The organism is Nonomuraea sp. NPDC003709 (genome assembly GCF_040610775.1).
Classification (GTDB): Bacteria; Actinomycetota; Actinomycetes; order Streptosporangiales; family Streptosporangiaceae; genus Nonomuraea; species Nonomuraea angiospora_A.
The window spans coordinates 1-113500 of the sequence record NZ_JBEXMW010000025.1; the positions used below are offsets into that span (position 1 = coordinate 1).

General features: G+C 68.4%; 103 protein-coding genes, 1 tRNA gene and 2 pseudogenes (1 of these 106 cut by a window edge). 67 read left to right on the forward strand and 39 right to left on the reverse strand.

Going from position 1 to position 113500, the window contains the following annotated elements:
- Positions 1 to 139: 139 nt before the first annotated feature.
- The 7 genes from nuoI (at position 140) to ABZX61_RS50845 (ending at position 7808) form a co-directional block, all read left to right on the forward strand.
- Entirely contained in the window at positions 140 to 655 is a 516-nt protein-coding gene (gene nuoI / locus ABZX61_RS50815) for an NADH-quinone oxidoreductase subunit NuoI (RefSeq protein WP_350733440.1), read from the forward strand.
- Positions 648 to 1457: an NADH-quinone oxidoreductase subunit J gene (locus tag ABZX61_RS50820; RefSeq protein WP_350733441.1), complete on the forward strand. Its 810-nt coding sequence runs from the start codon at positions 648 to 650 to the stop codon at positions 1455 to 1457. The genes nuoI and ABZX61_RS50820 overlap by 8 nt, the downstream gene beginning before the upstream one ends.
- Complete coding sequence (gene nuoK / locus ABZX61_RS50825) at positions 1454 to 1750, forward strand: NADH-quinone oxidoreductase subunit NuoK (protein WP_185069996.1); 297 nt, start codon at positions 1454 to 1456, stop codon at positions 1748 to 1750. The genes ABZX61_RS50820 and nuoK (ABZX61_RS50825) overlap by 4 nt, the downstream gene beginning before the upstream one ends.
- Before the next feature lie 70 nt (positions 1751 to 1820).
- Positions 1821 to 3668 carry an NADH-quinone oxidoreductase subunit L gene (nuoL, locus tag ABZX61_RS50830; RefSeq protein WP_350733734.1) on the forward strand — a complete coding sequence of 616 codons (1848 nt, stop codon included), beginning with the start codon at positions 1821 to 1823 and terminating at the stop codon, positions 3666 to 3668.
- On the forward strand, positions 3668 to 5227 hold the full coding sequence (locus ABZX61_RS50835; RefSeq protein ID WP_350733443.1) for an NADH-quinone oxidoreductase subunit M: 1560 nt from the start codon (positions 3668 to 3670) through the stop codon (positions 5225 to 5227). The genes nuoL and ABZX61_RS50835 overlap by 1 nt, the downstream gene beginning before the upstream one ends.
- Positions 5224 to 6807: an NADH-quinone oxidoreductase subunit NuoN gene (gene nuoN / locus ABZX61_RS50840; protein WP_350733445.1), complete on the forward strand. Its 1584-nt coding sequence runs from the start codon at positions 5224 to 5226 to the stop codon at positions 6805 to 6807. Before ABZX61_RS50835 ends, nuoN begins: the two co-directional genes overlap by 4 nt.
- 11 nt (positions 6808 to 6818) lie before the next feature.
- Entirely contained in the window at positions 6819 to 7808 is a 990-nt protein-coding gene (locus tag ABZX61_RS50845) for a polyprenyl synthetase family protein (RefSeq protein WP_355206541.1), read from the forward strand.
- On the opposite strand, the gene rarD is transcribed toward ABZX61_RS50845, so the two are convergent.
- A complete protein-coding gene (gene rarD / locus ABZX61_RS50850) occupies positions 7776 to 8699 on the reverse strand; it encodes an EamA family transporter RarD (protein WP_350733448.1) in 924 nt (307 codons plus the stop codon). The two genes, ABZX61_RS50845 and rarD, sit on opposite strands and share 33 nt — an antisense overlap.
- Positions 8700 to 8822: 123 nt before the next feature.
- Between rarD and msrA the strand changes: the two genes are divergently transcribed.
- The 4 genes and pseudogenes from msrA to ABZX61_RS50870 all read left to right on the forward strand — a co-directional run.
- Entirely contained in the window at positions 8823 to 9479 is a 657-nt protein-coding gene (msrA, locus tag ABZX61_RS50855) for a peptide-methionine (S)-S-oxide reductase MsrA (RefSeq protein ID WP_355206544.1), read from the forward strand.
- Positions 9480 to 10191: 712 nt separating this feature from the next.
- On the forward strand, positions 10192 to 10647 hold the full coding sequence (locus tag ABZX61_RS50860; RefSeq protein ID WP_355206546.1) for a helix-turn-helix domain-containing protein: 456 nt from the start codon (positions 10192 to 10194) through the stop codon (positions 10645 to 10647).
- Positions 10648 to 10650: 3 nt separating this feature from the next.
- Positions 10651 to 11205, forward strand: coding sequence for a PIN domain-containing protein (locus tag ABZX61_RS50865; protein WP_355206549.1), 555 nt, complete (start codon positions 10651 to 10653; stop codon positions 11203 to 11205).
- A gap of 32 nt (positions 11206 to 11237) precedes the next feature.
- Positions 11238 to 11342, forward strand: a pseudogene (locus ABZX61_RS50870) (peptide-methionine (S)-S-oxide reductase); the annotation flags it as partial.
- A 153-nt stretch (positions 11343 to 11495) separates the two neighbouring features.
- On the opposite strand, the gene ABZX61_RS50875 reads toward ABZX61_RS50870, so the two are convergent.
- A complete protein-coding gene (locus tag ABZX61_RS50875) occupies positions 11496 to 16892 on the reverse strand; it encodes a VWD domain-containing protein (RefSeq protein ID WP_355206552.1) in 5397 nt (1798 codons plus the stop codon).
- A gap of 376 nt (positions 16893 to 17268) precedes the next feature.
- Here ABZX61_RS50875 and ABZX61_RS50880 point away from each other — a divergent pair, with 376 nt between their 5' ends.
- Entirely contained in the window at positions 17269 to 18102 is an 834-nt protein-coding gene (locus tag ABZX61_RS50880; RefSeq protein WP_355206556.1) for a hypothetical protein, read from the forward strand.
- A gap of 108 nt (positions 18103 to 18210) precedes the next feature.
- Here the strand turns inward: ABZX61_RS50880 and ABZX61_RS50885 are convergent, their stop codons facing one another.
- From ABZX61_RS50885 to ABZX61_RS50905, 5 genes are all read right to left on the reverse strand, one after another.
- Positions 18211 to 19482, reverse strand: a complete 1272-nt coding sequence (locus ABZX61_RS50885) for a glycosyl hydrolase family 28-related protein (RefSeq protein WP_355206559.1) — start codon at positions 19480 to 19482, stop codon at positions 18211 to 18213.
- 706 nt (positions 19483 to 20188) lie between these two features.
- On the reverse strand, positions 20189 to 20752 hold the full coding sequence (locus ABZX61_RS50890) for a dihydrofolate reductase family protein (RefSeq protein ID WP_355206562.1): 564 nt from the start codon (positions 20750 to 20752) through the stop codon (positions 20189 to 20191).
- Between the two features lie 415 nt (positions 20753 to 21167).
- Complete coding sequence (locus ABZX61_RS50895) at positions 21168 to 22265, reverse strand: hypothetical protein (protein WP_355206565.1); 1098 nt, start codon at positions 22263 to 22265, stop codon at positions 21168 to 21170.
- 359 nt (positions 22266 to 22624) lie between these two features.
- Positions 22625 to 25381, reverse strand: coding sequence for a glycoside hydrolase family 95-like protein (locus ABZX61_RS50900; protein WP_355206568.1), 2757 nt, complete (start codon positions 25379 to 25381; stop codon positions 22625 to 22627).
- 310 nt (positions 25382 to 25691) lie between these two features.
- Positions 25692 to 26432, reverse strand: coding sequence for a polysaccharide lyase (locus ABZX61_RS50905; protein WP_355206570.1), 741 nt, complete (start codon positions 26430 to 26432; stop codon positions 25692 to 25694).
- 353 nt (positions 26433 to 26785) lie between these two features.
- Between ABZX61_RS50905 and ABZX61_RS50910 the strand changes: the two genes are divergently transcribed.
- Together ABZX61_RS50910 and ABZX61_RS50915 are read left to right on the forward strand one after the other, a co-directional pair.
- On the forward strand, positions 26786 to 27091 hold the full coding sequence (locus tag ABZX61_RS50910) for a hypothetical protein (protein ID WP_355206978.1): 306 nt from the start codon (positions 26786 to 26788) through the stop codon (positions 27089 to 27091).
- Positions 27067 to 27483, forward strand: coding sequence for a PIN domain-containing protein (locus ABZX61_RS50915; RefSeq protein WP_355206573.1), 417 nt, complete (start codon positions 27067 to 27069; stop codon positions 27481 to 27483). The genes ABZX61_RS50910 and ABZX61_RS50915 overlap by 25 nt, the downstream gene beginning before the upstream one ends.
- A 16-nt stretch (positions 27484 to 27499) precedes the next feature.
- On the opposite strand, the gene ABZX61_RS50920 is transcribed toward ABZX61_RS50915, so the two are convergent.
- Together ABZX61_RS50920 and ABZX61_RS50925 are read right to left on the reverse strand one after the other, a co-directional pair.
- Positions 27500 to 27859, reverse strand: a complete 360-nt coding sequence (locus tag ABZX61_RS50920; RefSeq protein ID WP_355206576.1) for a nuclear transport factor 2 family protein — start codon at positions 27857 to 27859, stop codon at positions 27500 to 27502.
- Entirely contained in the window at positions 27856 to 28614 is a 759-nt protein-coding gene (locus ABZX61_RS50925; protein WP_355206579.1) for a MerR family transcriptional regulator, read from the reverse strand. The genes ABZX61_RS50920 and ABZX61_RS50925 overlap by 4 nt, the downstream gene beginning before the upstream one ends.
- A 61-nt stretch (positions 28615 to 28675) precedes the next feature.
- Here ABZX61_RS50925 and ABZX61_RS50930 point away from each other — a divergent pair, with 61 nt between their 5' ends.
- Entirely contained in the window at positions 28676 to 29380 is a 705-nt protein-coding gene (locus tag ABZX61_RS50930) for a hypothetical protein (protein WP_355206582.1), read from the forward strand.
- Between the two features lie 21 nt (positions 29381 to 29401).
- Here the strand turns inward: ABZX61_RS50930 and ABZX61_RS50935 are convergent, their stop codons facing one another.
- Together ABZX61_RS50935 and ABZX61_RS50940 are read right to left on the reverse strand one after the other, a co-directional pair.
- Positions 29402 to 30679, reverse strand: coding sequence for an MFS transporter (locus ABZX61_RS50935; protein ID WP_355206585.1), 1278 nt, complete (start codon positions 30677 to 30679; stop codon positions 29402 to 29404).
- The gene (locus tag ABZX61_RS50940; RefSeq protein WP_355206588.1) at positions 30679 to 30852 is read right to left on the reverse strand and encodes a hypothetical protein; all 174 of its coding nucleotides are present in this window, start codon (positions 30850 to 30852) and stop codon (positions 30679 to 30681) included. Before ABZX61_RS50940 ends, ABZX61_RS50935 begins: the two co-directional genes overlap by 1 nt.
- Positions 30853 to 30957: 105 nt before the next feature.
- On the opposite strand from ABZX61_RS50940, the gene ABZX61_RS50945 reads away from it, so the two are divergent.
- Complete coding sequence (locus ABZX61_RS50945) at positions 30958 to 31509, forward strand: XRE family transcriptional regulator (protein ID WP_355206589.1); 552 nt, start codon at positions 30958 to 30960, stop codon at positions 31507 to 31509.
- Between the two features lie 17 nt (positions 31510 to 31526).
- Here the strand turns inward: ABZX61_RS50945 and ABZX61_RS50950 are convergent, their stop codons facing one another.
- The gene (locus ABZX61_RS50950) at positions 31527 to 32516 is read right to left on the reverse strand and encodes a DUF5937 family protein (RefSeq protein WP_355206592.1); all 990 of its coding nucleotides are present in this window, start codon (positions 32514 to 32516) and stop codon (positions 31527 to 31529) included.
- 92 nt (positions 32517 to 32608) lie between these two features.
- Here ABZX61_RS50950 and ABZX61_RS50955 point away from each other — a divergent pair, with 92 nt between their 5' ends.
- Complete coding sequence (locus ABZX61_RS50955) at positions 32609 to 33457, forward strand: isocitrate lyase/phosphoenolpyruvate mutase family protein (RefSeq protein ID WP_355206595.1); 849 nt, start codon at positions 32609 to 32611, stop codon at positions 33455 to 33457.
- Positions 33458 to 33463: 6 nt separating this feature from the next.
- Here the strand turns inward: ABZX61_RS50955 and ABZX61_RS50960 are convergent, their stop codons facing one another.
- Together ABZX61_RS50960 and uppS are read right to left on the reverse strand one after the other, a co-directional pair.
- Positions 33464 to 34867 (reverse strand): oxygenase MpaB family protein, encoded by a 1404-nt coding sequence (locus ABZX61_RS50960; RefSeq protein ID WP_355206598.1) that lies wholly within the window; start codon positions 34865 to 34867, stop codon positions 33464 to 33466.
- A complete protein-coding gene (uppS, locus tag ABZX61_RS50965) occupies positions 34864 to 35622 on the reverse strand; it encodes a polyprenyl diphosphate synthase (protein ID WP_355206601.1) in 759 nt (252 codons plus the stop codon). Before uppS ends, ABZX61_RS50960 begins: the two co-directional genes overlap by 4 nt.
- 251 nt (positions 35623 to 35873) lie before the next feature.
- On the opposite strand from uppS, the gene ABZX61_RS50970 reads away from it, so the two are divergent.
- Positions 35874 to 37118, forward strand: coding sequence for a cytochrome P450 (locus ABZX61_RS50970; RefSeq protein WP_355206604.1), 1245 nt, complete (start codon positions 35874 to 35876; stop codon positions 37116 to 37118).
- On the opposite strand, the gene ABZX61_RS50975 is transcribed toward ABZX61_RS50970, so the two are convergent.
- Positions 37048 to 39891 (reverse strand): BTAD domain-containing putative transcriptional regulator, encoded by a 2844-nt coding sequence (locus tag ABZX61_RS50975; RefSeq protein ID WP_355206607.1) that lies wholly within the window; start codon positions 39889 to 39891, stop codon positions 37048 to 37050. The two genes, ABZX61_RS50970 and ABZX61_RS50975, sit on opposite strands and share 71 nt — an antisense overlap.
- Before the next feature lie 84 nt (positions 39892 to 39975).
- The gene (locus ABZX61_RS50980) at positions 39976 to 40131 is read right to left on the reverse strand and encodes a hypothetical protein (RefSeq protein WP_355206610.1); all 156 of its coding nucleotides are present in this window, start codon (positions 40129 to 40131) and stop codon (positions 39976 to 39978) included.
- A 316-nt stretch (positions 40132 to 40447) separates the two neighbouring features.
- Between ABZX61_RS50980 and ABZX61_RS50985 the strand changes: the two genes are divergently transcribed.
- Entirely contained in the window at positions 40448 to 40867 is a 420-nt protein-coding gene (locus ABZX61_RS50985; RefSeq protein WP_355206613.1) for a VOC family protein, read from the forward strand.
- Here the strand turns inward: ABZX61_RS50985 and ABZX61_RS50990 are convergent.
- The gene (locus tag ABZX61_RS50990) at positions 40858 to 41481 is read right to left on the reverse strand and encodes a TetR/AcrR family transcriptional regulator (protein ID WP_355206616.1); all 624 of its coding nucleotides are present in this window, start codon (positions 41479 to 41481) and stop codon (positions 40858 to 40860) included. The genes ABZX61_RS50985 and ABZX61_RS50990 overlap by 10 nt on opposite strands.
- A gap of 76 nt (positions 41482 to 41557) precedes the next feature.
- Between ABZX61_RS50990 and ABZX61_RS50995 the strand changes: the two genes are divergently transcribed.
- From ABZX61_RS50995 to ABZX61_RS51060, 14 genes are all read left to right on the forward strand, one after another.
- Entirely contained in the window at positions 41558 to 41923 is a 366-nt protein-coding gene (locus ABZX61_RS50995; RefSeq protein ID WP_355206619.1) for an MmcQ/YjbR family DNA-binding protein, read from the forward strand.
- A 35-nt stretch (positions 41924 to 41958) separates the two neighbouring features.
- Positions 41959 to 42480 (forward strand): GNAT family protein, encoded by a 522-nt coding sequence (locus tag ABZX61_RS51000; protein WP_355206622.1) that lies wholly within the window; start codon positions 41959 to 41961, stop codon positions 42478 to 42480.
- Positions 42481 to 42721: 241 nt separating this feature from the next.
- Positions 42722 to 43099, forward strand: coding sequence for a hypothetical protein (locus ABZX61_RS51005; protein ID WP_355206624.1), 378 nt, complete (start codon positions 42722 to 42724; stop codon positions 43097 to 43099).
- Between the two features lie 19 nt (positions 43100 to 43118).
- The gene (locus ABZX61_RS51010) at positions 43119 to 44009 is read left to right on the forward strand and encodes an EamA family transporter (protein ID WP_355206626.1); all 891 of its coding nucleotides are present in this window, start codon (positions 43119 to 43121) and stop codon (positions 44007 to 44009) included.
- Complete coding sequence (locus tag ABZX61_RS51015; RefSeq protein ID WP_355206629.1) at positions 44006 to 44629, forward strand: GntR family transcriptional regulator; 624 nt, start codon at positions 44006 to 44008, stop codon at positions 44627 to 44629. Before ABZX61_RS51010 ends, ABZX61_RS51015 begins: the two co-directional genes overlap by 4 nt.
- 68 nt (positions 44630 to 44697) lie before the next feature.
- Complete coding sequence (locus tag ABZX61_RS51020) at positions 44698 to 45054, forward strand: hypothetical protein (protein ID WP_350733499.1); 357 nt, start codon at positions 44698 to 44700, stop codon at positions 45052 to 45054.
- A 269-nt stretch (positions 45055 to 45323) separates the two neighbouring features.
- Positions 45324 to 46778, forward strand: a complete 1455-nt coding sequence (locus tag ABZX61_RS51025) for a sugar transferase (protein ID WP_355206631.1) — start codon at positions 45324 to 45326, stop codon at positions 46776 to 46778.
- Positions 46779 to 46780: 2 nt separating this feature from the next.
- On the forward strand, positions 46781 to 47848 hold the full coding sequence (locus ABZX61_RS51030) for a glucose-1-phosphate thymidylyltransferase (RefSeq protein ID WP_355206634.1): 1068 nt from the start codon (positions 46781 to 46783) through the stop codon (positions 47846 to 47848).
- Complete coding sequence (gene rfbB / locus ABZX61_RS51035; RefSeq protein WP_350733504.1) at positions 47845 to 48771, forward strand: dTDP-glucose 4,6-dehydratase; 927 nt, start codon at positions 47845 to 47847, stop codon at positions 48769 to 48771. Before ABZX61_RS51030 ends, rfbB begins: the two co-directional genes overlap by 4 nt.
- Positions 48772 to 48796: 25 nt before the next feature.
- The gene (rfbD, locus tag ABZX61_RS51040; RefSeq protein ID WP_355206637.1) at positions 48797 to 49648 is read left to right on the forward strand and encodes a dTDP-4-dehydrorhamnose reductase; all 852 of its coding nucleotides are present in this window, start codon (positions 48797 to 48799) and stop codon (positions 49646 to 49648) included.
- Complete coding sequence (locus tag ABZX61_RS51045) at positions 49633 to 50592, forward strand: endonuclease/exonuclease/phosphatase family protein (RefSeq protein ID WP_355206640.1); 960 nt, start codon at positions 49633 to 49635, stop codon at positions 50590 to 50592. The genes rfbD and ABZX61_RS51045 overlap by 16 nt, the downstream gene beginning before the upstream one ends.
- A 52-nt stretch (positions 50593 to 50644) precedes the next feature.
- Complete coding sequence (locus tag ABZX61_RS51050) at positions 50645 to 51424, forward strand: WecB/TagA/CpsF family glycosyltransferase (RefSeq protein WP_355206643.1); 780 nt, start codon at positions 50645 to 50647, stop codon at positions 51422 to 51424.
- Positions 51421 to 52536, forward strand: a complete 1116-nt coding sequence (locus ABZX61_RS51055) for a hypothetical protein (RefSeq protein WP_355206646.1) — start codon at positions 51421 to 51423, stop codon at positions 52534 to 52536. Before ABZX61_RS51050 ends, ABZX61_RS51055 begins: the two co-directional genes overlap by 4 nt.
- A 68-nt stretch (positions 52537 to 52604) precedes the next feature.
- Complete coding sequence (locus tag ABZX61_RS51060; RefSeq protein WP_355206649.1) at positions 52605 to 56417, forward strand: LamG-like jellyroll fold domain-containing protein; 3813 nt, start codon at positions 52605 to 52607, stop codon at positions 56415 to 56417.
- Here ABZX61_RS51060 and ABZX61_RS51065 read toward each other — a convergent pair.
- Positions 56414 to 57244, reverse strand: a complete 831-nt coding sequence (locus ABZX61_RS51065; RefSeq protein WP_355206652.1) for a glycosyltransferase — start codon at positions 57242 to 57244, stop codon at positions 56414 to 56416. The genes ABZX61_RS51060 and ABZX61_RS51065 overlap by 4 nt on opposite strands.
- Positions 57238 to 57795 (reverse strand): dTDP-4-dehydrorhamnose 3,5-epimerase, encoded by a 558-nt coding sequence (gene rfbC, locus ABZX61_RS51070; protein WP_350733516.1) that lies wholly within the window; start codon positions 57793 to 57795, stop codon positions 57238 to 57240. Before rfbC ends, ABZX61_RS51065 begins: the two co-directional genes overlap by 7 nt.
- On the opposite strand from rfbC, the gene ABZX61_RS51075 reads away from it, so the two are divergent.
- The 10 genes from ABZX61_RS51075 to ABZX61_RS51120 all read left to right on the forward strand — a co-directional run bounded on the left by ABZX61_RS51075 (position 57794) and on the right by ABZX61_RS51120 (position 67965).
- Positions 57794 to 59098: a class I SAM-dependent methyltransferase gene (locus ABZX61_RS51075; RefSeq protein WP_355206654.1), complete on the forward strand. Its 1305-nt coding sequence runs from the start codon at positions 57794 to 57796 to the stop codon at positions 59096 to 59098. The two genes, rfbC and ABZX61_RS51075, sit on opposite strands and share 2 nt — an antisense overlap.
- On the forward strand, positions 59095 to 59874 hold the full coding sequence (locus tag ABZX61_RS51080; protein ID WP_355206657.1) for a sugar phosphate nucleotidyltransferase: 780 nt from the start codon (positions 59095 to 59097) through the stop codon (positions 59872 to 59874). Before ABZX61_RS51075 ends, ABZX61_RS51080 begins: the two co-directional genes overlap by 4 nt.
- Complete coding sequence (locus ABZX61_RS51085; RefSeq protein WP_350733522.1) at positions 59871 to 60518, forward strand: PIG-L deacetylase family protein; 648 nt, start codon at positions 59871 to 59873, stop codon at positions 60516 to 60518. The genes ABZX61_RS51080 and ABZX61_RS51085 overlap by 4 nt, the downstream gene beginning before the upstream one ends.
- Positions 60518 to 61534 (forward strand): SDR family oxidoreductase, encoded by a 1017-nt coding sequence (locus ABZX61_RS51090; protein WP_350733524.1) that lies wholly within the window; start codon positions 60518 to 60520, stop codon positions 61532 to 61534. Before ABZX61_RS51085 ends, ABZX61_RS51090 begins: the two co-directional genes overlap by 1 nt.
- The gene (locus ABZX61_RS51095; RefSeq protein ID WP_355206660.1) at positions 61531 to 62796 is read left to right on the forward strand and encodes a DUF4910 domain-containing protein; all 1266 of its coding nucleotides are present in this window, start codon (positions 61531 to 61533) and stop codon (positions 62794 to 62796) included. Before ABZX61_RS51090 ends, ABZX61_RS51095 begins: the two co-directional genes overlap by 4 nt.
- Positions 62793 to 63773 carry a hypothetical protein gene (locus ABZX61_RS51100; protein WP_355206663.1) on the forward strand — a complete coding sequence of 327 codons (981 nt, stop codon included), beginning with the start codon at positions 62793 to 62795 and terminating at the stop codon, positions 63771 to 63773. Before ABZX61_RS51095 ends, ABZX61_RS51100 begins: the two co-directional genes overlap by 4 nt.
- 11 nt (positions 63774 to 63784) lie before the next feature.
- Positions 63785 to 65260, forward strand: coding sequence for an oligosaccharide flippase family protein (locus tag ABZX61_RS51105; RefSeq protein WP_355206666.1), 1476 nt, complete (start codon positions 63785 to 63787; stop codon positions 65258 to 65260).
- A gap of 15 nt (positions 65261 to 65275) precedes the next feature.
- The gene (locus ABZX61_RS51110) at positions 65276 to 66154 is read left to right on the forward strand and encodes a glycosyltransferase family 2 protein (RefSeq protein ID WP_355206669.1); all 879 of its coding nucleotides are present in this window, start codon (positions 65276 to 65278) and stop codon (positions 66152 to 66154) included.
- Positions 66155 to 66161: 7 nt separating this feature from the next.
- Positions 66162 to 66983, forward strand: coding sequence for a hypothetical protein (locus ABZX61_RS51115; RefSeq protein WP_350733533.1), 822 nt, complete (start codon positions 66162 to 66164; stop codon positions 66981 to 66983).
- A gap of 130 nt (positions 66984 to 67113) precedes the next feature.
- The gene (locus tag ABZX61_RS51120) at positions 67114 to 67965 is read left to right on the forward strand and encodes a hypothetical protein (protein WP_350733534.1); all 852 of its coding nucleotides are present in this window, start codon (positions 67114 to 67116) and stop codon (positions 67963 to 67965) included.
- Here the strand turns inward: ABZX61_RS51120 and ABZX61_RS51125 are convergent.
- Positions 67958 to 69082: an acyltransferase gene (locus ABZX61_RS51125; RefSeq protein WP_355206673.1), complete on the reverse strand. Its 1125-nt coding sequence runs from the start codon at positions 69080 to 69082 to the stop codon at positions 67958 to 67960. The genes ABZX61_RS51120 and ABZX61_RS51125 overlap by 8 nt on opposite strands.
- Before the next feature lie 236 nt (positions 69083 to 69318).
- Between ABZX61_RS51125 and ABZX61_RS51130 the strand changes: the two genes are divergently transcribed.
- The 3 genes from ABZX61_RS51130 to ABZX61_RS51140 are packed head-to-tail and all read left to right on the forward strand — an operon-like array spanning position 69319 to position 72266.
- Positions 69319 to 70119 (forward strand): hypothetical protein, encoded by an 801-nt coding sequence (locus tag ABZX61_RS51130; protein WP_355206676.1) that lies wholly within the window; start codon positions 69319 to 69321, stop codon positions 70117 to 70119.
- 9 nt (positions 70120 to 70128) lie between these two features.
- Positions 70129 to 70863 (forward strand): hypothetical protein, encoded by a 735-nt coding sequence (locus ABZX61_RS51135; RefSeq protein WP_355206679.1) that lies wholly within the window; start codon positions 70129 to 70131, stop codon positions 70861 to 70863.
- A complete protein-coding gene (locus ABZX61_RS51140; RefSeq protein WP_350733540.1) occupies positions 70860 to 72266 on the forward strand; it encodes an O-antigen ligase family protein in 1407 nt (468 codons plus the stop codon). Before ABZX61_RS51135 ends, ABZX61_RS51140 begins: the two co-directional genes overlap by 4 nt.
- Here the strand turns inward: ABZX61_RS51140 and ABZX61_RS51145 are convergent.
- Together ABZX61_RS51145 and ABZX61_RS51150 are read right to left on the reverse strand one after the other, a co-directional pair.
- Positions 72155 to 72703 (reverse strand): dTDP-4-dehydrorhamnose 3,5-epimerase family protein, encoded by a 549-nt coding sequence (locus tag ABZX61_RS51145; RefSeq protein ID WP_350733541.1) that lies wholly within the window; start codon positions 72701 to 72703, stop codon positions 72155 to 72157. The genes ABZX61_RS51140 and ABZX61_RS51145 overlap by 112 nt on opposite strands.
- 10 nt (positions 72704 to 72713) lie before the next feature.
- A complete protein-coding gene (locus ABZX61_RS51150; RefSeq protein ID WP_355206683.1) occupies positions 72714 to 73652 on the reverse strand; it encodes a glycosyltransferase family 2 protein in 939 nt (312 codons plus the stop codon).
- Positions 73653 to 73743: 91 nt separating this feature from the next.
- On the opposite strand from ABZX61_RS51150, the gene ABZX61_RS51155 reads away from it, so the two are divergent.
- From ABZX61_RS51155 to ABZX61_RS51165, 3 genes are all read left to right on the forward strand, one after another.
- The gene (locus ABZX61_RS51155) at positions 73744 to 74556 is read left to right on the forward strand and encodes a 2OG-Fe(II) oxygenase (RefSeq protein ID WP_350733544.1); all 813 of its coding nucleotides are present in this window, start codon (positions 73744 to 73746) and stop codon (positions 74554 to 74556) included.
- On the forward strand, positions 74556 to 75473 hold the full coding sequence (locus ABZX61_RS51160; protein ID WP_355206686.1) for a right-handed parallel beta-helix repeat-containing protein: 918 nt from the start codon (positions 74556 to 74558) through the stop codon (positions 75471 to 75473). The genes ABZX61_RS51155 and ABZX61_RS51160 overlap by 1 nt, the downstream gene beginning before the upstream one ends.
- A 660-nt stretch (positions 75474 to 76133) precedes the next feature.
- The gene (locus ABZX61_RS51165) at positions 76134 to 77087 is read left to right on the forward strand and encodes a hypothetical protein (RefSeq protein ID WP_355206689.1); all 954 of its coding nucleotides are present in this window, start codon (positions 76134 to 76136) and stop codon (positions 77085 to 77087) included.
- Here ABZX61_RS51165 and ABZX61_RS51170 read toward each other — a convergent pair.
- The 6 genes from ABZX61_RS51170 to ABZX61_RS51195 all read right to left on the reverse strand — a co-directional run bounded on the left by ABZX61_RS51170 (position 77084) and on the right by ABZX61_RS51195 (position 83458).
- A complete protein-coding gene (locus ABZX61_RS51170; RefSeq protein WP_355206692.1) occupies positions 77084 to 77740 on the reverse strand; it encodes a hypothetical protein in 657 nt (218 codons plus the stop codon). The genes ABZX61_RS51165 and ABZX61_RS51170 overlap by 4 nt on opposite strands.
- Before the next feature lie 44 nt (positions 77741 to 77784).
- Complete coding sequence (locus ABZX61_RS51175; protein WP_355206695.1) at positions 77785 to 78723, reverse strand: NAD-dependent epimerase/dehydratase family protein; 939 nt, start codon at positions 78721 to 78723, stop codon at positions 77785 to 77787.
- Between the two features lie 61 nt (positions 78724 to 78784).
- Positions 78785 to 79831 (reverse strand): 2-oxoacid:ferredoxin oxidoreductase subunit beta, encoded by a 1047-nt coding sequence (locus ABZX61_RS51180; protein ID WP_350733553.1) that lies wholly within the window; start codon positions 79829 to 79831, stop codon positions 78785 to 78787.
- Positions 79824 to 81668, reverse strand: coding sequence for a 2-oxoacid:acceptor oxidoreductase subunit alpha (locus ABZX61_RS51185; RefSeq protein WP_355206698.1), 1845 nt, complete (start codon positions 81666 to 81668; stop codon positions 79824 to 79826). Before ABZX61_RS51185 ends, ABZX61_RS51180 begins: the two co-directional genes overlap by 8 nt.
- A gap of 191 nt (positions 81669 to 81859) precedes the next feature.
- Positions 81860 to 81949, reverse strand: a complete 90-nt coding sequence (locus tag ABZX61_RS51190; protein ID WP_350733556.1) for a putative leader peptide — start codon at positions 81947 to 81949, stop codon at positions 81860 to 81862.
- 33 nt (positions 81950 to 81982) lie between these two features.
- Positions 81983 to 83458, reverse strand: coding sequence for a polysaccharide deacetylase family protein (locus ABZX61_RS51195; protein WP_355206702.1), 1476 nt, complete (start codon positions 83456 to 83458; stop codon positions 81983 to 81985).
- 176 nt (positions 83459 to 83634) lie between these two features.
- On the opposite strand from ABZX61_RS51195, the gene ndhC reads away from it, so the two are divergent.
- The 5 genes from ndhC to ABZX61_RS51220 all read left to right on the forward strand — a co-directional run bounded on the left by ndhC (position 83635) and on the right by ABZX61_RS51220 (position 87798).
- On the forward strand, positions 83635 to 84006 hold the full coding sequence (gene ndhC / locus ABZX61_RS51200; protein WP_350733559.1) for an NADH-quinone oxidoreductase subunit A: 372 nt from the start codon (positions 83635 to 83637) through the stop codon (positions 84004 to 84006).
- A 480-nt stretch (positions 84007 to 84486) separates the two neighbouring features.
- Complete coding sequence (locus ABZX61_RS51205) at positions 84487 to 84954, forward strand: NADH-quinone oxidoreductase subunit B (protein ID WP_225965718.1); 468 nt, start codon at positions 84487 to 84489, stop codon at positions 84952 to 84954.
- Positions 84955 to 85310: 356 nt separating this feature from the next.
- A complete protein-coding gene (locus ABZX61_RS51210; protein ID WP_355206707.1) occupies positions 85311 to 85841 on the forward strand; it encodes an NADH-quinone oxidoreductase subunit C in 531 nt (176 codons plus the stop codon).
- On the forward strand, positions 85834 to 86775 hold the full coding sequence (gene nuoH / locus ABZX61_RS51215) for an NADH-quinone oxidoreductase subunit NuoH (RefSeq protein ID WP_355206710.1): 942 nt from the start codon (positions 85834 to 85836) through the stop codon (positions 86773 to 86775). Before ABZX61_RS51210 ends, nuoH begins: the two co-directional genes overlap by 8 nt.
- 63 nt (positions 86776 to 86838) lie before the next feature.
- Positions 86839 to 87798: a hypothetical protein gene (locus ABZX61_RS51220; protein WP_355206713.1), complete on the forward strand. Its 960-nt coding sequence runs from the start codon at positions 86839 to 86841 to the stop codon at positions 87796 to 87798.
- 422 nt (positions 87799 to 88220) lie between these two features.
- On the opposite strand, the gene ABZX61_RS51225 is transcribed toward ABZX61_RS51220, so the two are convergent.
- A complete protein-coding gene (locus ABZX61_RS51225) occupies positions 88221 to 89648 on the reverse strand; it encodes a protein kinase (protein WP_355206716.1) in 1428 nt (475 codons plus the stop codon).
- A 163-nt stretch (positions 89649 to 89811) separates the two neighbouring features.
- Here ABZX61_RS51225 and ABZX61_RS51230 point away from each other — a divergent pair, with 163 nt between their 5' ends.
- From ABZX61_RS51230 to ABZX61_RS51265, 8 genes and pseudogenes are all read left to right on the forward strand, one after another.
- Positions 89812 to 91224: a 4Fe-4S binding protein gene (locus ABZX61_RS51230; protein ID WP_355206719.1), complete on the forward strand. Its 1413-nt coding sequence runs from the start codon at positions 89812 to 89814 to the stop codon at positions 91222 to 91224.
- Positions 91221 to 92015, forward strand: coding sequence for an NADH-quinone oxidoreductase subunit J (locus ABZX61_RS51235; protein ID WP_355206722.1), 795 nt, complete (start codon positions 91221 to 91223; stop codon positions 92013 to 92015). The genes ABZX61_RS51230 and ABZX61_RS51235 overlap by 4 nt, the downstream gene beginning before the upstream one ends.
- Positions 92015 to 92317, forward strand: a pseudogene (gene nuoK / locus ABZX61_RS51240) (NADH-quinone oxidoreductase subunit NuoK); the annotation flags it as partial. The gene ABZX61_RS51235 and the pseudogene nuoK (ABZX61_RS51240), both read left to right, overlap by 1 nt.
- Before the next feature lie 362 nt (positions 92318 to 92679).
- Positions 92680 to 94776, forward strand: coding sequence for an NADH-quinone oxidoreductase subunit L (locus ABZX61_RS51245; RefSeq protein WP_355206725.1), 2097 nt, complete (start codon positions 92680 to 92682; stop codon positions 94774 to 94776).
- Positions 94777 to 94819: 43 nt separating this feature from the next.
- Positions 94820 to 96664, forward strand: a complete 1845-nt coding sequence (locus tag ABZX61_RS51250; protein ID WP_355206983.1) for an NADH-quinone oxidoreductase subunit M — start codon at positions 94820 to 94822, stop codon at positions 96662 to 96664.
- Positions 96661 to 98247 carry an NADH-quinone oxidoreductase subunit N gene (locus tag ABZX61_RS51255; RefSeq protein ID WP_355206728.1) on the forward strand — a complete coding sequence of 529 codons (1587 nt, stop codon included), beginning with the start codon at positions 96661 to 96663 and terminating at the stop codon, positions 98245 to 98247. Before ABZX61_RS51250 ends, ABZX61_RS51255 begins: the two co-directional genes overlap by 4 nt.
- A gap of 129 nt (positions 98248 to 98376) precedes the next feature.
- The gene (gene htpX / locus ABZX61_RS51260) at positions 98377 to 99228 is read left to right on the forward strand and encodes a zinc metalloprotease HtpX (protein WP_350733572.1); all 852 of its coding nucleotides are present in this window, start codon (positions 98377 to 98379) and stop codon (positions 99226 to 99228) included.
- A gap of 3 nt (positions 99229 to 99231) precedes the next feature.
- Complete coding sequence (locus ABZX61_RS51265; protein ID WP_355206731.1) at positions 99232 to 100716, forward strand: hypothetical protein; 1485 nt, start codon at positions 99232 to 99234, stop codon at positions 100714 to 100716.
- Here ABZX61_RS51265 and ABZX61_RS51270 read toward each other — a convergent pair.
- Entirely contained in the window at positions 100691 to 101164 is a 474-nt protein-coding gene (locus tag ABZX61_RS51270) for an NUDIX domain-containing protein (RefSeq protein WP_355206734.1), read from the reverse strand. The genes ABZX61_RS51265 and ABZX61_RS51270 overlap by 26 nt on opposite strands.
- 1032 nt (positions 101165 to 102196) lie before the next feature.
- Positions 102197 to 102697, reverse strand: a complete 501-nt coding sequence (locus ABZX61_RS51275) for a YajQ family cyclic di-GMP-binding protein (protein WP_350733739.1) — start codon at positions 102695 to 102697, stop codon at positions 102197 to 102199.
- Between the two features lie 258 nt (positions 102698 to 102955).
- Here ABZX61_RS51275 and ABZX61_RS51280 point away from each other — a divergent pair.
- A tRNA-Tyr gene (locus tag ABZX61_RS51280) sits at positions 102956 to 103037 on the forward strand.
- A 229-nt stretch (positions 103038 to 103266) separates the two neighbouring features.
- Here the strand turns inward: ABZX61_RS51280 and ABZX61_RS51285 are convergent.
- From ABZX61_RS51285 to ABZX61_RS51300, 4 genes are all read right to left on the reverse strand, one after another.
- Positions 103267 to 104631, reverse strand: a complete 1365-nt coding sequence (locus ABZX61_RS51285) for a tyrosine-type recombinase/integrase (RefSeq protein ID WP_355206737.1) — start codon at positions 104629 to 104631, stop codon at positions 103267 to 103269.
- Positions 104628 to 104825, reverse strand: coding sequence for a helix-turn-helix domain-containing protein (locus tag ABZX61_RS51290; RefSeq protein ID WP_355206740.1), 198 nt, complete (start codon positions 104823 to 104825; stop codon positions 104628 to 104630). The genes ABZX61_RS51285 and ABZX61_RS51290 overlap by 4 nt, the downstream gene beginning before the upstream one ends.
- A gap of 858 nt (positions 104826 to 105683) precedes the next feature.
- Complete coding sequence (locus ABZX61_RS51295) at positions 105684 to 106061, reverse strand: YcxB family protein (RefSeq protein WP_355206743.1); 378 nt, start codon at positions 106059 to 106061, stop codon at positions 105684 to 105686.
- 401 nt (positions 106062 to 106462) lie between these two features.
- A complete protein-coding gene (locus ABZX61_RS51300; RefSeq protein ID WP_355206746.1) occupies positions 106463 to 106831 on the reverse strand; it encodes a hypothetical protein in 369 nt (122 codons plus the stop codon).
- 1323 nt (positions 106832 to 108154) lie between these two features.
- On the opposite strand from ABZX61_RS51300, the gene ABZX61_RS51305 reads away from it, so the two are divergent.
- From ABZX61_RS51305 to ABZX61_RS51315, 3 genes are all read left to right on the forward strand, one after another.
- Complete coding sequence (locus ABZX61_RS51305; protein ID WP_355206749.1) at positions 108155 to 108598, forward strand: hypothetical protein; 444 nt, start codon at positions 108155 to 108157, stop codon at positions 108596 to 108598.
- A gap of 216 nt (positions 108599 to 108814) precedes the next feature.
- Complete coding sequence (locus tag ABZX61_RS51310) at positions 108815 to 109069, forward strand: hypothetical protein (RefSeq protein ID WP_355206751.1); 255 nt, start codon at positions 108815 to 108817, stop codon at positions 109067 to 109069.
- Complete coding sequence (locus ABZX61_RS51315) at positions 109059 to 109361, forward strand: TetR-like C-terminal domain-containing protein (RefSeq protein ID WP_355206754.1); 303 nt, start codon at positions 109059 to 109061, stop codon at positions 109359 to 109361. The genes ABZX61_RS51310 and ABZX61_RS51315 overlap by 11 nt, the downstream gene beginning before the upstream one ends.
- Positions 109362 to 109445: 84 nt before the next feature.
- On the opposite strand, the gene ABZX61_RS51320 is transcribed toward ABZX61_RS51315, so the two are convergent.
- From ABZX61_RS51320 to ABZX61_RS51335, 4 genes are all read right to left on the reverse strand, one after another.
- Positions 109446 to 109643: a (4Fe-4S)-binding protein gene (locus ABZX61_RS51320; RefSeq protein ID WP_355206756.1), complete on the reverse strand. Its 198-nt coding sequence runs from the start codon at positions 109641 to 109643 to the stop codon at positions 109446 to 109448.
- A 7-nt stretch (positions 109644 to 109650) separates the two neighbouring features.
- On the reverse strand, positions 109651 to 110874 hold the full coding sequence (locus tag ABZX61_RS51325) for a cytochrome P450 (protein WP_355206758.1): 1224 nt from the start codon (positions 110872 to 110874) through the stop codon (positions 109651 to 109653).
- 151 nt (positions 110875 to 111025) lie between these two features.
- A complete protein-coding gene (locus ABZX61_RS51330) occupies positions 111026 to 112075 on the reverse strand; it encodes an ABC transporter permease (protein ID WP_355206760.1) in 1050 nt (349 codons plus the stop codon).
- Positions 112076 to 112240: 165 nt separating this feature from the next.
- Positions 112241 to 113182: an RNA polymerase sigma-70 factor gene (locus tag ABZX61_RS51335; RefSeq protein ID WP_355206763.1), complete on the reverse strand. Its 942-nt coding sequence runs from the start codon at positions 113180 to 113182 to the stop codon at positions 112241 to 112243.
- Between the two features lie 256 nt (positions 113183 to 113438).
- On the opposite strand from ABZX61_RS51335, the gene ABZX61_RS51340 reads away from it, so the two are divergent.
- On the forward strand, positions 113439 to 113500 hold the 5' portion of the coding sequence (locus ABZX61_RS51340) for an SDR family NAD(P)-dependent oxidoreductase (protein ID WP_355206766.1). The gene runs 790 nt beyond the window's last position; only the first 62 of its 852 coding nucleotides appear in the window; it begins with the start codon at positions 113439 to 113441; its stop codon lies off the right edge, out of view.

The window sequence follows — 113500 nt, forward strand, 5'->3', positions numbered from 1 at the left end:
CAGCGGCGCAAGGAGGCCCAGAAGGCCCAGGTCGAGGCCGAGTTCGAGGAACTGTCCGAAGAGCCGACGGCAGGTGGCTTCCCGGTGCCGCCGCTCGATCTGCCGCACTACCACGGGGTGCAGCACAAGGAGATTCCCAGTGGGACTAACTGATTGGCTGAACCCCGTCAAGGGCTTCGGGGTCACCTTCCACACGATGTTCAAGAAGCCCGTCACGACGAACTACCCGGAGGAGAAGAAGCCGACGGCTCCTCGCTTCCACGGGCGTCACCAGCTCAACCGCTGGCCTGACGGGCTGGAGAAGTGCGTCGGCTGCGAGCTGTGCGCCTGGGCGTGTCCGGCCGACGCGATCTTCGTCGAGGGCGCGGACAACACCGACGAGGAGCGGTTCTCGCCGGGCGAGCGTTACGGGCGCACGTACCAGATCAACTATCTGCGGTGCATCCTCTGCGGTCTGTGCATCGAGGCCTGCCCGACCCGGGCGCTCACCATGACCAACGAGTACGAGCTCGCCGACACCTCTCGCGAGAGCCTCATCTTCACCAAGGAGATGCTGCTCGCGCCCCTGACCCAGGGCATGGAGCAGCCCCCGCACCCCATGCGGCTCGGTGAGACCGAAGAGGACTACTACCGGCTGGGGCGGACCAATGGGTGAGACCGTCACGTTCTGGGTGCTCGCCGTCGTGTCCGTCGGCGCCGCGCTCGGCATGGTCTTCAACAGGAAGGCCGTGTACTCCGCGCTGATGCTCGGCACGGTGATGCTCTCCCTCGCGGTCCTGTACGCCGTGCAGGACGCGCCCTTCCTGGCCGCGGTGCAGATCATCGTCTACACCGGCGCGATCATGATGCTGTTCCTGTTCGTGCTCATGCTGGTGGGCGTCGACTCCTCCGACTCCTTCGTCGAGACGCTGAAGGGCCAGCGCGTCTGGGCCTCTCTCGCGGCCCTCGGCTTCCTGGTGCTGGTCGTCCTGGCCTTCGGCAACGCGATCTTCGCCGACCAGGCGGGGCTGGCGCAGGCCACGGCGCAGGGCGGCTACATCCGCTCGATCGCGCTGCTGCTGTTCACCAAGTACGTGTTCGCGTTCGAGATCACCTCGGCGCTGCTGATCACGGCGGCGCTGGGCGCGATGGTGCTGGCGCACCGCGAGCGGCTCACCGAGAAGCCGACGCAGAAGGACCTGGCCCGCGCCAGGTTCCTCGGCGACCAGCCCTCGGCGCTGCCCGGCCCCGGCACCTACGCCAGGAGCAACGCCATCGACATGCCGGCGCTGCTGCCCGACGGGTCGGTCGCTCCGTCCTCGGTCAACCGGTACATCGCCCGGTACGACGTGGAGCACGACCACCTGCCGGCCGACCCGAAGCTCGCCGATGCCATCAAGCACACGGCCGAGGAAGACGCTGAGGAGCACGCCATCGAGCGGGATGACAGCGAGCAGAACAATGAGGTGACCAAGTGACGACGCACTACCTCGTCCTGTCCGGCCTGTTGTTCGCCATCGGCGCTCTGGGTGTGCTGATCCGGCGCAACGCGATCGTGGTGTTCATGTGCGTGGAGCTCATGCTCAACGCCTGCAACCTCGCCTTCGTCACCTTCTCCAGGCAGGTCGGCAACCTGGAGGGCCAGATCATCGCGTTCTTCGTGATGGTGGTGGCCGCGGCCGAGGTCGTGGTCGGCCTGGCCATCATCGTGACGATCTTCCGAACCCGCAGGTCCGCGTCGGTCGACGACGCCAACCTGCTGAAGTACTAAGAGGTGACTGGTGGAATCTCCTGTTGAGATCATCCAGCACACCGGCGGCGTGATCGGGGTCTCCTGGCTGATGATCGCCCTCCCTCTCGTGGGGGCGGCCATCCTGCTGGTGCTGGGCCGGTTCACCAACCGCTGGGGCCATCTGCTGGGCGTGGCCATGTCCCTCGCCTCGTTCGTCGTGGCGGTGCTGGCGTTCTTCGAGCTCATCGGGTTCGGGGAAGAGCAGCGCCGGAGGGCGGTCGAGCTCTACGACTTCATCCCCGGCCTGGTGAAGATGGGGCTGCTGATCGACCCGCTGTCGATCAGCTTCGCGCTGTTGATCACCGGTGTGGGGTCGCTGATCCACATCTACTCGATCGGCTACATGTCGCACGACGAGCACCGGCGCAGGTTCTTCGGATACCTGAACCTGTTCGTCTCCGCGATGCTCCTGCTGGTGCTGTCCGACAACTACGTGGGCCTGTTCATCGGCTGGGAGGGCGTCGGTCTGGCGTCGTACCTGCTGATCGGGTTCTGGCAGTTCAAGCCGTCGGCGGCGGTCGCGGCGAAGAAGGCGTTCGTCGTCAACCGCGTCGGTGACTTCGGCCTGCTGGTCGGCATGTTCGTCATCTGGACCACGTTCGGCACGCTGACCTTCAAGAGCCTCGGCGAGCAGATCACGCCGGGCCAGGAGAACGGCACCATGCTGGCCATCGGCCTGCTGCTGCTCCTCGGCGCGTGCGGCAAGTCCGCCCAGCTCCCGCTGCAGTCCTGGCTCCTGGACGCCATGGAGGGCCCGACCCCCGTGTCGGCCCTGATCCACGCCGCGACCATGGTCACCGCCGGCGTCTACCTGGTGGTCCGCTCGGGGGCGTTCTTCTTCCCCGAGGGCTCGGGCGCGGCGCTCGCCGTCACCATCGTCGGCGCGGCCACGCTGCTCGCCGGTGCGATCATCGGTTGCGCGAAGGACGACATCAAGAAGGGCCTGGCCGGTTCGACGATGTCGCAGATCGGCTACATGATGCTCGGCGCGGGCCTCGGCCCCGCGGGGTACGCGTTCGCGATCGGTCACCTGATCACGCACGGCTTCTTCAAGGCCGACATGTTCCTCGGCGCCGGTTCGGTCATGCACGGCATGAACGACGAAGTGGACATGCGGAAGTACGGCGGGCTGCGCAAGGTCATGCCGATCACCTTCGTGACGTTCTTCATCGGCTACCTGGCGATCATCGGGTTCCCGCTGCTGTCCGGGTACTTCACCAAGGACGGCATCATCGAGACCGCGGTCGAGCACAGCCCGGTCCTCGGCTGGCTGGCCGTCCTGGGCGCGGGCATCACCGGCTTCTACATGTCGCGGATGGTCTTCATGACCTTCTTCGGCGAGAAGCGCTGGGCCGAGGACGCCCACCCGCACGAGTCGCCGGCCGTCATGACCTGGCCGCTGATCATCCTGTCGATCGGCTCGATCGGGCTGGGCGGCTACCTCATCCTGAGCAACCGCCTCATGATGTTCCTCGCCCCGGCCGTCGGCCGGCCGGAGGAGCTGCCCTCGTTCCACGCCACCAGCCCGGCAGGTCTCGCCACGCTCGCGCTCGTCGCGGTCGGCGCGGCCTTCGCCTGGATGAGGTACGGCCGGGCCGAGGTGCCCGTCGTGCAGCCGCGCGGGTCGTTCCTCACCACGTTCGCCCGCCGTGACCTCTACGGTGACGCGCTCAACGAGTCGCTCTTCATGCGCCCCGGCCAGTGGCTGACCCGCATCGCGGTGTTCTTCGACAACCGCGGCATCGACGGGCTGGTCAACGGCCTGGCCGCGGGCATCGGGGGCACTTCGGGGCGCCTGCGGAGGCTCCAGACGGGCTTCGCCAGAACGTACGCGCTGTCCATCTTCATCGGTGCCGCCCTGCTGACCGGCGCCCTGCTCCTCGTTGGGAACCTCTGATGTCACCCTGGCTTCCGATACTCATGGCGGTGCCCGTGGTGGGCGCCATCGTGGTGGCCCTGCTTCCCAAGGGCAGTGACAAGCTGGCCAAGCAGGTCACCCTGCTGGTCTCGCTGCTGACGCTGGTCCTCACGGGTGTCATGGCCGCCGGGTTCAAGCCGGCCGGTCCGCGCTTCCAGTTCACCGCCGAGTACAACTGGATCCCGAGCTTCGGCGTGAAGTTCGGGGTCGGCGTGGACGGCGTCGCGCTCGTGCTGATCGCGCTCTCGGTGGTGCTGGTGCCGATCGTGGTGCTGGCCTCCTGGCACGACGCCGACGGCGTCAAGACCGCCGACGGCACGCTCATCACGCCCAAGCGGTCGGTGAAGACGTACTTCTCGCTGCTGCTGGTGCTCGAGACGATGATGATCGGCGTCTTCGCGGCGACCGACATCTTCCTCTTCTACGTGTTCTTCGAAGCCATGCTGATCCCGATGTACTTCATGATCGGGTCGTACGGCGGCGCCCAGCGGTCCTACGCGGCCGTCAAGTTCCTGCTGTACTCGCTGTTCGGCGGCCTGCTCATGCTGGTCGCGGTCATCGGGCTCTACGTGGTCGGCGGCAGCAAGACCTTCATGTTCCCCGAGCTGATCGGGGTCGTGCAGGACCCGGCCATGCAGAAGTGGCTGTTCGCGGGCTTCTTCATCGCCTTCGCGATCAAGGCGCCGCTCTGGCCGGTGCACACCTGGCTGCCCGACGCGGCCGCGCAGGCTCCGGCCGGTGCCGCCGTGCTGCTGGTGGGCGTGCTGGACAAGGTCGGCACGTTCGGGATGCTCCGCTTCTGCCTGGAGCTGTTCCCCGACGCGGCCAAGGCGTTCACGATGCCGATCGTCGTACTGGCGGTCATCAGCATCATCTACGGCGCCATCGTGGCCATCGGGCAGACCGACATGAAGCGCCTCATCGCGTACACGTCGATCTCGCACTTCGGGTTCATCGTGCTCGGCGTGTTCGCCATGTCGTCGGTCGCCCAGTCCGGCGCGGCCCTCTACATGGTCAACCACGGCTTCGCCACCGGCGCGCTGTTCCTGGCCGCGGGCTTCCTGATCGCCAGGCGCGGCTCGCCGTTCATCGGGGACTACGGAGGCGTGCAGAGCGTCGCGCCGGTGCTCGCGGGCTTCTTCCTGGTCGCCGGTCTGGCCGGTCTCTCGCTGCCGGGGCTCTCCTCGTTCGTGAGCGAGTTCATGGTCATGGTCGGCACGTACTCCAGCCAGGCCCACGGGTCGGGCGCCCTGACGGTGGCCGCGGTGGTCGCCGCGGTGGCGGTCATCCTCGCCGCCGTCTACATCCTGTGGATGGTCCAGCGGGCCATGAACGGGCCGACGGCCGAGCCGGTCAAGGCGTTCAAGGACCTGAACGCCCGCGAGATCTGGGTGCTGGCCCCGCTGGTCGCCCTGATCATCGGCTTCGGCTTCTTCCCCAAGCCGCTGCTGGACGTGATCAACCCGTCGGTGCACCAGACGCTGACCAACGTGAAGGTGCCCACCTCCACCATCGCTGAGAAGGGGACAGGTCAGTGAACTCCATCCCAGCGCCGACGATCGAGTACGGCACGCTGGCGCCGCTGCTGGTGGTGTTCGGCGCGGCCGTCATCGGAGTGCTCGTCGAGGCGTTCGCGCCGCGATACCTGCGTAAGTCGATCCACGTCCCGCTCACCCTGCTGAGCCTGTTCGGCGCGTTCGCCCTGGTGCTCGTCCAGGTGCTGCGCGGCAACGTGCCCACCGCGCCGGTCGCCATGGGCGCGGTCGCGGTGGACGGGCCCGCGCTGTTCATCTGGGGCGTCATCCTCGTCCTGTCGTTCGTGTGCGTGCTGCTGATCAACGACGAGGGCCACTTCGTCGCCTCGGCCGCGGCCGTGCCCGGCAGCGCCGACGAGGAGGAGGCCGAGGCCACGGGCGGCGGGCACACCGAGGTGTACCCGCTGGTGCTGTTCGCGGTCGGCGGCATGCTGCTCTTCCCGGCCGCCCACGACCTGCTGATGATGTTCGTGGGCCTCGAGGTCATGTCGCTGCCGCTCTACCTGCTGTGCGGCCTGGCCCGCCGGCGTCGCCTGCTCTCGCAGGAGGCGTCCATGAAGTACTTCCTGCTGGGCGCGTTCTCCTCGGCCTTCTTCCTGTACGGCACCGCGATGGTGTACGGCTTCGCCGGCACCGTCTCGCTGCCGGGCATCAACGAGGCCATGGCCAGGAGCGCCACGCTCGACCCGATCCTGATGCTCGGTCTCGCGCTGCTCGGCGTGGGCCTGCTGTTCAAGATCGGTGCGGCGCCGTTCCACGCCTGGAAGCCGGATGTCTACCAGGGCGCTCCGACGCCCATCACCGCTCTCATGGCCTCCGGCACGCTGGTCGCGGCCATGGGCGCCGTGCTGCGGGTGTTCTGGGTGGGTCTGGGCAACCTCGACTGGAACTGGCGGCCGATCATCTGGGGCGTCGCCGCCCTGACCATGATCGTCGGCTCGATCCTGGCGATCACGCAGACCGAGATCAAGAGGATGCTGGCGTACTCGTCCATCGCGCACGCGGGCTTCCTGCTCGTCGGCGTGATGGCCACGTTCGGCTCCGCCGAGCAGAACGCGGTCTCCCTCAAGGCGATCCTGTTCTACCTGGCGGTCTACGGCATCACGACGGTCGGCGCGTTCGCGGTGGTCACGCTCGTACGCGACCCTGGCGGCGAGGCCGGTCACCTGTCGCGCTGGGCCGGGCTCGGCAAGCGCGCGCCGGTGCTGGCTGGGGTGTTCGCCTTCTTCCTGCTGGCCTTCGCCGGCATCCCGCTCACGAGCGGCTTCTTCGGCAAGTACGCCGTCTTCGCCGCCGCTCTGAACAGTGGCACGCAGCCCGGCGACTCGATGGGCGGCTGGATGGCCGGCCTGGTCGTGGTGGGTGTGGTGGCCTCGGCCATCGCCGCGTTCTTCTACGTCCGCGTGATCGTGCTGATGTTCTTCAGCGAGCCGGCGGCCGACGGCCCGGCGATCGCGGTGCCCAGTATGGGGACCGTGGCCGTCATCGCCGTTTCGTTGCTGGTTACCGTAGGAGTGGGGCTCTACCCGGAGTCCGTGCTCGGTGTCGCCAACGACGCCGCACACAGCCTGTTCATCAGATAAGGGGATCTCGTATGTCTGCGCCTCCCGTGGTTGACCTTCCCATCGAGGACGAACGGCTGGCGCAGGACGTGGCCACCGGACTGGCCGCGGTCGAGAAGCTCCTGCGTTCGTCGGTGGAGAGCGAGGACGCCTTCGTCACGGAGGCGTCCAAGCACCTCATCGAGGCCGGCGGCAAGCGGTTCCGCACGCTGATGCTGCTGCTGGCCGCGCAGTTCGGCGACCCGTCCGCGCCGGGGGTCGTGCCCGGCGCGGTGGTGATCGAGCTGACCCACCTGGGTTCGCTCTACCACGACGACGTCATGGACGAGGCGCCGGTCCGCCGGGGCTCCCCGTCCGCCAACGCCCGGTGGGACAACACCGTGGCCATCCTCACCGGCGACTATCTGTTCGCCCAGGCGTCCGACCTCCTCGCGGACCTCGGTCCCGAGCTGATCCGCATCCAGGCTCAGACGTTCTCCCGCCTCGTCCAGGGGCAGATCCGCGAGACCGTCGGCCCGCGCGACGGCGAGGACCCGATCGGCCACTACCTGAGCGTGCTCGCCGACAAGACCGGCTCCCTGATCGCCGCCTCCGGCCGCTTCGGCGCGCTGCTGTCCGGCGCGCCCGCGGACGTCGAGGAGCGGCTCAGCCGCGCCTGTGAGGCCATCGGGGTGGCCTGGCAGCTCGGTGACGACCTGCTGGACGTGGCCTCGTCCGGCGCCCAGTCGGGCAAGACGCCGGGGACCGACCTGCGGGAGGGGATCAGGACCCTCCCGGTTCTGTACGCTCTGGCGTCGGAGGAGCCGTCGCGGCTGCGTGAGCTGCTGGCGGGTCCGGTGGCCGAGGAGGATGTGGAGGAGGCGCTGAGCCTGCTCCGCGCCGACCCGGCGATGGCCCAGGCGCGGGCGGAACTGGAATCCTGGGTGGACCGCGCCCGTGCCGATATCTCCGGCCTTCCCGACATCCCCGCCAGGTCCGCATTTTTGGCGCTATGTGACTACGTGGTCCAGCGTTCCGGCTGATTTCCTGACCCGCTTCGCGGCGCGAGCCGTCCTGAAGCCGTCGTACGTGAAGATCGCCAGGGCCAGCCAGACGATCGAGAAGCCGATCCAGCGGCTGGACGGCATGGTCTCCTTGGCGATCAGCACGCCGCACGCGAACTGCAGGACCGGCGCGATGTACTGCAGCAGCCCCATGGTGCTGAGCGGCACCCGGATGGCGGCCGCCCCGAAGCAGATCAGCGGGATGGCGGTGCCGATCCCGCCGCCGATCAGCAGCAGGGCGTGCCCGAGGCCCTGGCCGGCGAACGTCCCCTGCCCGCCGGCGTGCAGGAAGAAGATGTAGCCGAGCGCCGGGAGGATCAGCACCAGGGTCTCGATCGCGAGGCCCTCGGTGGCCGGCACGTTGGCCCGCTTCTTCAGCAGCCCGTACACGCCGAAGCTCAGGGCCAGCGTCAGCGCGATCCACGGCAGCCGCCCGTAGTCGAACGTCAGCACCAGCACCGCCAGGGCCGCGAACCCGACGGCCACCCACTGCATCGGCCGCAGCCGCTCCCGCAGCAGGACCACCCCGAACAGCACGTTGACGAGCGGGTTGATGAAGTAGCCCAGGGCGCTCTCGACGACGTGCCCGCTGTTGACGGCGTAGATGTAGGTGCCCCAGTTGAGGGTCACGACCATGGCCGCCAGCACCAGCAGGCCCAGCTTCATGGGCTGCTTGAGCAGCGGGCGGAACCAGGACCAGTGCCTGCGCACCGCCAGCACGGCCGCGACGGCGACCAGCGACCACACCATCCGGTGGGCGAGGATCTCAACGGCTCCGGAAGTCTTGAGGAGCGGCCAGTAGAGGGGGAACAGCCCCCACATCGTGTAGGCGGCGATCCCGAACAAGACACCGCGCCGAAGGTCAGGCATGAACCCCATCTTCGGGCATTACCACCTTTAAACACAAATGCCTCTCACTATACGGAAATGTGTAGAGCTCCTAAAGCGTTAGAGCCTATGTACTCTGGGACGAGACCTACTGGAGGTAGTGCCATGGGCTGGCTGTTCGGCGGCAACAAGACATCGATGGTCCGACCCGAGGACGCCCTCCCCGGCCGCCCGGACCCCATGCCGATCCCGTCCCGCCACGCGGTCCTCGACGCCCCCCTCACCCCGCCCGAGGGCCTCGAGATCGCCGACTTCGGCCTCGGCTGCTTCTGGGGCGCGGAGCGCAAGTTCTGGCAGACGCCCGGGGTGGTCACGACGGCGGTCGGATACCAGGGCGGCTACACGCCCAACCCGACGTACGAGGAGGTCTGCAGCGGCCTCACGGGTCACACGGAGGCCGTCAGGGTGGCCTTCGACCCGGCGAAGGTGTCGTACGAGGAGCTCCTGAAGGTCTTCTGGGAGGCCCATGACCCGACGCAGGGCATGCGCCAGGGCAACGACGTGGGCACGCAGTACCGGTCGGCGATCTACTACCACTCACCGGAGCAGCAGAAGGCCGCGGAGGCGTCGCGGGACGCGTACCAGAGGGTCCTGAAGCAGGCGGGCTACGGCGAGATCACCACCGAGCTGGCCCCCGCGGGCCCGTTCCACTACGCGGAGGACTATCACCAGCAGTATTTGTTTAAAGTTCCGAACGGATACTGTGGCATCGGGGGCACCGGGGTGGCCTGCCCCGTTGGTCTGACGTCCGGCGAGGCGTAAACCTGCGGAGAGCTAGAGCGCGCCAAAGGGTACGGCGTTACGGCGTTCTGGCCCAGGGTGTGGACGCGGGTGCGTCAGTCTTGTCCGTAGGGCCCGGGCGCCACGCCCGGGCTGGACGAGGAACTGGAGCGCAGAGGGTACGAGCGGGTCGATCCGAAGCTGGTGACGGCCGCCCCGTCCCGGGCCCGGGCAGGGGAGCAGGTCAGGATCGAGGACCAGTCGTGGGCTGGGGCGCGCCCCGGAACACGCTCGGGATCTACCGTATGGCCACCGGCCGGAGGCGCGCCCTGGCGCGCACGATCATAAGGATGCTCGCCCGCCACGCCAGAGCCACCTCTGCCAACCTGGTCGTCACCGTCCCAATCACGCCCCGCATGTGCTGTATCGGCGCGAGGGGTTCGAGGTGAACGCCCGGTACTACTACCGCGTCTGGTGAGGAATGGTGGCCCGCGGGTTGTGCGTGCGGGGAACGACGGTCATGGCTCGGTGATGATACGGACGGCCGGGTGTCGTCGCCCGGTTCGTGGGTCTCCCCTTCCCGCACCGGCCTCGCGGAGATCCATGCCTTCTTCGCTCATCCGGGCCTCTGGGACAGCTGCGTGTCCATGGTCCTGTTGATGGCCGGCTTCGACCGTGTGCGCCCGTGAGCTGCTAGCAATTTTGCTTGCGTTTATTTCGTTTGTTGCGGATACTGCGAAGAGGGGGTGACGTCATGACTGACGTGCAGGCCAAGCGAGTTCAGCCGGGGAGCATCGATGCCGAGGTAGCCGGTCGCGCGGTACGCCGGATCAAGGATTACCTCATGCGGTATCCCGAGCAGGCGACCGTACGTGTCGTAGGTGAGCACGGGGACGAGGACCCCTTGATCCTGCCTCGTGAAGCCGTGACTCTGCTTGCCTTCATCCTTGCCCAGGCAGCCGAAGGGCGCGGAGTCACAGTGATTCCGTCGCATGCTGAGCTGACGACACAGCAAGCGGCGGACATGCTGAACGTCTCACGCCCGTATGTGATCAAACTTCTGGAGACAGGAGAAATTCCCTTCCGGTTGATCGGCAAGCACCGCCGAATCAAGTACGAGGATCTCCAGGCATACAAGCGTCGCGATGACGCCAAGCGCCGGACCGCGGCCGACGAACTCGCTACGCTGGGGCAAGAGTTGGGCATCTGAGCCATGACATTCGTGGTGGTCTATGACGCGAACGTGTTGTACGGCAACACCCTGCGTGACCTGCTCATTCGTCTCGCTATGACGGGTCGGGTGCAAGCCAGGTGGACCAACGGCATCCTTGACGAGATGCAGCGCAACCTCGCCGCCAACCGGCCCGACATTCCTGCGGAGAAGCTTGACAAGCTCCGCCGCCTGATGAACTCCGCTGTCCGAGACTGCCTCGTCGAGGGGTATGAGCCACTGATCGAAGGGCTGAAACTTCCCGACGCTGATGATCGGCATGTGCTGGCTGCGGCGATCAAGGTGGGCGCGAAGGTCATCGTTACGTCGAATCTCAAGGACTTCCCTGCTGACTACTTGGCTCCATGGGATATCGAGGTGAAGTCGCCAGATGACTTCGTGCTGGACCAAATCGACCTGGACGGAAGGGTCGTCTGGGCTTGTGTGCAGCAGATCGCAGACTCACGGACCAGCCCGCCGGAGACCGTTGACGATGTGCTCGACGCTTTGGAGGCGGCGGGCCTCGTCGAAGCGGTCGCTGCCCTTCGAGCCGGCTGAAGTCCTCCCAGCTGGATCTGTAGCGCGATGTGAAGCGCTACCACCAGCAGTACCTGTTCAAGAACCCGAACGGCTACTGCGGCATCGGCGGGACGGGCGTGGCCTGCCCGGTCGGGCTGACGTCGGGCGAGGCGTAGACCTGCTGAGATGGCGGAGTGCCCGTACGGGTGATCTGGCCCGAAGGAGCCCGACGAGACTAGGTCTCCAGGCTCTTCTTGAGCGGTATCCCAAAGCCACGGCGGCGTGGGATCGGTGGCTTTCACCACCGAGCCCACGCCGCCGGTGCCGATCTAGCTCGCCAGCGCGAGTTTGACGGTCAGGGCGCCGGTCTTTTCGGCCTTGGGGTCGAAGAGGATGGTGTAGGTGCCCGTGACGGGCAGAGTCGTCGCGGAGATGGTGCAGTTGCGGCCGCAATAGGTGGGGGAGACCAATGCGGTGCCGTCGGGCTTCTTCACCGATACCTGGGCGTCGATGGAGCTGCCGAAACTGGAGTTGGTGAAGGTGAAGGTCACCTTCTGGTTGGCGGTGCCGTTGAAGGTCCAGGTTCCGTTCTGGCCCGGGGTCATGGTGGTCAGGGTCGAGGTGGCACCACCGATGGTGATGCTCACCGGAGAGAGGTCGGCGACCGAGTAGGTCCTCAGCGTCAGCTTGCCCACCTGTTCGTCTCGCGGGTTGAATTCGACGGTGTAGGTGCCCGTGGCCGGCAGGGCCACCGGGTCGAGGAAGCAGTTGCGGCCGCAGTAGGTGGCCGCCACCAGCACGGTGCCGTCAGGCTTCTTCACCGTCACCTGGGCGCCGGTGCTGTTGGCGAAGTTGGCATCGGTGAAGTTGAACGAGACGAGCTGGCCCGAGGTGCCGGAGAAGGACCAGGTTCCGTTCTGGCCCGGCGCCGTCGTCGTGAGGCTGGACGCGGCGCCTCCGACCGTGACGTTGCCGCTCAGGTGGGTGATCGAGTAGAGCTGAGCGGTCAGCTTTCCGACATTCCCATCCTGCGGGTCGAATTCCACCGTGTAGGTACCCGCGACCGGAAGAGCAATCGGTTCCAGGAAGCAGTTGCGGCCGCAGTAGGTGGCCGCCACCAGCACGGAGCCGTCAGGCTTCTTCACCGACACCCGAGCGCCGGTCGTACTGGCGAAGTTGGCGTCGGTGAAGTTGAACGAGACGAGCTGGCCCGAGGTGCCGGAGAAGGACCAGGTTCCGTTCTGGCCCGGCGTCGTCGTCGTGAGGCTGGACGCGGCGCCTCCGACGATGACGTTGCCGGTCAGGTGAGTCACCGTGTAGAGCTGCAGGGCCAGGGAACCCGTCTTGGCGTTCTGCGGGTTGAGCTCGACCGTGTAGGTGCCGGTCACCGGCAGCACGGTCGGCTCGAGCAGGCAGTTGGTGCCGCAGCGGGTGTCGGCGACCAGGTCGGTTCCATCCGGCTTCTTGACCTTGACCTTGATGTCCGAGCTGGAGGTGAACGTCGAACCGGTGAAGTTGAACGACACCTGCTGGCCCTCGGTCCCGGCGAACGTCCACACGCCGTGCTGTCCGGCGATCGTGGTCGTCAGCGTGGACGCCGGCCCCCCGACGGTGACCTGCGCCGCCACGTCCTGCGCCACGAGGTTCACCTGGGCGGAGGCCGCGCCGGTGTAGATGCCGGCCGGGTCGACCACCACCTGGTAGGTGCCGTCCGCCGGCAGTACGGTCGCATCGAAGAAACAAGAGGTGGAGCAGGACTTCTTCGGCAGGAAGACCGAACCGTCCGGTCCGAGCACCGACGCCTGCGCGCTGGTGAACGTTCCGCCCGAGATCGTGATCGAGATCCGTTGCCCGGACTTTCCTGCCAACGACCAGGTCGGGTTCTGCCCCGGCTCGGTGGTGGTCAGCTTGACCGCGGCGCCGCCCGGCGTGAGCGTCCCGGTGACGTCGCCCGCGACGACCTGCGCGGAGATCGAGCCCACGGCCGTTCCATACGGGTCGGCGACCACCGTGTACGTTCCGGTCTCCGGCAGCGTGGAGGTGTCGAACGCGCACGACGGCTGGCAGTAGGCCGGCTTGAACAGGTCCGATCCGTCGGGGTTGCGCACCGAGGCGCGTGCGTACCCGTTGTTGTCCCAGGTCCCGCCCGTCAGGACGAACGCGATGCGCTGACCGGCCGTCCCGGCGAACGACCAGGTGGCGTTCTGCCCGGGCCCGGTGGTGGTCAGCTTGACCGGTGCCCCGCCGGCGGTCAGGGAGCCGGTGACGTCGCCCGCGGTGACCTGCGCGGAGATCGAGCCCACGGCCGCCCCGTACGGGTCGGCGACCACCGTGTAGGTCCCGGTCGCCGGCAGCGTGACCGTGTCGAACGTGCACGACGCCTTGCAGTAGGCCGGCTTGAACAGGTCCGTTCCATCCGGGTTGCGCACCGAGGCGCGTGCGTACCCGTTGTTGTCCCACGTCCCGCCCGTCAGGACGAACGCGATGCGCTGACCGGCCGTCCCGGCGAACGACCAGGTGGCGTTCTGCCCCGGCCCGGTGGTGGTCAGCTTGACCGGTGCCCCGCCGGCGGTCAGGGAGCCGGTGACGTCGCCCGCGATCACCCCTGCCGTCATCGGCCCCGGCCGTGCGACGGTCGGATCGACGACGATCGTGTAGGTGCCGTCCGCGGGAAGCGTGATGGTGTTGAAGGCGCAGGCCGTCGAGCAGTAGGTGGAGCCGTACAGCGGCGTTCCGTCCGGTTTGCGGACCGAGGCGTAGGCGGAGCTGGTCAGCCCGCTGACCCCGAACGCGATCCGCTGCCCGGCCTTACCGGCGAACGACCAGTACGCGTCCTGTCCGGGAACCGTGCTCGTCAGTGTGGAGGGAGCTCCGAGCGCGACCGTCCCGGTGAGGTCGGTCACCTCGAACAGTTGCAGCGCGAGCGAGCCGGTCTTGGCGTCCTTCGGATCCCACACCACCGAGTAGGTGCCGGTGACAGGCAGGGTCTCGGTGTCGATGAAGCAGGTCTTGCCGCAGCTCTGCGACGCCAGGACGGTCCCGTCGGGTCGCTTCACCCGCAGGGTGGCGTCGCTGCTCGAACTCAGGGTGCCGTCGGTGAACTCGAAGGAGACCTTCTGGCCGGCTGTTCCGGCGAACGTCCAGGTGCCGTACTGGCCCGGCTGGGTGGTCGCCAGCGACACCTTCGGCCCGCCGATCGCCGCGGTCTTGACGACGTCGGGCGCGATCGTGCTCACGCTGAGCTTGTAGGCGCCGAACTCGTCCTCGTGCGGTGAGACGCGTAGCCGGTACGCGCCCGCCGCGAGGCCGTCGAGGCGCTTGCCACCGCACAGAGAGTTGGTGGCGACGCTCGCGCCCGCGGCGTTGAACAGCTCCCAGTTGAACCAGAGCCCTGGGCACTCCTGCGCGTCGACGAAGATCGAACCCGGCTGGCCCAGCGTGAATTGGTACTCGTCGCGCGCGACCTCGGTCTCCAGGTTGCCCGCTCCCGCGGCCGGGACGCCGTCCGAGGCCGTGAACGGCAGCGACACCGTGAACGTCTGTGGCGGCGTGACGTCCAGGTCGAGGTTGACGTTGTCGATCCCGAACGCCTGGTTCGAGATGCCCGCCACCCCGGTGGCCGTGGTCTTGAACTCGATCTGGCTCTTGTTGTGGGTGACCGGCATCGTGATCCGGTATTTGGCCCACGGCAGGCCGGTCGCCAGTTTCCCGGTCGCGACGGGCGTCAGCGTACTCGGCGTGATCGTGTACGGGGTGCCGCGGTCGGTCTCGACCTGGACCGTCTCGGTGTCGGAGTCGGACGCCCAGTCGCCGACGGCCAGCAGGTCGAAGCTCAGCGTCCCGCTCTTGTGAGACGGTAGCGCCTGCGCGTAGAACCGGTACGAATCCGTCCCGCTGAACGGCCCTGCGAACGTGCTCACCGCCGGATCGGTCGACACCCGCGACGGCCGCACGTTCGAGCTGAGCGCCCCCTGGAAGTCGATCGCCAGGTCCCCGTCCTCGTTGACGGTCTGCGCCGTCGGGTCGAGGATGGGTTTCGTCTGCTCGGCGGCGGCCTTCGCGAATGAAGTGTCCGCCGTGAGCGCGATGTCCAGGATGCAGTCGTTGAACTGGAGGCCCGCCGGGACGCCGTTCGCCTCGCACTGCGTGGTCGCCAGCTGGACCTGCTCGGGAGTCAGGTCGGTGACCGAGACGATCTTGGCCGGGAACGATTTGTTGGTGAAGGTCGCGGTGCTCTGGCCCGGACCGTAGGTGAACAGCGACTCGTTGTCGTCGATCCGCCAGGAGTCGGCGAAGCTGCTGTGCAGCACGGTCGGCGAGGCGTTGGCGGGCAACTGGGTGCCGTCCCGCAGCCGCAGGTCGTTCTTCGGGTTGCCGTCGGCGTCGCCGAGCAGGCCCACGAGGTCACTGTCGGGGGTCGGCGGCACGTAGAGGCTGGCGGCACCCCTCCTCCAGGACAGGGCGGGGCCGGCCACGCCGTCGAACATGACGGCCCACTTGTCGTCCTTGCGCAGGATGAACGCGTTCTTGCCCAGGTAGAGGAGCTTGCCGGTGTCGAGAGTTCGCTTCTCGTTGTCGATGTACAGGTCGTCCTCGTGGAACTCGACCAGGTGGTCGCCGGCCTCCATCGCGGCGTCGAACATCACCGATACGTCCCGGCCGCCGCTGGCGGGGCTGAGCCGGCCCTGGATCTCCAGGTTCCACTTGTCGGACTGGGCGAGGATGAACTCGCCGACGGACTGCAGGTCGTAGCCCAGCCCGTCCGGGGTGGTGAAGTGTGGTTCGCCCTTCACCAGACTGCCGTGGTGGGTGAAATACCACCACAGGATGAGGCCGACCAGCGCCACAACGCCGAGCGCCAGCGCCGCCTCGACCGTGATGAAGCCGGCGTCGATCAGGAACGCCCTGCCCGCCTGGCTGGCGAGGAACAGCTCGATCTCAGCGGTCAGCTCGGCCGCGGCGAGCTCGACGCTCCCATAGGCGCCGATGTCCTCGGCGAGCGTGGTCGGACCGACGGTCCGGAGGCCCCTGATCAGCGGCAGAAGGTAGTCCGGGGGCTCCCACTTGAAGTCGTCGTCGTCCTCGTCCACGACCGGGATCTTGGCGGGCGGGTTGTTGGGATCCGCCGGGTCCTTCTGCCTCTCGCACTTGCGCTCCTTCTTCACCTCCCGGATGTCCAGGAGGCCGGAGGCCGGCGAGGTGGCCCTGTAGGTGGACAGCTGGAACCCCTTGGCGCCGCCACCGAGCGGGCACGTCTTTTCCTTGCCGTAGACCTGGAACCAGTCCTCGTACCCGCCCCAGCGGTCGAGGACCGACCCGGCGCGGACGCCGTTGACGCCGTTGGCGGCGATCGCCGAGACGTACCGGCCGACCTGGCGTGCCCAGCCCTCATAGTCCGGGTTGCCCTTGACCTTGGCCTCGACCACCTCGGCGAAGCTGGTGCCGATCCGGTCGTAGTAGACGATGTCGGGCCGATCGCGGCCGTTGTTGAGGTACGTCTCCCACTGGACGTCCGGGTTGATGACCGCGCCGGGCTGTGCGGGCGGCGGAACGCCGAGGTGGTCGTTCAGGTACTTGATGGCGCGCGCCTGCCCGATGGACTCGATGCCGCCGCCGGCGCTGCACTCGTTGGGCTGCTGGTAGATGTAGGTGCCGAGCGCGGGACGGGCGGTCAGGCAGAAGTTGTTGTTGATGCGGCGGCGGGTGGCGTACATGCGGTTGAACACGCAGCGTTTGTCACCTCTGCCGGCGTTCGACCAGTCGTTGCTGTTCGGGGGGCACTGGGCAGCGGCCGCGGTCGCCGCTGCCGCCATTCTGGCCGTTAATGTCTCTTGGACGGGTCCTAACAGTGACGCCACGAGCACACACGCCATAATCACGCAGAGACGCCGCATGCATTCACCTCGGATAAATAGGACATAAATATCGCAGCGGGACGGTACACCATGAAGATCGGCTTGCGGCAGATCTCGAATCACCACGTTCCGTGATCATTGACTAGGCTGCGGTTCGGATCCGCTCTTGGGAGGTGCCGTGGTCGTCCACCGGTCGTGGGAAATCGCATTCGACGCGCCGGCTTCACGGCCGGTGCGGGCGGCTCGGATGGTCGTCGCGGCTCATGGCCTCGATCGGGACGCCGTGCTCGTGCTGGACGCCGACAGCGACGAGTTCGTGACCGTCCCGGGGCTCCCGGCCCACCTCTCCCGCAATACGGTGTCGCTGTCGTCCGACGGGACCCGGCTGGTGTTCCTGTCGCGGCAGGACGACGGCGCCGGACCCACGCGGGTGGTGCTGCACGAGCTCGCCACCGGAGCGCGGCAGGAGTTCGTCTCGGACGGTTTCGTGCGGGCGGCGCTCTCACCGGACGGCAGCCGGATCGCCGTCCTGGCCGACCTGTCGAACGGACCCGGAATCCCCGGCGTGGGCGACGAGATCGCCGGCATCGTGCTGATCGAGACCGCCACCGACGCCCGGCAGCCGCTCTGGTCGGCCGAGGGCTACTGGCAGGAAGACGCCATCAGCTGGTCCCCGGACGGGCGACTCCTCGCCGCCACCTATCTGACGCTGGACGACGTCATCACCACCGTCGTCCTCGACCTTTCCGGCAAGGTGATCGGCGTCCACGAGGATCGGGTCGCCCTACCCGGGGCGCACTCCGTCTGGACGTCCGACCGGGAACTCATCGTCTACCCGGAGCCCGACGACGAGAGCCCCCTCATCGCGATCGACGTCCCGACCGGAAGCGAGCGCCGCTTCACCAGGCGGAACTTCAGCGCCTACCTCGCCATCACCGGTGGCCGGGTCGTGCGTCCGGGATCTTCGCCCGAGCGGATCGTCACGACCGACTTGAACGACACCGACGAGCGTCCCTTCCTTACCTTCCGCCCCGCCGTGTCGATCGAGGCCATCGACATCGTCCCGTCCGCCGTCAGGTGACCCGATCTACCTCCACTTCGGCTCCAGAACGCCAGGCCGGCCTGTCCTGCGGCATGCCGCCAACTTGGACGGACGCGTCTCCGGCCGCAGGATCCCGACCGGCCGCCGCTAACTCAGCGCCGTCGACAGCCACTTGCCGCCTACCCGTACGTAGAGGCGTCTGTTGGTCGAGTCGACCGCAAGTGTCCCGTCGACCGGGGTGTGCGTGAACGAGGCGTCGCTGACCGCGCCCGCGACCATCCGCAGCGGCGGGTTGGGCTGGTTCTTGGTCGGGATGGTGCCGCCGGACTGCCCTCCGATGTTCGCGTAGCAGTTCTCCACCCGAAAATCGCCGGTGCTTGAGGCTTCGTAGTAAATGTGAGTGCCGGTCGGCTTTGTGGAGTAGCGCCCCACGACGTTACGCAGGACGGCGGTCGAGCCGGAGCCGGAGTAGAGATCGATCCCGGAGTTGACCGTCGCCGCCGACGAACTGTTGGCGATCAGCACGTTCTCCAGGGCGCTGGCGCTTCCCGCCCAGGCGATGATGTTCTGCGCAGTGGAATACCCGGAGGCAAAACCACCCGCGTAAGCATAGATATTGGACGCATAGACATGCCTACAGGACGCGTCGACCTTCAGATGAGGGCCGCCCTGCATCCTGGAGGTTTCGAATTTGCAGTCCGTCAGATAGATCCCATTGGGATTATTGTTCTTCGCGGTGCCCTGGGTGATCCACAAGGCGCCGGTGCCGAATGCCTCCATGCGGCATCCGATGAAATGGATCTGGTTGACGTTGTCGGCACTGTATCCCCAGCCGGTCATGGCCGAGGAGTTTCGAAGCCACACGTTGGGCTGAGTAGCGCTGTTCGCTGTGCCGGTGCTCTCCTCGATCACCAGATTGTAGAACCTGGAGTCCCAGAACTCGACGGCGTCGATGCACAGGTCGTTGTTGCTCGACATGAAAACATCACGAAAGTAGGAGTTGTCATTGTAGTAAAGCTCGAGCAGCAACCCGGTCTTGCCATTGCCGTTGAACCCGAGGTTTTCGATCGAACAGTAGCGCCGATGTTTCGACCCGCTCGTGTCGGTTGGGGCTCCGGACATACGCAACAGGATGCCGTTCGCCTTCTTGACCAGCGTGGAGGCCTTGCTGCTCGCGCCGACCAGTCGGATTCCGTTGCCGCCGATGGACAAGGCCGGCCCGTCGGCCGTCGGGGTGACCGCGTACGCCCCCGCGGGGAAGTACACGGTTCCGCCTCCAGCGGCCACCGCCGCATCGATCGCGGCCTGGATCTTCGGGGTGTCGTCATCGGCCCCGTTGCCGAGCGCCCCGTAGTTCTTGACATTGAACCAGTCCAGCGGGGCCGTCTCCGCCGCCGCAGACGGGGTCTTCGCGATCATGGCGGCACCCGCCAGCCCTGCGGCGGTGCCCCACAATGCCCTACGCCCCATGCTCGGACTCTTCGGCTCCGTCACGCCACAGCCCTCCTAGAGATCAACTTGGGGATTAAATCAGTTCTAGGCAGATTCGCGAACAAGAATCAGGACGAATCGGGCACATTTTGGCCCGTTCTCAGAACTGTCACAAACGGCTGCTCTGCCGGATGCGAGCGGCATCATCGGCTGAGCGAGCCCAAATGGCGGGTGGACCGGGCGAGCGACGACGAGGCTGTCGCCGGGTCGTATGGGGTGTGGGGTGGTAGGGAGCCTGGGGCTCGAACCTGGAACCTACGGATTAAGCCGGCTTCCTCGCGCCGCTGGAGATACGGCGTCGCATCCCCGCATTCCGAGCTCTTCTGCGGCCCCCCGAACTTCTGCGGCCACCCGAACGCATCGGCCGCCCGCCGCCGTCCGGGCGTGCGGCCTGGGGGCCGGTCCCGGACGGCGGCGGGAGAGCGGGTCGGGCACCGCGTGCCGAGCCGGGCGATCGACGATCCAGGGTTCGTTCCTCACCCTGGGCCACGGGAAACGCGGGCAAGGTCCCGAGGAGGAATGGGCTTTGAGGTCGCGGCGATGCCGCCGGTGTCGCTGGTTGGTTTGAGTTGGGTCGTGGACTCCTCGGGCAGGTAGCGGCGCTCGCGTGACATGTGCATGTCCGGTCGCTGGGTCAGCGGTGTCGCCGGTACTGCAGATAGACGATCCCGTTGCTGGAGGCGGTGCTGGAGACCAGGTCGAGTTGGTAGGACTTGGGGACGCCGTCGAACAGCCGGGTGCCCTCGCCTGCGACGTAGGGGAACATGCTCAGCCGGAGTTCGTCGATCAGGTCGAGCCGCATGAGCGACCGCCAGAGGCTGACGCCGCCCCAGACTATGATGTGGCCGTCGCCGCCCAGCCTGAGCTTGTCGATCTCTTCTGTCGTGTCACCAGCGGCGATGGTGGTGTTGGCCCAGTCGGCCGTCTTCAGGGTCTGGGAGAAGACGACCTTGCGCCCGGCGTTCAGTATGTCGGCGAACGGGTGGTCGGTGGAGGTTGTCATGCCCTCGGCGATGCCCTCGTAGGCGGTGCGGCCCATGATGTGCGCGTAGGCGCTCTGGAGAAAGTCGAGGTGCGCCGGGGCGTCGGGCTCACGGTTTTCGGGCAGGCCGAAGCAGAACTTCCAAAACTCGGTGTCCTCGTCGGCGAGGAGGCCGTCGAGGGAGTAGTTGAACACTGTCGCTATCAGCTTCCGCATGATCAGAACTCCGTGGTCTCAGGTCGTCTGGGGACCGTGCTTGCTAGGGGGACGTGCGTGTCCCGGGCCGCAGCGCTCGCGTGGCCGCGGCGTCTGCGGCCTGTCGCCAATGCTTTAGACGACGCTGCCGCCCGGAAGTCATCGGTGCCCGCTCTACTGGCTGGTTGCGCGGTCAGCTACCGGGGTGTCTTGGAGCAGTGCGCGCGTCCGCACCGGTTAGGAGCCCGCACGCTGCGGCATCGGGGGCACCGGGGTCTCTTGCCCGGTCGGGCTGACGTCCGGTGAGGCATGATCAGCCTGACCTGCCTCGACTGGCAGGCCATTGAGGGCGCGCTGCCGGACACCGACGATGAGCGGGAAGACCGCTGGTACGTGAACGCGCCTCAGCTCTGCGTGGAGCGACTGGGAATCCTCACTACCCGACGTACGGATAGGGTTCCCGCAGCTGCCTCTTGAGGATCTCGGTCCCCGACTCCTTGGGGTCAAGGGCTTCGACGTACTCGATCTGGGGCAGCAGCATCTCGGCGTCCGCGGGGATCATGTTGTACCAGACGCCCATCTGCTGGTTGAACTCGCGCAGGTACTGGCGGGCGCGCTCGTCGTCCTCGTTGTCCTCGCCGCCGGCCCACTCCCACAGGTCGTCAACCTCGAAGTCGCCGACGGCACTGGCGCAGTTCTCCTTGTACCGCCAGTAGAGTTCGCCGAACGACAGGAGCACGTCGCCCGTCCGGCCCGCGTCGTAGGCGAGCGTCTTCGCGGTGCCGTGCAGCTTCCTGAGTGCCTGCTGGCACAGCTCCGCCGCCTGGCTGCCCCATACCTTGGCCAGCGCCTCCGAGTGCCCCTCGATGGCGGCCGCGAAATCGGCCATCCAATCGGCGGAGTTCTGACACACCACGCCGAGGTCCAGGAGAATCCGCGGACGACTCCGCTCGAAGAATTTCCTGACGCTGGCCGCGTTGTTGGTCGAGACGTCCTCCTCGCGCCACCGCTCGATATCGGAGGGAGACCGGGAACGGCCCGGATCCTGCTGCCCGTTGACGATGTTCCGCAGCTTGCCCATCTGGCGGTTGAACATTCCCTCAGCCGCGTCGTAGTTCAGGGCGGCGGCGTACACGAGCTGGCCGAAGCCGGCGTAAGACCGGAAGAACGTCTCCAACTGATCTCGGAGGCTTTCGAACTTCCGATCGAGCGCCTCCTGCATTCTGTCCGCGGATGCCCATGCGCCATCCAGATCGATTTTCGCGACGGAATGGCCGCTGTAGGCACCCCAGACGACCTCCGAGACGTAGTGCCCGAAGGCCGCGCTCGGCGTGGACTCCCCGGACAACGGCGAATACATTTCGTCGCTGATGGGTGGCTTCGAGCTGAGGTCGTCCGTGACGATTCGCGCCGAGCGCTTCTTGAGCTCCGCTCTGTTGACCTCTATCCCGCTCGCAGGCGACGGCCATGACCGGTCCAGCTCAAGTCCGCTGTGCCACTGCCTCCAGGGTTCGGAACTGAGTGGTTCCCGCATGTACGTGTCCTTCCGGCGCTACGGGCGGACCACGACGGCCGAAGGAAACGCCGCCGTTCTCGCCGCCTACATACATGTTATGCATGCCCGTGATCTGCCCGTCAAGATCGTGTAACCCCCGATTCCCCGGCTCTTCACCGTGGATCGCTCCAGATTGTGAGCGCCGCCCGTGCCGGGAGCGGGCTGACGTCCGGTGAGGCGTAGGCCTGCGGAGATGGCTGGATCCTGGGCCTCGATCGCCTGGCCCCGCCCGCGCGCCGAGCGAGTGCCATGCGGTCTACGACGAGCTGGTGGGCCGGGCCCACCAGCCGGCGCACGCCTGGCTCGACCTGTTGTTCGGCGAACGAGTGGGGTGATCATCAGTTGGTGATCAGGTCGAAGGATTCCCAGGGGCCGATGGCGTCGCGGTTGGCGATGAGCGCCGAGGCTCCGGCGTTGTCGGCGCACACGTATTTGCCGTTGGCCTGGGCTTTGAGGCTGATCGTGCCGTCGGGGTTGTTGATCTGCTGGAAGGTCTCCCAGGGGCCGATGGCGTCCCGGTTGGCGATGAGCGGTTGCGCCCCGGCGCTTTCGGCGGTGACGTATTTGCCGTTGGCCCGTGCCTTGAGGGCGATGTTGCCGTTGCCGAGGTCGGTGCGGTCGAACTGTTCCCAGCCGCCGACGGTCGTGCGGTTGGCGATCAAGGGCTGGGCTCCGGCGTTCTCCGCGGTCACGTACATGTTGTTGGCGCGCGAGCGCAGGCTGATCGTGCCGGACGGCGCTGAGCCGGTCGGGAGGCCCAGGGTGGAGGCGGTGCCGCTCAGGGACTTCACGCCCTGGTTGGCGGCGCCGGTGATCCGGGTGGTGGCGTACGAGCTGAGCGGCTTGGCAGTGCGCTCCACCACGTAGACGGACCCGGCGGCGGTGGCGAAGCCGATCTCCGCGCTCGAGCTCGTCGTGATGGTCGCGTTGTCGGAGGTACGGCGGACGCGGACCTGCTGGGTGCCCCACGGGTTGACCACGGTCGCCTGCTTGCCGTACACGCTCTTCATGCCGACGTACTTGATCTCGCCGGCCTCCCGCTCGGAGCTGATCAGGAAACCGTCCTTGGCCAGCAGGGTGAACCTGCCGGCGAACGAGGAGTCGGCCGGAACGGCGGGGAACACCCGGATCTTGCCGTTGTAGCTCTGCATGAGCGACTCGTTGAGGGCCGTGAGGTGCACGCCGAGGTACTCGAAGACGCCGTTGGTGTTGTTCGTCATGCCGTTCGGGTAGTTCTGGTACTTCTGCAGCATGGTCTTCATGCCGTTGTACGCCTGGTCGCCGAGGCCCAGCCGGGCGGCCTGCACGGCGTCGTTGGACCACACGTTGCCGTAGGGGAAGGGCCGCTGGTTCCAGGTGTTGACCGCGGTCTGGTGGTCGGGGAAGCCGATCCCCGTCATGTCGTACGGCCAGATCAGCTCGGCGGAGACGTTCTCGTTGTTCCTGGTCTGCGAGATCGGCGGCTGGTGCGGTTGGTAGGCGCCGTTCGAGACCACGTAGGGCACCAGGTGGTCCAACACGTTCTGCCACGTGGACCGCAGCCCCGCGTCCACCCCGAGCTGCTCGCTGACCTGGATCGTCAGGGGGAAGATGCTGCGCACGGCGGCCAGGTCGGTGATCGCGTTGCGGACGTTCCAGTACGTCTCGTGCGAGTTGGAGTTGGCCATGTAGTACGTGTTCGTGGCCGTGTCGTGGGAGAGCATGGCCGAGTAGAACTTCGCCGTCTCGCGCATGAACGGGTAGGCCACGTCGCGCAGGTAGTTCGCGTCGTTGGTGTACCGGTACCGCAGGTACATGCTGTAGGCGGCCTCGTAGCCGGTCGACAGGATGTTCTTGGTGTAGTCGCTGTTGATCGTGCCGCGCGCGTTGCCGTCCCAGCCCATGGTCTCCGGCACCCACAGGCCGTCCACGTTGTACCGCGTCTGGGTGTACGACTTCAGGGCGTTGTAGTTCCTGGCGTACAGGTTGTTGTGCCTGTCGATGAGGTCGGGATGGTTGGAGGCGAGGAAGGACAGGTAGACGTCGCGTTGGTTCCAGTACCAGTACGCGTTGCTCCACTTCGTGTTGTCCTGGGTCGCCCTGAAGACGCCGTTGATGAAGTGGGACGGGTAGTTGCCGTAGCCGCCCGCGGCGATCATGTACGTGGACAGGTAATAGACGTTCTCCATGTAGTCCGCGTCGCCGGACAGGCCGGAATACTGGACGAACGACTTGGCCCAGAAGGAGTGCCACCAGTTGCGGTAGTTGGTGACCGTGGTCGCGTACCCGGTGGACTTCACGGCGGCGAGCTGGTTGCGGGCCTGCGCCACCGAGTCGCGGTTGGGGGCGTTGACCCGGCCGGCCGCGGTGAACCAGATGGTGTAGCTGGAGGTGGGCGTGATGGTGAGCCGTACCGTGCGGGAGTCGACGACCTGGGTGGAGTAGCTCGCGCCCTCGACCGTGGCGGCCAGCGTGTAGCCGAACCCGTTGGCGTCGCTCTGTCCCCGGCTCAGGCCGGCCGCGTTCGCGTCGGCGAAGGTGGAGACGGTCTTCCAGGTGTTCAGGTCGGGCACGTCGCCGCTGTTCGGGAGGTTCGCCGTGTCCCACATGCTCAGGTTCAGGGCCACGTTGGAGACACCGGTGCGGCTGTCGTCCACGTGGATGCCCATCACCTCGGAGTTCGGCGACCCCATGACGGTGACGGTGCGGTTCGAGTCGTACTTGGTGGTGAGGGTGCCGTCGTACAGGGACAGCCGTTGCTGGAAGGTTGTGTATCCGGTGTCCATGCCCGGGCTGGTGGCCAGGTTGACCAGCCCCGCCGCGAACGCGGACTGCTGGGACAGGTCCACGCCCGAGGTCTGCATGGTCAGTCCGTTCTGACTCCAGACCATCGCTCCGGTACGGCCGTTGCCCACGGTCATGCCGTACAGCGGGTTGGTGTTGGGCCTGTTGTAGACGATGTCGTGCTTGGACAGGTAGCCCGCGTAGTCGACGTCCAGCGTTCCCGCGGACTGGTCGAACGCGGCGTCGGTCGGCGAGGCCAGCGCGGGCGTCCCGGACAGCAACGCGCCGAGGAGCGCCACCAGGGGGAGGGAGCGTAACAACCTCTTCACCATGCTCACCTTTGGGGGGTAGGAAGTGGCATGTCACGCGCAGTTAACATTGGGTGTTTCTTATCGTCAAGAGGCGATTAATAGATAAGAAACCTACAAAATCCATCAATATTCACCACGTATGCCCTGCTAGCAGCGCATGTTTGCATACGGGCTCGGGATATGTCCTGAAATATGCGACACATGGTGACGCTTATTGGTCGGAGGTCTGATTCGGCGCCGATGGGCCGCGACATCGTCGACGCCAACGCCCGGGGGTCGGTCGTGCTCAGCTCCTGGCCCCCGGGGCCGGGCATGGCGAGGCGTCGATGTGTCACCAGTTGGCGGGCTCTGCCAAGGAGTAGGAGGAGGCGATCCTGGCGTGGTCGTGGTAGATCGACAGTACGCGCGGGCCGGCGGGGGTCCCGTTCCGCCAAGCGGTGCAGTAGATGCCTGACGACCAGCGGATCGTCTGCGATGTCTTGGGCAGCACGGTGACGCCGGTCCTGCTCCACACCTTCCGCCCGTTGACCCAGACCTCGAAGGCTCCCGCGGTGCTGTGGAACTTCAGGCGGGTGACGATCCTGATCCACGTGCCACGAAGGTTTGTGATCTTGTCGAGTGTGGCCGCGAAGCCGCCCGAGCCGCCGATCCGGAGTTCGTCGTTCTGGACGAACATCAGCTCCCAGGGCCCTTCCGGGTCCTCTGGCGACCACTGCTGGAAGGTGACGTTCTGGTTGTGGAACTGCCAGTTCGGCGGCAGGTAGATGGCCTGTCCGTAGTAGCGGTCCTGGCCCACGGTCTGGGTCCGGTTCTGGATGGTCTCAGAGTGGTACCCGCCGCCTTCGTCGAGGTACGTCTGCTGCGCCTCGATGGCGGTGGTCCCCTTGTACACAGGGCTGCTGACCGTACGGATCACGCCTTGCTTCTGGGGCTCTTGTGGGTAGTTGCTCCAGCCGGTCAGCGTTCCGGTGTCCTGGAAGAACACTTCGGCGGCGGTCGCCGAGCCTGCCGGAGCCACGGCGGGGACCGCGCACAAGGCAACGATGATGACGGTGATCATTCGTCGGCGCATGTGATCCTCTTCTGTGAGGGTTGCTGAGAGGCGAGTATCACACGCGTGAATTTATTAGTAAAGGTACTTAAATATTTGCCTTGCCTGCGGGGCGGCGAGCTCCGTCGGCAGGACGTCGCAAGTGGCAGCTCGCCGGACGGTCCGACGCGTGGCCTGGCTGAGAGGAGGGAGCGCGGTCCACAAGCCGCCGGCTGCCGAGTGGGAGATCCGCTTCGGTGCCGGCGGGGCACAGGCGTCGCTCGCCCCGTTGGGCTGACGTCCGGCGACGCGTAGACATACGTAGGGACCGGTCCTCGCGCGCAGAGCATGGACCGGCATTTTGCTACTTCGAGTAGTAAACTGAGCTCGTGAGCATGCCAGAGCGAGACTTCGCCCCGGGCGACGGGCCGGCCGCCAAGGTCAGTGTGTCTCTGAGAGCGGGCAACATTAGCGCCGTCCGAGAGCGAGTCGGGGCCCGCGGGTTCTCCGCCTACGTCGATGCCGCTGTGGAGCGCCAGATCGAGCGGGATCTCTTGGAGGAGGCCCTGCAGGCTAACGAGGCCGCTTCCGGGCCGATCCCACAGGCATTGCGTGATGAGGCGGCGGAGTTGTTCCGTCACGTCAAGTCGGCTCCTGAACTCCAGGAGGAGGACGGATGGCGCGCGCACGAAGCAGGTTGAGCGCGGGCACTGTCGTTCTCGACTGCGAGGGGCTCGTGAAGTGGTGCGAGGCTGATCAGCGGGTGACAGCGTTCGTACGGGAGGCGCAGGACAACGACTTTCGGGTCGTGGTCAGCGCCATGACACCGATTGAGGCGCAAGACGTCCGCGTCAAAAGCGATCGTCTCAGGTGGTATCTGTCCCGCCTGAAGATCGAGCCGGTGACCGAGAACATCTCGTCGCGAGCGATCGAGCTTCTTCGGGAGGCCCACCTGCACGGTCACAAGTACGCCATCGACGCTGTGGTCGCGGCCACCGCATTGCGCTCGGTGCGCCCTGCCATCGTTCTGACGTCTGACGCGGACGACATGAGCAAACTGTGCGGGAAAGCAGGGCAGGTGGTCCCCGTCTAAGACTGCGCGCCGCACCCTACATGGGTGTCTGGTGGAGGAGGACGACGCGCCAGCCCTCGGAGGTACGGCGGTAGACCGTCGACGCATGCCATGAGGACGTCTCATCGCCGATGGTGCTCGTCAGTTTGTAGGCCACCACGGCTCCTGCGTCGCCGAGCGGCTTGACCACGACATCGTGTGCTCGGTTGTGCCGTTCCGGATTGCCGCTTCCCTTGACGTACATGTCGAGAACCTGCTGCCTGGACACGATTCCGTAATGTCCCATGGCGACGAAGTCGTCGGTGCAGTACTCCTCGAAAAATGTCTCGTCGTAGGCAGCGTCAGCGTCCAGCATCCGCTGCTCGAGTTCTACCAGGGTCTTCTCGGTGCCGCTCATCCAGCCAACTCCTTTTCGCGAGATGTGCGGCCCATGCTGTCAGCCGTACCTGACGTCCTCTGACAGGTACAGCCGCAGCCACCGGCTGCACCGGCTCCGTCGATGAGGTGCTCCTCCACGGTGGGACCGGTGACCTCCAGGCGGTGGCGGCGCAGCCAGCCGAAGAGGTCCTGCCCGGCGCGGACCACCCCTGCCGAGGGCGGAACGACGGCTCGTACGACGGTGCGGGCAGGCAGGAAGAGCTGCTCGCCGGCGCCGTCGGTGGTCACCGCGGCGGCGAACGCGCCCGTCGGCTCCCCGCGAAGCCAGGTCAGCAGGGCCGCCGGTGGCGCCGGGCAGACGGCGGCCAGTTCGGCGGGATGGTCGAGGCGCATGCGGTGGACGCGGAGTCGGCGCGAGTCCACCGCGGTCTGCTGAGGCAGGATCGACATCGGCACGGCGAGGTGGTCCTCGGCGTGAGCCGCGGTCGCGGCCAGCGTGGCGATGTCACGCCTGATGTTCGCCACGATCTCGGTCAGCGCCTGCCGCACCTGTGCCTCGGGAGCGTCCAGCAGATCGGCGATCTGGCGCAGCGGCAGGCCGAGGCGCTGCAGTCCGCGGATGCGTTCGAGCCGGGACAGCTCGGCCACGCCGTACCAGCGGTAGCCGGTGGTGCGGTCGACCGCGGCGGGAAGCAGCAGCCCGATCTTGTCGTAGTGGCGCAGGGTCCGTTCGGATACGCCGGCCATGCGCGCCAGTTGCCCGATCCGCCACATGGCGTCCCCTCTCCTGGCATGTTGACTTTGTCCCTGCGTCAGGGTTCTACCGTCACGGTCCATGACCGATCCGAACCCTCGGCGCCGGCTCACCGGTGTGCTGCTGTTGACCTCGCTGACAGCCATGATCGCCGGTACGGCCATCGTGGTGCCATCGGGGTTGACCCTGAGTCCGTCCGACCCCGGCGCCGCGCTGGACGCCGTACGCGAGCAGGTCGGGCTGCACCTGACCGAGCTGGCCTTCGACGTGCTGGGCTGGCTGGCACTGACCGCGGCCGGGCTGGTGATGGCTGCTCGCCCGGCCGAGACGTCAAGACCGTATCCGGTGACGCTCGCCGGTGGCCTGCTGGCCGGCGCCGGGCTGGCCGGCCTGCTTCATGACGCCGGAAACCTGGCACTGACCCAGCTGGCCGTCCGCCCGACCGCCCCGGCGGCCACCACAGTGGCCTTGGCCATCCTGCTCACCGCCAAATGGGCGGTCAATCTGGCCGGGCTGCTGTGGGTCGCCGCCACCGTCGCCGGCGCAGTGGGCATCCCGATGCCCGCCGGGCTTCGTGTCACCGGCCTGATCGCCGCACTCAGCGGCCTGGCCGCGGTCGTGCTTCCGTGGACGACCGGGACCGACGGCCCCACGGGGGCGCTGGAACAGCTCGGGTATGCGCTCCACCTGCCCGTCATGATCTGGTACGGGGTCCTGGCGCTCGGCATCCTCTTCCTCCGGCCCGCGGAAAGGGCCCCGGTCCAAGGGCATGGTGCTGTGCGGTAGTCGCCTCACGAGCGGCTGCGGTCAATGCCCGCCGCAAGCCGGCCCCTCGTCGTGAGCCGAACGGATGGCGGCGGACCTTGGGTCCGCCACCGCGCGTTGCGTCGAGCGGGCCTGCCGCGTCCGGTCCAGGAGGATGAACGGTACGGCGGTTGCGGCGAGGCCGGCCCCGATCAGGCAGACCGAGGTGAGTGCGGCCCCTCGTGTGAGTGAGGCGGCCGCGAACACGGGGGTGATGCTGATGCCGAGCTGGAATGCCGACACGGTGGTGGCGCCGGCGAGGGTCGGCGCGCCGGCTGCGATGGCGAAGACGCGTCCGTAGACGGCGGGGTTCAGCACGAACGCGGCGACGCCGATCAGGAAGACCGTGGGCACCACCGCCCAGACCTGCTGGATCACGACAGCCATCACGACCGACAGGATCACGATCGCGGCTGCTCCGGTGAGGAGCGCGAGGTGGGGGCGCCGATCGGAGACCCGGCCGCCGATGGACAGGCCGACGAAGGCGCCGACCCCGAAGAGCGCGAGGATCGCCGGGATCCAGACCTCGGGGACGGCGGTGATCTCGGCGAGCATGGCGCTCAGGTAGTTGAACGTGATCATGTACCCCGCGGTGGTCAGGATCGTGATCGCGTACATGCTCCAGAGCATCGGTTTCCGCATCGTGGTGAGCTCTCGCGAGATGCTGGGCCGGCGGGTGTAAGGGGCGGTGGCGGGGAGTCCGAGGATGCAGCCGATGATCCCGGCGGCCGTCAGGGCGACGACGGCCCAGAAGCCGCCGCGCCATTGGACGAAGTGGCTGAGCAGCGTGCCTGCGGGACCGCCGACGACCATTGCCGCGCTGAGCCCGCTGACCACGACTCCGGAGGCGCGGGCGTTCCGGCCCGGTGTCACCAGGCTGATCGCGGTCACCGACGCGACGGCGAAGAAGCCCGCGTAGGCGATCCCCGAAACCACCCTCGTCAGCAGCAGGACCTGGTAGTCGCCCAGCAGCCCGACGACGACGCCGGCTGCGAAGAGGCCCTGGGTTGCCACCAACGCGGTACGGCGAGGCCAATGCAGACTCAGCATGGCGAACGGTGGCCCGCCGATCACGACACCCAGCGCGAACGCAGTGATCAGGAATCCGGCCGAAGAGAGTGTGACGTCCAGATCGGCGGCCACGGCAGGCAGTACGCCGGCCAACAGGAACTCAGCGCTTCCCATCGCGAACAGGCTGAAAGCGAGCAGGTACACGCCGGCGGGCAACCTGTCGGAGAGAGCGTTCCGGGACGTCTCCGCGGACGCGGTGATGCCGCCCATCAGATCGCACCCACGGCAGCGGACAGCTCTCGTTCCAGCAGCCAGGAGGTCATGCCGATGGCGGCGGTGACGACCTGCGCCCGTCGGTTGGCCACGTTCCCGGCCGACAGCCCGGCGGCGCTGCCGCCGATGACGATCGCGTCCCATGGCCTCGAATCCGTTGTCGCGTTCATGCGAAGAGGATCGGAAGGCCGACCCGGAATCGACAAACTTCGTTGCCGATTCCGGGACACATTGATTGACTGCGTCCCGTGGAACAGCAACCGAGCGTCAGCGGGGTGATCGAGCAGATCGCCCCTCGGCTGCGACGTGCCCGCGAGAAGAAGGGCGTCAGCCTGGCCGACCTCGCTCGCGCCACCGGCATCTCGACCAGCACGTTGTCCCGGCTCGAATCAGCTCAGCGCAAACCGAGCCTTGAGCTGCTCCTTCCGATCACCGCGGCGCTGGGCATCCCCCTCGACGAGATCGTCGCCGCACCCCGGATTCTCGATCCGCGCGTGCCGCAGCGGCTCACCGGGAAAGACGGCCGGGTGCTGATCCCGTTGTCGCGGCATCAGGGCGAACCACGCGCGTACAAGATGACCATTCCGGCGCACGACGAACAGCCCCACCTGCGGACCCACGCAGGCTACGAATGGCTCTACGTGCTGCGCGGACGGCTTCGCGTGAGACTGGCTGACCACGACTTCGTCATGGGAGCGGGCGAAGCGGCCGAGTTCGACTGTCAGATTCCGCACTGGTTCGGCGCTGCCGGGCGTGGCAGCGTCGAAATGCTCAGCCTCTTCGGGAAGCAAGGCGAACGCATCCACCTCCGCACGACACAGCGCTGACGCGGGAGCGCGAAGTTTCACGCCTGCGGCGTGAGCAGGGCGTCGGCGAGGCCGGTGCGGGCGTAGAGGACCGAACGGCCCGCTCGGTGGGTGCTGGTCAGGCCGGCGGCCCGCAGGGCGGTGAGGTGCTGGGAGACGCCCGCCGCGGAAAGGCCCGACCGTTGGGCGAGTTCGGTGGTCGAGGCGGGGGTGTCCAGTTCGGCCAGGATCAACGCCCGGGACCGGCCGATCACGGCGGCGAGGGCTTCCACGTGCGTATGTGTCCGGCGCTCCCACAACAGGCCGATCCCGCGCGCCGGGTAGGCCAGCTGCGGTGGTTCGGGCGCGACGGAGCGGGTCAGCACCCGCGGCCAGGCGAAGACCGACGGCACCAGGAGCAGCCCGGCTCCGGTCTCGATCCTGGTGATGGCGCAGTGCCGCTCTACCAGGTGGAGGCTGCCGCCGGCCCAACGCACCGTGTGGTGCAGCTCGTCCAGCGCCTGGGCCGTACCCTGCTCGGCCACCTGGCGCCCCCGGTGGAAGATGTCCGCCTCCAGGACCGAGCGGATCCTGGCCCAGTAGGGCGCTATCGCCAGCCCCCAGTAGACCTCGATCTCCGCCACGATCCGGGGCAGGCAGCTCTGCGGGGTGCGGTGAAGGCTCCGCAGCCGGGAGGGCAGAGCGCCGTCGCGCTCTGCGGCCAGGCGATCGACGTCCTGCCGTACCTGCTCGGGGTCGGTGGCCTCGATGGCGGCCAACTCGTCGGCCAGGCCGGGAGAGGGGGTCGTCGGCGCCGGGTTGAGGAAGTCGGGGAGGTGGCCGCTGGGCGGGATCATGTCGGCCAGCCAGCCGCGATCGAGGCCCGCTGCCGCGAGCCGGGGGCGTACCTGGTCGGCCCAGTTGCGGTGCGGGCGCGGCACGACCGCGGCGGCCAGCGCTCTGACGCTGGTGACGACTTCCCACATGGGCGAGACGGCGAATCGGGTCTCGGCCAGATCGTTCACCGAGAAGGCGAGCCGCGCCTTCATATCGCCTCCATGATTCGGTCTCAGCTTAATCAGTGGATCCTCGACCCTCTGCCCAGCAGTATCCCGGAAGCAGGACAACCCGAAAGGCAGTCATGTACATCTCCTCCTCCGTCGATGCCGCGACTCAGCGGAAGGCGCGGCTGTTCCGCGCCCTGAGCGCCGAGCCCGTGCTGGTGCTGCCCAACGCCTGGGACGCCGCCAGCGCGGCCGTCATCGCCGCGGCCGGCGCCACGGCGATCGCCACGACCAGCGGTGGCGTCTCGTGGTCGCTGGGCCGCGGGGACGGGCAGCGGCTCGGCCGGGGCGAGATGGTGGAGGCCGCGCGGCGCATCGTGGACTCCGTCGACGTGCCGGTGACGGTCGACGTGGAGGGAGGGTACGGGCCGGATCCGGCGGATGTCGCCGCGACCGTGCGGGCGATGGCCGAGGCCGGGGCGGTGGGCGTCAATCTGGAGGACTCCACGGCCGTCGGCGGTCCTCTGTTCGACGTGGCCGAGCAGAGCGCCAGGCTGCGCGCCGCCAGGGAGGCCGCGGCCGCCGCGGCCCTGCCGGAACTGTTCGTCAACGCCCGTACCGACGTCTTCCTGTTCGGGATCGGTGCCCCGGACGGGCGGCTGGGCGAGGTGCTGGAGCGGACGGAGGCCTACGCGGAGGCGGGAGCCGACGGCATCTTCGTTCCGGGCCTGCTCGACCTGGACGCGCTGAACACCCTCTGCGCGGCATCGCCGCTGCCGGTCAACGCGATGGCCGTCGCGGGTGGACCGAGTGTGACCGAGCTCGCGCAGGCCGGGGTGCGCAGGGTCAGCCTGGGCACCGGGTTGGCCCAGGCCGCGTACGCCGCGACCCGGCGAGCCGCCGCGGAGCTGCTCGGCACGGGAGGTCTCACGGCGCTGGACGGCTCGCTGGACTTCAGCGAACTCGACGTCCTGTTCCGCCGTTGATCGAAGCTAGGACAGGAGGGAGTCGTACGCGACCGAGTGCCGCTGCCCCGACATGAAGGACAGGAACTGCCTGACGAAGGCGCCGCGCGAGTAGGCGTCGGCTCCGCCGGTCAGATCGCGGTGGAAGGCCGTGCGGAACAGGCTCTGGAACTCCTGCGCGTCGATCGCCTGGTCGTCGTCGCCGTCGGTGACGTCGAACAGCACGTCGGCGACCTTGATCAGCCCTGAGCCGGGCAGCGAGACGGCCGAGGCGGCGTATTCCTGTCGTGTGACGCGCCCGTCGCCGTCGGTGTCGAGATTGGTCTGCAACTCCCGCCACCAGGTGGCGTAGGCGTTGTAGAGCCGCTCCTCGTCCTGTTCGTCCAGGTCGAGCCGGGTGGCGAGCTCTCTTGCCATGGCCGCCAGGTCGGGCCAGGTGAGGTAGCCGTCGCCCGTCTGGTCCAGGACCTCGGTGAAGAACCGGTCGGCCGAGCGGGTGGTCGGGTTGACGTCGTCGGGAGCCGGGGTGATGAGTCTGACCATGGCCGCGGCCTGGCCCGCCTTGCGGAGTACGGTCTGCCATGGCCCGGAACCACCGTCGTGGCTGGGATCCAGCAGGCTCACGAGCGAGTTGACGTCCACCCAGCCGTCCGGGAGCACGCGGGTGGCGAATCCGGCGGTGAGGTACGCCCCGTGCATGAGCGTCCGCGCCCCCGGGAGGTCGGGCAGGGCGACCCGCCGGCAGAAGGGCTCCGGCAGCGACGCGATGGTGATCGCGGCGGCTACCGGGCCCGCCACGGTCCGGCCCGCGGCCCACACCGCGGGATGGTTGCGCAGCAGGGGCGGTGCGGGCACGTTGGCGAAGAGCCGGTAGAGGATGACGCGCACGGCCTCGGTGCTCTCCAGGCGGTGGTCGATCATGTCGTCGTAGTAGGACCAGAACTCCCGCACCGTCGCGGGGAGCCGGTCGCTGTCGCCCTCGATCAGGGCCAGGAACGCACGGAACTCGGCATAGAGCTGTTCGAGCGCGGGTCTGTCGAGCGACTCGCCGCTCAGCCGGTACATCGTCACCGTCGATTCGAACAGGGTCGCCACCACCCAGGCGCGGGCTTCGGCGTCCTTTCCGTCGTAGGGACGGCCTTGCGGGTCGGTGCCCGACATGCGGGCGTGCAGGCGGTTGAGGCGGGTCGCCTCCCGGGTGCGAACGTGCTCGTCGGGGTCGAGCACGCGCTGCATGCTCACCAAGGTGTTGCGCAGCCGCCGCCACGGATGCGCCACGAACGTCGAGTTTTCGATCAACGCGGCGCCGATCTGCGGGTGCGCGGCCTCCAGAACCGTGGCGCGGGTCACCGCGAGGCCCCACCGCGTGTCGTTGACGAGGCGGCGCAGCATCGAGTCCGGCCCGAAGGCGTCAGCGGTGCTCTGGCTCATCGAGGTTCCTCTCCCGTGGCGGCGGTCGACTGACGGACATCGCCGAACCGGCGCTGGCGCGACCGGTAGGCGTCAAGGCATTCCCAGAGGTGGGTCGCGCGGAAGTCCGGCCACAGCACCTGCGGGAAGACCCACTCGGCGTAGGCCACTTGCCAGAGCATGAAGTTGGAGATGCGTTGCTCTCCGGAGGTGCGGATGACCAGGTCCACATCCGGCGTGTCGGAGTAGGGGAGATGCCGGGCGAAGGTGGCCTCGGTGACCTGCTCGGCCGGCACGTCGGCGCGGATCAGCGAGCGGGCGGCCTCCACGATGTCGCGGCGCCCCCCGTGATCGAAGGCGACCGTCAGCGTCATCTGCCTGTTGTCGCTGGTGAGCGTCATCAGGTCGGTGATGTCCCGGACCAGGGCCGGTGGGATCCGCGGATCGGACATGCCGAGGAACCTGCACCGGACGCCCCGCGCGTGCAACGCCGGTGCGTGCTTGCGGACGGCCCGGCGCACGAGCCTCATCAGGATGTCGACCTCGCCCGCCGGCCTCCGCCAGTTTTCGGTGGAGAAGGCGTACAGGCTCAACCACCTGATGCCGGCCGAACGCGCCTCCTCGATGATGTCCATGACGGCGGCCTCCGCCGCCTCGTGACCCGCGGTGCGCGGCAGCGATCGCTGCGCGGCCCACCGCCCGTTTCCGTCCATCACGCAAGCCACGTGACACGGCAATTCGCTGACGACTCCCATAGCTGAACGTAACTCTACCATTACCTATGGTGACGGCGACGGGCAGGCGGGTTTCATGCGGAGATCATGCGCCCCGTGATCGATCGTGGTCAGTGACGTCAGTCGCGCTACGGAGGTTACGCATGAAGCACATCCGACACGCAACCGTCCGCCTCGTGGGCCGGGTCCGCATGGGAGGCATGTACACCTACTGGAACTTCTGGAACTAAGAGGGCCGACGAGTGACGCACGCACCTGGTTCGGAGCGGCCCCCCGGGCCCCGAGGGCACTGGTTGTTCGGCAACACCGAGGAGTACGACCGGGACAGGAACGGTTTCCTGGAACGGTGTCACCGTGAATACGGGGACGTCTTCTCGTTCGACGCCCGCACCATCGTGGTGTCCTCACCGGATCAGGTGCATGCGTTGCTCACCAGGACCAACCGAGACTTCCTGGCCGAGAATTCGCCGCTGGCGGGAAACACGGACACCGAGCGGATGGCGGCCGACGCCGAGCTGTGGACGACGACCCGCCGCGCCGGCTGGCAGGGGCTGCACAGGAGGGTCGCGCAGGCGCACGCCGAACGCCTGCGGGAGATCTTCCTCAAGACCGTCGGTGACGGGGACATCGACGTGCTCGCCACGATGGCCGACTTCTTCGGCCGGGCGACCGCCGACTTCTGCCTGAGCGCGGACGCGGAAGGCGTGCCGGAGACACTGGCCGAGAGCGTCGCGGCCATCGACCCCCTGTCGCGTGACTCGCTGCAGCTCCCGCCGTGGTGGCCGTCGCGCAAGGTGCGGCGCTTCGCCCGCTCCCGCAAGCGGCTCCTGGCGCTCATGACCGACATCGTGCGCCGCCGCCGTCAAGCCGGCGACCCCACCGTCCAGGATCTCCTCGGCGTGCTGCTCGCCCCGGGCGACCAGCAGCTGTCCGACCTGCAGATCGAGCGGTTCCTGCGCGGGATCATGCTGGCCGCCCTGGGCGTCCCGGCCGCCGCGCTCACCTGGATCGTGTACGAGCTCAGCACGCGGCCGGACGTGCTGGCCCGGCTGGAGGCCGAGGCGGCGTCGGCCGGCGAGGTCCCGGTCATGGGGGACCTGCCGTACACCGAGGCGTTCGTCAAGGAGGTGCTCAGGCTGTGGCCGCCGACCTGGCTGATCGGCAGGACCGTACGTCACGACACCGAGCTCGACGGGTGGCGTCTCAAGACGGGGGATCAGGTGCTGTTCAGCCTGTATCGGCTGCATCGCGATCCGCGCTGGTGGTCCGACCCCGACCAGCTGGTGCCGGAACGGTGGCTGGAGCCCCGTGCCGCGCCCGTCAGGCACACCTACCTGCCGTTCGGCGCCGGGCCGAGGGTGTGCGTGGGGACCCAGCTCGGCATGATGCAGCTGACGCTGGCGACGGCCTGGCTGGTCAGCGACATGAACCTGGCGCGGACGCAGGAGACGGCGATGGTGCCCGACTTCAGCGGTCTGCTGGTGCCGCGTGACCTGAAGGTCCGGCTGGAGCGGAAGGCGGTGCGGCAAGGCGCCTGATCTTCTCCTGGACGTTCCCGGCTTCGACCGCGCGGTGCTGCTTGTGGTAGAGATCGAGCGCTCGCCGCCAGGCGTCGCGGGCGGCGGCGGGCCGGCCCGTTTCGTGGTGGACGTCGCCGATGCGGACGAGGGTGTCGGCGCGCTGGTAGGCGTTGCCGAGTTCCTCGCGTAGTTCGAGGCATCGGCCGTAATAATCGAGCGCCTGGTCATGTTGTCCCGCCCAGTGGGCGATGTAGCCGAGGCTGTCGAGGGTGGCGGATTCGCCGTTCAGGTCCTCGTGCTTCTGGAACAGCTCCAGAGCCTGCTCGCAGTACGACCGCGCCTGCGGGTAGTGGCCGAGCTTGGCGTGGCACCAGCCGGCGGCGCTGAGCGCGTTGGCCTCCCAGAGGGGGTCTCGGAGCTCGCGCTGGAGGCGCAGGGCGTTCTCGATGGCCGGGAGCGCGCGCTCGGGTGCGCCCCGCTCCAGCCAGGCGAACCCGAGGGTGTGGCTGGTGTGCGCCTGCCCGGCGAGGTCCTCCTCCTGCTCGAACAGCTCGAACGCGAGCAGCAGGTGCTCCAGGCCGTCGTCGGCCCGGGAGTCCTGAGCGTAGGCGTACCCCAGATACCAATGGGAGAAGGCCCGGGGGCCCGGCCGGCCCAGCCGCTCGGCGGCGGCCAGGGCCGTCTCCCAGGACCGGGTGCGCAGCTCGTGCTGGCACCGCTTGTGGTACGTGTCCATCGCCCACGCCAGCCGCCAGACGGCCGCGTCCAGGCCCAGCCTCTCGGCGTGCCGCTGAACGGCGATGAGGCTGGACTGCTCGTCCTCGAACCACGCCCAGGCCGACGCGGCGTCCTCGAACTCCTCCCGCACGGCCTCGCCGGAGATCCGCGCGGCGAAGGGACGGTTGGGGTTCAGCAGCCGGTCGCCGGCGCACGCGGTGAGCACGTAGGCGTCGACCAGGCGGGTCAGCGCCTCCGCCCGCTCGTGATCGGGCAGATCGGACTGCGCGCGTTCGGCGGAGTAGAGGCGGACCAGGTCATGCGTGCGATACCGCCCGGGACGGTGCTGCTGGATCAGGTTGGCGGCTTCGAGGTGCCGCAGCGACACCCTGGTCCGGGAGGCGGGCAGGCCGGCGAGCGCGGCGGCCGACCGCAGGCTGATGTCCGGCCACGGCGCCAGACCCAGCAGCGCGAACAGCCGGGCGGTGCCGGGGCGGAGGGCCTCGTACGAGGACTTGAACGCGGCCCGCAGGTCCGCGTTCAAGTCGCCGGTCTGCAGGGCGTCGAGGCGGGTGGCGGGGCTGCTCAGCTCCTCGGCGAGGACGGACAGGGGGAAGCCGGGGTGCATGGCCGCGCGCGCGGAGAGCACGCTGATCGCGAGAGGGAGGCCGCCGCTGTGCTCCACGAGGGCGGCCGCGCTGTCGGGATCCGCGCCGATCCTCGATTCGCCCAGGTGGTGGCCGAGCAGGCGGCGCGTCTCGGCGGGCGTGAGGGCGTCCAGCCCGATCAGGCTCGCGCCACGGGTGGCGTTCAGGCCCGGGAGGCGGTTGCGGCTGGTGATCACGACGACGCAGCCGGGACTGCCGGGCAGCAGCGGCTCGACCTGCGCCACGTCGCGGGCGTTGTCGAGGACGACGAGCAGGCGGCGGTCGGCGACCAGCGACCGGTAGAACCCGGCCTGGGCCTCCTCACCGGCCGGGATGGCCGCCGCCGGGACACCGAGAGAGCCGAGGAAATGGCGCAGCGCCACATGGGCCGGCAGGGGGTCGCTGCCCGGGTCGAACCCGTGGAGGTTGACGTAGAGCTGGCCGTCGGGGAAGAGGTCGCTGTTGTCGTGCGCCCAGTGCAGGGCCAGCGAGGTCTTCCCCATCCCCCCGGTGGCGCTGATGGCGGCGATGGCCACGCTGTTCCTGGTCCGGTCGCGGGCGAGGCGGTCCAGCTCGGCGCGTTCGCGTTCGCGGCCGACGAAGTGCGGTGGCGGAGCGGGCAACTGCCGGGGGATCGGCGAGAGCACCGGACGTGGCTGGGGTTCCGGCGTGCTGTCGGAGGTGAGGATCCGCTGGTGAAGCTGTTGCAGCTCGCGTTCGGGCTCCAGCCCCAGCTCCTCGCTGATCCGTTCGCGCAGTCTCCGGTAGACCGCCAGGGCGTCGGCGCGCCGGCCGCTGCGGTGCAGCGCGAGCATGAGCTGACCGTGCGCCGACTCGCGCAGGGGATGGTCCGCGACGACCGCGGTGAGCTCGGTGACGGCTTCGGCGTGCCTGCCCGTCGCGAGCATGGCCGAGCCCCGCTCCTCCACCGCTTCCAGCCGCAGCCCCTCGAGCCTGGCCACTTCCGCCGGGACGAAGGAGCCGTCGATCCCCACCAGCGGCGCCCCGTGCCAGAGGCCCAGCGCCTCGTCGTAGCGGGTCACCGCGGTCTCCGGGTCACCCGCGGTCGCCGCCTTGCGGGCCCGCGCCACACCGTCGAGGAACCTGGCCAGATCGAGCTGGTCGGATGCCAGCCGCACGACGTACCCGGGCCGCTGTGTACGGATCAGCTCGTCCCCCGCGGCGGCGCACGTCTTCCTGAGGTCGGAGATCAGCATCCTGACGCGGGAGGAAGGGGAATTCGGCAGCGGCTCGCCCCACAGCGACTCCGCCAGCCGCTGGACGGACACCACGCGGTTGGCGCTCAGCAGCAGGATCGTCAGCAACGCCCCCTGCTTGCCGGTCAGGACGACGTGTCCGGTATCGGTCTGGAGCTCCACCGGGCCGAGAAGGCGGAACCTGGCCCGCGTCAGACCTTCAGAACTCACCGGCGACCTCCAGCGGAACCAGCTCCCCGACGTGAGGATAGTCGAGGCTTGATCACCGTCCCTTGATGATCGGCCGGCCTGGCGTCATGGCAGGGAGGCGCGGGCCTCCATGAGGGAGAGCCGGTCGCCTCGCCGGCCGTGCTTCCGATCGCTCGCCCTGACCTCCCCTGAGCCATGCAGGTTCCAGGTGAAATCGGGCTTGCCGTCGCCGGTCCAGCCGTCCTGGGCGCTGCTGGTCACGTAGCTCGTCGTGCAGGTGTCCGAGCCATCGAATTCCTGACACTCGTTTTCGCGTGCCTGATCAGGCTGCCGGACGGGTGCGTGGGCGTCGTTGGCCCCGCGGCCACACTTCTGCGCGGAGCAGCCACACCGGATTCGCATTTCTCAATTGGCGCGGTGCGGTCGCCGCCGGACCTGCCATGTTTACTTCGCTGTCATCCGGATCTTTCATTATGAAATGAGTACGGCGCAGGCCGGTGTCGGCCGCTGAATCACCGTCCAACCATGGAACCGCAGGTGGACAGGGGGATTCGGCGCGGCAGAAGCGGAGGTATGCATGGACGTGCGGCTGGACCATCTCGTCTGCTGGGTCTCCGACCAGCTCGATTCCCTGCATTTCTACGAGCAGGTTATCGGCCTGCCGGGGGTGCGGGCCGAGGCGTTTCGCGAGGGAAAGACGGCGTTTCCGAGTGTACGGATCTCGACCGAGACCATCCTCGACCTGATGGCGTATGACGCCTCCATGGGAGTGGACGAGGGCACCGGGGTCAAGGGCAGCGCCGGGCATCCGATCAATCACTTCTGCCTGGCCGTCGGAAAGGAGGATTTCGACGAGCTGCAGGTCAGGCTGAAGCGGCACGGGGTCGAGATCACGGGCTCCGGCGTCAACTCCTTCGGCGCCCAGGGCATCGCCCCCGAGACGATGTTCTTCCCCGACCCCGACGGCAACGTGCTGGAGGTGCGCTACTACGAGTGACGGCGCAGCTTGGCCCGGGCGGCGCGGCGTACGACAGGGCCCATGTCCTCCAGGGCCGTCACCAGGCCCGCCAGGCTCTCCAGGGCGTCGAACGCCTGGTTCGCGCCGTCCGGGTCCACTCCCTCGTAGAGCTCCAGGCCCACGAACGCCGCCGCCGTGGCCTTGGCCAGGCCCGCCACGTCCACGAACTCCGCCAGCGGCGACTTGGCCAGCACCCTCCCCAGGGCCTGCTCGACCTCCTCGATCCACAGGTTGAGGCCGGTGGTGGTGGCCGGTGCGAGTTTGGGATCGGTCTGGCCGCCCGCGAGGACCTGCGCGAGGGCGGCGACGGTGCCTTCCGCCCGTTCCTCCGCGTGCAGCGCGCGGCCGAGGTCGAGGAGCTCGCGGAGGGTGGTGACGGCGGCGAAGCGGGCGCGGTAGAGGGCGATGCGCTGCTGGGAGCCGTGCTCGACGGCGGCCGCGAGGAGCTGGTCGACACTGCCGAAGTGGTAGAAGACGAGGGCCTGGTTGACGCCCGCCGCCGCGGCGATCGTCCGGGCGGAGACGCCGGCGATGCCGTGCTCCTTGAGCGTCTCCAGCGCGGCATCGAGCAGTTTGGTACGTGTGTCGGCCATCGGCATCACGTTAGCGGGAACGCCGCCCTCGGGGCCGCGGTCGGAACTGTCGGTCGGGTTTGGTAGACAGGCGGGCATGGGTGTGAGCGTCGATGAGTTCCTCCAGTTGCTGGACGAGCTGCCCGGGGTCCGCATGAGCCACGGCGGCGAGTGGATCGGCCTCAAGGTCCGCGACAAGGGCTTCGGCTACCTGTGGGAGGCGACCGAGACCGTCGGGCTCAAGGCCACGATCCAGGAGCAGATCGCGCTGGTGGCCGAGCGGCCCGAGGTGTTCGAGGTGCAGTTCACGGCCGGGCGGTTCGGCTGGGTGGTGGTGCACCTCGACAAGATCGACTCTGACGAGCTGTTCGAGCTGGTGGCCGAGGCCTGGTGCCTGACCGCGCCGAAGGCGATGGTGGCCGAGTTCGAGGCCGCGCATCAAATCGGGCAGGGCGCGTTATAGGTGCATTACGGGTAATGTCGGGCATTGTGGGCGCTGTGCACGTTCGGTTGCGGGAGTGGCGCGCGGACGACGCGCCGGTCGTGCTGAGGGCCTTCCGGGCTCCGGACCTGCGGACGCAGGCGCCCTGGCCCGTCGTCACGCTCAAGGACGCCGCCGGGTGGATCACCGCCTGGCAGGGGGTGGGCCACGCGTTCGCCGTCACGGTTGAGGGCTCTGAGGGCGAGCAGGTGGTCGGAAACGTCGCGGTGTCCCGCCTCGACGAGCACGACAACGGCTGGGTGTCCTACTGGGTCCTGCCCGAGGCCAGGGGGCGCGGCATCGCCGCGGCGGCCACCGGGGAGCTGGCCCGGTGGGCGTTCGGCGAGCTGGGGCTCTACCGGCTGGAGCTGGGGCATCGCGTCAACAACCCGGCGTCGTGCCGGGTCGCCACGAAGGCAGGGTTCCGGCCGGAGGGCATCGAACGCGGCAAGCTCCGTCACGACGGCGTCCGCCACGACGTCGAACGTCACGCCCGCCTGGCGACCGACCCCCCGATCACCACCTCCCCGGCCCCGTGATCGACCCGCCGGTCACCACCTCCCCGCCTCCCCGGCCCCATGGCCGACCCGCCGATCGCCGTCTTCCCGCCCCGTGACCGATCTGCCGATCATCGCCTTCCCGTGCCCGTGATCGACCCGCCTCCCCGCCTCCCCGGCCCCGTGATCGACCCGCCGATCGCCGCCTTCCTTGCTGCTCTGTGACCGTCACGCACAGCTGACCCGTTGGCCACGTACCGCCCCGCTGATCTACCCTTTCTTGGTGGACAGCGAGAGCCTGGCCGCAGCCGGTCTCCTGGAAGCCCTGAGCCGGGCGTCAGGGATGCTCGCGGAATTACGTCACCCGTTCGCCAGAAGCGAGCCCTTCTCCTATTTCCTCCCGCCCGCGGGCGCCCGCGTCGGCACCGGTCTCACGCTGCCCGACGGCCGCGAGGTCCGTTTCGAGGTCTCCATCGCCGTCTCCGCCGGCGCCTTCCACATCGAGGGGTCGATCACCGCGGAGGACGAGACGCTGTTCGAGCTCCCGCGCAAGAGCGTGCCGGACATCCACGACGCCCTGGCCGTGCTGGACGACTACGCGGGGGAGGTGGTGGCCCCGGCGGGGCGGCTGATCGACCAGCGACTGGACGAAATTGTCTAATTGTCAGACAATGGCGCGCATGAGAACCGGACCACTCGCCGTTGTCGCTGCCTCCGTGCTCTGGGGCACGGCCGGGACGGCAGGACTGCTCGTCTCCGCCGACTCCGTCGCGCTGGCCGCCGCGCGGCTGGTCATCGGGGGGACGGCGCTCGCGCTCGTGGCCGGCGCCGGCATAAAGAAGGCGATCAGGCCGGGCCTGCTGCTGGCCGCCGTCGCGGTGGCCGCGTATCAGCTCTGCTTCTTCGCCGCCGTCGGCCGCACGGGGGTCGCCATCGGCACCGTGGTGGCGATCGGCAGCGGGCCCGTCTTCACGGGGCTGCTGTCCTGGCTCCTCCACGGTCACCGGCCGAGCGGGCGGTGGGCCGCGGCGACCGCGGCGGCCATCTGCGGGTGCGCCGCGGTCATCGTGGGAGGCGGGGCCGAGGCTGGCGGGCAGACGGTCTCGGGGGTGCTGTTCGCGCTGCTCGGCGGCCTGGTCTACGCCTTCTACGCGGTCATGGCCGCGCGGGCGATCGGCCGCGGGGCCGAGTCCAACGCGGTCATGGGGGTCATGTTCGGCGGCGCGGCACTGATCATGCTGCCCGTCCTGCTGGCGAACGGCGTCGCCTGGATGGGCGAGCCGCGCGGGCTGCTCGCCGTCGTCTACCTGGGCCTCGGCACCACGGCCCTGTCCTATTTCCTGTACGGCAGGGGCCTGCGGACCACGCCGGTGGCCACGGCCGCCACGCTGGCCCTGGCGGAGCCGGCCGTCGCGGCGCTGCTCGGCCTGGTGGTGCTCGGCGAGCGGCTGGCCCCGATCTCGATCGCGGGCCTGGTGCTCCTCGCGCTGAGCCTGGTGGCCGTGGCGATCCCGGAGAAAGTACGCGAGCAAGAGCTTGTGCCGGAAAGGGAGCTAGAGTCGCAGCCGTGACGTTGCCGCTCAGACCCGTCTCCACCGTCGGCGCGCTCGCCGACGCCCTGCGCAGCAGGGTGCTGTCCGGCGAGATCCCGCCCGGCACTCCGCTGCCCGAGCAGGAGATCGCCGCCTCGTACGGCGTCGCCAGGCCGACCGTGCGGGAAGCGCTGGCGAGCCTCGTCCACGAGGGGCTGCTGAGACGCGAGCGCAACCGCAGCGCTTATGTCCCCGAGGTGACGCTTTCGGACCTCGACGATCTCATGTACGTACGCAGGCCGCTCGAAGACCTCATGGCGCAGGCCGTGGCCGGGCAGCGGGTTCCCGGGGCGGAGGCCGCACTGCACCGGATGGCGGCCCTGCCCGCCGACGCGCCCTGGTCGGAGTGCGTGGCCGAGCACATGGCGATGCACCAGGCGCTGATCGAGGCCGTGGGGAGCCCCCGGCTCGAACGGCTCTACGGAGTCCTGGCCGCGGAGACGCGGCTCGGGACGGTGCGGCTCCGGGAGGTCTACACGGACCGGGACATCCTGGTGCGCGAGCATCGCGAGCTGCTCGATGCCATCGCCGACGGCCCGGAGGACGCGGCCAGGGCGGCGGTGGCCGCGCATCTCAGCCACTCGTGGGGCGGTCACTGACGGGGTCAACCGCACCATTGTGTGCGAACCCTTGCGGGACAGCCCCTGAACTCGCAAGAATCGCGCCCATGCACGGCAATCCGATGCCGGACTCCTACGTGTATGTCACGGAAGAGGGCGTCACCCGTCACTACGCGGACGGTAGCGTCGAGGCCCTCGCCTGGGAGGACGTGGTGGAGGTCCGTGTCGTCACCGAAGCCGAAGCCGGGGAGGACGTCCTCTACATCCTGCTTGACCGCGACGGCGACGGTTGTGTCGTGCCGCGTTCGGCCACGGACGCCACCTTCCTGGCGCGGCTGCGCTATCTGCCGGACTTCGACCTCGATCGGCTGGCCCTGGCCGCCGACTCCGCGCGTGACGGGGTTGTGGTCGTCTGGCGCAGTCCTGACCCGCCGTCCGCATTGCCGGATCTGGAGTACGACTAGCGGCTTGATTCGGCGGCAACCTGCCGAAATTCCACCGTAAACCGTACATTTTGCCAGCTAGACCGCTGCACTTATGGATCGTTCCGTCAAGCCCTTCAGCTGCTGAGCCCTCGTCCGATTGTGGACATTGGACGTTATTCCCCGTACCGGAATCGATCTTTACTCTTTAGTGGGGGCCGCCGCCCTTGATTGTGCGTGGGACATGTCAACCCATGTGGTTCAAGGAACGTCCTGTTATCGCGGTGCACAAGAGTTCTCAGGGTGGTGCTATGAGGGTGGGGACTGGGGAGTCCGTTGTCGTGCTCCTCGGGGCCGTGCCACGCCGCGCGTCGAGCATCTGGACGCGCGCGTACCTACGGCTCCTGTTAGGCGGTGATACGACATGCGCACTGCTGGCATGCGTATGTGTGCTGAGCATCAGGCTCATCGCCGGGGTGTTCATACCGTGGGTCGAGTTCATGCTCGGACTCGGCCTGATCGCCGCCTGGCCCGTCGCGCTCATGATGGGCGGCGCGTACCGGCAGCGTGCCAACGGTGAGGGAACGGACGAGTTCAAGGCCGTCTTCAACGGCGGTGTAGGCCTGATGGCGACCGTCGCCATCCTGGCCTACGCGACGCAGACCGCGGTCGCCCGCAGTTTCGTGATGGCGATGCTGCCGCTGGCGCTGCTGTCCACGCTGTACTTCCGCTACCGGATGCGTAAGCGTCTCCACCGGAGGAGAGCGGTGGGCGACTACATGCGTCAGGTGATCGCGGTCGGGCACCGGGAGTCGATTCTCGACCTGGTGATGCAGTTCAGGAGGCAGCCGCACCACGGAATGCAGGTGGTGGGAGCCTGCCTTCCGGACAGCGCGATGGACATCGACCTCGACGGCATCCCCGTGCTCGGCTCCTTCGGCGACGTGGCCACGGTGGTCGAGCGCGTGCAGGCCGACGCCGTGGCCGTGCTGGCCTGCCCGGAGCTGGACGGGGCCGCGCTGCGCCGGCTGGCCTGGAGCCTGGAGACCGCGCGCACCGACCTCTTCGTGGCCCCCGCGCTCATGGACGTGGCCGGGCCGCGCATCAGCATCAGGCCGGTCGCGGGGATGCCGCTCCTGCACCTGGAGCACCCCGAGTTCGACGGCACCAAGCAGGTCGCGAAGACCGTCTTCGACCGCCTGGTCGCCGCCGCCGCCCTGCTGCTTCTGGCGCTGCCGCTACTGGCCATCGCGCTGGTGATCCGCCTCACCAGCCAGGGGCCGGCGCTGTTTCACCAGATCAGGGTCGGCAAAGGCGGCAAAGAGTTCCATGTAGTGAAATTTCGTACGATGGTGGTTGATGCGGAGCGGCTCAAGAGCGCACTTCTGGAAGCGAACGAGTTCGACGGCGTGCTCTTCAAGATTAGGAACGATCCAAGAATCACGCGGGTAGGCGCTTTCCTGCGGAAATACTCGCTCGACGAGCTGCCCCAGCTGCTGAACGTGCTCCGAGGAGAGATGTCCCTGGTCGGCCCTCGCCCGCCGCTGCCGGAGGAGGTGGGCCAGTACGGCGCCGACGTCCGCCGCCGGCTGGTGGTCAAGCCGGGCATGACCGGGCTCTGGCAGGTCAGCGGCCGCTCCAACCTGAGCTGGGAGGAGTCCGTACGCCTCGACCTGCGGTACGTGGAGAACTGGTCGCTCATCCTCGACCTGCAGATCCTCTGGAAGACCTGGTCCGTCGTCACCCGTGGAGAAGGGGCTTACTAGCGGTGAAAGCACTCGTGCTCGCCGGGGGGTCGGGCACACGGCTCCGGCCCATCACGCACACCTCGGCCAAGCAGCTGGTGCCGGTCGCGAACAAGCCGGTCCTCTTCTACGGGCTGGAGGCGATCGCGGCGGCGGGGATCAGGGAGCTCGGCCTGGTGGTCGGCGACACCCAGGCGGAGATCGAGTCCGCCGTGGGGGACGGCTCGGCTTTCGGGCTGCAGGTCACGTACCTGCGGCAGGAGGCCCCGCTCGGGCTCGCGCACGGCGTGCTGATCGCCAGGGAGTTCCTGGGTGACGAGGACTTCGTCATGTACCTGGGTGACAACTTCGTGGTGGGCGGCATCAACGACCTGGTGGACAGGTTCGCCCGCGAGCGGCCCGCCGCCCAGATCATGCTCACCAGGGTCGGCGACCCGCGCCAGTTCGGGGTGGCCGAGCTCGACGCCTCCGGCCGGGTGGTCGGCCTGGAGGAGAAGCCCGCCCGCCCCAAGAGCGACCTGGCGCTGGTCGGCGTCTACCTGTTCAGCCCGGCCGTCCATGAGGCGGTGGCCGAGCTCAAACCGTCGTGGCGGGGCGAGCTGGAGATCACCGACGCGATCCAGTGGCTGATCGAGGCGGGGCTGCGCGTCGAGTCCTCGGTGATCTCCGGCTACTGGAAGGACACCGGCAACGTCACCGACATGCTGGAGGTCAACCGGCTGGTCCTGGAGTCGGTCGAGCCCAGCGTACGCGGGCAGGTGGACGACGCCAGCGAGCTGGTGGGCCGGGTGGTCGTCGCGGAGGGGGCCGTGGTCGAGCGGTCCAGGATCGTCGGCCCGGTGATCATCGGCCACGGCGCGCGGATCCGTGACAGCTACGTCGGCCCCTTCACCTCCATCGGCGCCGACTGCGCCGTCACCGGCAGCGAGATCGAGTATTCGATCGTGCTGCCCAGGGCCTCCATCGCCGGGGTCGGCCGCATCGAGTCGTCGCTGATCGGCCACGACGTCGAGGTCACCCCGGCACCCAACACGCCCAGAGCCCACCGTCTCGTGCTGGGCGATCACAGCAAGGTACAGATCAGTTCATGACCCGGATCCTGGTGACGGGCGGTGCGGGCTTCATCGGCTCGCACTTCGTCCGCAATCTGCACGATGTGTACGTCACGGTGCTGGACAAGCTCACGTATGCCGGCAACCGGGCCAACCTTGAGGGAGTGCGGCACGAGTTCGTGCACGGGGACATCTGCGACGCCGAGCTGCTCAGGAGCGTCGTCCCCGGCCACGACCTCGTGGTGAACTTCGCGGCCGAGTCGCACGTGGACCGTTCGATCGAGGGCGCGGCCGAGTTCATGCGCACCAACGCGCTGGGCACCCAGACCCTCCTCCAGGCGTGCCTGGAGGCCGGGGTGCCGAAGGTGGTCCAGGTGTCGACCGACGAGGTGTACGGGTCGATCGACATCGGCTCGTGGGACGAGGACGCGCCGCTGCGCCCGCGCTCGCCGTACGCGGCGTCGAAGGCCGCCGGCGACCTGATCGCCCGGGCCTACGCGATCACCTACGGCCTGAACGTCTCGATCACCAGGTGCGGCAACAACTACGGGCCGGGACAGTACCCGGAGAAGCTCATCCCGCTGTTCCTGACGAACCTGATGCGCGGCCGGAAGGTCCCCCTGTACGGCGACGGCGGCAACGTCCGCGACTGGATCCACGTCGCGGACCACTGCGCCGGCATCCGGCTGGTGGCCGAGAAGGGGGAGCCGGGCGAGGTCTACAACATCGCGGGCACGGCCGAGCTGACCAACAAGGAGCTGACCGGCCGCCTGCTCCAGGCCTGCGGCAGGGGCTGGGACGCGGTCGAGTACGTCGAGGACCGCAAGGGCCACGACCGCAGGTACTCGATGGACGACGCGAAGCTGCGGGCGCTCGGCTACCGGCCGGAGATCCCGTTCGAGCAGGGGCTGAAGGACACCGTCCGCTGGTACGCCGAGCACCGGGACCGGTGGACCTCGTGATCGATCGGTTGCGCCGGGAGGCGGCATGAGGTGGCTCATCACGGGCGCCGGCGGCATGCTCGCCGCCGACGTCCTGGACAGGGCGGCATTGACGGGGGAGCCGGTGCTCGCGCTCGGCCGGGCCGAGCTGGACCTGCGCGACAGGCGCGCGGTGCGTGACTTCGTGTCCGCCTACCGGCCGAGAGTCGTGATCAACTGCGCCGGTTGGACCGCGGTGGACGACGCCGAGGCAAGCGAGGCAGAGGCGCTGGCGGTCAACGGGCATGCCGTGCGCTGGCTGGCCGAGGCCTGCGACCTGGCGGGTGCGCGGCTGGTGCACGTCTCCACCGACTACGTCTTCGACGGGGACGGCGTGGTGCCGTACGCGGAGGACGCGCCGACAGGGCCGATCAACGCGTACGGGCGGACCAAGCTCGCCGGGGAGTACGCGGCGCTGGAGCACGGGCACTACGTGGTGCGCAGCGCCTGGCTCTACGGTGCGGGCGGCGCGAACTTCGTGTCGACCATGACCCGGCTGGCGGCCGAGCGGCCCACGGTCGATGTGGTCGACGACCAGCACGGCCAGCCGACCTGGGCGGCCGACCTGGCGGACTATCTCGTCCGGCTGGCCCGGTCGGACCTGCCGCCGGGCGTCTACCACGGCACCAGCGCGGGCGAGACCACCTGGTGCGGGTTCGCCAAGGAGATCTTCAGCCTGCTCGGCGCCGACCCGGACCGCGTGCGCCCCGTGACCAGCGAGGCCTTCCCCCGCCCGGCCAAGCGGCCGGCCTACAGCGTGCTCGCGCACACCCGGGGGGAGCCGATCCGGCACTGGCAGGCGGCGCTGCACGCGGCCTGGCCGGTGCTGATGCGTGGACGCCGGTGCAGCGTCGTCTGAGGGACTCGATGCTGTGGCTCATGGTCGCGGGCCTCGCCGGGTGGGCGGGCCTGCGCCTGTGCGGATGGGAGCCGAAGTTCGTCTGGTCCCAGCTCGTGTCGTTCACGCCGTACGCGGCCGTGCTCGCGCTGGTGCCGCTGGGGTTCGCGGTCTTCCTGCGCTCCGGGGCGCTGCTGGCGGCCGCGCTCGTCGTGACCGTCGCCTTCGCGGTCATCGTGCTGCCGCGCGCGATCCCGGAGGGCAACCCGCCCGCCGGCGGCCCGGTGCTGCGGGTGATGGCCGTCAACCTGCTGCACTCTTCCGTGCTGCCGCCCGACCTGGTCGACGCGGTCGAGCGCGAGCGGCCGGACGTGCTGCACCTGCTGGAGTTCACCGACCTGATGCGGCAACGGGTGGAGGAGCTCGGGCTGGGGCGGCTGCTGTCGTACAAGATCGTCCTGCCGGGGGAGGACTCCCAGGGAGCGGCGATCTACTCGCGTTACCCGCTGCGGCCGGGGGACGCGCCGATCGCGGCCCCCGCCTTCGTGGAGAGCCCGCGCCACCTTCCCGCCGTCGTCACCCTGCCGGGCGGGCGGGAGGTGGACCTCGTCGCGGTCCACGCGTGCGCGCCCTCCGAGGGCTGGCGTACGGCGTGCTGGGCGTCGAGCATCCGGGCGCTGCCACCCGCCGGAGGACGCCTGCGGGTGCTGGCCGGAGACTTCAACTCCACCCTGGACCACGCGGTGCTGCGCGACCTGATCGCCACCGGCTACCGGGACGCCGCCGACGTCACCGGCAAGGGGCTGGCCATGACCTGGCCCTATTACCAGCAGCCGCGGTTGTTCCCGAAGGTGGCCATCGATCATGTGCTGGCCGACCCCCGGATCGCGATCCGGAGCTTTCGGACCCTGCGGATGCCCCGGACGGACCATCGCGCGACGCTCACCGAGCTGGTCCTCCCGTGATGTCACGTTTCCGGAGCCGGAACCGATATGTCATGGACACCCAGGGGGATGGATGACGAGGTTGCCGGAGCAGGCCTCCAGGAAGACGATTCTCGGCACCACACTGGACGCCCTCACCATGCGTCAGGTGATCGCGCGGTGCGTGGCGGCGGTCTCGGAGAACAGGAGGCTCACCATCGGCGTGGTGAACGCCGCCAAGGTGGTCAACATGCGTACGGACGCCGCGTTACGGCAGTCCGTGGTCGACAGCGATCTCGTGCTGGCCGACGGGCAGGCGGTGGTCTGGGCGGCGCGGATGCTCGGTCACCGGCTTCCCGAGCGGGTGGCGGGCATCGACCTGTTCACGGAGCTGATGGCCGAGGGGCACCGGCGCGGCTACCGCGCCTATTTCCTCGGCGCGACCGACGAGGTGCTGGCCCGGGTGCTGGCAGAGGTACGGCTGCGCTATCCGGGGCTGGGCATCGCCGGGTCGCGCAACGGATATTTCCCGGTGGAGGACTCGGCCGAGGTCGCCGCCGAGATCGCCGAATCCCAGGCCGACCTGCTGTTCCTCGGCATCACCTCGCCGAAGAAGGAGATCTTTATCCGCGAGTGGGGCGAGAGCACCCGGGCGCGGATCATCCACGGCGTGGGCGGCTCGTTCGACGTGCTGGCCGGGCACACCCGCAGGGCGCCGGTGCGCTGGCAGCGCCTGGGCCTGGAATGGCTCTACCGCATGCTGCAGGAGCCGTTGCGGCTCGGTCCGCGCTACGTGCGGACCAACGGCAGATTCCTGCTCCTGGTGCTCCGGGAGCGGGCCGGTGTCAAACGCAGGATCGAGGAGACGACGTGACGGATCACCGGATCGCTCTGCTGAGCTCCGGACATCAGGACTTCGTGACGGGCATGGTGGACCTGTCCGTGCGCGGGCTGCCGCCGGGCTACGTCGACGGCGAGTTCGTGTTCACCCGCCGCGGCCGCCAGAACGACGACGGGACGTGGACGGCGGCGCCGGAAGGGCGCAGCATCCGTTACTCGGCGATCGTCGCGCTCGGCGTGGGGACCCTGACGGAGCAGCGGCAGCGGGCGGCCCTGGCCGGTGACAGCCTCCTCGACCTGGTGGGCAACCTGATCAAACGGCTGCCGGAGGTGACGGGGGTCGGCGACGCCGCGCTGATCTGCTGGGCGGCCGCCGAGGCCGGGCACACCGATCTGGATCTGGCGCTGAGCCGGCTCGCGGAGCTGGACGCGGGCGGCCCGATCTACACCGTCGAGGCGGCGTGGGCGCTGGCCGCCCTGGTCGCGGCCGGCGTGACCGACGGCCGGGCCGAGCGCGCCCGTGAGCGGCTGCTGGCCGGGCTGGCGGGCAACCGGCTCTACCCGCACGCGCTCGGCAAGGGGGCGCTGGTCCCCCGGTACCGCGCCCACGTCGGCTGCTTCGCCGACCAGGTCTACCCGCTGCAGGCGCTGGCCAGGCTGCACGCCGCCACCGGCGACGCCGAGGCACTGCGCGCGGCCGAGCAGGTGGCGGAGGGCATCTGCCACGCGCAGGGCCCGCAGGGGGAGTGGTGGTGGCACTACGACGCCCGTACCGGGTCGGTGGTCGAGGGCTATCCGGTCTACAGCGTCCATCAGCTGTCGATGGGGCCGATGGCACTGCTCGACCTGGCCGACGCGGGGGGCACCGCCTACGTGGCGGAGATCTCCAAGGGCCTCGACTGGATGATCGAGCGGCCGTCCTTCGTGCTCGAGGAGCTCGCTCTGACGTGGCGCAAGGAGGCCAGGGCGGATCCCCGCAAACTGGTGCGCGGGGTGCGGGCCGTGGCGACGGGGGTGCATCAGGGGATGCGCCTCGGCGTGCTGGACCGGATCTATCCGCCGGTCGCCGTCGATCGGGAGTGCCGGCCGTACGAGCTGGGGTGGTTGCTTTATGCGTGGCTGTCCACTTGTGGACAGCCCTCGTGACTTCTGCCTGATTCGGTGCGATAGATCGAGTTCAGGGCTCGGGGGAGTTTCGGCTCAAGGGGGTTCTCGTGTTGAGGCGGCTTCGCCATGCGCTCCTTTCCGTCCTGCTACTCACCACCGGCCTGACGCTCATCACGCCGTCCGCGGCGCAGGCGCTGCCGGGCAGCTTCCAGAGACAGGTCGTCTTCAGCGGACTGACCAACCCGACCAACATCGAGTTCGCCTCGGACGGCCGGGTGTTCGTCGCCGAGAAGAGCGGCCTGATCAAGGTCTTCGACTCGATCACCGACACCACGCCGGCGATCTACGCCGACCTGCGCACGCAGGTGCACAACTTCTGGGACCGCGGGCTGCTCGGCATGGCCCTGCACCCGAACTTCCCGGCCGACCCGCGCATCTACGTCCTATACGCCTACGACGCGGTGCCCGGCGGCACCGCGCCGCGCTGGGGCACGGCGGGCGTGAGCGCCGACCCCTGCCCGACCCCGCCCGGCGCCACCGGCGACGGCTGCCTCATCACCGGGCGCTTATCCTCGCTGGCGCCCTCGGGCGGCTCGGTCGCCGAGACCCCGCTGATCACCGACTGGTGCCAGCAGCACCCCAGCCACTCCGTCGGCGACCTCAAGTTCGGCCCCGACGGCATGCTCTACGCCAGCGGCGGCGACGGTGCCAGCTTCAACTTCGCCGACTACGGCCAGGACAACCTGACCAGCTCCGACGTCACCCCGGACAACCCGTGCGGCGACCCGCCGTCGCCGGTCGGCACGGCGCTCACCCCACCGGCCGCCGAGGGCGGCGCGCTGCGCTCGCAGGACCCGCGCACCGGCGGCGACCCCGCGGCGCTCAACGGCACCGTCATCAGGATCGACCCGAACACCGGCGCGGCCGCCCCCGGCAACCCCAACGCCGGCAGCAGCGACCCCAACGTGGCCAGGATCATCGCCTACGGCCAGCGCAACCCGTTCCGTTTCACCATCCGGCCGGGCACCGGCGAGGTCTGGGCCGGTGAAGTCGGCTGGAACACGTGGGAGGAGATCAACCGGATCGCCGACCCCACCGGCCCGATGAAGAACTTCGGCTGGCCCTGCTACGAGGGCGCCGCCAGGCAGGGCGGCTACGACAACCTCAACCTGACCCTCTGCGAGAACCTCTACGCGGAAGGCGCCGCGGCGCACGCGCAGCCGTACTTCTCCTGGAACCACGGCTCCAAGCCCGCGCCGAACGACCCGTGCCCGTCCGGCGGCTCCTCCTCCAGCGGCGTGGCCTTCTACAACGGCGGCCCCTACCCCGACGCCTACGACGGCGCGATGTTCTTCTCCGACTACAGCCGGTCGTGCGTCTGGGTCATGACCAAGGGGGCCAACGGCCTGCCCGACCCGGCCACCATCACCACGTTCGACTCGGGCATGCCCGCCGTGGAGCTGCAGACCGGCCCCGGCGGCGACCTCTTCGCGGTCGACTTCGCCAACGGGCAGATCATCCGCTACCTCTACAACAACACCCCGCCGACCGCGGTCATCGGCGCGAGCGCCACGTCGGGCAACGCGCCGCTCGCGGTGAACTTCACCTCCGCCGGATCCGCGGACGCCGACGGCGACCCGCTCACCTTCCGGTGGGACCTGGACGGCGACGGCGACTTCGACGACTCCACCTCGGCCGCCCCGTCCTTCACCTACACCCAGCCGGGCTCCTACGTGGTGAAGCTGCGCGCCGACGACGGGCGCGGCGGCCTGGGGGACGCCACCGTCACGGTCAACGTGGGCAACACGGCGCCGACCGCGACCATCAACTCCCCGTCGGCCACCCTCACCTGGGCGGTCGGGGACACGATCGCGTTCTCCGGCACCGGCACGGACGCCCAGGACGGCACGATCCCGGGGTCGCGGATGTCCTGGAAGCTGATCATGCATCACTGCCCCGGCACCTGCCACGAGCATGAGATCACCACGTTCACCGGCGCGAGCGGGTCCTTCGCCGCTCCGGACCACGAATACCCCGCTCACCTGGAGCTCAGACTGACCGTGACGGACGCGCACGGCCTCACCGACACCAAGAGCGTGACCCTCCAGCCGAAGACGGTGAACCTGACCTTCCAGACCGCGCCCACCGGGCTGCAGCTCGGCTTCAACAGCGAGCAGACCGTCGCCCCCTTCACCCGGACGGTGATCGTGGGCTCCCACAACTCGGTCTCCGCGCCCTCGCCGCAGAGCGCCGACGGCTTCAGCCACACGTTCACCTCCTGGTCCGACGGCGGCGCGGTCAGCCACAACCTCACGGCGCCCGCCGCCGCGGCGACCTACACCGCGACCTACCAGCGGTCACAGGCGCCGGACGGCCTGGTGGCCGCCTACGCCATGGACGAGGGCGGCGGCACGGCCGTCGCCGACGCCTCCGGCAAGGGCAACAACGGCACGGCCGCGAACACCGCGTGGAACGTGACCGGCAAGTACGGCCAGGCGCTGTCGTTCAACGGCACGTCGAGCTGGGTGACGGTGGCCGACTCCGCGTCGCTGCGGCTGACCGGCGGCATGACGTTGGAGGCGTGGGTGCGGCCCACGAGCGTCTCGGGGTGGCGGACGGTGCTGATGAAGGAGTTCGGCGCCGATCTGGCCTACGCGATCATGGGTAGCGGGAGCAGCGGTCCGGCGGCGTTCATCTACACGTCGTCGGGGGCCAATGCTCCGGCGGCGAGCAATCTGCCGTTGAACACCTGGAGTCATGTGGCGGCGACGTATGACGGGTCGACGTTGCGGATGTTCGTGAACGGCACGCAGGTCGCCACGAACCCGACCGGTGGCAATCTGCGTACCGGGACGAGTCCGTTGCGGATCGGTGGCAACAGCGGTTCGGGTGAGTACTTCAGCGGCCTCATCGACGAGGTCCGCGTCTACAACAAGGCGCTCACCGCGGCCGAGATCACCGCCGACATGAACACCCCCGTCGGCCAGCCGGGACCGCCCGACACCCAGGCGCCCACCGCACCGGCCTCGCTGGCGGCGACCGGCGGTCCGGGCAGCGCCCAGCTGACCTGGACGGCCTCGACCGACAACGTGGGGGTGACCGGGTACACCGTCCACAGGTCCGCCACCGCCGGGTTCACCCCGTCCGGCGCCAACCAGGTGGGCTCGACCGCGAGCACCTCGTTCACCGACGCGGGCGTCGCGGCGGGCACGTACTACTACCGCGTCGTGGCATTCGACGGGTCCAGCAACACCAGCCCGTCGTCCAACGAGGCGTCGGCCGTCGTGACCCAGCCGCCCACGGTCAGCGGGCTGGTGGCCGCCTACGGGATGAACGCGGGCAACGGCACCGCCGTCGCCGACGCCTCCGGCAACGGCAACAACGGCACGGCCACCGCGGCCACCTGGTCAGCCGGCAAGTACGGCCAGGCGCTGTCGTTCAACGGCACGTCGAGCTGGGTGACGGTGGCCGACTCCGCGTCGCTGCGGCTGACGGGCGGGATGACCCTGGAGGCGTGGGTGCGGCCCACGAGCGTCTCGGGGTGGCGGACGGTGCTGATGAAGGAGTTCGGCGCCGATCTGGCCTACGCGATCATGGGTAGCGGGAGCAGCGGTCCGGCGGCGTTCATCTACACGTCGTCGGGGGCCAATGCTCCGGCGGCGAGCAATCTGCCGTTGAACACCTGGAGTCATGTGGCGGCGACGTATGACGGGTCGACGTTGCGGATGTTCGTGAACGGTACGCAGGTCGCCACCAATCCGACGGGTGGCAACCTGCGTACCGGGACGAGTCCGTTGCGGATCGGCGGCAACAGCGGTTCGGGTGAGTACTTCAGCGGCCTCATCGACGAGGTCCGCGTCTACAACAAGGCACTCACCGCGGCCGAGATCACCACCGACATGAACACGCCGGTCGGTTAGTCCCGGCTGCTCTCGTCACGCAGCCAGGTGGTGTAGTCGCCCGCGCGGATCGCGCGGGCGGCTCTCCGCCTGGCCAGCACCGCCACCATGACGAAGACGACCGCCGCGCCCACCAGGCGCGGGTCGACGGCCACGATGGCCAGCAGATCCCGCATGCCCGTGCGCTCCCCGGCCGTGGCCGAGGCCTGCTCCAGCTCGCTCACGCTGGTCGTGGCCCGCACCCGGCGGCGCATCAGGTCGGCGACGGTACGCGGGGTCTGGATCACCGCACGCGCGCCGGCCACGACCACGCGCTCGTCCGGCGTGAACGCCAGCGAGGCGGCCAGATCGTCGGCCATCGCCGGTGGCAGGGCGCGGATCCGCGCGTTGCCCTCGTCGTTCACCGCGATGACGCCGCGGCCGAACAGCCCGGCGCGCACGTGCGGTAGCCGCGTCCAGATCGCGTAGTAGGCCCGGATCGGCCACGGGCGATCGGCCAGCGCCAGCTCCCGCTCGGGCGCGGCGGCGAGCGGCCCGTCCGGCGCGGCCAGCACATCGGCCAGCGCGCGGACGGAGGCGGTGCTCAGCTCGATGTCGGCGTCCACGTACAGCCGGGGATATCCGCGTGCCGCCTCGTCGCCCAGCCGCAGCGCCTCGCGCTTGGAGGGGACCGGCGTGGTCACGACGCGGACGTCGTACGGCTGCGCCGCGGCCACCGTGCCGTCGGTGCAGCCGTTGGCCACCACCACGACGTCGAACTCGCCGGGCGCGGCCTCCCGGAGCAGGCCGTCCAGCAAGCGGCCGATCACCTTGGCCTCGTTGTGGGCCGGTATCACGACACTTACCACGATGGGAGTATCCCCGCTTCCTGAGCCTGCTTGAGCGTGGGCGCCGCGCCGTCCTTGGCCGAGAGGATCGGCTCCCCGTCGAGCGGCCATTCGATGCCGAGATCCGGGTCCAGCGGGTGGACGCCGTGCTCACGCGCCGGGTCGTACGTGGTGGAACAGAGGTAGAGGACGGTGGCCGACTCGCTGAGCGCCATGAAGGCGTGCCCCAGGCCCTCGGAGAGGTAGATCCCGCAGCGCGACACGTCGTTCAGCCGCACCGCCTCCCACCGGCCGAAGGTGGGCGAGCCGACGCGCACGTCCACGACGACGTCGAGCACCTCTCCCGAGACGCACATGACGTATTTGGCCTGGCCCGGGGGGACGTCGGCGAAGTGGACGCCGCGCAGCACGCCGCGTCTGGAGACCGAACAGTTCACCTGCGCGAGGTCCATCGATTGCCCCAGCGCCTCCCGCAGGTCGGCGGCGCGGAAACTTTCCAGGAAGTCGCCCCGCGGATCGCTGTGGATGCGGGGGGTGTAGACAAATGCTCCACTGATGCTCAGGTGCTTCATGAAGATACTTGTAACACTCCTTGGCGCCCACCCGAAGTACGGCTGTGGGTTTGCCATAGGGGGAAATCTTGTCATTTTCGGGTGGGGCCCATTGTTGAGGACATCGTGCCGGCTGTGTGGTGCGGCCGACCTGGTCGGTGTGGTGGATCTCGGGGCGACTCCGCCCTGTGAGCTCTTCCTCACCGCGGAACAGCTCGACGAGCCCGAGCTCACTTATCCACTTCACCTGCGGGTCTGCACCAGCTGTTGGCTGGCGCAGATACCGCCGCTGATCACACCGGAAGAAACTTTCACCGAATACGCCTACTTCGCGTCTTATTCCGCCTCATGGGTGGAACACGCACGGCAGTTCGTCGACTCCGCTGTGGAACGTTTGAAGCCGTCGTTCGTGGCCGAGGTGGCCAGCAACGACGGCTACCTGTTGCAGCACGTCGTCGAGCGCGGCATCAGGTGCCTGGGCATCGAGCCGTCGGCCAACGTGGGACAGGCGGCCAAGGACAAGGGCGTGCCGACGCTCACCGCGTTCCTCACGCCGGAGACGGGCGCCGCGGTGCGGGCCGAGCACGGGCCGGCCGACCTGGTCGTGGCCAACAACGTCTACGCGCACATCCCCGACGTGGTCGGCTTCACCGAAGGCCTGCGGGCTCTGGTGGCCGACGACGGGTGGGTGTCGATCGAGGTCCAGCACCTGCTCACGCTCATGGAGCTGAACCAGTACGACACGATCTACCACGAGCACTTCCAGTACTACACGGTCGCCTCTGCGCAGCGGGCGCTGGCCTCCGGCGGGCTGACGCTGGTGGACGTCGAGCTGCTGCCCACCCACGGCGGATCCATCCGGCTGTGGGCCCGGCCGTCGGGGAGCCCGTCCGATCGGGTGCTCGACGTGCTCGCGCGGGAGAAGGCGGCCGGACTTCACGATCTGTCCGGCTACGCCGGGTTCGCCGACCGGGTCGCACGCGTCCGCCGCGACCTGCTCCGCTTCCTGATCGACGCCGCGGAGGAAGGCAAGACGGTCGTCGGCTACGGCGCGCCGGGAAAGGGCAACACGCTCCTCAACCACTGCGGCATCCGTCAGGACCTGCTGGCCTACACGGTTGACCGCAACCCCTACAAGCACGGCAGATTCACTCCGGGCACCCGGATCCCCATCGCCGCTCCGGAGCGCATCGCCCAAGATCGCCCGGACTATGTGCTGGTCCTGCCGTGGAACCTGCGCGAAGAGCTCACCGCTCAGCTCTCCTATGTGCACGAATGGGGAGGCCGTCTGGTCTTCCCGATCCCACACCTGGAGGTCGTGTGAAGGTTGTCCTGTTCTGTGGAGGCTTCGGCACGCGCATGCGTACGGGTGTGCCGGGCGAGGTGCCCAAGCCGATGGCGCTCGTCGGCCCGCGGCCGCTGCTCTGGCACGTCATGCGTTACTACGCGCACTTCGGGCACAAGGAGTTCATCCTGTGCCTGGGCTACGGGGCCCACCACATCAAGGACTTCTTCCTCGGCTACCAGGAAGCCACGTCCAACGACTTCGTCTTACGCGGCGGCAAGGTCGAGCTGCTGTCGAGCGACATCTCCGACTGGTCCATCTCGTTCGTGCAGACCGGGACCAACTCCCCGATCGGCGAACGGCTGCGCCGCGTCCGTCACCACCTGGACGGCGACGAGATGTTCCTCGCCAACTACGCGGACGTGCTCACCGACGCGCCGCTGCCCGACATCATCGACCGCTTCACCGAGTCGGGCGCGGCCGCCTCGATGATGGTCGTGCCGCCGTCCCAGACCTTCCACTGCGTGGACGTGGGCGAGAACGGCCTGATCGGCGGCATCTCGCCGGTCAGCGAGATGCCGGTGTGGGTCAACGGCGGCTATTTCGTGCTGACCCAGGAGGTCTTCGAGCACATCCCGGAGAACGGTGACCTGGTCGCCGACGGCTGCGTGGAGCTGGCCAAGCGCGGACGCCTGCTGGCCTACCCGCACCGCGGCTACTGGAGGCCGACCGACACCGTGAACCAGCGCATGGAGCTGGACGAGGCCTACTCCCGGGGCGAGCGCCCGTGGGCCCTTTGGGAACGGTCCCGGTGATCGGTCTGCGCGCGGGGCGGCTCGACGGCATCGTGGCGCTCGCCGCGCACTGTGACGACCTGGCGATCGGGGCGGGCGGCAGCCTGCTGACGGTCTGCGCCGCCCGCCCCGGCATCCGCGTGGACGCGCTGGTGCTGTCCGGCGGCGGCACCGAGCGCGAGGACGAGGAGCGCGCGGCGCTGGCGGACTTCTGCCCGGGCGCCGAGCTACGCGTCACCGTGCTGAAGCTGCCCGACGGCTACCTGCCCGCCAGGTGGGAGGAGGCCAAGGCCGCGGTGGAGGAGCTGCGCGCCCGTACCGACCCCGGCCTGATCTTCGCACCCTGGCGGGGCGACGCCCACCAGGACCACCGCGGGCTGGCCAAGCTGGTGCCCACGGCCTTCCGCGACCACCTGACGCTCGGCTACGAGATCGTCAAATGGGACGGCGACCTCGCCGCGCCCGCCGTTTTCCAGCCGCTGACGGAGGAGGTGGCCGAGCTGAAGGTCGACCTGCTCCAGCGCCACTACGCCTCCCAGCGACATCGGCCCTGGTACGACCGCGAGGCGTTCCTGGGCCTGGCCCGCATCCGCGGCATCGAGTGCCACGCGCGCTACGCCGAGGCGTTCCACGTTTCCAAGCTCACCGTCGATCTGGAGAACTGATGCGGGTACTTCTCACCGGTCACCAGGGCTACCTGGGCACCGTGATGGCCCCCATGCTGGCCGAGGCCGGACACGAGGTGGTCGGCCTGGACTCCGGCCTGTTCGCCGACTGCCTGCTCGGCCCCGCGCCCGAGCAGGTCGAGGCGCACGCGGTGGACCTGCGTGACGCGGGTCCCGAACACGTGGCGGGATTCGACGCGGTGATCCATCTGGCCGCGCTGTCCAACGACCCGCTCGGCGCGCTCGCACCCGACCTGACCTACGACATCAACCACCACGCCTCGGTCCGGCTGGCCAGGCTGGCCAAGGAGGCGGGCGTGCGCCGCTTCCTGTACGCCTCCACCTGCTCGGTCTACGGCGCGTCCGGCGGCGAGGAGCTGCTGGACGAGAACGCGCCGCTGCGGCCGGTGACGCCGTACGCCGAGTCCAAGGTGCGGGTCGAGGACGACCTGGTCACGCTGGCCGACGACGACTTCACGCCGGTGTTCCTGCGCAACGCCACCGCCTTCGGGTTCTCCCCGAGGCTGCGCGCCGACATCGTGCTGAACAACCTGGTGGGCCACGCGCACCTGACCGGCGAGGTCCGGGTGCTGTCCGACGGCACGCCGTGGCGCCCGCTGGTCCACGCCAGGGACATCGCCGAGGCCTTCGCGGCGGCTCTCGTCGCGCCCCGCGAAGCCGTGCACACGACGGCCTTCAACGTCGGCACAGAGGTCAACAACGTGACCGTCGCCGAGATCGCGGCCGAGGTCGTCGCCGCGGTGCCCGGATCGACGCTGAGCATCACCGGCGAGACGGGCTCCGATCCGCGCTCCTACCGCGTCGACTTCTCCCGGATCAGGGCCGAGCTGGGCTACGAGGCGCGCTGGACGGTCAAGGCGGGCGCCGTGGAGCTGATCGACGCCTATCGCGAGCACGGTCTGACGAAGCAGGACTTCGAGCGCCGCTTCACCCGGCTGGCCCGGCTCGCCGACCGGCGCGAGGCCGGCACCGTCGACGACACCCTGCGCCCATGACCGGCGCGGAAATGCACGCCCTCGTACGGCGGCTCTACCCGCTGTGCCGGAGCATCACCGGCGACGGGCTGCGGCAGACCCTGGAGATCATCGGCGAGTCGATCCCGCTGGAGATCACCCAGGTGCCGACCGGGACCAAGGTCCTCGACTGGACGATCCCCCGGGAGTGGAACATCCGCGACGCCTCCATCAAGGACGCCGCGGGGAACAAGGTGGTCGACTTCCAGGACTCCAACCTGCACGTCGTGGGATACAGCGTGCCGGTCGAGGCCACGATGTCCCTGGAGGAGCTGCGCGGGCACCTGCACACCCTGCCCGAGCAGCCGGACCTGATCCCGTACCGGACCAGCTACTACGCCGAGACCTGGGGCTTCTGCCTGAGCCAGAACACCCTGGACGGGATGGCCGACGGCCCGTACGAGGTCAGGATCGACTCCACGCTGGCCGACGGGTACCTGACCTACGGCGAGTACGTGGTCCCCGGCAGCAGCTCCCAGGAGGTGCTGATCTCCTGCCACGTCTGCCATCCCTCGCTGGCCAACGACAACCTGGCCGGCGTGGCGGTGGCCGTCGCCCTGGCGCAGCGGCTGTCCGACCCCTGGTACACCTACCGGTTCATCTTCGCGCCCGGCACCATCGGCGCGATCACCTGGCTCGCCCTGAACCGGGAGCGCACCGACCGGATCAGGCACGGCGTGACCCTGGCCTGCGCGGGGGACAGCGGCACGATCACCTACAAGCGCAGCAGGCGCGGCGACGCCGAGATCGACCAGGTCTTCGCGCACGTGCTGCAGGACCGGCCGCACACCGTCCTGGACTTCTCCCCGTACGGCTACGACGAGCGGCAGTACTGCTCGCCGGGGTTCAACCTCGCCGTCGGCTCGTTGACCAGGACGCCGTACGGCGGATACCCGGAATATCACACCTCGGCCGACAATCCCGACTTCGTGCGTCCCGAGGCGATGGAGGACACCCTTGAGACGCTGTGGACGGCCGTGCGGGTTCTGGAGGGCAACCGCCGCTACCAGAACCTCAGCCCGTACGGAGAGCCCCAGCTGGGAGCCCGGGGCCTGTACGGATCACTCGGCGGGCGCAGTGACACGAAACAAGCGCAGATGGCGATGTTGTGGGTGTTGAGCCTTTCCGACGGGCTGAACAGTCTCCTGGACATCGCGGAACGGTCGAACCTGCCGTTCCAGGCAATAGCGGACGCGGCACATGCCCTGCAGAACGCGGGCCTGGTGAAGGAGTGGATGGGTTGAACCTGGCGCTGAAAGTCGGCGACGTGGTCGAGGTCCTCAGTGCGGAAGAGATCCTCGCCACGCTCGATGACAAGGGGGAGCTGGACAGCCTCCCTTTCATGCCGGAGATGCTGCGATTCTGCGGGCAGCGGCTCACCGTTCACAAGGTGGCCAACAAGCTCTGCGACACGATGACCAGAACCGGGATGCGGCGCATGGAGGACGCCGTCCATCTGACGGGCTCCCGCTGCGACGGGTCGGCCCACGGCGGCTGCCAGACGGCCTGCCTGCTCTATTGGAAGACCGCCTGGCTCAAGCGGGTGGACGGGCCGCCCACCTCGGAGCCGGCCGTCCGCCCCGAGCGGCCGCTGCTGCCGATCCTCGAGGTCAACACCCGGAGGGAGCCGGGGCCGGAGGGCAAGGAACGCTTCCGCTGCCAGGCCACCGAGCTGCTGCGCGCCGCCCCTGAACGGCTCCCGTTCCGGGACATGAGCCAGTACGTCACCGATATCCAGGTGGGCAACGCCGGGGTCGGACCGACCCTGCGCACGCTCTTCTTCGGGATGTTCAACCGCTACCAGCGCCTGTCCAGGAAGTTCCCGAAGTGGTTGCGCATCAAGGGCGGCCTGGCCTGGGGCTTCGTACGGCCGGGCCCGCACGCCGGCCCCACGCCGACGGGCACGACCGACCTCCAGCCGGGTGAGCTGGTGCGGATCAAGTCCAGGGACGAGATCATCGCCACGCTGAACGCCAAGGGGTTCAACCGCGGGCTGGGCTTCGAGGAGGACATGGCGCGTTCGTGCGGCCGCGTCGCCCGCGTGAGCGCCCGCGTCGAGCGCTGCATCGACGAGAAGACGGGCGAGATGCTGGAGATGAAGAACCCCTGCATCGCGCTCGAAGGAATCATCTGCGACGGCGTCTACAAGTCCAACTGCCCCCGCGCGTTCGTCCCGTTCTGGCGGGAGATCTGGCTGGAGCGGATCAGCGAGCCTAGCTAGGGAAGGCCGGCATGGCAGAGCAACCGGGCCCGGACATCAGCGACATCGGGCGCAAAGCGGGCCGAGGGGCCGTGTGGAGCTTTCTCGGCACACTGGTCACCCGCGCGGGCTCGTTCATCCTCGGCCTGATTCTGGCCAGACTCCTCGCGCCAGAGGATTTCGGCGTCTACGCCGTCGCGCTCGCGGCCACCCAGTTCGTCATGGTGGTCAAGGACGTCGGCGTGATGTCGGCCGTCGTGCAGTGGCGCGGGCGGCTGGAGGACATCGCGCCCACGGCGACGACCCTGACCATGATCTCCGCACTGGGTCTGTACGGGATCTTCTGGGTCGGCGCGCCGTACTTCTCGGCGCTGGCGGGCAGCGCGGAGGCCACGTCCGTGGTGCGCATCCTCACCGCGGTCATCCTCGTCGAGGCGGTCACCGCGGTGCGCAGCGCGGCCCTGTTGCGCTGGTTCCGCACGGGCAAGAACGCCAAGGCGGTCCTCGCCGGCTTCCTGGTCAACGCGCCGGTGGCGATCATCCTGGCGGTCAACGGGGCGGGCGCGTACAGCTTCGCCTGGGGGCAGCTCGCGGGTGCCGTGGTCACCGGCGTCTTCATGCTGCTCTACGCGCGCCTGCCCTACCGGTTCGGGTTCGACCGGCCGATCGCGGCCAAGCTGCTGCGGTTCGGCATCCCCTCGGCGGCGGGGATCGCGCTGGAGATCATGCTGCTCAACGTGGGCTACATCATCGTCGGCAACATCATGGGCGACGCGTGGCTGGGCTTCTACCTGATGGCCTTCAACGTGTCGAGCTGGGTGCCCGGCATCATCGGCAGCGCCATCCGCATGGTGTCGATCGCCGGCTTCTCCCGGCTGGCCGAGCGCGACGAGGAGTCCCTGTCGCTCGGCGTGCAGCGAACCGTGCCGCTGCTCATCGCCATGGTGCTGCCGCTGGCCGTCTTCATGGCGCTGCTCGCGCACCCACTGATCATCTTCATCTACGGCCCGAAGTGGGAGCTGGCCGCCGGCGTGCTGCGGTTCCTGGCGGTCCTGATGGTGGTGCGCATGCTCACCTCCTTCGCCCTCGACATCCTGAACGGGCAGGGCGCCACCCGCTCGACGGTCTGGATGAACCTCGGGCACGCGGCGGCGATGATCCCGGCGGTCATCATCGGCACGCATCTCGACGGCATCCGCGGCGCCGCGATCGGGCAGGCGGCCGCCGCCGTGCTCGTCGCGCTTCCGCTCGCCGTGCTCGCCGTGCAGCGGGCCGGGGTACGGCTCGCCCCGGCCCTGCCGGGACTCGCCCGTCCGGCGGCGGGAGCGCTGGTGTGCGCGGCCGTCATGCTGGGCCTCGCGATGCTGACCCAGGGGAGCCCCCTGGTCCAGCTCATCGTGGCGGGCGGCGGCGGCCTGCTGGCCTACGTGCTGGTCGTGGTGACCCGCGACCAGTTCCACATTGTGAGCGATCGCCTGGTGCGGCTGCTTCCCGCCCGCGCGCGATGACCTCGAGGAGAAGCGATGCTGGTGTCCATCGGAATCCCGGTCCGCAACGGTGCGGACCGCCTGGAGGCGGCCGTACGCTCGGCGCTCGCCCAGGACCACGCCGAGATCGAGGTGGTGATCTCGGACAACGCCTCCACCGACGGCACGGAGGAGCTCTGCCGCGAGCTGGCGAGGCAGGACGGCCGCATCGCCTACTACCGGCAGCCGCGTGACCTGCACGTGGTCGGGAACTTCGTGGAGGTGCTGCGGCGGGCGCGGGGGGAGTTCTTCCGCTGGATGGGCGACGACGACCTGCTCGAACCGCGCTACGTCTCCCGGAGCCTGGAGCCGTTCCTGGCCGATGAGCGGCTCATCCTGGTCACCTCGGACGTCAGCTACACCGGGGCGGACGGGACGGTCCACCAGCCCCGCTACCGCGGCACCCGGATGCTCTCCGACGACCCCATCGACCGCCTGGACGAGCTGTGGGACGTCGTCACCACCCAGCACCACGGACTCGACCCCCTCTACGGCCTGATGCGGCGGGAGCGGGTGGCCGCCGTGCCCCGGCCGCTGATGATCCGCGAGGACGAGGTCTACGCCACCATGCTCGCGCTGACCGCGCCCTGGGGTCACGTGCCGGAGACGCTCGCCCACCGCAACCTGCGCGAGCGGCGCCTGCCCGGGATCGCCGCGGCGCTCGGGGTGCCGGCCTGGACCGCGCATTTCGCCACAACGCTGCAGTTCCGGGCGATGTACCGAGCCGTGCGGCTCATGGAGCTGTCCACGGAGCAACGCAACCGCGCCCACGCCGTGCTGCTGCGTACCTACTATCGCCGGCAGCACCAGATGCTGACGCACCGCAGCCGCAAACTCGCCGGGTTGGCCGCCCGACTCGTCTCCTCGAAAGGGTGATCTGCTCGTGTTGATTCGCATCGTACGGCTGCTCATGCAGCCGGGCCGGATCCTGCTGGCCGCCATGCGGCGCCTGCCGTTCGGCTCGTACGAGCTGCGCTGCTCGCTCGACCTCTATCCGAGGCCGCACTACGCCTACGGCGTGCAGCAGGCGGCCGAGCTGGCCAGGCGCCTCGGCGTCGGCCGGATCAGCGTGGTCGAGTTCGGTGTCGCGGGCGGCGCGGGCATGGTGGAGCTCAACCGCATGGCGGCGCTGGCGTCGGCCGCGTCGGGCGTGAAGATCGACGTCTACGGCTTCGACACGGGCGCCGGGCTGCCCAAGCCCACCGACTTCCGGGACCTGCCCTACATCTGGCGCGAAGGCGACTTCGTCATGGACGTCGACGCCCTGCGGGCCCGGCTGGGGGAGGCCACCCTGATCCTGGGCAACATCGAGGACACGGTCGGCGAGTTCCTGGACGGCGAGCGTCCGGCGCCGATCGGGTTCGTCTCCATCGACGTGGACTTCTACTCCTCGACCGCGGCGGCGCTGCGGCTGTTCGGGGGCGACCACAAGTACTTCCTGCCTCGCGTGTTCTGCTACCTCGACGACACCGTCGGCGACGACGACCAGATCATCCACAACGAGTATGTCGGCGAGCTCAGCGCGATCCGGGAGTTCAACGAGGACAACGAGCTGATGAAGCTGGCGCCGATCAACGGGCTGCGGCACAAGCGCCCGGTTCCGGCCCCCTGGAACGACAACATCCAGGCGCTGCACCGCTTCGACCACCCGGACTATTCGGTCTACGTGGGCAGGCCGGACACGCAGACGCAGTTGCCTCTGTAACCCCTCCAACCCCCTGTAACGAAGATGCGGGCTAAGGCGAGAGAAGGGAAAAGAACCACGCGAGGGGGAAAATCTCGCTATGTCCGTTTTATTGGCAAATAGCCGAATCAACGATGATGTCCGGCGCAAAATGCTCTTCCAGGGAGACCTCTTCCTCTACTCGGCGACGCCTGCCTCGACCAAGCTGATCGAGTTCGCCCGCGAGTTGATCGAGGAGGCGTTCGAGGGCCGCGACCCCCAGACCGCCCAGTACGAGATGCCGGTCGAGGAGTTCGCGGCACTGCTCGCGGACCTCAAGCCGCGCTTCATCCACCACCCCACCAGCAAGAAGCTCCTCGTCACCCTGCTCGACGAGCTGGGCATGGCGCTGGACAAGACCTACTTCGACGTGCCGAGGCTGCGCACCTCCACCGCCGATCACTACCTCGACTCCGGCATCTCCTACGCCTACCACGCTCATCGCGACTGCTGGTACGCCGCGCCGTTCTGCCAGGTCAACTGGTGGATCCCGATCTACGAGGTGGTCCCGGAGAACGTCTTCGCGCTGCACCCGCAGTACTTCGACCGCCCCGTACGCAACGGCAGCGGCCGCTACGACTACGCGGAATGGACCGCCGTCAGCCGGCCCACGGCCGCCCAGCACATCCACAGCGACACCCGGGAGCAGCCCAAGCCGGAGGAGGCGCTCGACCTCGAAACCGAGCTCCGGCTGGTGCCGGAGCCGGGCGGCATGCTGCTCTTCTCCGGGGCGCACCTGCACTCGACCGTCACCAACACCTCCGGCAGGACCCGGTTCAGCATCGACTTCCGCACCGTCCACATCGACGACGTCCGCTCCCGCGCGGCGGCGCCCAACGTGGACGCCACCTGCCGCGGCACCACCCTGCGCGACTTCTACCGGGCCGACGACCTGACGCGCATCCCGGAGGAGCTCGCGGCGGAGTACGAGGCCGAGGCCGAGGCGCTGGCCAAGCTCACCTGACGAACCGCGCGCGTACGGCGTCGCGCAGGCCCCTCCAGCTCCGGTGCCGTTGGAAGGGCAACTCGAAGACCGAGGCGAACAACCACGCCGTCCCCACGCTCACCGGCACTGCCAGGGCGAGCGTGAGGAGAAAGGTCGGCATGCCCGGCTGCACGTGCGGGGCGACGACCAGCCGGTCGATCATGACGACGAGCGGTGAATGGATCAGGTAGAGGCTGTAGGAGAAGGAGCCCAGCCGCCGGAGCGGACGCGTGTCGAGCAGCCGTACGAGCCAGACCGGCTTGCCCGTCGCCACACCCGTCAGCAACAGCCCGGCGGCCGGGCCGACCGCCAGATCCACCCAGAAGAAGTTCGCGACCACCCAGACCGGTCCGGCGACCACGATCAGCAGGAGCACCGGGACCGCGGCGGCCGCCGCGAACCAGTGCCAGGGCAGGCGCTCCGTACGCTCCTGCGCGCGCACGACGCCGGCGCAGACCGCGCCCACGGCGAACAGCACGGCGAACTGCGGCGTCAGCCGCATCAGCAGGTCCACGGCCGGCACGAAGGGCGCCAGCGCCCCCACCGCCACGACGATCAGGGTCACCGCGCCGAGCATCACCGCCGCGCCCATCTTGCGCAGGACCAGCAGCATCAGCGGGAACACCAGGTAGAGCTGCGCCTCGACGGCGATCGACCACAGGGCCCCGTTGGGGCTGGGGGAGCCGAAGACGTCCTGTAGAAGGAGCCCGTAGATGAGGGCCGACTGCCCGGTGGGCGTCTGCTGCCCCGGCTGCGGGATGACCGTCCACGCGATCACCAGGCTGAACGCCAGCGCCGCCCAGTAGGGCGGCAGGATGCGCCAGGCGCGGCGGTTGAGGAACGTGGGGATGCCGCCGAGCTGCCAGCCGGACCGGGCGGGCGAGATCGCCAGCGAGAAGCCGGACAGGACGATGAACACCACGACCGCGAAGTGGCCGTACAGCAGCCACCCCGTCCACCAGGGCGCGTCGTTGACCGGGAACCCGGGAAAGGACAGGAGCCAGCAATGGTGCAGGACGACGAACAACGCCGCCAGCCCCCGTAAGCCGTCGAGCCCGGTCAGCCTGCGTCGCGTCGCCGGACGCTCTACCGTCATCCCCACCGAAGCCCCCGTCGCCGTAGTCGGTAGGTCTATCGCTGCGACTACGCGCGGTGTAACCGTTCTACGGAGATGTAACGTCTGGCCGCGAATGGGCGATGGTCCGCTATAGAGCAAGCATTGCTGATGCGGGGGAACGTACCAAAATGGAGTTCTGGAAGACGATCCTTGGTCTTCTCCGCCGAGTTCTCATTGGCCCGCCACTGATCTGTCTTTCGATCCTGGTGGGCGTTGTGGTGTACACGGTCATTCCGGCGCACTACACGACCGATGTCTCCCTCGTGCTGGCCACGCCGGTGAACGGGGGCACCGTCCCCTCCGACAAGACCAAGCAGGGGCTCACCAACCCGTTCCTCTCCTTCAACGACGCGCTGAAGACCGGGGCCAGCATCGTCATCCTGTCGATGAACACGCAGGACGTCTGGACGCAGCTCGGCGCGCCCAAGGACGGCCCGACGGAGATCACGATCGACGACGGGCGCTCCAACCCCAACGTCCTGGACATCAACGGGCCCTACATCTACATCAGGGTCGACAGCGAGTCTCCTCGGCAGGCCACGGCCGTGCTGATGGCGGCGCGCGAGCGCGTGGCGACCGAGTTGTTCAAATGGCAGAAGGCGCTCGGCGCTCCGCCGAACACCTTCATCACCTCCACCGACATCGTGCCGCCGTCCACGCCCGAGGCCGACCACAGCGTGAACTGGCAGGGGGCGCTCGGCGGCGCCGTGCTCTGCCTGCTCCTCGGCCTCGGCATCGCCTACGGCGTGGTGACCAGGCGCGCGCCCAAGCAGCCGGAGCCCCCGCTACCCCCGGCGGTACCCCTGGCGGCACCCTTGGCGGTCCCGGTGGCGGTCCCGGTGGTCACTCCCGTGACGGCGCCGGAGCCGGTGGCGGCGCAGGCGGACGAGCCCGTCGAGCTGGCGGAGCTCGACGAGGACAGCTCCAGCACCATGGAGTTCCCCATCTACCGGGGGGAGCCTCTCTCGCCCGTGCCCTGGCCCGGCAAGGCGACCCAGGACAACGGCGAGGGATGAGGCCCGCGCATGGACTTCTGGGCGACGGTGACCGTTCTGTTCAAGCGGTGGTACGTGACGATTCCGGCCTTCCTGCTCACGGTCGTGGGAGCCGTCGGCGTCTTCGCCGTGGCGCCCAAGACCTTCATCTCCAGCTCGGCGCTCGTCCTCACCCTGCCGGTCACCGGCGGCAGCGTGCCGGCCGACCCCAGGTTCCCCAACCCCCGCACCAACCCACTGGTCTCCTTCGACCAGGGGTTGAGCATGACCTCGTCGATCCTCATCCAGGCGCTGAACACCCCTGAGGCGGTCGCCAAGGTCGGCGCGCCGATCGGCGGCGACGTCACGCTCAAGATCACCAGCGGTGGCACCAACCCCGAGATGATGCCGGCGACCCCCTTCATCGTCATCACCTGCGAGGCGCCGAGCGCCGAGCTGGCCCACGGCATCGTCGTGAAGGTCACCGAGCTGGCCCAGCAGGAGCTGCGCGCCCGGCAGCAGCAGGTCAAGGCGCCGCCCACCACCTACGTGAGCGCCACCGTCGTGGTGCCGCCCACCCAACCCGACGAGAAGAAGGGCAGCCGGATGCGCAGCGCGGTGATCACCGGGGCGCTGGCGTTCTTCATGAGCCTGTTCGCCGCCTTCGCGGCCGAGAGCTTCGCCCGCCATCGCCGGGCGCGCCGTCGCCCGACGCCGCCCGAGCTCGGACTCTACGAGCCCGTCGCGAGCAACGGAACGCGGTCGCTGGCTGGACGCGAAGGATGACCGGGGCCAACCTGGCCCAGCGGCCGCTCCGGCGCGCCGACGGCGCCACGCTGGTCTGCTTCTTCGTCGTGGTCCTGCTGATGCTGCCGGCCCGCCTGGCGGTGGCCGGGCTTCCGCTGTCGCTCACGCCCGCCGAGATCATGGCTCTGGTGCTGGGCGTGGTGTGGGTCTGCGCCCAGATGATCAGTACGACCGGCGTGGCCAAGGGCGGCAACCCGGTCCGCACCTCGATCTTCGTGTACGGCATGCTCCTGCTGGCGATCTACGGGTACACGACCTACCTGTACCTGCCGTCCGACGAGCTCAACCTCTCCGACCACACGTTCGTGCTCTACGCGGGCTACGTGAGCCTGCTGCTGATGGTCTGCGACGGCATCGACAGCCGCGAGCGCCTCGACTTCGTGCTCAAGGCGGTCGTGATCGGCGGCACGTTCGCGGCGATCGTCGCCCTGCTGCAGTTCAGGCTCGACTTCGACCTCACCAAGTACATGCAGATCCCCGGGCTGCGCCACTCCTCCGTCGAGGAGGTGCCCACCGTGATCTCCCGATCGGACCTGCGCCGCGTCGCCGGCACGCTCGGGCACCCGATCGAGTTCGGCGCGGTGTCGGCGATGCTGCTCCCGCTGGCCGCGCATCTCGGCTTCCAGGCGCGCAGCCGCGGCGAGGCCGCGACCCGCTGGTGGATCTGCGCCGTCATCATCGCGGCCGGCCTGATGTTCTCGGTCTCCAGGACCGCCGTGCTCGGCCTGGCGGGGGCGGGGCTGATCCTCCTGCTCGGCTGGTCCAACCGGCGCCGGATCGTCACCATCGGCGCGTTCGTGGTGTTCCTGGGCTTCATGAAGGTCCTGGCGCCGGGCCTGATCGGAACGTTCTACAACCTGTTCGCCGGCGCCGGCGAGGACAGCAGCATCATCTACCGCACCCACGACTACCCGTTCGCGATGCGGGAGTTCGACAAGAGCCCGGTCTTCGGCCGCGGGCTCGGCACCTGGTACCCGTTCAAGCATCAGGTGTTCGACAACCAGTACCTGCTGTCACTGGTCGAGACCGGGGTGCTCGGCGTGCTGGGGTTCGTCGGCGTGATCGGGTGCGGGATCGTCGTGGCCCTCTGGGTCCGCCGGTTGAGCTCCGATCCGAACGTACGCAACCTGGGCCTGACCATCGCCGCCTGCCTGGTGATCCCGCTGCTGGGGGCGGCCACCTTCGACCTGCTCTCCTTCCCCGGCATCACCAGCGTGATGTTCCTGCTGGTCGGCGCGGCGGGGGCGCTGCTGCGGTTCGAGCGACGGGATCAGGCGGACAAGATGGTCCTGAGCTCCTTCCAGGAGCCCGCCGACCTGTCGCGCTCGCTGATCGCGGTGACCGGCAACGGCCAGGGCAGTGCGAGGTCGGGGTCGTCGTAGCGGACGGCCAGGTCCTCGGCGGGGTCGTGCTCCCTGTCGATGCGGTAGCAGACGTCGGCGTGCTCGGTCAGCGCCTGGTAGCCGTGCAGGATGCCCGGCGGCACGTAGAGGTGTGCGAACGACACGTCGTCGAGCCGGACGGTGATGTGGGAGCCGAACGTCGGCGACGCCGGGCGCGCGTCCACCAGGATGTCGAGCACCGCGCCGTGCGCGGCCCGTACCAGCTTGGCCTCGCCCCGGCCCGAGCGGCCGTGCATCCCCCTGATCGTGCCCAGGCGCGAGCGCGACTGGCTGTCCTGGACGAACGCGGTGTGGTCCAGCCCGTGCTCGGCGGCGATCACGGCGTCGAAGGTCCTGGTGAAGAAGCCCCGATCGTCGTGGCTGGGCGCCGGCACGAACAGCAGCACGCCTTCGAGCTCCAGGTGCTCGACTCTCATGGTTTTCCTCTCATCCAGGTAGGGTGCGCAACCGGCGGGAGGGCCGCAGGAGGGCCACGACCGACGCTCTGGCCGTGCGGCGGCCCGCGGCGGCCCGCATGGCCTCGCCGAGCAGCACCGCGAGATAGAAGCCCGCGCTCGCGATCCTGCCCCGGCGCTGCCGGAACAGCCGCACGCGGTTGACCGTGAGCAGCGCGGCCAGCATCGGGCTCGTCTTCGCCTCGCCGCCGATGTGCTCGACCACGGCGGCGGGCTCGTACCAGAGGCTCCAGCCCCCGTCCGCGGCCCGCAGCGCGTACTCGGTCTCCTCGCTGTACAGCAGGAAGGACTCGTCCCACGGGCCGACCTCGGTGAGCGCCGCGACGGAGATGAGCATGGCGGCCCCGGTGGCCCAGTCGGCAGGGCCCGGCCGCTCGTAGCGGCCCGGATCGACGATCATCTCGCCCAGCGCGCCGACGCGGCCCGCCAGGTGCCCGCCGAGCACCGCCTCGGCCAGCGCGCGGCGTACGGCCGGCGTGCGGCGGAGCGAGTGGTGGAGCACGCCCTCGGTGCTGATCAGCCGGGGGACGGCGATGCCGGTGCCCGGACGCCCGAGGGCCTCGCTCAGCACGGCCAGCGCACCGGGGCGAAGGCGGCAGTCGGGGTTCATCACGAAGATCGCGTCGAGCTCGTGGAGGTCGAGCGCCGCGATTCCGGCGTTGATCGCCGCCGCGTACCCGGCGTTCCTGCCCACTGGCAGGGGGCACATGGGCAGGCCGACGGCCTGTTCGGCGATGCGGAGCGAGTCGTCCTTGGAGGCGTTGTCCGCCACGACGACGGCGGCGAGATCCACCCCATCGGTGCCCTCGGGCAGAGAGGCCAGGCAACCGCCGAGGACCGGAGCGCTGTTGTAGGTCACGATCACGATCGCGATTCGGGGGCAGCCGGGCTTCACATGTCCCCATCGCACCCCAGCAATGGAGCGTTACAGGTAACAGATGACACGGCTGAGGCGATGACGAGGTAGGGGCCGCGGTGTCGTAGAGACGGAGACACATTTCATGCAGGATCTGCAGGCTTTCACCTTCCGCCGGGATGACCTCTTCCCGCTGGCGGACAAGTATTCCGAGCAGTTCCGTACGGCCTCGCCGTTCCGCCATGTGGTCATCGACGACTTCCTGCCGCCCGAGGTGCTGGAGCCCGTTCTCGACGAGTTCCCCGAGCCGCGGGACGCCACCTGGCAGCGGTTCGACACCGCGCGCGAGGTGAAGCTGGCGCTGGCCGACACCGAGCGCATGGGGCCGGCCACCCGGCACCTGCTGGCGGAGTTCAACAGTGGGGTGTTCGTCCAGTTCCTCGAGCGGCTGACCGGCATCACGCAGCTCGTCTCCGACCCGCACTTCGAGGGCGGCGGTCTGCACCAGATCCGGCCGGGCGGCTTCCTCAAGGTGCACGCCGACTTCAACAAGAGCCGGAAGCTCAACCTCGACCGCCGGCTCAACGGCCTGCTCTACCTCAACAAGGACTGGGAGGAGAGCTACGGCGGGCACCTGCAGCTGTGGAACAAGGACATGACCGAGTGCGAGGGCAAGATCCTCCCGCTCTTCAACCGGTTCGTGGTGTTCGCCACGACCGACGACGCCAACCACGGGCACCCGGACCCGCTGACCTGTCCGCCGGACCGGGCGCGGCGCTCGATGGCGCTGTACTACTACTCCAACGGCCGGCCCGAGGAAGAGGCCGCCGACGAGCACACCACGCTGTTCAAGCAGCGGCCCGGCGAGGCGTGGAAGAGCAACCTGCGCCAGGTCGCCAAGCGCTGGACGCCACCGGCGCTGGCCGACCTCGTCGGCGGCCGGAAGCCCAACGCCTAGTGAGGTCGTCCGCCATAGGCTGGTGTCTCGGCCTGGGCCTGGTCGTGCTGCTGAGCGGGTGCCAGAACGGCGGCGCCCAGGACAAGCCGCTCGCCACCCAGTCGCTCGCCACGACCCCGACCACGTCGGCCCCGCCGCTGAACCCGGCCGAGCGGAGCTGGCCGGGACCGGACAACACGGGTGTGCCCAGCGGCGTGCCGCTGCGCGAATCCGGATCCATCCGGGTGACCAAGAACGGCACGGTCATCGACGGCGTCGAGGTGACCGGCTACATCACGGTCGAGGCCGACGACGTGACCATCCGCAACACGCGCGTCCGCGGCACCAAGGGCTGGTGGGGGATCCTCCAGCGCGAGGGGCGCACCGGGCTGAAGGTCGAGGACAGCGAGATCTTCGGCAACGGCAAGGAACGCACCCAGTTCGGCATCCTCAACCAGGGCAAGATGATCACGGTGCGCCGGGTGGACATCCACACGATCTCCAACGGCATCCTGACCCAGCAGGGCCTGGTCGAGGACTCGTACGTGCACGACCCGAAGTACTACTCCGGCGACCACACCGACATGATCATGTCGACCGGGCCGCCCGCCGCCGGGACCGAGCTGATCATCCGGCGTAACACGGTGATCAACACGCTGGACCAGACCGGCGCGATCGCGCTGTTCCAGGACTTCGGCGTGGTCAAGAACGTGACGGTGGAGGGCAACCTGCTGGCCGGGGGTGGCTGGTCGCTGTACGCGGGCGCCGGGGCCAAAGGCACCTCGTCGAACATCAAGGTGATCGGCAACGTCTTCAGCCGCAGGGTGTGGCCGAAGGGCGGGTCTGCCGGGCCGGTTTCTTATTGGGATAAGGACGGGCCCGGAAATACGTGGCACAGTAACACCTGGGAAAACGGTGGGGCGGTAAGTCCGGGATAACGTGCTTTTTGATCATCATTGAGAAAGCTGAGCTTTCTGGGAATTGAGGGGTAAAGGAGTCCTTTTTCGGCAAAAAGCCCCTCTTAGTGCTTCCGGCATGGCTACTCTCTCCCCTTGGGGACTCGATATAGCCGTGATCGGAAGGAGTCACCTGTGTCAAGGCATCGGCGGAGTACACGAAGTAAGAGGCGGACCGGGTGGTTATCCCTGGCCGGTGTCTCCGCCGTGGCGGTGCTGGCAGGCGGATACGGCGTCATCGCCTCTGATGTGCTGAAGCCTCAGGCGGCCCTGACGGACGCGAGCGGGGGAGCACGGGCTTCGGTCTCACCGCGGGCTGCCGCCGGTCAGAAGTCCCGGCCGCGACCCACCACGGAGAGCCCGCGGCCACGGAAGACCAAGGGGCATTGGTGGTGGCCCCGGTGGCCTACCAAGAAGCCGACCTCGCGGCCGACGCGCAGGCCGACCGAGACGCCGGAGCCCGGCGATTCCGCGACTCCGACCTCGACGCCGATCAAGACGCCGACCCTGATCTCCTCACCGACGCCTCAGCCGACGAGGACCAGGACGCCTACTCCTCCTCCTGCGACGCCCACGCCGACCTCGACGCCGACCTCGACGCCGACGGTGACGTCGACCCGGACGCCGACCCCAACTCCGACGGTGACGCCGACCCCGACCCGGACCCCCACCCCGACCCGGACCCCGACTCCCACCAGGACGCCGACGCCGACGCCGACAGCGACTCCCACCAGGACGCTTCCCGGCACTCCCACGCAGACGCCCCCTAGTACTCCCACTCCCACTCCGACGAAGACGCCGACGACCGCACCGCCGCCGAGCGGTGGCTGGCCCGGGCCCGGGAACACGGGCGTCCCCGAGGGCACCGAGCTGGTCCGCAAGACCGGCTCGATCGTCATCAAGGAGGACGGCAAGGTCATCGACGGCTGGGACATCACCGGTGACATCACGGTCGAGGCCGACAACGTGACCATCCGCAACACCCGGGTGCGCGGGCAGACCGACTACTGGGGCATCCTCCAGCGCGAGGGCTTCTCGGGCCTCAAGGTCGAGGACAGCGAGATCTTCGGCAACGGCAAGCAGCGCACCCAGTTCGGCATCCTCAACCAGGGCAAGATGATCACGGTGCGCCGGGTGGACATCCACACGATCTCCAACGGCATCCTCACCGACCAGGGCCTGGTCGAGGACTCGTACGTGCACGACCCGAAGTACTACTCCGGCGACCACACCGACATGATCATGTCAACGGGCACCGCCGCCGCGGGCACCGAGCTGATCATCCGGCGCAACACCGTGATCAACACGCTCGACCAGACCGGCGCGATCGCGCTCTTCCAGGACTTCGGGGTGACCCGCAACGTCACCGTGCAGGGCAACCTGCTGGCCGGGGGCGGCTGGTCGCTCTACGCGGGCGCCGGCCGGAAGGGCCTGTCCTCGAACATCAAGGTGATCGACAACGTCTTCAGCCGCAAGGTGTGGCCGAAGGGCGGCTCCGCCGGCCCGGTGTCGTACTGGGACTCCAACGGGCCGGGCAACGTCTGGAAGGGCAACACCTGGGAGAGCGGCGGCGCGAGCGTGCTGGCCGCGGACTAGGCGCGGATCGCGATGACCGACTTCACCAGCCCGGCCAGCCGCTCGAAGCGGATCTGGGACTTGGGGAAGTAGTGCCGCATCTCGGTCACGCTGAGCAGCTCGACCTCCATGGCGATCATCCGGGCGGCGTCGCGGTCGGAGGTCGGCGTGTGGACGAGCGGCCAGCGGCGCAGGATCGTCGTCCGAGCGGCGAGCGGCAGGAACTGGAACCCCGGGAACAGGAAGTGCGGCTCGACCGGGAAATAGCGGTAGGGCGTCTGCACCCAGTGCCGGTCGGCCATCTCGTGCACGGTGTCGGCGAACCGCTGCCGACGCTGGTGCCCGCCGACGTGTTCGATGACCGCGTTGGAGAAGACGAGGTCATAGCGCGTGCCACGGATCGCGGCCGGTAGGTCGCAGGCGTCGGCGACATCGGCCCGCAGCCATCCCGGCAGGTCGGTGGGCGGCTGCTCGAGGTTGACGATGTGGACGTGGGCCGGCCTGACCGGGGCGCGCATCCAGGCCCCGGCCGTGCCGCCGAGGTCGAGCACGTTCATCTGGTCGAGGTCGGGGAACCGGTCGGCGAACCACTGCCACCTTCGCGCCCGTGCCTTGGCCCCCAGCGAGTCCGGAGCGTCCACGAAACGGCTGCGCAGGGCATTAAGACGGCTCATAAAGGCGCTCCTCCGGCCAGACAAGTACCTCTATGCTCCCAGAATTATCCCGGGCCCGGCTGAGCGGGTGATTCTTTGTGACATTCTTGCGACGCATACCAATCGACAGTTCGGCGCAACCCTTCGTCCAATTCCGTGACAGGACGCCAGCCGAGCCGGTCTGCGGCCGGTGCTATGTCGCCGACCTGCGTAATATCGTGCGGGCGATCGGGGGTGGCGCCGAATTCGGGTCGCGTGCTCGTGCCGGTGATCCGATAAATCCGCTCGACGACCTCGTGAGCCGGGGTCTTGACGCCGGTGCCGATATCCAGCGTGTGTCCGATGGCTTTGTCTGATTCGCCCGCGAGGACGAACGCGTCGACGACATCGTCGACATAGATCCAGTCGGCGAGCTTGGTGGCCTTGGTGAGCCGGGGGTGCTGGCCCCGCAGGAGACAGAGCGTCACGTACGGCACGAGCTTGGTGGTGTCGGGCTGGGCGGGCCCGTAGACCATGCTGGGGCGCAGGACGGTGACGGGCAGGTCCCAGAGCCGGTGGTAGAGCTGTGCGTAGCCGGTGGCGGCCCATTTGGACATCGCGTACGCCGACGACGGCGGCGCCTGGTCGTTGCCCGGGCGCGGCTCCTCGATGGAGCCGGTGAAGACGGTCTTGATGCCGCGTTCGTGCGCGGCGGCCAGCACGTTGACCCCGCCGATGACGTTGCTCTCCAGGGTGGCGCGCAGGACCTCGTCACCTCTCGATCCGGTGACCTCACCGGCGAGGTGGAACAGGAGCGTCGGCCGTACCGACCGGAAGAGCCGCGTCGTCGCGTCGGCGTCGCTCAGGCTCGCCACGTGCCAGGTCTCGCCATGGCGAGCCTGCTGGGGGCGGCGGCTGACGGCGTGCACCTGAGCGCCGAGCGCTCGTAAGCGCGTTACCAGATGTGAGCCGATGAATCCGGCCGCCCCTGTCACCAGCACCACGGTCTCCGGCCAATACGACATCGTGGATTGACCTCCGTGGAAGATGGAGCCGTTCGGGCCGACGGCTCCATCTAATCATCAACTAGCCGATGCGCCAGGTGTCTCCACCAAGGAGCAGGTCGCTCAGGTCGCCGGGGCCCTTCTGCGCCACGGCCTCCTCGAGCTGCTCGGCCATCAGCACGTCGTACGCCGGCCGGTCGATCTGCCGGAAGATGCCGATCGGCACGTGCTCGAACGCCGGCTCGTCCAGCCTGCTGAGCGCGAAGGCCACCGAGGGGTCGGGAGCGTGCGCGTCGTGCACGAGGATCTGGTCCTCGCTCACGCCGTCGCGCGCCACCACCTCGATGCCGCCGTTGGCCGCCCGCACGACGGCCTTGGAGGCGCTCACGATCGGCTGACCGTGCTCCAGACGCAGCGTGATGTCGTCGCGGACCTCGGGGTCCTTGAGCTGCTCGAAGGCGTTGTCGTTGAAGATGTTGCAGTTCTGGTAGATCTCCACCAGCGACGTGCCGCGGTGCGCGGTGGCCTCGCGCAGCACCGACTGCAGGTGCTTGCGGTCGGAGTCGATGGTGCGGGCCACGAACGACGCCTCGGCGCCGAGGGCCAGCGAGATCGGGTTGAACGGCTTGTCCAGCGAGCCCATCGGCGTCGACTTGGTGATCTTGCCGACCTCGGAGGTGGGCGAGTACTGGCCCTTGGTCAGCCCGTAGATCCGGTTGTTGAACAGCAGGATGTTCAGGTTGACGTTGCGGCGCAGCGCGTGGATCAGGTGGTTGCCGCCGATCGACAGCGCGTCACCGTCGCCGGTGATCACCCACACCGACAGGTCGGGCCGGGAGGCGGCCAGTCCCGTCGCGATGGCGGGCGCGCGACCGTGGATCGAGTGGAAACCGTACGTGTTGAGGTAGTACGGGAACCGCGACGAGCAGCCGATGCCCGACACGAACACGATGTTCTCGCGCTTGAGCCCCAGCTCCGGCAGGAAGCTCTGCACCGCGGCCAGGATGGCGTAGTCGCCGCAGCCGGGGCACCAGCGGACCTCCTGGTCGGACTTGAAGTCCTTCAGGGTCTGCTTGACGTCGGTCTTGGGGATGAGCGACAGGCCCTTCCCGTTAACGAGCTCAGTCACTGTCGATCACGTCCTGGATGACTCCGGCCAGCTCCTCGGCCTTGAACGGGAGCCCGCGCACACGGTTGTAGCTGATCACGTCGACGAGGTAGCGGGCCCGCAGCAGCAGCGCGAGCTGGCCGAGGTTGATCTCGGGCAGCAGCACCTTGTCGTAGCTCTTGAGCACCTCGCCGGTGTTGGCCGGCAGCGGGTTGAGGTGGCGCAGGTGGGCCTGGGCGACCTTGCCGCCGTTCCTCCTGATCCGGCGGACGGCCGCGGCGATCGGCCCGTACGTCGAGCCCCAGCCGATGACCAGCACCTTCGCGTCGCCGTCGGGGTCGTCGACCGCCAGCTCCGGCACGTCGATGCCGGCGATCTTCGCGGCGCGCGTGCGGACCATCAGGTCGTGGTTGTTCGGGTCGTACGAGATGTTGCCGGTGCCGTCGGCCTTCTCGATGCCGCCGATGCGGTGCTCGAGGCCGGCCGTGCCGGGGATGGCCCACGGGCGGGCCAGCGTCTCGGTGTCACGCTTGTACGGCAGGAACTCGCCGTCGGCGCCGTTGGGGGCCTCGGTGAAGGGCTGCGAAATGTCCGGCAAGTCGGAAACTTCGGGCAGGCGCCAGGGCTCCGAGCCGTTGGCCAGGTAGCCGTCCGAGAGCAGCATGACCGGGGTGCGGTACTTGACCGCGATCCTGGTGGCCTCGATCGCGGCGTCGAAGCAGTCGCTCGGCGACATCGGCGCCACGATCGGCACCGGGGACTCGCCGTTGCGGCCGAACATGGCCATGAGCAGGTCGGTCTGCTCGGTCTTGGTCGGCATGCCGGTGCTCGGCCCCGCGCGCTGCACGTCCACGATGATCAGCGGCAGTTCCGTGGTGACCGCCAGGCCGACGGTCTCGGCCTTCAGCGCCACACCCGGGCCGGACGTGGTGGTCACGCCGAGCGCCCCGCCGAACGCGGCCCCGAGCGCCGCGCCGACGCCCGCGATCTCGTCCTCCGCCTGGAAGGTGCGGATGCCGAACCGCTTGTGCTTGCTCAGCTCGTGCAGGATGTCGCTGGCCGGGGTGATCGGGTAGGAGCCCAGGAACAGCGGGAGCTTGGACTGCACGCTGGCGGCGATCAGGCCGTACGCGAGGGCCTGGTTGCCGGAGATGTTGCGATAGACGCCGGGGGCGAGCTGGGCGGGCTTGACCTCGTACGAGACGGAGAAGGACTCGGTGGTCTCGCCGTAGTTCCAGCCCGCCTGGAAGGCGGCGATGTTGGCCTTGGCGATGTCCGGCTTCTTCGCGAACTTCTGCTCGAGGAACTTGATGGTGTGCTCGGTCGGCCGGTGGTAGAGCCAGCTGAGCAGGCCAAGCGCGAACATGTTCTTCGACCGCTCGGCGTCCTTCTTGGACAGCTCGAAGCCTTCGAGGGCCTTGACGGTGAGCGAGGTCAGCGGCACCGCGTGCACGCGCCACTCGCTGAGCGAGTCGTCCTCCAGCGGGTTGGCGTCGTAGCCGACCTTCTGCAGGTTGCGCTTGGTGAACTCGTCAATGTTGGCGATGATGTCCGCGCCTCTGGGCAGGTCGCCCAGGTTGGCCTTGAGAGCGGCCGGGTTCATGGCCACGAGCACGTTCGGCGCGTCGCCGGGCGTGAGAATGTCGTGGTCGGCGAAGTGGAGCTGGAAGCTCGACACACCCGGCAAGGTGCCTGCGGGTGCACGGATCTCAGCGGGGAAGTTGGGGAGCGTCGACAGGTCATTGCCGAACTCCGCCGTGCCCGCGGTGAAGCGGTCGCCGGTGAGCTGCATGCCGTCGCCGGAGTCTCCGGCGAATCTGATGATCACGCGGTCGAGTTGCTGGACCTGCTTGTTCACAGCGCCTCCCTCGTCAGTGCTGTGAACGAAACTCGACTGTGCTCATTGGTGCCCTCGCTGCGCTGGGTCACGGCTCAGTCCTCCTCGACGCCCGAGGCGCGGTTGCCCGGGGCGCGTTCTCTGTATCCATGCTAGATCCTCGGAAGGTCACGCGTTTGCATCCCGCGCATAGCGGGTAAACGCGGTCGAAGTCAGGGTGAGGTGGGAGAACGACGACACAGCCCGGACGCGAGCCTGCAGAGGTCCACATGCAGGCGGGCGTACAGAACGGTTCGGGTCACGAGCGCCAACTATACGTCCCCCCAATACGTGTCCTACGTCAGGGGGCGCTTACCCGGCAGCTCGCTCCCCGACCGGTACAGGTGTCCGGCCTGCATCCCTGCCGAGCCGTACAACTCAGGAACGGTGACGAAGCTGTAACCCTTCCCGCGCAGCCGTTTGAGGATGTCCGGAACCGCGTCAACCGTTTCCCGGTGGATGTCGTGCATGAGAATGATCGCACCTGGATGCGCCTTGCGCACGGCAAGGTCCGCGATGTCGCCCGCTTTATCTGCGAACAGATCCTTGACGTCGATGTCCCAGTCGACCAGGGCCAGCCCCAGTTCGGCCGCGACGTCGCGCACGGCCTGGCTCGCGGTCCCGTACGGCGTGCGCGCGAGCGCCGGCCGCTGCCCGATGGCGGTCGAGACGGCATCTTCAGTGCGCGCGAGCGAGTCGGTGATCCGGCTCGTCGCCTGTTTCGAGAGGTCCTTGTGGTCCCACGTATGGTTGCCGACGAGGTGCCCTTCGGCGCTCATCCTCTTGACCAGCGCGGGCTGGGCGGCGGCGTTGGAGCCGACCACGAAGAACGTCGCCCTCGCCTGGCCTTTCCGCAAGATGTCCAGCAATTTGGCGGTATAGGGCCCGGGGCCGTCGTCGAACGTCAGCGCCACGCACTTGGCCTTGGCGCAGTTCACGGTCCCCGCCCGGTTGCTGGCGGCCTGCGGGCTCTCCGTGGGCGCCGTTTCGGGCCGCCGGATCGGAGCCCTCCTGGCCGCCTCCCGCACGCTGTCCTGTACCCGCCGCCCGAACTCGGACAGCAGCGGACGTACCCGCTCCGCCGGGATCGCCACGGCGAGCCGCCCCAGCGAGCACGGCCCGATCTGGCAGTCGTCGAACTCGACCACCAGATCCCCGCCCCGGTTGAACGCCATCGAGTCGAACCGGTCGCCTCCGGCGCTGACCTCTTCCCGCTCGACCTGCGACCCGCGCCCCTTGAACTGCTCCCGCACCAGCTGGGCGAGCTGCCGCAGGGCGTGCTCGCCGTCGAGCAGCCCGGCCGACTCCGCCACCTTGCCGCTGCGCCGGTCGAACCAGTACGTACGCGTGGAGTAGGCCCAGCCCGCGCCCTGGAACTCGCCCGTCCGCAGCCGTACCGCGATCGCCTGGGGGGAGGCGGCGGCGAGCTGCCAGTCCACGTTCAGCTCGGGCCGCGAGGAGGCGGCGCGGCCTTTGGTCCGCCCGCCGAAGTCCCGCCACTTCCGCTCGGCCTCGGCGCGCAGGGCGCGGTTGAGCGCGGGGGCCTTCTGGAACTCGGGGTAGCTGATGTGCACATATCGGCTGCCGGTGTAGTGGTCGTCGGTGAGCGTCCTGGTGGACAGGCCGGCAACGGCCGCCGGGTCGACAAAGTCGATCATCGTCGGCTCTGCCGGGACCACGACGTCCCTCTCGGGGGTGGCGGCCGCCAGATCGCAGGCGGTCGCCGAGAGGGCCAGCAGAGCGATTCCGGAAAAGAATCGCAATTTGTGCATGAATGTCAGGGTATGTTGCTGATCTTACTATTTACCCCGTCTTGACGTGATCACCACCGAGCCTTTGACCGGCACGGGTACCTGGCGGGCGCTGATGCCTTCTGGGTCGGGGTTTGTGGCGGATTCCTGAGCTTTGACCAGGTTCGTGATGGGGATTCCGGGTTACGATCTCACTCATGGAGGGCTACTTCGGGTCCTACGTGCTCGTCGCCGCACTGCTCGCCATCGGCGTCGCCATCGTGGCCGGCGCCCTGATGGCCAACCGCCTCCTCCGCCCGACCCGCCCGACTCCGGAGAAACTGACCACGTATGAGTGCGGGGTCGACCCGGTCGGGGAGGGGTGGGCGCAGTCGCAGGTCCGCTACTACGTCTTCACTTACCTGTATGTGGTGTTCGCGGTGGACGCCGTCTTCCTGTTCCCCTGGGCCACGATCTTCGACACGCCTGGCTATGGGTTGACGACGCTCGTGGAGATGTTCGTCTTCCTGGGCTTCATCGCCCTCGGCATCCTGTACGCCTGGCGCAAACGCGTACTCACCTGGACCTAACCCACCCCAGCTGCACCTTCACCTGCACCGCGTCTTCACCTTCACCTGCACCTTCGTCTGCGCTCGCACCTGCACCTTCACCTGCGTCTTCACCTGAACCGTGCCTTCACCTGCACCCTCAGCTTCGCCTCCACTCTCGCCTTCGCCACACCCTCACCTTCACCCCCGACTCGTCTTCACCTCCGCCTTCGCCCCGCGTCTTCGCCCCGCGCCCCGCGTCTTCGCCTGACCTCGCCTTCGCCCTCACCCTCACCCTCAGCTTCGCCTCTGTCCCCGCTGAGTTCCCACCTGCGCCCCGCTCGCCCCGCCCCGCTCGCCGCTCCTCCTCTCACCGCTCACCGATCCCAAGAAGTCCCCAACCACCCCCCAACCGAAGATTCCTTTGCCTGACCTGCGATCCGCGCAAGAATGGTCAACATGGCAGCAACAGACCTCCCGATGCCCACCGTGGGCCCGATCTCCAGGTTGGCGCCCAAGCCGATGCGCTTCGTGCTCAACTGGGGCCGGCGCTACTCACTGTGGGTGTTCAACTTCGGGCTGGCCTGCTGCGCCATCGAGTTCATCGCGACCTCGATGAGCAGGCACGACTTCATCAGGTTCGGCGTGATCCCGTTCGCGAACGGCCCGCGCCAGGCCGACCTGATGATCGTCTCCGGCACGGTCACCGACAAGATGGCCCCGGCCGTCAAGCGGCTCTACGAGCAGATGCCCGACCCCAAATATGTGATCTCGTTCGGCGCCTGCTCCAACTCCGGCGGCCCCTACTGGGACTCCTACTGCGTGACCAACGGTGTGGACCAGATCATCCCCGTTGACGTGTACGTCCCCGGCTGCCCGCCCCGCCCTGAGGCTCTCCTGTACGGGATCATGAAGCTCCAAGAGAAGATCGCCGACGAGAAGCTCAGCGACCGGTACGTATGGTCCCGCTCCCACGGGGAGGACGCGTGACCACCGAGGGAACCCCGGACCGACCGGACAACACCCCCGACCCCTCGAACGCCTCCAACCCCCACGACCAGCAGCCACCCGAGCGGCCCGAAACCCGCCCACCCACACAGCCGTCCGAGGGGCCTGGAACTCGCCCATCCGAGCAGCCCGGGACGCGCCCACCTGCACAGCCGCCCGAGCAGCCCGGGACTCTTCCATCCGCACAACCGTCCGAGGGGCCCGAAACTCGTCCGCCCGCACGGCCGTCCGAGGGGCCCGAAACCCGCCCGTCCACCCAGCCGACGGACGACGGCACCCAGCAGTCGACACCGCATCAACCCCCCGACACCACTGGCCTCCCTGGCGGTCTCACCCAGGTGGAGGCCCGGTTCGGGGACCGCGCCGAGATCTCCGAGTCCTACGGCGACACCACGATCGACGTGGCCCCCGCCGACTGGATCGAGCTCCTGACGTTCGTCCGGGACGACCTCGGCTACGCGTTCTTCGACTGGTTGACCGGCGTGGACGACCCGCCGGAGGCCTTCCTCGTCGTGGCCCACGTCTACAACCTGACCGCCGGAGCACGCCTGCTCCTCCGCACCCGCGTACCCCGCGAAGACCCCCACCTCCCCACCGCGGTAGGCGTCTACCGGGGCGCGAACTGGCACGAGCGCGAGACGTACGAGATGTTCGGCGTGATCTTCGACGATCACCCCTACCTCGTGCCCCTCCTCCTGCCCGACGGGTTCGAGGGCCACCCGCTCCGCAAGGATTTCATTCTCGCCGCCCGCGTGGCCAAGCCGTGGCCCGGCGCCAAGGAGCCCGGCGAATCGGGACATGGCGCACCGAGCCGCCGCAAGACACTTCCGCCAGGAGTTCCAGCCGACTGGGGGCCGCCCGATGCTTGAAGTGGTGCTGAGCTTCGCCGTCATCCTCATCGTGTTCCTGGTTCTACCGCTGATCGTCGGCCAGACCGAGCACAAGGTCATGGCTCACATGCAGTCGCGGTTGGGCCCCATGTACGCGGGTCGTTTCCACGGTTGGGCGCAGCTCATCGCCGACGGGGTGAAGTTCGCGCAGAAGGAGGACGTCATCCCGGCCGCGGCCGACCGCCGCATTTTCATGATCGCCCCCGGCGTGGCGCTCGTCCCGTACCTCGTCGTACTGATCGCCATCCCCATCGACCGGGACCGCGTGGCCGTGAACCTCGACCTCGGCCTCTTCTTCGTCCTCGCCGTCATGGGCGTCGGCGTCCTCGGCTCGATCATGGCCGGGTGGGCCTCGGCCAACAAATACTCGGTGCTCGGCGGGATGCGTTCGGCCGCCCAGCTCATGTCGTACGAGCTGCCGCTGGTCCTGGCGGCCTCCTCCGTCGCCATGGCCGCGGGCACGCTGTCGATCCCCGGCATCGTCGAGGCGTGGCAATGGTGGTGGCTGCCGTGGCAGGCCGTCGGCGGTGTCGTCTTCTTCCTGGCGGGGCTCGCCGAACTGCGCCGCCCCCCGTTCGACATGCCGATCGCGGAGTCCGAGATCATCATGGGCCCGATGACCGAGTACACAGGCATGCGCTTCGCGCTGTTCATGCTCTCCGAGTACGTCGGGATCGTGGTCCTGTCGTTCCTGACCACCGTTCTGTTCCTGGGCGGCTGGCACGGCCCGTTCCTCCCCGGCTGGCTGTGGACTCTGATCAAGGTCTTCGCGCTGTCGTTCGTGGTGATCTGGCTGCGCGTCACGTTCCCCCGGCTGCGCGAGGACCAGCTGCAAAAGCTCGCCTGGGCCATCCTGGTCCCCCTGGCCCTTGGCCAACTGGCCCTGACCGGCATCATCAAGGTTCTCGTCTAGAGCAGAAACTTTAGGTTCGCTTTATTCGTCGTACCTGGGCAGGGGGCCTTTGGGGGTATGACTATGGACCATCTCGTCCCGATCTCAGGCGCGACAAAGGGCGAACTCCGCCCGGAAACCGTTCTGACATCACACGACCGAACCTTGGTCGTCACCGACGTTGCTTCAGACCATTCCGTACGCGTGACACCTGCGAGCCTCTACCACTACAACTGCGAGCAGGTCACCACCAAAACCGGCAAGCTCCAACCTGTGCAAGGCATAGCGGTCCTGGACGCGGACGGCCTGGTCCTGCTCGACCTGCCGGGCGAGTGGCACAAGCCCGACCTGGAGCTTTTCGCGCACAGGGCAGGCATCCCATTGCTGGACGCCCGCTCCTACCCTCCGGCCCGTGTACGCGCGGTCCTGGCAAGCCGCGCCCCCGGCTGGCAACGTTTACGCGGCCTCCGACCGTTATTCCCGCGCAAATGGCACAAGCCGGTGGCCATTTGCGCGGGAATCGCAGGCTTGGCCGTCATGGCTTACCTCGCGTCTCTGGGAATGTGGGCCGCCTGGCGCGCTGTCTCGTCAATGGGCCGGTTCCTCCTGGAAATGTTCGAATCCAAATGGCTGATGGTCGCCTTCAGCCCCGCGCTGCTGGTCTTACGCCCCGTCTTCGGACGAATAGCCCGCTGGCGGGCGCGCAGAGGCACCCTCCTGCCCTCAGCAGGCCGCGGACCGGACCTCAAAGCAAACTCCTCCGGCACGCTCCAGATCTTCCATGGCACGGAGGTCACGGCCACCCGGCGAATCGGAGCATCCCCGCGCGAAGCCTTCAGCCTGCTCCTCTATCAGTACGACGGCCTCACCGGCCTCTTCATCCTCGACGTAACCGGCAGCCCCCTCCACCACCTCCCGGGCCGCTGGCTCCCCGAACACGCCCACGCCTTCACCAAGCGCCACAACCTCTCCCTCGCCATACACCGCATCTCACGCGAGGAGTACCTCAACCTCACCAGAGCCGCCAAAGAAGCCACCCCCTGACAACCCCGGAACAGCAGCGCCCACCCACGCACCCGAGCCAACCCATTGGCGGACACCCACGATCAGCAGTGGTCACCCCCACTGACAACACGCCTGGAGCCCAACCGGTTGAACGGCCTGCCGCGGTTGAGGATCCGCCCGGTTTCGGCGGCGCCCAACCAGCCTGAGTGCTAATCACCATCAACGACGTCAACAACAGCGCCAACACCCCCCGGACCAGCAGCGCCTGCCCATGTCGAAGGCGCGCCGGGCAATCAACGACGCCAACGCACCCGGGCCAGAGGCGGCAGCGGCCAACGGCGCCGAGAACACCGGCAGATCAACCCCAACTGCTCACCCCGCACGCCCGCCCAAGCCGCCAAGCGCGTCACACCGCAACCCATCCCTCCCACGACCAGGAGGCCGCCCTGGGCGGCAACAACTCACTGCACGATCGCCAGCATCACATCAGACGCCGAAGGCCGATCCTCAGGCCGCTTGTTAAGACAAGACCCCACAACTCCCCGTAAAGCAGGCGACAGCGGCGACAGGTCCGGATGCAGCGTGAGCACCCGGTTGAACACAGCAGGCACGGTGTCCTCCCCGAAGGCAGGCCGCCCCGTAGCCGCAAACATGATCGTCACAGCCCAGCTGAACACATCGGAAGCCGGCCCCACAGCCTCCCCGGTCAGCTGCTCAGGCGACATGTACGGCGGCGTCCCGACCATCTTCCCCGACGTCATCGTCACCTGGTCCAGTGCCCGGGCGATCCCGAAGTCGATCACCCGAGGCCCGTCGTTCCCGATCAGCACATTGCTCGGCTTGAAGTCACGATGCACGATCCCCGCCTTGTGGATAGCCGCCAACGCTCCGGCTGTGGATAACGCCAGCCTGGTCAGACTGTCCTCATCGCGCGGCCCGTGTTTCTTGACGAGCTGCTCCAGCGAGGGCCCCTCCACGTATTCGCTGACAATGTAGGCGTGCTGCCCGGAGATGTTCACGTCGAGCACACGGGCTGTGGAAAACGTCGCCACCCGCCGCGCCGCGTCGACCTCCCGCGCGAACCTGGCCCGCGCCATCTCATCGACGAGATCGTGCAGCACCTTCACGGCCACCCGCGTCCCGTTGGGCGCCATGGCCAGGTAAACCGCCCCCTGCCCACCGCGCCCGAGCGACTGGAGCACCCGATAGTGCCCAATCCACTCAGGCTCTCCAGGGCGCCGCGGGCGCGACTCGGGCTCGGTCGTACGCCGCCGGTAGTTCTCGCCACGTCCGGGACGTGGCGGATGGGTGTCGGCGGAGTCGGTACGCCGCTGGTACGTCTCGGCCGAGGCGGGACGCGGCCGGTGCGTCTCGGCGGAGGCGGGACGCGGCCGGTGCGCCTCAGCAGGGCCGGGACGCCGCTGATAGGGGCCGGGCTCCCGATGCCCATGCTGATGGGAGGGCGAGGTCGTCCTCTGGTGCAGATTCGTGTGCGTCGGATGCACCGGCCTCCGGAGCCGCGCCCGCACCATGGTCGGCACCAGGATTCCCGAGTGAATGGCCCCGCCGAGCCAGCTGACGAACAGCCCCAACGAGACCAGCACGGACAGCGGCTGCGGAATGTCTTCGAAGGTTTCGTACGCCAGCGCCGAGATCACGAACGACCCGATGCAGACCAGGTAGGCGGACGCCGCGAAGACCTGCCAGATGCTCCGCAGCCAGAACGCGGCGAACCCGATGGTGAACGGGGTCGCCAGCCCGCACGTGAACAGGGGCAGGCAGGCCCAGACGACGGCGGCCGCCCACGCCCCGCCACCGGGACGGACCTGATGGCTCTGCTGCATGGCCGAGAGACTATCGCCCCGGCACGGTTCATACCGGGCATGCACACAGCTTGTGGATAACTCCCCGTCAACCTGTGGACGGCTGTGGAAAACCGGGGACCCTGTCCCCATTCATTTGCCTGCGGGACCAATTGCGTCATGATATTGAAGCATGGGGCGGATACCAGGAGTCGGACTGGCAAAGGGGCTGTCCATCACCCTTCGCCACATGCTGCGCAAATCGGTGACGCAGCAGTATCCCGAGGTCAAGCCTGCCCTCCCGCCCCGCAGCCGCGGCGTGATCGCCCTGGTCGAGGAGAACTGCACCTCTTGCATGCTCTGTGCCCGAGAGTGCCCCGACTGGTGCATCTACATCGACTCCCACAAGGAGACGATCCCGGCCCCCGAGGGCGGCCGCCCCCGCCAGCGGAACGTCCTCGACCGCTTCGCCATCGACTTCAGCCTGTGCATGTACTGCGGGATATGCATCGAGGTCTGCCCGTTCGACGCTCTCTTCTGGTCTCCGGAGTTCGAGTACGCGGAAGGCGACATCCGCAACCTCATCCATGAGAAGGACAAGCTGGCCGCCTGGACCCAGACCGTCCCCCCGCCTCCGGCTCACGACCCGGGCGCCGAGCCCCCGAAGGAACTCACGGCCGCCCCTCGCCGTCCCGCCGCCCGTACGGCACGCACAGCGGAACCACCCCAGCGCGGAGGTACGGCAGCCAGCCCCTTCCCGGACGCACAGAAGACCCGGCCGGCAGCGGGAACAAGCGAGACGCGCCCCACCTCCGTAGCACCGGACGCAGGGCCCACAACCGCAGCAAAAAGCCCGCAGCCCACAACCAGAGCAGAGCGCTCAGCAGGCGCCCCCGGAACAACATCCGAAGCAAGCCTGCCCGGAACAACGTCCGAGGCAAGCGTCTCCAGAACAGCGCCCGAAGCCGACGTTTCCGGAGCAACGCCTGAAGTCGTCCCATCCGGGACGATGCCCGGAACTGGCGCATCCGGGACGATTCCCGAATCCAGCACCCTAGGCACGGCCCCCGACACCTCAGCGACGACGCCCACGCCCGACGCCCAGGACGGGGAGCCCACTGCGGGCACGCCCGGATCAGGCCCGGCGACCGCTCCGTCACGCACGCCAGGCGGACGCCCACGCCGACCCATCCAGAACGTACGGGGGATCCGTCCTCCAGGCGCCCTCCCATCCCGCGCTCAGGACGACACCTCTGAGCCGAATGCCGACGTGCCGCGCTCCGCCCTCCCCCCGGAAGAGGGCCAGACGACCGCATCTCGCCCCGCAGGAGAAGGCGAGACGGCCGCAGCCCCCGCAACGAAGGACGACGACCCGACGACCAGCGCGCCCTCCCCAACGGCGGCCACTACCTCGCCCCCCACGGAAGACGGCGAGACTGGTCCCTCCGCGGAGGAGCCACCCCAGGGACAGGCTTCATCCACAGGGCAGTCGTCCTCAGAAAAGTTGTCCACAGCCTCGGGCGGCCCGCAACCGAAGCCCGAGCCGGAGGAGCAAACTTCTGCCGCGAGCCCTCGCAGGCGCAGGATGGCCGATCCACGGTCCATCCGACCGCCCGGGCGGCTCGGTCCTGACGAGACAAGGGAGTCCGAGGAGGAGTCGTGACCGAGGCGGTGCCCTCCTACCTGTCACCCACCGGGCAAGAGATCGTCTTCTTGCTGCTGGGCGCGGTAGCGGTTGGATCGGCGCTGCTTGTCGTCACGACCAAACAACTCGTCCACGCCGCCCTCTGGCTCGTGGTGTCCTTCGGCGCCCTGGCGGGCTGTTATCTCGTGCTGACCGCCGAGTTCGTGGCCTGGGTCCAGGTGCTGATCTATGTGGGCGCGGTGGTGGTGCTGCTGCTGTTCGGCATCATGCTCACCCGGGCTCCCATCGGCCGCTCCACAGACCTGGACAGCGGCAACCGCCTGGTCGCAGCCCTGGTGGCGGTGGCGACCGCGGCCATTCTCGTCACGGTGGTGATCGACGGATTCCACGCCGCCTACACACCGTTGACCCCAGGCCAGGGAGCCGCGAAGGAGCTGGGCGCCAGTGTGTTCGCCACCTGGGTGCTGCCGTTCGAGGCGCTGTCCGTGCTCCTGCTCGCCGCCCTGATCGGCGCCATCGTCCTGTCCCGTACGGACATCCCCGGCGGCGCGCCGTCCGCTCATACCGGGAGCAACGCCCCACCCGACGAGACGAGCTCGCCGACGGAAAGGGACTCGGCACCTCGGCGGGTCGGAGGTCACTCGGCCGGGGAGGATGCGCATACGGGGGATAGGTCACCATCCACCCGGAGCGGGGAAAGCTCGCCCGCCCGGCCGGAGACCAGCCCATCACCCCCCGACACCCGGGACAACTCGGTGCCCGACCGGACCGGGGGTAATCTGCCGCCCGATCAGACCGGGGGTCATTAGTGCACATCGTCTACCCGGCCGTGGTCTCTGCCCTCCTGTTCTCCATCGGCGTCTATGGCGTGCTCGTCCGCCGCAACACGATCCTCGTGCTGATGTCGGTCGAGCTGATGCTCAACGCCGTCAACCTCAACCTGGTGGCGTTCGACGTGTGGCTGGCCGACCGCCTGCACAGCGGCCAGGTCCTCACCCTGTTCGTCATCGTCATTGCGGCCGCCGAGGTGGGCCTGGGCCTCGCGATCGTGCTGGCGCTGTACCGCAACCGCCGCACCGTCGACATCGACCACCTCCGCGACCTCGCCGAACCCACCGACGAGCCCACAGAGACGCCGGCGATCGCGGGCACTCCCGACCGGCCCGCCGTCGCCGCGCGCTCAGCAACGACACCGGTACGAGGCCACGCCATCGCCCCGGAACACCCACCTGACCCCGCCGCGTCCGATCCGACCGCCTCCGATCCCGCCACGCCCCCCAACATGGTTGAGCCCACCGAAGGCCGTCCACCCGCCACCGCCGAGCCCAACGAGCACCGCCACACCCAGCCGGCTCAGGCACCCCAGACAGCATCAGACCACTCGGACGGGACAAGCGAGGCGGATCGGTCAGGGAAGGCGGAGACCGAAGGCGGTCGTGGGGACGAGCAGCCCGCCAAGCGAGGTGGCACGCTGTGACGACATTCCCGCTCATCGCCGTGCTCCTGCCCTTCGTCGCCGCCGCGGCAGGGCTCCTGCTCTCCCGCTGGCCCCACCAGCGCTTCACCGCCCCCTCCAGCACAGGAGGGCCCAAGACACCCAGCCCAGGCGCCCCAGCCGGCAGCCTCGGGACGACGACACCCGCCTCCAAGACCACGACGTCCACCCCAAAGGCCACAACCCCGGCCCTCGAAACCGCGACCTCCGCGATAGAGGCCACAACGCCCGAGCGCGAAGCCAAGACAGCCGAGACAGCTGCGGCAACCAGAGCGGCGGCCCAGCGTGCCAACACCCGGGCAGCCTGGATCGCGATCCTCCCGACCACGCTCTCAGCGATCCTGGCAGGCTGGCTGGCCTGGGGCCCGGGCGTCGCCTACCTGCAGGGCGCGACCACCTCCCCACCCACAGGCCAGACGTACGGCACCATCGTCACCGGCGGCGTCCCGATCACGCTCACCCTCCAGGCCGACAACCTGTCGAGCATCCTCGGCGTCCTGGTCACCCTCGTCGCCCTGGCCGTACAGGTCTACTCCGTCGGCTACCTCAAGGACGACCCGCGCTACCCCTCTTACAGCGCGTTCATCAGCCTGTTCACCAGTGCCATGCTCCTGGTGATCTACGCGGGCGACCTCCTGGTCCTCTATGTGGGCTGGGAGATCATGGGCCTCTGCTCGTACCTCCTCATCGGCCACTGGTGGGAAGACCGGAGCAATTCCCGCGCGGCGGTCAAGGCGTTCCTCGTCACCCGTCTGGGCGACGTCGGCTTCCTCTTCGGCATCTTTGTGCTCGGCCTCGCGGCGGGAAGTTTCCGCATCACAGACGTGCTGGGCAAAGTGCCGGAGATGTCCGTGGCCACGCTCGTGACCGCCACGATGCTCCTGCTGGCCGGTGTGGCGGGGAAGAGCGCCCAGGTCCCGCTGCACACGTGGCTCCCTGACGCCATGGCGGGCCCCACGCCGATCAGCGCCCTGATCCACGCCGCCACCATGGTCGCCGCCGGGATCTTCATCGTGGCCAGGCTGTTCCCCGCGTTCCTCGCGGCCCGGCCCACGCTCGACGTGCTGGCCGTCGTCGCGGCCCTGGGCATGCTGGGTTCGGCGCTGGCCGCGTTGGCCCAGGACGATCTGAAACGCGTGCTCGCCTACTCCACGATCAGCCAGCTCGCGTACATGGCAGGCGGCCTGGCCGCGGGCTCCGACACGGCGGCCATCTTCCACCTGCTGACGCACGGCGCGTTCAAGGCTCTGCTGTTCCTGTGCGCGGGTGCGGTGATCCACCACGTCGGCTCCAACCTGATGACCCAGATGGGCGGCCTGCGGCGCGAACTGCCGGTGACGTTCGTGACGATGACGATAGGTTTCGCCGCCTTGATGGGCATCCCTCCGGCCAGCGGCTTCTTCAGCAAGGACGGCATCCTGCTGGCCATGGACCGCGCACTGTCCACCGGTGGCCTGACGGACGCGGCCGCGCTCCTCCTGTACGGCTGCGCGCTCGCGACCGTGGCCGTCACCGGCGCGTACGCCACCAGAGCCTGGCTACGCACGTTCTTCGGCCAGGCGCGGGCCGTGGCGCTCCCCGAGCCGGAGCCGGGCACGGCCCATGTCGTGGACGTCACCGAGGCCCCCCGCACGATGCTCGTTCCTGTCGTCGTCCTCGCCGTCCCCGCCCTGCTGCTGGGCTTCGCGGGGGAGCTGCACCTGGACCTCGGCGTGGCCGCCGTCAGTGTCGTGCTCGCCGCACTCGGCGCCGGGACGGTGTACGCGTTCTGGCGCATCGATCCCATCGCCGACCCGGCCCGCCTGCTGGGGCCGTTGCGCGGGCCGTGCGAGCGGGCGTTCTCCGTGGACGGCCTCTACGCCGCGCTGTTCGTACGCCCGGTCCTGGCCCTGGCCAGGCTGGTGGTGCGGACGGACGACGTGGTCGTGGACGGGGCGGTGCGCGCGTCCGGCAGGTCGGCGCGCGGATTGTCCGGACTGCTGCGACTGGCCCAGAACGGCAATGTCCAGCTCTACGTGAGCGGCGTGCTGGCCGGTGTCCTGCTGATCGCGGTGGGGGCGGTGGTGTTCGCATGACGGCCCGGTATCGCCTCGGCGCAGAGGTGGTGGTGTTCGCATGATGGCCTGGCTCTCTGTCGCGCTGCTGGCCGTGCCGCTGCTCGGCGCCCTCCTGCTCCTCCTCGCGCCGAACCGGCTCCGGCCGTTGCTGCACACGTACGGACTGACCCTGTCCGGCCTGACGATGGCACTGGCCGTGCTGATGGCCGCGACGTTCGACTACTCACGTGGCGCGCGGCCGCAGTTCGAGGTCGATCAGGCGTGGATCCCCGGGCTCGGACTCCGCTTCCACCTCGGCGTCGACGGGATCTCACTGCCGCTGATCGTGCTGACGGCGCTGCTGACGTTCCTGTGCTTCGTCTACCTGTGCTGGGGCGACGCGCGGAGGGGGTTCGTGGGGGCGCGGCCGAGGGCACTGGTGTTCACGCTGCTGGTGCTCGAAGTGGGCATGGTCGGTACGTTCCTCGCTCTCGACCTGCTGCTCTTCTTCGTGTTCTTCGAGATCGTCCTCATCCCGATGTACTTCTTGATCGGCATCTGGGGCGGAGAGGGCCGCCGGGCGGCGTCGGTCAAGTTCATCCTGTACACGCTGCTCGGCTCGGTCGTGATGCTGCTCGGCCTGCTGCTCGTCTGGGCGCAGACCGGCACGCTCGACATCGAGGCCCTGAGCGCGGCCCACGGTGCCGGTATAGCGAGGTCTGTGCAGATCGTGGCGTTCGTGGCGATCGGCATTGGCCTGGCGGTGAAGACCCCCATGTGGCCTTTGCACACCTGGCTGCCCGACGCCCACACCGAGGCTCCCACCGCCGGCTCGGTGCTGCTCGCCGGGGTGCTGCTGAAGATGGGCACGTACGGTTTCGCCAGGATCGCCATCCCCATCCTCCCCGAGGGCGCGATGGCGGTGGCTCCGTGGCTCGGTGCGTTCGCCGTGGTGGGCATCATTTATGGCGCTCTGGCCTGCCTCGCCCAGCGTGACCTCAAACGCATGATCGCCTACTCGTCCGTCGGCCACATGGGCTTCGTCCTGCTGGGGTTCGCCACGCTGACCCCGGTCGGCATCAACGGCGCCCTTTTCGCGAACGTCGCCCACGGCCTCATCACCGGCCTGCTGTTCTTCCTGGCCGGGGCGATCAAGGACCGCTACCACACCGCCGACATGCCTTCCCTGGGCGGCGGCATGCTGGCGACGCTGCCGAGGCTGGGCTCGGTGCTCACCTTCGCGTCGATCGCCTCGCTGGGGCTGCCGGGGCTGGCCGGATTCTGGGGGGAGATGCTGGCGCTGTTCGGGGCCTTCCAGCCGGCGAACGGGCTGCCCCGCGCGCTGTTCGTGACGTACATGGCGATCGGAGGGCTGGGGGCGGTCCTGACGGCCGCGTACTTCCTGGTCATGCTGTCCCGCGTGACCCACGGTCGCCCCCGCATGGACGAGCGGGAAGGCGTCACACCGGACGAGCGTCCCGTCGTACCTCTCGGTTCGACGGCAAGACGCTCGGCGACGGCCACCCTGGACCCGCCCCCGAGACCGGAGCCCTACAGCGGCCAGAACAAGCCTCCAAGCGCCACCGAACCCAGCACGCCTCCGGACCATGCCGCACCGTCCGGTGACGACGCGTACCTGGAAGATGCCGGACCCTTGAGCGGCGGCACGCTCTCAGACCACGTCCGACCGTCCAGCGGTGACGCGCGCCTGGAAGATGCCGGAGCCGTGAGCGGCGGCACCCTCCCGGGCGGCCCTCAGCGGGTTACAAGCGCGCCCCGGCAGCAGGCGCCAGATGACATCAGGAGTTACGAGCTACTGGCATGGACACCGCTGGTAGCCCTGATCCTGCTCTTCGGGCTCTGGCCCGGCCTCCTCCTGTCGCTCACCACACCGGCCGTGCAGACCCTGCTGGGAGCCGTCTCATGATCCAGCAGATCGACTACTTCGTGATCGCGCCCCCGCTGGCGCTGGCCCTGGTGGCCGGTCTGGTGCTGCTGCTGGACGCCTTCCTCCCGGCCCGCCCCCGTACGAAGCCCGTGCTGGGGCTCGTCACGCTGGCAGGCGTCCTGGTCGCGCTGGCCTTCGTCGTCGCCCAGGCGATCAGGGGCGGCCCGCCGCGATCGACCTTCTGCGTCCCGGCCGACCTCGCCGGTCCCACCCGGCTGTGCTCCTTCGTGGCGGACGGCTTCACGCTGGTGTTCGCGGGCGTGGTGCTGGTCGCGGCCGTGGTGGTCGTGCTGATGTCGATGACCGAGCTGGCGGCCGGCGGCATCCCGGTGGGTGAGTGGTACTTCCTCCTCCTTTGCACCCTCGTCGGCGCGGTGACCCTGCCCGCCTCCCGAGACCTGATCATGCTCGTGGTGGCGCTCGAGCTGGTCTCGCTCCCGGTCTTCGCCCTCACCGCCATGAAGCGCTACGACGGCCGAGCCTCCGAGGCCGCCGTGAAGCTCTTCGTGGTTTCGGTGGTGTCGACGGCCGTCATGCTGTTCGGCGTCTCGCTGCTGTACGGCATCGCGGGCACGGTCTACCTGTCCCGCCTCGCGGCCGTGTTCAGCGGTCAGGCCCCGGCGCCGGGGTTGGCGGAGACCACGACCCTCGCGACGGTCCAGGGTCTGCCCGCCGTTGTCTCGGTCGGAGTCGTGCTCGTCGTGGCGGGGTTCGCCTTCAAGATCGCCGCGGTGCCGTTCCACTCCTGGGCGGCCGACGTCTATCAGGGCGCCCCGGTCCCCGTGGCCGCGCTGCTCTCGGTGATCTCCAAGGCGGCGGGGTTCGCCGGGTTGATCCTCGTACTGGTCGCCGGATTGTCCGGGCAGGCCGCCACCTGGGCGCCCATTGTCGGGATCATCGCCGCGCTGACCATGACCGCGGGCAACCTGCTCGCCATGCGCCAACGCTCCGCCGTACGCCTGCTGGCCTGGTCCTCCGTCGCGCAGTCCGGCTACATCCTGGCGCCGCTGGCGGTGGCGGCCCAGGGCATAACCCTTCGGCCCGCCAGGGGACCCGGCACATACCCAGCCGGAACCGGGGTCGGCGCGGTCAGCACTTCCATGGCGTACCTGGTCATCTACGCCGCCATGAACCTCGGCGCGTTCGCGGTGGTCCTGCTCGTCTCCAGGACCGCCACCCGCAACGAGCTCGACGACTACCGGGGCCTGGCGTTCCGGCGCCCCGCGGCGGGGCTCGCGCTGGCGTTCTGCCTGGTCTGCCTGGCCGGCCTGCCACCGGGCCTGGCCGGGCTCTTCGCCAAGGTGTTCGTCTTCCGCGAGATCGTGGAGGGCGGCTCGGGCTGGCTTGCCCTGATCATGGCCGTCAACACCGTGATCGGCCTCTACTACTACGCCGTCTGGACCGCGCGCCTCTTCACCCCTCCCACGGCACCGGTCCTCGTCCGGCACCGCCCGACGCCCACGACGTGGCTGGCCATCGGCCTGGCCCTGGCAGTGGCCGTGCTGTTCTCGATCGCCCCCCAACTGGTCCTGGACATGACCGCACTGTCCGCCTTCGGTTGAGAGACGGCCGTGGGTAAGAAGAAAGTCGCGCTCCGCCCGCAGCTGAGCACGCCGGGGAGCGGCTGGGGAACGAAGCACCGGGTCGTGGTCGTTGGAGGAGGTGAACCCAGACCACGAAGGGGGGAAACCTTGCACCACAACGGTCTGCGCACGGCCATCCTGCTGGGCGGCCTGTCGGCGCTGATTGTCGCGGTGGGCGCGTGGTTGGGCGGCGGAGCCGGTGCGCAGATCGCGCTCGTGCTCGCCCTGGCGAGCAACGGAGTCGCCTATTTCTTCTCCGACCGCATCGCCCTGTCGGCCATGCGTGCCAGGCCGGTCAGCGAGGTGGAGCAGCCCACGCTCTACCGGATCGTGCGAGAGCTCTCCACTGAGGCTCGCCAGCCGATGCCGCGCCTGTACATCTCGCCGACGGTGCAGCCGAACGCGTTCGCGACCGGCAGAAGCCCTCGCCAGGCCGCGGTGTGCGTGACGTACGGCCTGACCAAGCTGCTCGACGAGGCCGAGCTGCGCGGAGTGATCGGGCATGAGCTGTCACACGTGTACAACCGGGACATCCTCATCTCCTCCGTAGCCGGCGCGCTGGCCACGATGATCACCTGGATCAGTTACGTGGCCGTGTTCTTCGGTGGCTCGGACGACGACGAGGGGCCGGGCTTCGTGGGCGCGCTGCTGATGATGGTGCTCGGACCGGTGGCGGCCGGGATGGTGCAGATGGCGATCTCCCGGACGAGAGAGTTCCAGGCCGACGAATCGGGTGCCAGGCTCACGGGCGACCCGCTCGCCCTGGCCTCGGCGCTCCGCAAGATCGAGATGGGTGCCCGCAGGCTTCCGCTCCCCGAGAACAGCCGCCTCACCTCGGCCTCCCACATGATGATCGCGAACCCGTTCAGCGGCTCGGGCTTCGGCCGGCTGTTCTCCACGCATCCGCCCACGTCCGAGCGGGTCGCCCGCCTCGAGCGGATGGCCGGCTACCGCCGCTGACCCATGGGCCGATTAACCAAGGCGGAGCGGAGGCTCTGGAACGCGTTCCCCACCGGCCAGACCGTCGAGCTGGGCCCGTTCAAGATCGGTCCGTTCCGTACGGCCGGCGCGAACGCCCCCACGGACGGCCACACGTGGGGGCCCGAACGCTCGATCAGAGCCGAAGTGATCGCCCAGTTGCTCCTCGGCGCCCGCGACACCGGCACCGGCTCGGTCCCGGCGGTACGTCTGCGCGGCGCCCGGATCACCGGCCGGCTCACGATCGTCGGCGGCACGATCCCGTACGAACTCAGCCTGATCGGCTGCCATCTGGATGAACCCATCCGCTTCACCGACTCCAACACCCGCACCGTACGCCTGACCGACTGCCGCCTCCCGGGCCTCAGCGGCGGCGGCCTGCGGGTGGCCGGGCACCTCAGCCTGTCCGGCTCGAACATCACCGGCACCGTCCGCCTGAACCGGGCCCAGTTCGAGAGCGGGCTGTGGCTGGGTGGGACCAAGATGACGGCCGACGACGACGAGGGATGGGCGCTCTACGCGAACGCCGTCGTCGTGGACTCCGGCACGTACCTGCGCAACGCCGACTTCACCGGAGCAATCGGTCTGGTCGGCGCCCGCCTCAACGGCGGACTCTTCCTGGACGGCGCAACCCTCCGCAATCCCGGCAGCCAGGCCCTCATCGCCGACAACATGGTCGTCGAGGACACCATGCGCTGCACCGACGGATTCCTGGCACTGGGCTGCGTACGATTACGCGGAGCGCGAATCAACGGGACACTCTCGCTCAACGGGATCATCCGAAGCCCGGACACCCGCTACGCCCTCCACGCAAGCCACATGGAGATCCGCGAGCTCTATCTGAAGCCCGCAAAGCCCATCGAAGGCGTCGTCACCCTCGCACACACCACCGTCGGCACGCTGCACGACAATCCAGACACCTGGCCCGAGAAATTACGCCTGAACGGCCTGACCTACGACCGCCTGCGCGGCTCCGGCGTAACCCGCCGAATCGACTGGGTGACCCGGGATCCGGAGGGGTTCAGGCCGCAGCCGTACGAGCAACTCGCCGCGTGGTTCCTCAGCGACGGAAACGACGCGCTCGCCCGGCGCACCCAACTCGCCAAACTTCGAGCCCGCCGGCAGACCCAGGGCCTCGGTAGCCGGGCGTGGGGGCGGCTGCTCGACGTCGCGGTCGGGTACGGCTACCGCCCCTGGCTGGCGGGCATGTGGTTCGCCTTGCTGCTGGCGATCGGGACGGTCGTCTTCGCCATCAGCCCCCCAAGAGCGCTCAAACCCTCCGAGAGCCCCGATTTCAACGCCTTCGCCTACACCTTCGACCTCCTGCTCCCGATCCCCGCATTCGGGCAACGAGAGCTGTTCGACCCGGGTGGGTGGACGCAGTGGCTCGCGTACGGACTGATCGTCTCCGGCTGGATCCTGGCCACGGCGCTGATCGCCGGCGCTACGCGGATCCTCCGCCCTCAGTGACCTGGCGCAGGATGGACGCGAGATCCGTCGGGAAGAAGGTCTCCTCCGTGCTCTCGAGCTCCTCCGCGCTCCACCACCGGTAAGCCGTCGTCGTGTCCTTCTCGGTCTGCTCCATGTGATCGAACGACACGACCGCACCGGCCCCCACCCAGATCGCGAAGAACGTCTGATCCTGCGTGACGGCGTACTCGGACCAGTTGAACTCGATCACGCTGTTCCCGTACGGCCCGCTGAGCTCGTCCGCATTCGCCCGGATCCCGACCTCCTCGAACAACTCCCGCGCCGCCGCCTCCTGCAACGTCTCGCCATCCTCCGCCGCCCCGCCGATCGTGAACCAGAACGGCTCATCGGGCCTGGCCGGGTCAAAGCCGTGGAGAAGGAGGACCCGATCTTGATCATCAATGGGCAGGGCACGCGCCGTAAAGCGGCGCAGGGGGATCTTCGTCACGTTTACTGAGCTTACGATCGAGCTGTCGAGAAGGCGTCCTTCTATGTCCACTGTTCCACCTTTGCGGCAGAGGGAGTACTCCCTTGTGGTTGACTTCATCCATGGTCTCATTGAGTGAGGAATCAGTGACGGCCAGTTCCCCAACCTGCCGATGGGCGCCCGTAGTCAGGCAGTGGTTCTTTCGCACCGGTGCCTAGATTTCTTTTCCCCGGGAGGAGGATCGAACTCCCATGGTGCGCGTCGGCGAAGGACTCCGGCCAGCGAAAACGGGTCAAGGCGACGGATCGGAAAGACCAGGTGCCGCGTCGACGATCGACACAAGCACGAGATCTCGGATAGATGCTTCAACGAGCCAAGAAGACATCAAACGCGGAGACTTCGCCAGCACCTTATTGGTGGCGGTACCGGAGCCGTCCCTGCCCGCCGGCCGCGCGCCGATCTGGACGAAACGGCAGCTGATTGAAGGCTCCGGTGCGGATGCGGGTGGGAGCGTAAGTGGAACTTCCCGGAGCGGTATGGGTGCTGGCAGGCGATCTACGGGCCGAGCGCCCGGCCCGGTGGCGTGCGGAAGAAGCCGGTCGATCATGCAAGCAGCGCCACCTGTGGGACGCGGCATCAACCGGCTCAAACCTCATCGGGCCGTGGCCACCTCGCTTCGGCACGCTCGCCATCCGCTACAAGGTCGCCATCCCACATCGCCACAATCAATGAGTCGCTATGAACTCACTTCCGAAATGTGGCCTCGAGGCCGTGCATATGGGCGTTGGCGGTCCGCGGTGGGTGCCTCCGCCTCTGACTGGCCTACATCGTCCACGGAGCCATTTGGCCGATCCGCAAGGGCACCTCGACCAAGGCTGTGTAGCCCGCTCTCAGCCACTCCGCCGAGGATACGTACATGTGGGGGAGCGGCCCGAGGCACAGGAGAAGACGCGTGCCCTCGTGGACAGCGCGCTCGACCGTGTGCCCCGGATGTGCCCTCCGGGCCCTGCGGAACGCTGGAACGCCAGTTCAAAGGCCTGAAGTAGGCCTCCGCTAGCGGTAGTTCACGAACTGGAGGGCGATGTCCAGATCCTTGCCCTTCAGAAGGGAGATGACGTCCTGAAGGTCGTCCTTCTTCTTCGAGCTGACCCGAAGCTCCTCGCCCTGAATCTGCGCCTTGATCCCCTTCGGCCCCTCGTCGCGAATCAGCTTGGAGATCTTCTTCGCGTTCTCCTGGTCGATGCCCTCCTTCAGGCTGACCAGCATCCGGTACTCCTTGCCCGACAGCTTGGGCTCACCCGCGTCGAGGATCTTCAGCGAGAGGCCCCGCTTGACCACCTTCTCCTTGAACACGTCGAGAGCGGCATTCGCCCGCTCCTCGCTGTTCGCCTTGATCTCGATGTTGTCTTGCCCTGACCAGCTGATCGCGGCCCCCGTACCCTTGAAGTCGAAGCGGTGCCCGATCTCCTTGACCGTCTGGTTCAGAGCGTTGTCGACCTCCTGACGGTCGATCTTGCTCACGATGTCGAAAGACGAATCGGCCAAAACACTCATCCTCTCAGCGGCGAAAGCACTACCCGGATCCTGCTTCCCCGGCGTACGCGAAAACGCGCGGACCCAGCGCACGAGCCTAGCCAGCATCGGCCCGCCGCGCAGGACACCGCTCCCGTACGGAGAACCGTCCGGATTCCGGCTCCCCTCCACCCGTTTCGGCGCGGTGCCCAACGGAGATCCGGCGCACACCCAACCGTTGTCACGTACACCTCGGAAGTCCGCTATCCTTCTATCTGTCGCCGCGAGAGCGGATGGCACGGCAGGTTGCCCGAGTGGCCAAAGGGAGCGGTCTGTAAAACCGTCGGCTCAGCCTACGCAAGTTCGAACCTTGCACCTGCCACACGCAGTAAGCGCAGCTCAGAGGCCCTTCGGGGCCTCTTCTGCGTTTCGGGGGGCATGCAGCCGTAGGCGGCTCTGCGCGGCCGTTTGTCGGTGGTCGCGCAATATAAGCGCAATGATCTTGGAGCTGTTTCCGCAGGTCGGACCGGCGGTTTCAGGGGTTCGAGTGTCCCTGAAACGCGAACGGGTCCCGGAGATCATCCGGGACCCGATGGCCTGCGAGTGGTGCGTCATTCCCCCGGTGCGTCGTCTATCCGTCGGTTGGCGATCTCCTGGTGACCGTCGATGCACTTGGCGTAGACCCGGAGAAGGACGTCAACGCTGTGACCGGCCCGCTCGGCGACCTCCGGGGCCGGGACGCCGGCGTTCAGCCAGAGGGAGACAGCCGCGTGACGAAGGTCGTAGGGGCGCTTGGCGAGTGGAGAGGCGACCTGGGCGGGTGTGGAGGCGAGTTTCCGGGACTCCTGCCAGACCTCGGTGTAGGCCGTCGAGGCCACCACGCCGCCACGCTCGCTCTGGAACAGTCGGCCGTCCGGTCCCAGTCCGAATTGGGCTATGTGGTCTCGAAGGATCTTGGCCAGCGTCGGCGGGATGGGCACGGGACGGACGTCATCCCGTCCGCGGTGCTTGAGCCCGCGTTCCTCGTGGGCGTCGCCGGTGTCCGTCCATTGCGTGTTGACCTCGGGCCGAGAGACGTCGATGAGGAGACGTCCCCAACCCGTCTCCGGAAGGTCGCAGTCCTCCTTGCGTAGGGCGATGGCCTCTGCGGGTCGGAGGGCGGCGTAGTACATGCACGCGAACAAGGCCGTGAGCCGCCTACCGCGTCCCCGCCTGCCTATGTAGGTCACCGCGGTCAGCAGTTCTTGCGCCTGTCGAGGGTTGACCACGATGCGGGGACCCACTGTCTCGGTGGTCTTGGGCGGCTTCCACTTGATCCGGTGCAGCGGATTTGCCGAAAGCTCCTCCAGCTCCACGGCGCACTCCAGCATTGCGTGCACGACGGCTCGCTTGCGGCGGACGGTGTTCGCGCCGGCCGCCTTGCCGTCGAGCCGTAGCGCGATCGCGTCGAGCGCCAGCCGTACGGTTTTCGTCTCGCCCAGGTCGACCATGTCGAGCGAGGCACCTTCCAGCCACCGAATCGCCCGCTCCATGTCGGGAGGAGGGGCAGTCCTCTTGGTCTTGGGAAGGAGCGTGTACTTGCGCAGGGCCGTACGGAGCAGCTCGGCGTCGGGCTGGCCGGGCCGATCCTTGACGAGCGCGGGGAGCGCGGTGGCGAGCGCGTCGGAGATGCTGTCGCGGCTCTTGGCGGCCATGCGGGGCCATTTCATCTCGATGTACGCCCGGACGAAGTCGAGGACCGTGCGAGCGCTCTTGGCCTGGAGCATGGACAGCGGGAGACCCGTCTCCATGTCGAACGGCTCACCGTTCTTGGTCGCCTGACGCAGGTCGGACAGCAGGTTCTCGGCGAGCGCGTTGGTCCTAAGCGCCTTGGACTTCTGTCGGCCGCCGACCTTCCAGCGGACGACGTAAGACGGCGTCTTGCTCGACTCGTTCCGCGAGATCGCCCAGAGTTTCACGTCATAGGAGGTGTTCACGCAGCCTCCCGCGAGCTCTGAAGCCACGCGGTGAACTCGCTCCGGTAGATGCGAAGCTCGCCGTTGGGCAGCTTGAAGCCCTCTGGGGCTTTGCCGATCTCCCGCCACCGGTAGAAGGTCCGCCGGGAGACTCCGCCGAGCTCGTCAAGCGGCGGCGCGCCGCGCCGCCGGCGGCCCGAGCCTGCGGGCCGCACGCTGCGCGTGCGGCCTGGGGGCCGTTCTCGCGCGCGGCCCGCCACTCGGGCCGCCGGGTCAACCTACTTCGCGTGAACCACGCTGCTTCGTTTTGCTTCGTAATGCTTCACTGCGCTAATTCCGCTAGCCTTCCAACGTGTGTGTTGCGTGCGTGCACACAACCGATGCGTGCACGCACGCCGCCCCGGATCTATGCAGCAATGCTACGACGCCGGGAACCAGCAATCGTCACCAGGTAATTAACGGCAAGTGACGGATGGCGAGGAACGCGCTAGCAGCGATGGCCGCTACCATCAACAGCACGCACGTTCGGGCCGTACGACCCCAGTTCGCAAGAGCGAATCGGGCCGTACGGCCCAGCTCTTGTGATGCGTTCATGCTCCTCCTTTCTGCGCTCAAGAACCAAAAAGCGCTCCAGGAAGCCCCGCCATCCGGGTGATCTCCGACATCACACGGGCGGAACGCCTGCAGCGCTTAGCCATGCCGTTAACTCCGCAACGCATCCACTGCTTTCCTCGTCGAGCCTTAACGAGTTGCCACGTCGGAGATGACCGGCAGGGGGTGGAACATACGTTGCTTTGTGAACAGGCCAAAGATATAGCCGATCGATCCACGATGCGGTCAGAAACAGAAAACCTGCCTCCGGCGGGGGCGCTCCGGCTCCGGGATGAGCCCGGGCCTGCATATGGCCCGTGGGGCTGAGGTGAAGCCTGATCATCCCGCCCACCATCGACCCGGGACAAGCCGAGCAGACCAGGGTCACGGAGCCAAGGTCGTTCCTCCAGTTGGGGGCTCCACCTTGTCCCCGTGGCCCTGGCCCGCTTCCCCTTCGGGCGGGTCGACGGCAGATGGGATGATCAGGCGGCCGGAAGTGTGCGGGTCTTGTCCGCCATGAAACGGTCAATCTCCGTTCGTTGACCGGGGTCAAACGCACGCCGAGGTAGGTAGAGGGTTGATCCATCGATCATGCGAAGGAACCAGAACTCTCGGCCACTCTCTATGCGCGTGAACATCGACCATCGGTAGGTGACATCGAACTCTTCCTCGCGGCACTCGATCGACTCATCCGTCAGCCTTACTCGAGCTGGACGCATGAGCCACCGCCGCGCCCGCCAGAAGTAGCGATACACCCTCCAAACTACCCACAGCGAGGCCAGTCCCGCCAACATGGTGATCGCGCCGACCACGAGGTTGTAGGTGACAGCGGCAAGGGCGCCGAAGGGGACCAAGAACACGGCGCAGAGCACAGAATTGTCAAATGATCTTCCGGCCCCGGACACAACGGCGCGCCGAGCCTCCCTTGAAGTCAGCCGGATCTCCGTCGCAATGTCCACAGTGTCCCCCGTCGGAGTGGAGTGGGCAGCGCAAGTGTACGGCTCGTCCTATCGCAACAGGTCACAGGCTTAACGTCGTGCCATTAGCGTGCCATTAACCCCGGTGAAGGGGTCAACCACGGTCACTCACGACCGCTCCGGCAACCCCGCTGACCAGGCAACCCGAGGTCCGCTCCCCGCGATCACAGCAATTCCCAAGCTGACAGCGCGATTTCACATCCAAGCGAACAGGCGAATAGTTGACTTGAGAGGGCTTGCGGTGAGCTAGACAGCAACGGTCTAGGCAGTTGCCGGCAGTCAGGCTAGAGAGAGCCTGACTCGGCGAGCGTCGCTGCTTTGCCTTCCTCGAAGTCAGTTATCGCTCGCGGGTTTCGGTCGAAGTAGTCGTTCCAGAAACCGGCTCGGTGCCAACTCAAAGGTGCCGCGCGAAGGCGGCCATCTTCGAGTGTCATCGTCCAGCACTTGGGGATTCGCGGATCTAGGGTTTCGAACATTGACGGGTCCCAGAGAGTGCCGGGGCTCTCGTCGTCATCGCCAAGGATACGGATGTAGTAGACCTCTGCGTCCGAGTACGTTTCCAGGACGACGTATTGTCCGCCCACATGCACGCCCGGATAGGCATCGGTGGGTTCGCCCTGCGGGCTGATGATCCGAACGCAGCGTACGATCACTCGCCGATCGTATAAGTGGGTGGCACACTGAGGAGGACAAGATCCGGAACAGGCTCGGGAATGAGCATGCCACAGGGGCCGAGCGATCACCCGCAGGTCAGCGCGTCCTCGGGCCGAGGGACAGCGATCCACTTCGAATCCGATGGTTGCAGGCTTCACCCCGAAAGCCTGCTAGCTCGGAAAGTCGGTGTCCCAAGGGTAGGTGAACCGTTCGGGTGCTACGCCCCAATCTTGGAGTAGAGCTAGGAGGTCAGCTTCGTCGGCGGCGACTGTGCGCTTGACCTCGTTGCTTCCGATGTCGTAGTCCCAGCCGTCGAGGCGCTCGATGATGTATTCGCGGTGTGTCAGCCGGAAGCTGCGTCTCTCGTCGTTACGTGTCCAGCCTTGTCGTTGGGCGGCATCGTCGGCGTCGGATCGCAGCGGGCGGATCTCGATCCATGCTCGATACTCCGGCCGGCCCGCCTCGACTTCGGCGACGAGGGGCCCGCCTAAGGCGAAGCGCGCTCAGTTTGTCTGTTGGGAAGACTGCCTCAGAGCGTTGAGCCACAGGAGTCAGCCTCTCACGGGGGTATCCGGGGGTCCGTGCAATATATGTGCAATGATCTTGCTGCTCGTGACGGCATGACAAGCTGGCACCCAGGTCAGAAGCATGGGATCGATAGGAACGGTCACGCGCTGTAAAGCCGTCGGCTCAGCTTACGCAAGTTCGAATCTTGCACCTGCCACATGAGCCAAGAGAGGCCCGTTCCCAGCGGAAACGCAGTGACTGGCCTCTCTCGTTGATCATCCGTGAGTACCCCTGATTGCCTTGGTTTCCCGTGGCCTCTGGCACGGATCTGGCACGGGATCATGGGCGCCTGACGCGCGTACCCCGCCGGATCATCCCGTCGTCGCTGCCCTCTGGTCTGCTCGGCTTTCCTGGGCGGCGGGAAGATCCGCCTCGACTCAACCCGGGCACACCAAGATCTCCATTAAAGCCGGGCCGATTCAGGCCGATGTCCTTGATCCGCTGTGGCAGGTCATTTGATAATGACCGCTTTCTGGCATGATCGGAGAACGACTGTGGAAACCCCCGCCTCGGGCCGCGAGCCGATGCCCCGTCGGCGTTCGGCACTGACAGGAGCCACGTTACTCGCGCTGGGCGCCGTCGCGGGCGTCGCCCTGAGTACGGCCGGTCTCGTACCCTCTGCGCTCCGCCCCAAGCCGGTGGCACCAACGGCCTCGCCCGATACCTTGCCCCGGCCCACGGCCAGTGATGCGCGCCTGAGCCTGCCCGCCGTTCGTGGCGCCACCGCGGTCACGCTACCCGCCCAGGTTGAGGGCATGGCCCTGCGCCACGAGTTCGACGACACCGTCGAGGACAGCACTGCTGTCTTCCTCCGTGGCCTGCGTAACGGCGGCTACGGGGTCACGAAATCGGTCAGCGGCCTCTACGTTCTTCCCCAGGCCTCGTCCGCGCAGCCTCCGCTCACCTCCCCGGTGACCCTGTTCGCGGCAGAGTCCAAGGACCTAGATCCGGACGCGATCTTCAAGGACTGGTTGATGCCGTCGTTCGGCAAGGCCGCGAGGAAGTCGGAGACGCTCAACCCGTGGCCGTATGAGGGGCACACGATGTGCTGGCTCACGACGACGTACTTCTGCGCCTGGGCCAACCGCACGTCCTTCGGCGTGGTCTCCTTCAATGCGACGGCCGAGACGACCACGCGGGCCCATGGGCACTTCGCCGCGATCCGAGCCGCCGTCGAGCGGCCGGTCCATCCGCAGTGAGCGGCCCTCGGCGATGCCCACCAGCTGTTCTGCCGAGTACTCCGCGTATATTCCGGATCTTCGTAATGAGGGCAATCGCCTGTGAGACAGGGCAGGCAGCTCAGATCTGCGGTTGCGTATCTCGTAAGGGTGGCTCTCGCAGTAGGGGCAAGTCGGCCTCGCCGAGTTCCCTCGCGGAGGCGTCGCGAGCGCGCGTTCCGCGTCTAGGATCAGGGAGTGCCCAAGCTCGTCTGTCCTTGCGGCTATGTCCATGATCTGTCACCCATCCCTGATGCTGGGTACGTCACCTTCCTGGACGAGCTGTCCGACGCGATTCTCCATCCGGGTGTCGAGGAGTTGGACAGTGATGAACGGATGGGGCTTCTGATCTTCAAGACGGGGCTTCTCTATGAGTGTCCCGATTGCAGTCGGGTCATGTGGCGGAAGGACTATGACGCCAAGTTCCGGATCTACATGCCAGATGACCAGTAGAGGCCTCTCGGAACAAGATCCGGGATATGCGCGGGATGATCTTTCGGTTTGGTCGAGCGAGGCAGGCGCTTGCCCCAGGTCGGCGGTCGTTTCCAGCCAAAGGCTTCAGCCCCCTGTAAAGGACCAGGGTCAACTCGCTCCCGACCTCGACCTGGACCTGGCGTTCGAGGTCCTGTCTGGCCCCTTGTACTACCGGCTGCTGATCACACAGCAGCCGTTGATCCCCGACTACATCAACCGCGTACCCCATGTCCTCTTCGCCGGGTTGAGCCCCAGACCGCAACCGCGATAGCGGCACCTTGCCTCCAGCGCAGATGCGCTGGAGGCAAGGTGCCGACGTTACGGGTACGGACGCGTAGTTCACCCGGGGTAGGGCTTACTCCGGCAGGATGGACAGGGCTCGGGATGGGCACAGGGTGACGGCGTGGCGCGCCTGTGTGGCGCTCTGGTCGTCGAGGTGGTCGGTCAGCAGGGCCACGATCCCGTCGTCGTCTTGGTCGAAGACGGCCGGTTCGGTCAGGACGCACTGGCCGGAGCCGACGCAGAGACGTGTGTCCGCTTTGATGCGCATCATGTCCTGCTCACCAGGTGACCGGGAGTTCGTGAACGCCGTAGATGACGGCGTCGGACTTGAACGGCAGCTCCTCGGCCGATGCGGCGAGCCGCAGGGTGGGGATACGGCGGAACAGCGTGTCGAAGACGATCTGCAGTTCCATCCGGGCCAGGTTCTGGCCGAGGCACTGGTGCGGGCCGAAGCCGAAGGCGATGTGGTGGCGGGCCCCGCGCTCGACATCCAGTTTGGCCGGGTCCTTGAACACCGCCGGGTCCCAGTTGGCCGACAGCATCGAGACGATGACGCCCTCGCCGGCCTTGATGCTCACCCCGCCGATCTCCACGTCTTCGGTGGCCAGCCGGGAGGTGACTCCGTCGGCGATGGTGAAGTAGCGCAGCAGTTCCTCTACGGCCATGGGTGTCCGGCCTGGGTTGCCCTTGACCACGGCCAGCTGCTTCGGATGGGAGAGCAGCCCGACCACGCCGAGCGAGATCATGTTCGCCGTGGTCTCGTGCCCGGCGGTCAGCAGCAGGAAGGCCAGGCTCACCAGGCCCGCGTGGTCGAGGGTGCCCTCCTGGCGTTGCCGGGCGATCTGCCGGCCGAACAGGTCATCGCTGGGTTCGGACTCCTTGCGGGTGACCAGGTCGTCGATGTAGGCGCGCAGCTCGGCGAAGGCTCGCTGGCGGCCTTCCAGCGACGTCCGGCGCACCATCATGGTGGTACGGCTCTGGAAGAAGTCGTGGTCGGCGTACGGGACGCCGAGCAGTTCGCAGATCACCAAGGAGGGGACCGGCAGGGAGAGCGCCTGCACCAGGTCGACCGGCCGCTGGTCGGCGGCGAGCATGTCGTCGATGAAGTGGTCGACGATGTCCTGGATGCGCGGGCGCAGCGCGGCCAGCCGCTTCACGGTGAACTCGCCGATCACCGAGCGCCGGGCCGTGGAGTGTTCCGCGCCGTCCATGCCGAGCATCAACGGCGGCTGGCTGCGGAGCTGCTGCAGGGTCGCCGCATCGAGGGTGAAGAGCGGGAAGCCGTCTTTGCGCTTGTCGGAGGAGAAGCGGCCGTCGGCGAGTACGGCCCGGGCCTCCTCATGTCCGGACACCCACCACGCCTCGCCGCCGCTGGCCAGACGGACCTTGCTGATCGGCGCCTGCTCGCGCAGCCGCTCGTAGGCGGAGGGCGGGGCGAACGGGCAGCCCCGTCCGACCGGCAATTCCAGACCGGCGAGTTCGTCGGCAACGCTCTTCGTCATGAATGACCTCCCAGTACTAGATCTGGCGGAATGTGTTCTGCTTGTGGCGACCTCCGGAACCGGCGGTGTCCTGCGGAGGCCGAGAGTCGCCTGTCGCGCCACCGTCAGGTCCATGTCGCTCCAAGGCCGTGGGCCGGTTCGTCAGCGGTCTTCATCGCAGGCTGAGCGGGGTCTCGGATTCGCTGGGGACAACATCTCCGGGTCGCGGACGCGTAGGAGAGGCCGGTGATGCGGCCGTCCTGGGAAGGTCCGCGGCGACGGTGGTGGCACGGCGCGCGCGCAGGCCGCCGGCCAGGCACAGCACGACACCGAGCGTGAGCCAGGTGACCAGGACGATGACGGAGTGGGTGACGCCGTGGCCGTCGAAGAAGGCGGTGGAGCGCAGCAACTGGCCACCCGCCCCGGGCGGCAGCAGCTGGCCAAGGACGCCGGACCAGCCGGGCAGCATTTCGGGCGCGGTCGCGGCACCTGACAGGGGATTGCCGATGAGCATCATGGCGACGGCGCCGAGACCGAAACCCGCCACCCCGAGCAGCGACTCCAGCCCGAGGATGCTCAGCGAGGTGGCCGCGATGGTCAGGGCGACGGCGCCGCTGTTGGCCCAGTACACGCCGTTGAGCGAGCCGAGCCAGAACTGCAGGATCGCCGCCGCGGCCAGGCCGCCGGTAATCGCGGAGGCGAGCGCTCCGGTGACCCGGCGGGCGGTGCCGCGGACCAGTCTGGTCAGCAGGAGCGCGGCGAGCAGGCCTCCCATGACCAGGGGAAGGGCTCCGGCGGCCAAGCCGGCGCCGCGCGGGTCGTCGGCCGGCAAGGCGACGAGGTCACGGACGGCGACCGCCGTGCGGGTGCCCGGTGCCTGCGCCTGGCTCAGCCCGGTCGCGATGCTCTGCAGGGTCTGGGCGACCGCAGTACCGGCGGCGGTGGCCATGATGACCTGTGGGGTGCCGGAGCTGACGTCGATCGCCCCGTACACCTCCCGGTCGCGGATCAACCGTTCGGCGGCCGCGGTGTCGGCGACCTCGGTGATCTCGAAGCCGCCCGGTAGACGTCGGCCGAGAGCGGTGCTGACCTGCTCGACCGCGGTGCCCGGCCCGGCGACGGCGATCGGCACATCGTGTACCGACGAGCGCACCGACGGCCAGGCGAAGGCGGTGAGCAGCACGGAGATGCCCGCCGTGAGCAGGACGACCGCCCTGACCACCGTTAACCAGGGTGACCGTGGTGTGTCGGCTGCCAGCGGGGCCTGAACGGCCATATCTGCTCCTCGAATCCAACGTTTGCGTGATTTACGTGATGACAGGGCGGGCCGGTACGCGGATGCCTTCGCCCGGCATGCTCCGCACTGCCGGGCGCGGCGGCCGACGGACTACTTCAGCGTGAGCGGGGTCTCGGATCCGATGCGGGTCAGCTTCTGCGGGTTGCGGACGTAGTAGAGGCCGGTGATGCGGGCGTCCTCGACACGGGCCGCAATGACGCCGTCGATCTCGCCGTCCACGCACAGGAGAAGCGCCGGGTTGCCGTTGACCACGGTGGGCTCGCCGGCGAGCGCGATCCGGGCCTTGCCGAGACCGCTGACGATCATGCGGGCGACCTTGCCGGCGCCGATGATCGGCTGTGGCGCGGCCTGTTTGACGCCGCCGCCGTCGCTGATCAGGACGACCTCGGGGGCGAGCACGTCGAGCAGGCCCTGCAGGTCCCGGGTTTCTACCGCACGCTGGAACGACTCCAGCACCGCCCGGGTCTGGCTCGGGGAGACCACCTCTCGAGGGCGGCGGGCATCGACGTGCCGCCGAGCCCGGTGCGCGATCTGGCGAACGGTCGCCGGGGTCTTGCCGACCGCGGCCGAGATCTCGTCGTAGCTCACATCGAAGACCTCGCGCAGCACGAAGACGGCGCGCTCGGTCGGCGACAGCGTCTCCAGGACGAGCATCAGCGCCATCGACACACTCTCGGCGAGCTCGACGTCCTCGGCCACGTCCGGCGTGGTGAGCAGCGGCTCGGGCAGCCAGGGGCCGACGTAGGCCTCCTTGCGGCGCTTCAGGATGCGAAGCCGGTCCAGCGAGCGCCGGGTGGCGATCCGCACCAGGTAGGCGCGCTGGTCGTGCACCTGCCCCGCGTCGACCTTGACCCACCGCAACCAGGTTTCCTGCAGGACGTCCTCGGCGTCGGCGGCCGAGCCGAGCATCTCGTAGGCCACGGTGAACAGCAGGTTGCGGTGGGCGAGGAACACCTCGGTTGCCGGGTCCATCCGGCCACCACCCGCCGTCGGCTCGGCTGTGCCCGTCGTCGCATCCCGGCGCTCGTTCATACCTGGCTCCTGCCTGTTCACCCGCAACTCCTGCTTCATGCACAAGGCGTCGGCGCCCACCGCGGTGTGACACCCGCGATCGGTGACACACGTCACACGACCGCGCTGTCACAAAGTTCGGGGCGCCCACGCCACATGGTCGTCAGGACGCCGCGCGAACGATATGGCGGCACACGACTTCCCGAGCGATCACTTCGGCCCCGTTGCGTGGTGACCGCCGTGCAACGGCCACCGCAGAAAGAACGGAAAGGACATCATGAGCAAGGTCTGGTTCGTCACCGGTTCGTCTCGCGGCCTGGGCCGCAACTTCGTCGAGGC

What these genes read in the sequence shown, in the direction of transcription:
- ABZX61_RS50820 (WP_350733441.1), top strand. Translation starts at nt 648, where the DNA reads ATGGGTGAGACCGTCACGTTCTGGGTGCTCGCCGTCGTGTCCGTCGGC.
- nuoL (WP_350733734.1), top strand. Translation starts at nt 1,821, where the DNA reads ATGATCGCCCTCCCTCTCGTGGGGGCGGCCATCCTGCTGGTGCTGGGC.
- ABZX61_RS50835 (WP_350733443.1), top strand. Translation starts at nt 3,668, where the DNA reads ATGTCACCCTGGCTTCCGATACTCATGGCGGTGCCCGTGGTGGGCGCC.
- ABZX61_RS50845 (WP_355206541.1), top strand. Translation starts at nt 6,819, where the DNA reads ATGTCTGCGCCTCCCGTGGTTGACCTTCCCATCGAGGACGAACGGCTG.
- rarD (WP_350733448.1), bottom strand. Translation starts at nt 8,699, where the DNA reads ATGCCTGACCTTCGGCGCGGTGTCTTGTTCGGGATCGCCGCCTACACG.
- msrA (WP_355206544.1), top strand. Translation starts at nt 8,823, where the DNA reads ATGGGCTGGCTGTTCGGCGGCAACAAGACATCGATGGTCCGACCCGAG.
- ABZX61_RS50860 (WP_355206546.1), top strand. Translation starts at nt 10,192, where the DNA reads ATGACTGACGTGCAGGCCAAGCGAGTTCAGCCGGGGAGCATCGATGCC.
- ABZX61_RS50865 (WP_355206549.1), top strand. Translation starts at nt 10,651, where the DNA reads ATGACATTCGTGGTGGTCTATGACGCGAACGTGTTGTACGGCAACACC.
- ABZX61_RS50880 (WP_355206556.1), top strand. Translation starts at nt 17,269, where the DNA reads ATGGTCGTCGCGGCTCATGGCCTCGATCGGGACGCCGTGCTCGTGCTG.
- ABZX61_RS50885 (WP_355206559.1), bottom strand. Translation starts at nt 19,482, where the DNA reads ATGATCGCGAAGACCCCGTCTGCGGCGGCGGAGACGGCCCCGCTGGAC.
- ABZX61_RS50890 (WP_355206562.1), bottom strand. Translation starts at nt 20,752, where the DNA reads ATGCGGAAGCTGATAGCGACAGTGTTCAACTACTCCCTCGACGGCCTC.
- ABZX61_RS50895 (WP_355206565.1), bottom strand. Translation starts at nt 22,265, where the DNA reads ATGCGGGAACCACTCAGTTCCGAACCCTGGAGGCAGTGGCACAGCGGA.
- ABZX61_RS50900 (WP_355206568.1), bottom strand. Translation starts at nt 25,381, where the DNA reads ATGGTGAAGAGGTTGTTACGCTCCCTCCCCCTGGTGGCGCTCCTCGGC.
- ABZX61_RS50905 (WP_355206570.1), bottom strand. Translation starts at nt 26,432, where the DNA reads ATGCGCCGACGAATGATCACCGTCATCATCGTTGCCTTGTGCGCGGTC.
- ABZX61_RS50910 (WP_355206978.1), top strand. Translation starts at nt 26,786, where the DNA reads ATGCCAGAGCGAGACTTCGCCCCGGGCGACGGGCCGGCCGCCAAGGTC.
- ABZX61_RS50915 (WP_355206573.1), top strand. Translation starts at nt 27,067, where the DNA reads ATGGCGCGCGCACGAAGCAGGTTGAGCGCGGGCACTGTCGTTCTCGAC.
- ABZX61_RS50920 (WP_355206576.1), bottom strand. Translation starts at nt 27,859, where the DNA reads ATGAGCGGCACCGAGAAGACCCTGGTAGAACTCGAGCAGCGGATGCTG.
- ABZX61_RS50925 (WP_355206579.1), bottom strand. Translation starts at nt 28,614, where the DNA reads ATGTGGCGGATCGGGCAACTGGCGCGCATGGCCGGCGTATCCGAACGG.
- ABZX61_RS50930 (WP_355206582.1), top strand. Translation starts at nt 28,676, where the DNA reads ATGACCGATCCGAACCCTCGGCGCCGGCTCACCGGTGTGCTGCTGTTG.
- ABZX61_RS50935 (WP_355206585.1), bottom strand. Translation starts at nt 30,679, where the DNA reads ATGGGCGGCATCACCGCGTCCGCGGAGACGTCCCGGAACGCTCTCTCC.
- ABZX61_RS50940 (WP_355206588.1), bottom strand. Translation starts at nt 30,852, where the DNA reads ATGAACGCGACAACGGATTCGAGGCCATGGGACGCGATCGTCATCGGC.
- ABZX61_RS50950 (WP_355206592.1), bottom strand. Translation starts at nt 32,516, where the DNA reads ATGAAGGCGCGGCTCGCCTTCTCGGTGAACGATCTGGCCGAGACCCGA.
- ABZX61_RS50955 (WP_355206595.1), top strand. Translation starts at nt 32,609, where the DNA reads ATGTACATCTCCTCCTCCGTCGATGCCGCGACTCAGCGGAAGGCGCGG.
- ABZX61_RS50960 (WP_355206598.1), bottom strand. Translation starts at nt 34,867, where the DNA reads ATGAGCCAGAGCACCGCTGACGCCTTCGGGCCGGACTCGATGCTGCGC.
- uppS (WP_355206601.1), bottom strand. Translation starts at nt 35,622, where the DNA reads ATGGTAGAGTTACGTTCAGCTATGGGAGTCGTCAGCGAATTGCCGTGT.
- ABZX61_RS50985 (WP_355206613.1), top strand. Translation starts at nt 40,448, where the DNA reads ATGGACGTGCGGCTGGACCATCTCGTCTGCTGGGTCTCCGACCAGCTC.
- ABZX61_RS50990 (WP_355206616.1), bottom strand. Translation starts at nt 41,481, where the DNA reads ATGGCCGACACACGTACCAAACTGCTCGATGCCGCGCTGGAGACGCTC.
- ABZX61_RS50995 (WP_355206619.1), top strand. Translation starts at nt 41,558, where the DNA reads ATGGGTGTGAGCGTCGATGAGTTCCTCCAGTTGCTGGACGAGCTGCCC.
- ABZX61_RS51010 (WP_355206626.1), top strand. Translation starts at nt 43,119, where the DNA reads ATGAGAACCGGACCACTCGCCGTTGTCGCTGCCTCCGTGCTCTGGGGC.
- ABZX61_RS51020 (WP_350733499.1), top strand. Translation starts at nt 44,698, where the DNA reads ATGCACGGCAATCCGATGCCGGACTCCTACGTGTATGTCACGGAAGAG.
- ABZX61_RS51025 (WP_355206631.1), top strand. Translation starts at nt 45,324, where the DNA reads ATGAGGGTGGGGACTGGGGAGTCCGTTGTCGTGCTCCTCGGGGCCGTG.
- rfbB (WP_350733504.1), top strand. Translation starts at nt 47,845, where the DNA reads ATGACCCGGATCCTGGTGACGGGCGGTGCGGGCTTCATCGGCTCGCAC.
- rfbD (WP_355206637.1), top strand. Translation starts at nt 48,797, where the DNA reads ATGAGGTGGCTCATCACGGGCGCCGGCGGCATGCTCGCCGCCGACGTC.
- ABZX61_RS51050 (WP_355206643.1), top strand. Translation starts at nt 50,645, where the DNA reads ATGACGAGGTTGCCGGAGCAGGCCTCCAGGAAGACGATTCTCGGCACC.
- ABZX61_RS51075 (WP_355206654.1), top strand. Translation starts at nt 57,794, where the DNA reads ATGAAGATACTTGTAACACTCCTTGGCGCCCACCCGAAGTACGGCTGT.
- rfbC (WP_350733516.1), bottom strand. Translation starts at nt 57,795, where the DNA reads ATGAAGCACCTGAGCATCAGTGGAGCATTTGTCTACACCCCCCGCATC.
- ABZX61_RS51090 (WP_350733524.1), top strand. Translation starts at nt 60,518, where the DNA reads ATGCGGGTACTTCTCACCGGTCACCAGGGCTACCTGGGCACCGTGATG.
- ABZX61_RS51095 (WP_355206660.1), top strand. Translation starts at nt 61,531, where the DNA reads ATGACCGGCGCGGAAATGCACGCCCTCGTACGGCGGCTCTACCCGCTG.
- ABZX61_RS51105 (WP_355206666.1), top strand. Translation starts at nt 63,785, where the DNA reads ATGGCAGAGCAACCGGGCCCGGACATCAGCGACATCGGGCGCAAAGCG.
- ABZX61_RS51110 (WP_355206669.1), top strand. Translation starts at nt 65,276, where the DNA reads ATGCTGGTGTCCATCGGAATCCCGGTCCGCAACGGTGCGGACCGCCTG.
- ABZX61_RS51120 (WP_350733534.1), top strand. Translation starts at nt 67,114, where the DNA reads ATGCTCTTCCAGGGAGACCTCTTCCTCTACTCGGCGACGCCTGCCTCG.
- ABZX61_RS51125 (WP_355206673.1), bottom strand. Translation starts at nt 69,082, where the DNA reads ATGACGGTAGAGCGTCCGGCGACGCGACGCAGGCTGACCGGGCTCGAC.
- ABZX61_RS51135 (WP_355206679.1), top strand. Translation starts at nt 70,129, where the DNA reads ATGGACTTCTGGGCGACGGTGACCGTTCTGTTCAAGCGGTGGTACGTG.
- ABZX61_RS51140 (WP_350733540.1), top strand. Translation starts at nt 70,860, where the DNA reads ATGACCGGGGCCAACCTGGCCCAGCGGCCGCTCCGGCGCGCCGACGGC.
- ABZX61_RS51145 (WP_350733541.1), bottom strand. Translation starts at nt 72,703, where the DNA reads ATGAGAGTCGAGCACCTGGAGCTCGAAGGCGTGCTGCTGTTCGTGCCG.
- ABZX61_RS51155 (WP_350733544.1), top strand. Translation starts at nt 73,744, where the DNA reads ATGCAGGATCTGCAGGCTTTCACCTTCCGCCGGGATGACCTCTTCCCG.
- ABZX61_RS51170 (WP_355206692.1), bottom strand. Translation starts at nt 77,740, where the DNA reads ATGAGCCGTCTTAATGCCCTGCGCAGCCGTTTCGTGGACGCTCCGGAC.
- ABZX61_RS51175 (WP_355206695.1), bottom strand. Translation starts at nt 78,723, where the DNA reads ATGTCGTATTGGCCGGAGACCGTGGTGCTGGTGACAGGGGCGGCCGGA.
- ABZX61_RS51195 (WP_355206702.1), bottom strand. Translation starts at nt 83,458, where the DNA reads ATGCACAAATTGCGATTCTTTTCCGGAATCGCTCTGCTGGCCCTCTCG.
- ndhC (WP_350733559.1), top strand. Translation starts at nt 83,635, where the DNA reads ATGGAGGGCTACTTCGGGTCCTACGTGCTCGTCGCCGCACTGCTCGCC.
- ABZX61_RS51205 (WP_225965718.1), top strand. Translation starts at nt 84,487, where the DNA reads ATGCGCTTCGTGCTCAACTGGGGCCGGCGCTACTCACTGTGGGTGTTC.
- nuoH (WP_355206710.1), top strand. Translation starts at nt 85,834, where the DNA reads ATGCTTGAAGTGGTGCTGAGCTTCGCCGTCATCCTCATCGTGTTCCTG.
- ABZX61_RS51220 (WP_355206713.1), top strand. Translation starts at nt 86,839, where the DNA reads ATGGACCATCTCGTCCCGATCTCAGGCGCGACAAAGGGCGAACTCCGC.
- ABZX61_RS51230 (WP_355206719.1), top strand. Translation starts at nt 89,812, where the DNA reads ATGCTGCGCAAATCGGTGACGCAGCAGTATCCCGAGGTCAAGCCTGCC.
- ABZX61_RS51250 (WP_355206983.1), top strand. Translation starts at nt 94,820, where the DNA reads ATGGCCTGGCTCTCTGTCGCGCTGCTGGCCGTGCCGCTGCTCGGCGCC.
- ABZX61_RS51255 (WP_355206728.1), top strand. Translation starts at nt 96,661, where the DNA reads ATGATCCAGCAGATCGACTACTTCGTGATCGCGCCCCCGCTGGCGCTG.
- ABZX61_RS51265 (WP_355206731.1), top strand. Translation starts at nt 99,232, where the DNA reads ATGGGCCGATTAACCAAGGCGGAGCGGAGGCTCTGGAACGCGTTCCCC.
- ABZX61_RS51275 (WP_350733739.1), bottom strand. Translation starts at nt 102,697, where the DNA reads ATGAGTGTTTTGGCCGATTCGTCTTTCGACATCGTGAGCAAGATCGAC.
- ABZX61_RS51305 (WP_355206749.1), top strand. Translation starts at nt 108,155, where the DNA reads ATGGCCCTGCGCCACGAGTTCGACGACACCGTCGAGGACAGCACTGCT.
- ABZX61_RS51315 (WP_355206754.1), top strand. Translation starts at nt 109,059, where the DNA reads ATGACCAGTAGAGGCCTCTCGGAACAAGATCCGGGATATGCGCGGGAT.
- ABZX61_RS51320 (WP_355206756.1), bottom strand. Translation starts at nt 109,643, where the DNA reads ATGATGCGCATCAAAGCGGACACACGTCTCTGCGTCGGCTCCGGCCAG.
- ABZX61_RS51325 (WP_355206758.1), bottom strand. Translation starts at nt 110,874, where the DNA reads ATGACGAAGAGCGTTGCCGACGAACTCGCCGGTCTGGAATTGCCGGTC.
- ABZX61_RS51335 (WP_355206763.1), bottom strand. Translation starts at nt 113,182, where the DNA reads ATGAACGAGCGCCGGGATGCGACGACGGGCACAGCCGAGCCGACGGCG.